Source organism: Litorimonas sp. WD9-15, assembly GCF_050271975.1.
In the GTDB taxonomy this organism is placed as follows: domain Bacteria; phylum Pseudomonadota; class Alphaproteobacteria; order Caulobacterales; family Maricaulaceae; genus Litorimonas.
The window spans coordinates 2,801,760-2,917,102 of the sequence record NZ_CP189850.1 but is presented as its reverse complement, the minus strand read 5'-3'; the positions used below and the strand labels follow the sequence as shown (position 1 = coordinate 2,917,102).

Sequence of the window (115,343 nt, the reverse complement as noted above, 5' to 3'; positions counted from 1 at the left end):
CCCTGTCAGCGACGGGCTATTGCTGGCATCGTCTACGTCACAATGAAAGGCGAAGACGGTGATGCCATTCAATGTCGCGTGCCAGATGACTTCGAAGAGCGGGCTATCGCACTCGACTTGAAAAAGGGGCGCGCGTCAGGCGTGAAGCTACTCTCGCGCCAAGACTTGGATACACAACTTGAGAGTCCCGGTGCGACTTGGCTTGACCGCGCACAGGTGAATTGGGGCAGAGGCGGCATTGCTGGCATAAGCACAAGGTCGAGTGCATTTGCTAAAGAGCTAGACACGGCGTTTCAGCATCGCCGCACATGGTTCGTTTAGAGGGGCTATGCAGAACTACGCCAAGACAAACAGAAGATCTCTATCATCTATAAACGTGGTTATTTGAAAGCGCTAGTGATGGAGGGATTTAATGCTACCGCCGAAAAGCTGGAAGGTATGACAAGCAAGGCCCACGTCGCGGCGCAGTCAGGAAGGTTGATTGAAGGCACAGTCTCGCAGAAATACGAAATCACTCACGGCCCTCATGCGATGATTGAGACTCAGCGGGCCTTTTATCTCGTCCCGTGGGAGAGACATCACGCACAGAAGTGGGGCGAGTGTGTAAAAGGCCGCGTGCTGAGCGGCGGGGGTATTGATTGGGATGCGGGACGGACAAGGGGAATTGGGCGATAGACCAAGAATAATAAATTTGGAGAGTTGGAGTGCGCTACTTTTAGGAAATGGTCGCGTCGATATGCTCTAACTGAACTTTAATTAAACTGTGTCAGTATCCGTTCAAAGGAATGGACACTTATGAATGGTTTTTTATTAGTTTTGTCGGCGGCGCTACCATCTTTCTTATTGGGTTACGCTTTGCGACGATTCACATTGAAGTGGCAAACAAAAGCGAATGCAGCCAAACTCCAAGCCGATATCCAAGCGGAGCAAATGACCGCGACTGTTTCGGCTTCACTCGACGGAATTATCATTATTAATTCGGAAGGGCGCATTGTGGAATTTAGTGAATCCGCAGAGCGCATATTTGGTTATAAGAAAAAGGAAATTTTAGGCCAAAACATGGCAACTTTCATAGTGCCTGAGCGATATCGAGATGCTCATAATGCTGGTATGGAGAGAATGAGGGAAACCGGCAAAGCCAACATCCTAGGTCAGCGTATTGAAATCGAGGCCGTTCGGTCGAACGGAGAGGAGTTCATGTCAGAACTCGCTATTTCCAGAAGTCGGAGCTCTTCAGGTGATATTTTTATCGCCTATATTCGGGATATTTCAGAAGCAAAGGCTGCCGAGAAAGCACTGGTTGATGCAAAGGAGGCCGCTGAGCTTGCTAACCGGGCGAAGACACAATTTATCTCCGCTATGAGCCACGAAATCAGAACGCCTTTTAATGCCGTTCTGGGTATACTGGATATTTTAGGAGATTCACCACTGACACAAGATCAAAAACATCTCATCCAAACCGCGGAAAGAACGTCAAAATCTCTGTTGCGGATCATCAATGATGTGTTGGATTACGCCAGAATCTCGTCTGGTTCAGTGAAAGTCCGAGACGAGCCGTTTTTTGCAGCGGATGTATTTGATGATGTGTATCGCTTGTTTGCAATGCAAGCGAAAGAGAGGGGCGTTGATCTAATAATCAAGTCTGAGGACTCCTCCAAAATACATCTGGTAGGTGATGTCGGTCGGATTCGTCAGATTCTCATGAATTTTGTTAGTAACGCTATTAAATATACAGACACTGGTAAGGTCGAATTGATCGTCGATGCAACCCAGACCGATCAAAGAAAATGGATCTTGATGTGTCGGGTCAAAGACACAGGTGTCGGCATTAAGGCTGACAAATTAGGGCGCTTGTTCGAAGAGTTTTACATGATCGATGATGTGGATACCCGTTCGTCAGAAGGCACTGGATTAGGACTGACCATCTGTAAAGTTCTCGTAAAAATGATGAACGGCGAAATAGGCGTAGAGAGTGAATTTGGACAGGGCTCGGATTTCTGGATTAGAATTCCGTTGGCGGAGGCTTCAGCTACGCTTGTCTCGGATGTCGAAGACGTCACCTTTGAAGATATATCTGGGAAAGAAATTTTACTGGCTGAGGACAATGCCACAAACCGCATGGTTGTAACGCGCATTCTCAAAAAGCATGGTGCTAAAATTGTTGAGGCAGTTAACGGTGTAGAGGCTCTATCCATTCTTGATGTCCAAGCGTTTGATTTACTTTTAACTGATATTTTCATGCCTGAAATGGGCGGAAAAGAACTCGTTCGACTACTGCGAAAAAGGGACTCTATAAACGCCAAAATCCCTGTGATTGCCCTGACGGCAATGGGCGATATGCATGAGGCGGAAGATCTGAAATCCTATGGCGTTGATCAAGTCGTGCTCAAACCATTTAATACGAGAGACTTGATAAATGCCGTGGCCGAACAGTGTAAGAGCCATCAGGAAAGACAGTCTTTCGAAAGATCTGATGACCCTGAAGTCCCTGCCATGAAAATAACCGGTGGATTATTGGACGGGCTGGATCCCGAAGATCTGGTTGAAATTAGAGGCCAATTCGAAATAGATCTAACAGATGTTACAGCTTCATTGCGTAGGGCCATCGCGTCCCAAGATCAGCAAGCCGCAAAGTTTGCTAGTCACACTTTGAAGGGCCTTGCTGGGTTATACGGACTCGCTGAACTTTCAGAATTTGCCGCATTAACAAATTCTCATTGCTTTCCTCATACACTCGACGAGATGGTGGAGCATGGATCGAGAGCTATAGAATTAGCCGAGATATCCTTGCTCAATTTAGACGACCTCTTTGGATATAATGAAGAGGCGGCATAGGTGATGAGATGGCTGGAGCAAATACAACACCAGAGGTGTTGATCGTAGAAGATACATTAGCCATGGCGTTAATGTATCAACAGCATTTGAAAAAAGCAGGTATTAAGTCTCAGATTTGCCAATCTGGTTCGCTTGCACTGATCGAGCTACGTAAAGGGAAAGTTGATACGGTTCTTCTCGACCTTCAACTTCCCGATATGAATGGCCTGGATATCATCCAAGAAATGGATGGGACAAATCATAATATTACGTTTATCGTGATCACCGCAAATGGGTCTATTAATACGGCAGTCGATGCGATGCGTGCCGGCGCATATGATTTTTTGATTAAACCATTTCCAACTGAGAAACTCCTCACGACGGTTAAAAATGCCCTTGAACGTGAGAAGGTGAAAACAACAGTCCAGGTTTTGAAAAAGAGTTTGAAAACAAACCAGGTTCCCGGGTTTGTTGGCGAGTCCGAGCCAATGCTGGAAGTTTATAAAATGATTGAGAACGTTGCGAACTCCAACGCTGCGGTTTTTATCACAGGTGAATCTGGTACGGGTAAAGAGGTCACGGCGCAGGCAATTCATAAAGTAAGTCACCGCCGTGATGCGCCTTTCATTGCGTTAAACTGCGCGGCGTTACCAGAAAATCTAATCGAGTCAGAAATTTTTGGTCACGTTAAAGGTGCTTTCACAGGCGCACATGAAGCGAGAAAAGGAGCTGCGAGCCAAGCCAATGGCGGCACGCTGTTTCTTGATGAAATTTGTGAGATGGATATTAATCTCCAAGCCAAGCTTTTGAGGTTTTTACAGACGGGCCAAGTCAAACGAGTCGGAAGTGATTGGTCTGAAGATGTTGATGTCCGTATCGTTTGTGCGACGAATAGAAACCCTATGACAGAGGTCGCTGAGAAACGTTTCCGTGAAGATTTGTTTTATCGCCTCGATGTTCTCTCAATCGAATTACCGCCATTATCCCATCGTGGAAGGGACGTAATTTTACTCGCTGAGAATTTTTTAAAAACTTATGCAGCGGAAGAGGGCAAGCAATTAAAAGCGATCTCACCTAAAGCCCAAGAATTAATGTTGGATTACCATTGGCCCGGGAACATTCGGGAACTTCAAAATGCCGTTCGAAAAGCTGCAGTCGTCTATGACGGCATTGAGTTGGAACCTCATATGCTTTCGTTGAAAACGGCTGAGTTAAGTGCTCCGAAAGAAAAATATAAGCTCATTGGAGTTGCAGGTGAGACCACCGGCTATACACCTCAGCAGTCTCTCAAAACTACGGTGACTGTTGATATCTTGCAGCCAATGACAAGGATTGAACAGACAATCATTGAGGCTGTGATTGCGTCCTGCAATGGAAGCATTCCAAAGGCATCACAGATTCTGCAACTAAGCCCCTCAACAATATACAGGAAGAGGGAAGCTTGGATCAAAGAGGGCTTAGAGCAACAATCTAAAGCGAGTTAAGCCGCGACTAACTCTACCGACTTCAGAAAATACGTGAGTGTACGGTCATCCGTAGAAAGGCCTAAGTCCTTCGGGCTTCGTACCTTTGGCACTGATAACTTTAGGGCCACATCTATCTTTCCTGCGGTCTTTGAACTGGTGAATCCAATAGTGATAGTCCCTTCATCTGCGACCTCGGCTAAGGCCGCTACTTTTCCATCAACAATTGCAGTTATTGCGCTAGGCTTATCTGAGAAAAAAACTCCAGATAATTCAAGGAGATAGTTATTTGGTGACCCTGTCGTTAATGTTTCTGGCAGTGTTAGGCTTAAACTTGCTTCTTCATTTCGCATCCAACGGCCTTCTGCCTCTTGTGCCCACCAACCGTTGCCATGAGTTAATTTAGGTTGATGAACGGGAACAGCCGGAATCGAGAGTGAGCAGGTCTTAGGAATTGAAGAGACGTTGAAGACTGCGCTGTTGGAAGACATGGCTCTTTCCATTGTCTCGAGAGCCTGAACAAGAGGTGTTTCTTCAACGTTTGATTGCTCTATTATTTGAGGGTCTGCAGCCTGCATTAATTCCATAGTTTGCAAGTGGAGTGTCATCGAACGCGCATCTTGGCTTTCTCCAATATCCCTTGGGCTCTTTGGGTCACCTGCCTCTGGCAGATCAATAAAGATGGAGAGGGCTTCGCCTTGGGGCAAGCCGGTCACAGGAACCGAAAGGGGAGCACCCTCCCCGAACAATCCAGAACTCACCAGATTTCCATTTACGGAAATGTTTGCTCGTTCTGGACGTCCGGATTTCGTCATGCCTTGAATTTTCAAGACGGCATTTGGGGGTAAGTCGTTTGAAAGTGTTATACGGAACATGGCGCGATTATCTCGCATCCAACGGCCATAGGCTTCGAATGCCCACCAACCCGCTGTAAAATCGATTTGATCGCGGTATTCCGGATTGTCAAAAGACACAGTTCTTCCAAATTCAAGCGGGGTTTGATTTAACTCACTGGCTTCTGCGAGCTCTAGTTCAAGCAAACGATGGCGTGCAAAATTAGTTATATTCAGTGGTTCGCCTGTGGTGCCATATCCTTGCATCCTCAGAAATCCAATCATCTGCTGGGTATGGATGTCTGTGGCTGTCGTGATGATATGATACGGGGTGTCATCCCGATAGGCTTCATCATAAAGACTTTGGCTAGGGGTGCCGAGAAATTCAAAACCCGCCCCATTGACTGCCGCTTCAATCTCCGCACGAAAGCCTTCAAAATATGCGGGAGCTGTGAGACAGCCTTCCCCAGCTAAAACAGGCCATGCGAAATGTATATTTACTCCGCGCGCCTTCAGCTTTTTGAGCCGCTCAAGAGCTGGTTTTATGTTTTTGCCCAACTTCAATTTCTCTCTGATTTGGGTCTTTCCGAGAACGTAATCGTCACAGCTTTGTTCCGTGACACCGGGGCCTGGACCTGAAGATGTTGATCGGGATTGATGCCCTGTTGGTTGTGTTAAAGCAGAGACAAATAGCTCTTGGGCTGGGGATTCATTTGATTGCTTCTCAGTTCCTTGCTGATCTCTAATTTTTGATATGACCGTCGCTGGCGGAAGGCTAAGGGCGCGTTGTACGCGCTTATTTAGAGGCATAGAATGATAGTAGTTCCGATTACTGTCAAAAAGAGTATTGACGTAATTATCAGTGAGTTTTTCGCGATGGTAGAATATCCATTCCAGGGGGAGTACAACAACATCACCTGCTCGTGTAAAGGTTTCTAATCGCGTTATTTTGTCTTCCAGAGCATACCCGCCGTTATCCGCGATATTGATCGCCGTTCGTTCGAGAGCTGCGCCGACTGCATCTGTGTCAATCGCGTGGTGTGAATTTGATCCAGATTCAAAAATAATTCGAGGCCCAGGGATCTCTTTTAAAAGAAACCATTTATAGGTGGCTGGAATGGCGGAACGCTCAATCAAACGGTCGACCGTAAAAGCGTAAGCTCCCAGACAGAGCAATGAAGTCCCGACCATGCCAGCAAGAAATGTGCAAACACGCTTCGCCAGAGTTCTAGTTGCGAGAGTTTCATTGGCGATGGATGGGGTGTTGTTGATAGGATGGGTCATGATGTGGTCCAAAACTCGTGCTAGAAGTTGAAGTATAGAAATGGGGACTGGGTCAGGCTTAGAGATGCAAGGAAGGCTGCAGATGCTGCTAATCCTGACGTAATGCCTAAGGCACCAATGAGCGCCGAAGACCGTTTCACTAAATCTTTCTCAAACAACTTTGATATTTCTTTAGTGTTCGGCAAGATAAATGCGGATATGGCCGCAAGCGTACCCCACAAGATTGTCTGCAGAGTTGCAGGCATATGGACCGCTCCCTCTGCGACTATTCCGAACATGCTCAGCGTCATCGAAATTGCGCCAGACGTCGTTGTTGCACGGAAGAAGACCCAAGCGACAACGGCGGCTAAGAATGTGATTGCCCAAGAGCTGATCCGAATGGCTTTCGCGGTTTCAACAATTTCAAGAACTCCGAAAAATTTAGCGATGGCACGAACGAATTGGTTCGCGATAAGATAGAAACCGTGCAGCGCACCCCAAATAAGGAAATTCCAATGTGCACCGTGCCATAGACCACCAAGCACCATTGTCGCGAAATTGTTGATATACTGGCGAACCTTGCCGTGGCGATTTCCGCCAAGCGGGATGTAAAGGTAGTCTCGCAGCCAACGGCTAAGTGTCATGTGCCAACGGCGCCAGAACTCTGACATGTTCTCGGATTTATATGGTGAATTGAAATTCCAAGGCAGACGAATTGCGAATAGCAGTCCAAGGCCGATTGCCATGTCTGAATAGCCCGAAAAGTCGAAATAGATTTGGAATGTGTAGGCGAGGGCACCACCCCATGCGGTTATGCTGGTGACGGCTGCGCCGCTATCGACAGAGGTGAAAACTTCATTCGCATATGGAGCGATAGAGTCTGCAATCGCAAGTTTCTTGAACAGGCCTAGTGCGAATAGACAAATGCCTTCGCAGAACATAATCGCACGAGCACTTGGGGTAATAATTTTCCGAAATTGCGGCATCATCTCTGCATGATGGACAATTGGTCCGGCAATTAACTGCGGAAAAAATGTCACGAATAACGCGTATTCAAGCGGGGTGTGCGAAGCTGGATCCATTTTCCCCGCATGACTGTCACAGAGGTATGAAATCTGCTGGAAGGTGAAAAACGAGATTGCCAAAGGCAAGAGTAACTTCGGATCAGGTAAGCCCAAATCGAATAGCGCATTAAAGTTGACTGTCAGGAACCCAAGGTACTTATACACGCCTAGAAGCAATAGATTTGCTACGATTCCGATGACCAAGATCTGTTTGGACTTTGGTGTGCCGGGCTGCGCTAAGATTTGCTTCGCAAGCAGGTAGTTGACACCCATCGATCCAACTAAAAGAATCAAATATTCTGATTTAAACCAGCTGTAGAAAACAAGGCTGGCCCCGATTAAAAGGATTTGGCTATGCCAACGGGTTCTGGAAAATAATGTCGCGAAGAAGCCCAGAAGGACCAAAGGCAAGAACTTTGTCAGGAATACGGGATCAGTGAAGAGCATTGTTTTTCCAATGACCTAGAGTGCAGCCGGCGAGGGAGCGCTGGCCTGAATTTGCGTTGGTGCTTGGCAGGTCGGAACAATGCCGATGCTCTGTTCCAGACGCGCTTTTGCTGTATGCAATTCAGCGCGCGCCATTTGTTCGCGAATGAAGGATAATTCCCGCATAAGCTCTTCTTTGATCAAATATGTTTCCGGCTTTGCGCCAGATTTTACATCTGTATTTAGGTCATTCGTTATTTCACCTTGGATAGATAAGGCCTTCCATGCGAGTGTAAGGTCGTAATCCAATTTGTGCATTTGCTCACGGGCAATCATGACCTGCGCCATGACTGCGCTTGCGAGAATCTCAGTTTGTCTTTGTTGTTCGGCGAGTGCGAGTTTGCCATTACGTTTCGTCTCACCAATTTGGCCCAAACGTAAAAGATCCCAGCTCAAGTTTAGACCTGCGGACGCAAAATCTTGGTTCAGCACGAAGCTATTCGTATTGTGGTTTGCCCCAAGAAAAAAGCGCATCGCAGGCAAGTGTCGCCAAAGGTCTTCCTCATTCTTCAATTCGGTTAAATCAGTCTGATATAGAGCTTGGCGAATTTCTGGACGATTTTGGTAAGCTGTCGAAATAAGTTCCAAAGGGTTATGTTTGCCGAGTTCCCCTAAATTCGAAGGTAGGCGCGTTGCTTCTAAATCGAATTCTGTTCCAGCGGGAACATTCATAAGACGTGCAAGTTCAGGCTTTGCTGAAAGTAAAGAACGGTATAGCGATTGATACCAACGGTTGATGTCGATCAATTCCCGCTGGAACATCAGCTCTTGGAGCTTTGTTTCAGGGTTTTGATCTGCACGTTGCTGCGACAGATCGAGGGCGTAAGCAACCCGGCCTTTTAACCATGCGGATTTCTTTTCTGCCTGTTCAAATGCGACCGCACGCCAATAGGCGTTTTCGACATCGACCATCATTTTATTACAAAGATATTGGTTTTGCTCACTTTGCGAATAAGCATTGATTGCGCGGCGATTAGCTTTGAAACCACTCAAGCCGATTTCTAGGAGGTCCCAGCTTGTCGTTAGGCTTGAACTCGCAGCGGCTTGATCTTGCGCCGTGTAAAAATCTTTGGGCATAGTGCCAGAAGTATCATCGACCTTCTTACCAACAGACGCACTCGTATTATTTCTCCATGTCCCATAACTGCTTGCATAAGCTTGTGGAAGGAAGTCTTTGCCACGCATTCCCGCTTTTCTAACGGTTTCCATCAATTGCGATTGAGCACGCGCAAATTCAGAATTATGTGCAAGAGTACGAGCTCGAACGTCATTGATGTTAAGGGGAACGTCAGCCTCTAGCGGGACAGCCTGAGGCCTTAATGTGCTATCAGTATAGCCAGACACATTTGTGGAATCATACTTGACGGCTGTTGAAGCGCATCCTCCTAGCGCTACAGCACTAAAAAGGCCAAACCCCATAAGAGATGTTTTTAGTTTCGACTTTGTTTGCTCAATTGTCATTTGACGACTCCGTTTTACAGGAGATTTATTGCAATCGAGAGACCACTTTAGCTTTCTGCAAAAACAGTGTGTTAGATAGTTAATAGAGTGAAAATTAAGCCAAAATTTTGCAATATGCATTTTGCGTTTTGCAATATGCAAAAACAGTCTTTTTGAATGTCAGAATGCAAAGTTAATTTAGTCGAGTGGTCGATACAGCATTGCGTCATAGTCAATCATGACGCGCGTACCGCTTGGCTTAAGTTGGTTACCTATTGGCCAGATAGAACTCGAATTTATGGCGACCTTCTGTCCGTTTATCTGCATGCGATATGGTGACGAAACATGTGTGCCCGATGTTTCTGATAGAGGGATTTGAATGCTTCTTACTTCGCCTGGTATTAGGTTATTCTGGAGGTAATATGGCTCTACCCATTTGAGACGACCATCAGCGTCCACATAAGATAGTTTAAGCTGGAGTGTGCTTACAATTTCTGTGCCTGTGTTGGACACGGTAACGGTAAGGGCGTGGCCGTCTTGCGTTTTCGAAACGTCAATGTCTGAGAATGTGACTGACTTATAATATACGGGAGAACACACCGTTGTGGAGATCGAGAGGTCGACGTCAGAAGGAAGGCTGCTAAATTCTGGCAAGCTGAATTCATCTGGATTGTAAGCCGCGTTAAACGGTTGATCTTGAATTTTTAAGTATCCTTCAAAATCAATTCGAAAAGCGGAGCTTTCTCCGGGCAGAAGTCGATGCGGACCAATACGACCTGCATGTTGTTTAAATTTTGTTTCCGATGTGGGGTCGACTGTTTGGGCTAAAACTTTTGTACAGGCTGGAAACTCCGAGAGGTTCTTAATTCGGCCAATCACGAATAATCTGCCGTTTTCTTCGACAAGTTCTGCTGCCATTAGCTCGATTTGAGGACGTGCTAGCCTTTGAACGGGGGCTTTTGGATTTACGTTTTTTTGACCTGTTAGATCACGAAACTGTGGTGCATTCACTCTGGTTAAAAGACTTGGAGTATAATTCTTTTCGGAGGGCTCATATTTGATTTGCCAAACTTCATTAGCGTTTTTCAGCAAAGTCATTTCGGCAATGACTGGACGTATTCCGATAGATGTTAGGTATGTAAGTTTTGATCTGACTCTAACCTGTCCTTCCCTTAAATTTTCTACATTTATAGTGGTGACAGATGTGAGTTTTCCAAAGGACGGGACAAGGCCGCCTGTGAGTTTCTGGATTTTCAAAAATTGTCCGTAATCGAGCTCCGGATCAGCGACAAGCAATGAGAAGGCCTGCTCAGTCTCACGGAAGTCCAAATGCTGGTAGAAACGCTCTACAACCGTTTCAGGTATTAAAGGCTTGCGTTGATTTTGTATGGTTTTGCTAATGATTATCACCGCTATAAAGGCAGCAATTATAGGCAGGGCTCTTACCGCCCAGGTTATGGCATTAGGCGGCATCCATGCCGCTGGACTTGATGGGACTTGAGTGAGGATGTCGACGGTCAAATTTGGTCCAGGTTCAGGAACCTTGATCGTCATATACGGCGAAGGCGCATTTTGTAGAAAAGGGGTTGATATAGATGATATCAGCTGTTGCCGTAAAGCAAGCCCAATTAAGGTCAGTAATCCTAAAATTAAGGATCCGATTGGCAAAGTTCCCCACATAAGCTTTTGGTACTCGGGCAATTCCCTTCGGGGCCGTATGGCAGGCAAAGGGGTGATGTCCGGTTTTTCCCAAACGCGTATTCCGTTATTCAGACGTGTGACTTGGTTCCATCCTGTATAGTGTAGAACCGGATCATAGAACTCGTCATTTGAGAACACATATTTCAGATGAAACTTTTCAGCATTCGTGAGAAACTGATTGAGTGAGGCGAGGCCCGGGACCCCCATATATTTTGAATTTTCTAGTCGCTCTACGGAGTAGTTCATCAGACTTGGAAGTCGTCTTGCCGAATGATAATTCCCGTCAACGGATTCGGCGTTGATCAGAGCGCTGTGATAGGCGAATTGATCCCCAAATCCGAGTGTCAGGTAACGCCAATCTGAATGACGGTCTTCATCCATAAATGTGACAATTGGGGCAGGATCAATGAAGTCGGGCTGGGTGGGTCGGAAAGTGGGAAGAAGGGCTGTTCCAACGGCGAGACTCACATAACTTACCAGCATTAGGACTAGGGCGGCCCGGCTTAAGAAAGAGCCAAAAGCACGATCTATCAATATTTTTCCTCGCCCTTCCCACAGGCTTTGCACCGCCAGACCTGCGAAAGGTAATATCAAAATTGAGGCCCAGAAGGTGAACCTATCCAATGTCAGAATTTCAAATGCAGGGCCCAGCAGAATGCGCGGAAAAGGCGTGGTTCCGCCCGTTCCCAAAAACAATGCTATCAAAACGGAAAGTCCTAAGGGCCACAGCGGGGTACTAATTGACTTTAATACAACATAGGGAACGACTGCGATCAGCATGCCCCAAGGAATGACAAAGAACATCAAGCCTAAATTCGGCTTCGCGATAAAATTTTCGCGGCTACCGTGCGGAATACTGACTTGAGAGATCGGGTCGGTAATGGACCAATGCCAATATGGAAAAACGATTGTGACGATTAGAAACAACATTCCCAATCCCATTACGATGCCACGTATCAAAGCAGGCGAGGCCCACTTCAAATAGGCTAATTTTCCATGGGGTTTAGAAGGCCCGCGTCGTTTCAAATTAGCTAAGAGGGCTGCGATGCCAATCGGCGCCACGAAGAAGACAGTTCCAAATAACGGCGTGACATGGTGAACTGAGGTTGTCGCCGCTGTTAGAAAAAGGCCGAAAACAAAATCTCTCTTTCGGCCATGTTCAATCCAGCTTGATATGTGGGGAATTGCGTTCAGGAAAAGCGCGATTGAAAGCAGTGTAGGTAACTGCCCGAAAATATGAAGCGTTTCCGAAATGCTGGTTGAGAATGCGCATAGCATTGCTGCATATGACGCTGCCTTATCATTCACCCATAAACGGCTGAATCTGAACACTCCAATAATAAGAATGCCGATAGCCATAAGTTGCAGTACTATAAATGCGATACGCATATCGATGAAGCGCATCAACACGCCTAAGGCTTGATGGCTGCCCGGTGGATAGGCTGTAACTGTAAAACCAGTATACCACCGTGTTTCCCAAGGATCGAACCAAGATGTTAGATAATGGTTGCCAAAAAACATATGGATATAAGAGTCATATGTTTGCCCATAGGTGAAAGGTAAAAGCGCCCCATGAAACATGAGCGCTAGTAAGATCGCAAGATATGTCCACGATCTCGCCGTCATTTTACCGGGCTAACTTGTCTTTTTTCAAAGGCATTAGAATGGTTCCTATCAGGACTGCAGCGCATGCAATTTGAATGAGCAACTTCAGGCTGAAGTAGGTCTCTAACCCGATGTCAGGAAAGAAGTGATTAACTGCTGAGAGAGAGATTAGTTGTACGCCGCTAAAGCATAGAATAATCAAAGCAGCGAAACCTCGACCTTGCGCGATTTTGTAGATTGCGCACAAGTGGCTACCGATGAAGACTGCGCCCGTGAGAGCGCTTATCCAAACGATTGAAGACAGCGCAAGATACTCATCCCCAAGCATGACGCTAACAATTAGATTAGCGTTAGGCAGAATAATCAACATTGCCGCGACAGTAATTATGGCTATTACGCCCAAAAGTAGTAACAATTCCTGTGGAGACTTTTGATCGGCTTGTCGTTTCGCGACGAGAGGCTGAAGGATCATAGAAGAAGAAAGGAAAGCGAAAAAGAAAACGCGCTGAATGAGAAGTAATCCCGCGACGAGGCCCGCAGTCTCAGGCGAAAAACTAGCCTTCGCGATAACAATATCGCTATCTAGAACTAACACCTGAGCGATCTGCAAAATTAAGTATGGTAAGGCGACGACGCCAAGCGCCTTTGTCTGCGGGTCAAGTCTCGATAGTTTGCGTGAACTAAGAAGTTGTAAATCTTCTTTGCGCGTTGAAAAAATAAACCCAGCTATGATGGAAAGCCCAACAGCTGCGGCAATGCCTGCTAATCCAAATCCAAGTTTCCAAAGGATCAGGCTGCCAAAAAGTCGAATTATCCACTCGGCTTGGATCGAAAGAATGATCTTTGGAAGATCAATCAATCCCTGAGTGAGTCCTCTGTAAATCACCATTGGAAGAAAAAAGGGTATTGCGAGTGCCAAGACACAAAGGGCCAAAGGGGACGAAAAGTTCAATACGCCAGAAATGTAATTCGCCAACGCGATAATGATAAACATTGCTGGCAATGAGAATTTGAGGCTTCGCCAAGATAGCGCATGTGCCCGTCGATAGCTTTGTTGAACTTGATTTTCTTTTGCCGTCAACTCTGCAAACGCGAATTGTAGTGCACCTAGGAATGACAAGATTCCCAGCTTTAGCGTTAGAAGAAGTGTGAGATCAGCAAAGGCTGCCGGTCCCATCATCCGAGCAAAAACCATGTTGAAAATTAGATTGGCAGCATTCGCGATATTCGCTGAAACAAACAATGCGGCAGCGGGGCCGACCAACGCATTTGAACGCACCATTTGCAAAGGAAGCTTGATAGATTTTGACATCTATGCCTCCGACAATGAAAAACGGGTGTTGTCAGCTAAGTGGCTAGGGAGGCGATTTAGAATAGTGCAGTTAAAAAGAGCGGTGATTGACGAGCGCCGCGCTACAGACAAAATTTCATTATCATCAGGAAGGTGGATTGAAACTTCTTTGCCACGAGCCAAAAGATTTTCGCAAACCTCTGTAAGCGTTGTAAACACAGATGGACCTAGAGTTTTAACGTTCGAAAAGTCTAATGTGATGAGCTGCTTTTCATCCGAAATGATCGCTTCCATTGATCGAATACTCTGTGTGCTCAATACCTCGCCTGAGCGAAGGTGTTGGGTAAGGGCTGGGGAGGTTGGGTTCCGTCTGTTTTGAAAACGCGCTCTGATTTTCCACTGACTGAAAATCAGAGACGTCATTTTTAGCCCACCTTTAATGACATCCGAAAATTTAATGTTTGACCCTGGAACTTCAGTCCATTCAAGAACCGGGTATTCGAAGAAGTTTTTTCGTTCACGCCGATTTGGGTTAGAAATTCTCAGGAATAATTCGACATCAAAAAGCCAACCTGCCGTGAAAGGTGCGTCTAAGCAGTTGATTAGATGTTCGTTGTTGCGAAATAACTTCGCGCCGCATTGCGTGTCCTTCAAAGCCAAGCCTGTCGCCATTCTACCCATCGATGCGCAAACCAAAGATATCATTTTACGATGAAGGTCTCTGTAAACACGGCGACCAAGACCGCCAGCACGCGATCCAAAAACGACATCAATGTTGTCTAAGCGGTCTGCAACTGAGATGAAGTCGTTGATTGCATTTAGCGGTGTTGCAAGATCGGCGTCTAAGAACGCGATATATTTATCGCCGCGTTCGGCTGCAAATTTAAGCCCGTGACGAACAGCTTCTGCTTTTCCTGCATTTCGCGCCATTGTTAAGACGTCGACTTGTTTAGGTAACGCTGCCATCGCTCCGCAGAGCAGGCTAATTGTAAGATCTTTTGAACCGTCATCTACAAATATGAACGAAATTTTGGGGTTCTTCCGGGCGAAGTTTAGGAAGACCTCCAGATGTAATCTGTTGGCCTCATTGTAACAGGGTATAATAATCGAGGTTCGATCATGCTTCCAAATAGACCGCTTTAGTAACGCGTCTTTTGATAAGGTTTCAGCCTGTGAAGTTTCGTGTTTCGTCATTTTAATCTCCAATATTTCGGAGATAGCTACGCAAATGCTGGGCCGCTATTTTCCCTGCGGTTTCGGCTAATTTCTTTGCAAATTAGAAAACACATTCGCATTTCGCAAAGATCATTTTGCAATTTTGCTCAATTTGCACGCAAAACATGGCGTTTTTTGCGGCACATCCATTGCAACCATTCATAGGTAACTTCGCAAAGAAGAGACCTATGATGAACCGAACGAAATTAATTGTATCCCTCCTATCACTCGTAATGAGTGTTGGGGTTTTTGCAGGTTCCGCTCAAGCACAGATGGACGCTGGCAGACTACAAGTCTACGCGGGGCCGCAAACGACAATCCCAGAAGAGAATATCAGTGTGACGATTGAAATGACAGATAGTCATGGAAAAAGCGTTCAAGGTGAAGAGGTAAAGCTGACTTATGTTTCCGATGGCGTGCCGAAGTCATTATCGGGAAAGGTTTCAAATGGTTTGGTGTCATTTGATGTTGCGGCTCAAACAATAGCCGGCGGAATGACCTTTCAGGCAACTGTCGGCGATTTGACGTCAAACAGTGCTCGGGTGCAAATCGTCGCGACTCAACCAGATATTTTCAAGTTAAAGGTGAGGTCCTCCAACAATGTCAACTTGGTAGAAATCACGACAGAGACGATCAGTGACGCTTTTGGGAATTTGGTTTCGGACCAATCTCTTGTGGCTCTGAGTTGGGTTGACAATACAGGTGTTAAACGTTTGGAAGCAGCGCAACTTTCAAATGGCCGCATTATCTATACCAGTATTTGCCCTAGTGAATACGTCGCTCCGTTAAAAATTCGGGCTGTATTGAAGAATGTAGAAGTCTTTTCTTCTGATCTCTCTGTTTTTTGCGCAACGCCGGAGGTCGGAGCATGATACTTAAGAGCCGTCATAACTTGAAACGACTTCCCGTTTCCGTTGGTATCCTCCTATCCGGTGTTGCGTTCGCGGGGATTATTTCCAACGTCATAGATTCGCCAATTGGATCAAATGAATACTTGCATGAGCATTTGATCAAGCCCGTAGAGTTTCTCGATAGAGATTGGATTGGGGATACATTCAAACTCTCTGTTCAAGACCGCCAGAGGCTTTCTGGGATCGTGATGCAATCGGAGCAACTCGATCGAACCTCAGACAGCGAGGCCTCCGTAACAGGGCAAGCTTTGACTGTTGTGAAAGAGACTACATGTCAATCGACAACAAAGCCCTGTGAATTGGTTTTTCGATTAGGTCGTGAATTTCAAGAAGGTCAGGTCAACAAAGATTTACGCGTCGCGAATGTCAAAGAGACCAGCTTGCGCGTGACCTTTAATTCTGACCCTGAAATCAATTCAGTAGCTATCGACGAGTTCGCAAACGAAACTAGGTTGTTTAGGTTCTACCAAACCCAAAATGGGTGGATGCAGAAGACTTCAGAAATTCTCGACTCAACATATTTGAACTTCAAAGACCGAAGCGGAAAATTTGATGACAAATTTTCGACTGATTTCGTGGGGGTGAATTATTATCCTGCATCTGCCTCGTGGAAAGAATTTTGGACCGATTTCCCTATCGAAGAGATTAAGTCTGATCTCGAAATAATAAGTAATATGGGGGGGAATTCTGTTCGCATATTTCTAACCCATAAATATTTCGAAGATGCGGCCACACAAGACAATGCAAAGGCCAAACTTCGCTTATTTTTAGATCTTTGCGCGGCAAAAAACATTCAAGTACTTGTCACATTATTTGATCTTCGCCCAGATTACACATTGTCCAATATGACACGCGACATCGATCACATAGATCGTGTGCTGGCAGACATATCAGCTAATCCGGCAATCTTAGGAATAGACATCAAAAATCAGGCTGATTTGGATTTTCCGACGTGGGGGAAAGGCGTTGTCGAAGGTTGGCTGACGGTCATGGCGCGCCACATTAAAATTCAGTACCCGGATGTTCCGATAACAGTCGGGTGGTCAAATCCAAACTCAGCACTCGGTTTAAAAAATGTCATCGATTTTGTGACCTATCATGAATATGGAGACGTCGAAGGATTTTCTGATCGTCTGGACGCGATAAAAACTGAAGCTGGCGACAAGCCGGTTATGATCACAGAACTTGGCTCAACAATTTGGAATCCATTTCGGTCCACCCGAGCAGCGGAAGTCAAACAGGCCTCGCGTCTTCAAAGCCAGCTAAGGCAATCTCATAGCGCCGATGGCGTGTTCGTATGGACACTAAACGACTTTCAACATGTCGGGAGTGATGTCGTTGGACGCAGGCCTTGGCGGAAAGCGCAGCAAAGACATTTCGGCTTACTTCGTTCGGATGGCTCAGCTCGTCCTTCAAAAAACGTTCTTCAGGCACATGCTGAAAATCTCGCACGTCAATCCAATAACTAAACTTAAACATTATGGAAAATATCATGAAAACTATAGCTATTGTTACTGCCTTTCCGCCAAGCGCGGGTTCTTTGAACGAGTATGGGCTTCATCTTGTCAACGCGTTTGCTGCGCGGTCAGACATTGAAAAGATCATCGTGGTTGCCGATAAGTATCCAGGCGATCTGCCTGAGCTTGACCTCGGCCCTAAGGTAGAGGTCAAGCGCATATGGCGGTTCAATGATCCGTTGGCAGGTTTTCATATTCTGCGCGGGCTAAAGTCATCGCAGGCAGAAGGGGTTATCTATAATCTTCAAACCGCCTCTTTTGGGGACAGTGAGATTCCTGCAGCTCTCGGATTGCTGACGCCAACTGTTTCTCAAAAATCGGGCCTGCCTTCAGGCGTGATTATGCATAATTTAGTGGAAGCCGTAGATCTTAGTAAAACGAACCTTGCGAAAAGCCCATTCCGCCAAAAGTTAGTAGGTGCAGCCAGTTATTTCGTGACCAAGACTATGTTGTTGTCGGGCTTCATGACCGTAACTTTAGATAGTTTCTGGGATATTTTGAAGGATAAGTATAAAGCCAAGAATGCCTTTATGGTCCCTCACGGTTCTTTTCCTTTGGCGTCCGATATTGAGATCACAAATCTCTCTGAGCGACCTCGCACGATCGTGACAATGGGGAAATTCGGAACCTACAAAAGACTCGAGCGAACGATTGGCGCCATACAAAAATTGAATGTGTCTCGAACAGAAAATCAAAAAATTAAGTTGATTATCGGGGGGAGCGATCATCCGGCAACACCTGGCTATTTGAAGTCCTTGGAAGCAGAGCACAAGGCGGACGAAAACATTGTCTTCCATGGTTATGTTGCGGAAGAAGATGTCGCCACATTCTTTACACAGGCTAAACTCGCGATTTTTGACTATGATAGTACGACTGGAAGTTCAGGTGTTCTGCATCAAGCTGCGATCTACGGAACGCCAGCCGCTTATCCAATGATGGGTGATTTTGTCGATGTGACTGAACGTGAGGGACTGAAGGGTTTTAACTTTACGCCTCTGGACCAAAAGGCGCTTGAAGAATCCATTTTGGAATGCCTGAATAGCTCGGAACTCGGACAAAGCTACGCAGACAACAACCTGCATGTTTCAAAAGGGGTTACGATGGAAACCGTCGCGTCCATTCAACTGCAACTTCTTAGAAAAACGAAAACTGGGAATTTTAATGTTCTGCGTAAAGCTAAAAATTCCGCTTTACGACTTGAGGAAATCGAAATTTCGCGACAAGTTCTAAGTTGAATCTAAAAGCCGCAATTGGTTTGGATGTTCGCCTTTCTCACTAGTGCTTCCGATATTGAGGTTGATGAAATTTTCCAAATGATTGCCTGAGGATTTAGTTGGCTGCGTACATTAACTCTGTTCTCGTATTATTTTTGAAGTTTTTTGTACTCTTCTGCGCAACAGTCTGTGAAGCAAATTGTGTAACAGAAAAGAAAGAGATTCAACGCTCTGAAATATATGACAAATAAAAATTATATTGACCCGACCCTGGCGGGTCGGATTTTTATGCAAGTCTACCGTACGCGATGATGCTACGCAATAAACAGCCGTTGTTTGCCTTACAAATGGCTGACTTCTTGCCTAACAAACATCTTGTGTAATATTTTAAATCATTGTAATCGTTGAACATTGGGGATAATGGCAGCCCCTCTTGGGAGTCATTTGTTCTTCCACGAAAATCCGAAAATTTTCGATAATTCTTAGTTATATATACTGTGGTTCTGGTTCTAAGTCTGTTTGTGGCCGTCCAGCGCGGTTGGAGCGCAAATTAATCCATAAAAATCTGGCGATGATTATGAAAGGGTGAGCATAAAATCTGAGGCTTCAATATCTAAGATATTAGTATTGAGCAGAAGAATTTCATCTCCGTCACCCAGGTCAATAAGGACGTGATCACCTATTTGAACCATGTTTTGTGAGAGAGCCTCGAAATCTGCAAACCCAAAATCTGTCAGGTCAAGACTATCGTCGCCTGATCTGTCAAAGTCGACAATTCTGTCTCTACCTGATCCTTGTCCGAATATAAATGTATCGTCCCCGGCATTACCTTGCAGCCTGTCATTTCCGCCGCCACCAGCGATTAGGTCATGTCCTTTACACCCGCGAATATCATCTACGCCATCATTTCCACTCAAAACGTCATTCCCGTCATTCCCTAGAATGAAATCATGACCTGCGCCGCCCAGTACAATGTCATCTCCAGTTCCCGCATTGATTGTGTCATGGCCTTCGCCCGCAACTATACCTTAGGTTTTAATGTGAGAGCTTTCGACAGTGGCGATGCTCTCCTGATGCAAATGCCGGACCTTTCCAACCGGATGATATTTTTAGATATTCGTATGCCGGGGCGAGATGGTATGGAGATTTTGCGGGAGATACGGACCAAAACGCAAAGCGCGCATATCGTTATAATGACGGGTCACGGGGATATTCCTCTCGCTGTTAGAGCGATGAAAGACGGCGCAAATGATTTCCTGGAAAAGCCCTTTTCCGTGGACCAAATCCAAGCGGTCTTAGAACGGGCCAAAGCGAAAAACACAGAGGCGCATCCGCTGTCCAAACTGACACCCCGGGAGGCACAGGTTGCCGAACATCTGTCTACCGGCTTGTCTAACAAACGGGTCGCACATGAACTCGGTATCTCTATCCGAACCGTTGAAGTCCATCGTGCCCGGCTGTTGTCGAAACTCAACATTACATCCATCGCAGAACTGGTCCGGCTACAACTGTCTAAGTAGAACTACTTAAGTAGATTATCTAACTAGGTTTTACATATGCGGATGGCCACACAGATCCCAGATAAAGGGATTTAACATGATCAATGAACGCAACACTCTCTCACTTGGGCCCGTCCGCGTTTATCCCGATAAAACGTCCCTCTATCACCAAGGCGATGATACTGTGTCGATCTATCGCGTGAATAGCGGTGTCGTCATGACTTACCGGTTACTGGCGGATGATGAGCGGCAAATAACAGGGTTCTGTACGGAAGGCGATTTTTTCGGGCTTTCCTCGGATGAAACTTACTGCGATAATGCGATTACCGTCACAAGTTCCGGTGTTCAAACCATTCGTGTTGCCGAAATCGAATCCGATCCAAAGCTACAGCGCTTTTTCCTGAGTCATAGCTGCAAAAAAGTCGAAGACACCCAAAACCTTTTGGCCACGCTGACACGCAAAAGCTCCGAAGCCCGCGTCGCCGCGTTCTTGGTTATGCTTGCAGAGCGCAAATGCCGGATGGAGAAGACCGTCGATGATATTCGTATCAAAATGCCAATGTCGCGCACAGATATTGCAGATTATCTCGGTCTGTTCCGCGAGACCGTCAGCCGGAGATTGACCGATTTTCAAAGTGCACGCGTGATCAACCTTGAAGATGTTCACACCGCACTTATTCCCAAACTCGATAGTTTGAGAACCTGCGCGGGTATTGCGGCCTAACGTGAGACCAAGATGTAAACCTTAAAGCTATTTCCTGTTTAGGCGTAGTCTCTTCCGGGCCGATCATTTGCGCTCGGAAATTATTATGAGTGACATGGCCTAATGCGTATAATTCTCTATCCGCATGGGTATCATAATTATTGAAACAACATTAATGGTAGAGGATGGTTTCACACGCATCCACCTCTGCTCTCGATTTTATCTTCACGCCGGAAGCCTATGGCGCGCGGGGGGATGATCCTGATTTTGATGATGCGCCGGGGATACAGGCGGCGCTGGAGGCTGCAGAAGCTGTCGGCGGGGAGCTTCGTTTGGGTGCGAAGATCTATCACCTGCGTTCCGGAATCCGGCAGAGCCGCGCCGCGACGGTGCGGGGATTTGGCTATGGCGATACGATCCCGACAAATTCCGGCCCGCAGAAAAGTACAACGACCTTGAAAATGATGGCCAAGATCAAAGTGGCGTGGCTCATCCAATCGCAGACCTATGGCGAGCGGATTTATAATCCGCGCCTCTATGACTTCTGCCTGCACGGTCATTCCATGACGGATATCGGTATCTGGGCGCGGTCGACAAATCTCCATGATTGGGACGGGCTTTATGTGCGGCAATGTTTGACCGATCATGCGATCTGCGATGACGGAAATGGCGAGTTGTCGGCGCGAAACCGGATTGGCTCTTTTATCTGTGATGTCTCGCGCCAACCGAAATTGCAAAAGGCCAACGGATTAGTGCTGGACAGTGTTGGTATGGTTGCGTCTGATGCCAAGCGGATTGGCCTGACGCAATATCATCTCGGCTATATTTATTGCACAAGCGGCAGTGAGGGCGAGGGCCTGATCATCGGGGATATCGACTCAACGCTCGTCGAATTTTATCAGGGCAAGCGTCTCTATCTCGCGGGGGTGCGCGAAGACCAAGGCCTCCGCGCGGCGCGAAAAATCACGCTGAACCACGTCGCCGCAGACATTCACGCGGAATCCGGCGTCATCGCGAAAATCTTTAATGTGAATTCCGAGCCCTGTCACAAAATCACCGAAGAACCGGGCGCGGCCTTGCATTACGCGATTTCCGGACGGTTGAGCGGCAGTGTCTATCAATCGCAGACATTCACGCTGGGACGATCGCTGAACTTGGCTGCGAAAGATGCAAATACGTCTTTCCCGGCGGCGGGTGAGTTGACGAGTGTCGGGGCGCAACATGCGCAAGCGCTGAAACTCTCAGATAAGCAGACGACCGCGAATTGGACGGTCCTTCCGCCCGATGATTTTGATGACGGCGCGATACAGGGGCTCTGCATTCGTTATTGTGCAAACCCGGGTGCGGATGTGGAGATTTCCGTCGAGTTGCGAAGCGCGGCCGTGGGGCAGGGTTTTGGCAAAGCGCAGACGGTGATATCAGCCCATCTGCCGGCGGGCGCGAAATCGGGCAGTGTCTATCTCTGCGAAACGCTGGACATGGATCACCGTTTTGGGCGGGGAGATATTCTGACGATTAATATTCAGCGCCTGACTGGAGAGAATAGTCAGGCGCTGAATATCTTTGGGGTGGAGTGCCTCTTTAAAGCCGATGGCCCGATAGAGAACCGCCCCGAAGTCCGTACCTATAACGCCCCGTCCATGGTGGCGGAGCGTTATAAAAAGCCGGGATTGGTGTAGTCGCTATTCCGCTTGCGGAATTGCGACCGGGCGTGGCGAGTAGTTTACATGTTTCGGCGTAAACGGCACGCGGCGCTTGCCCTTGATGACATAACCGAACCAGCGGCGGATATCCGCGCCAATCCCGTAAAGCGCCGGGACGAAGAACAGCGTCACGAACAGGGCGAAGAGTACGCCAAAGGCCAAGCTGATACCAATCGGGATGAGCCACTGCGCTTGCAGCGAGCGTTCCAGCAAGAGCGGCATCAGGCCGACAAAGGTCGTTAGTGAGGTCAGCAGGATTGGACGGAACCGCTTGGTCCCTGCCGTGATCAAAGCTTCCGCCCCGTCCATGCCCTTATCGCGCAATCGGTGGACATAATCGAGTAAGACAAGGTTGTCATTCACCGCCACCCCGGCGGCGGCAAACATCCCGAGGATGGAGAGCAGCGACATCGTGCGGTCCATCACGACATGACCCATAATCATCCCGCAATAGCAGAAGGGAATGGCCGCGAGGAGAATCAGGATCGGCTCACCATAGGATTTGAATGACACCGCCACGATGAAATAGGCCACCCCAATCGCGATTAGCATAAGCGTTAGGAGCTCGGCTTGGAACTCGGCTTCCTCCTGCGCGCCGCCAATATTACCGCGAGTGACATTGGGATGAATTTGCTCGAAATCATTGAAGAAGTTCTCATCCAGGTCTGTCCTGATTTCACCAATACGCTCGGACACGACTTCCGCCGAGACGATAATGGCGCGCTGGCGTTCACGTCGCAGGATACGGTTCGTGCCGGGCTCGAAGCGGAGCTCTGCCACCGTATCCAGCGGGACCTCGCGTCCATCCGCGGCGCGGATGCGTACGGATTTCAGGAAGTCGAGTGACTCGCGATCAACGGCCGGATAGCGGACATAGACCCGCACATCCTCGCCGTCGCGAGGTAGGCGCTGGACCTCTTCGCCAAAGAAACCCTGACGGATTTGCCGCGCGACATCTGCCGTTGTAATTCCGAGGGACTCTGCGCCGGGCTTAAGGTCGAACTGCACTTCCTCGGATGCGCTCTCCATATCATTGACGACATTGAACACACCGTCATAGCTCCGCAATTGCGCCATCAAATCGTCGGCGGCGGCTTGGAGATCGTCAAAGGATTTGGCGTTCAGCACATATTGGATGGGCGGGCCGTTATTTCCGTCCTTGTAGTTCACAGTAATCGTTTCCGCGTCCGGCACATCGCCGATCAACTCGCGCAAACGTTCTGCTGTTTCCTGCGCCGTCAATGTCCGCGTTTCGGGCGGCACCAATTTGACGAGGGCGAGCACATTATTATCGCGGGAGCGCGTATACCAGTTCTCGATCAGATCGCCGTCCTTAGCTTTGATCTCTTCAGAGAGGTCATGTTCCGCGTCCTGAATTTGCGCGAGGACCTGTAATGTCCGCGTATAGGGCGTGCCTTCCGGCAGGCTCACGCTGATCTCGACCTGATCACTTTCCGACTCCGGGAAGAAGGAGGATTTGACGTACCCATTGGCAACAACGCCCACAGTCAGGATCATGATACCGAGGAAGAATGACGCCGTCAGGTAACGTCGACGTAAGGCCCAGGTAATTGCCGGACGGTAAAGCTGCGTCGCAACCCATGTCAGGCTGTTGGCGATTTTCGCCTGTACCCGCATAATTTTACTCTTCGGATTGACGGGTTTCAAGTGCGCCAAATGGGCGGGGAGAATCAGAAGGGATTCAACCAGACTGAAAAACAGCGCGAGGATCACGACGAGCGAAATTGCCCGCGTAAACTCACTCGTCCCTCCGGACAAATACATCCACGGTGCGAAGAAAATCATCGTTGTCAGAACGGCGAAGATGACGGGCTTTACGACCATGCGCGTCCCATTAATGGCGGCCTCTTCACCCGTCTCTCCGTCCTCCGTTTTCGAATGAATGGCTTCGCCCACAATAATCGCGTCATCCACAATGACCCCGATGACGAGCAGAAAGGCGAAGGTCGAGATCATGTTAAACGACACATCAAAGAGCGGCAGCAGCGCTAATCCACCCGCAAATGCGGTCGCAATTCCAACACTCACCCAGAGCGCGATGGCGGGCCGCAGGAACAACATGAGCGTTGCACAGACGAGCAGAAGTCCCGTGAAGAAGTTCACGGCAATCGTGCGGATCCGTCCGCGATAGTCATCCGCGGCATCGTTCCACGTCGTGATCGACATACCGCTGGGCAGTGTGCCGTCGACCTTTTCCAGATAGGCTTTCACATTATCGGACATGGCAACAATATCCATTTGCGGGCCGTTCTGGACCTGAATGAGTATTGTTCGTTCGCCATTAACTGTCGCCAGCAGATTGACCTGTTCGAACCCGTCAATAACGGTGGCAACATCCTTCACGCGGATCAGGGCCCCATTGGCACTCTGCCGGATGACGATATCTTCGAAATCCTCTTTTGAGTCTGCCTGATTCCGTGTGCGGAGTTGCATATTCCCGATTTCCGTTCGCACGGTTCCGGACGAACTGTTCACTGATGTCCCGCGCACGGCCTGCGCGACCTCGTTCAGGGTCAGACCATAGCGCCGCAACGCATCCTCGGAGACCTCAATCGAAACCTCCTCATTCCGCGTGCCGAAGAGTTCCACGGCGGGGACGTAGCCCAGTAGGGCGATCTCCCGCCGTGTTTTTTCCGCAAACCGTTTCAGTTCCCGCTCCGAGACGGTCTCGTCACCCGTGAGGGCGAGGCGGATCATCTCGTTGCGATTCCTGAAAACATTGGTTTGCGGCTTCTCGGCCGCCGGGGGGAATGAATTAATTGAATCGACCTGACGTTTCACGTCCGCCATCAGCTTGGCTTCATCGACGCCGTTTTTGCCGACGACGGTGACGGAACCACCTCCTTCGCCCGCAAAGGACCACATGCGGTTGACGCCTTCGACTTCCGACAGCGCTTCTTCCATGCGGACAATGATTTGTTCTTCCACGTCCTGCGGCGACGCGCCGGGCCAAGAGACTTGCGTCCAAGCACCGGGGAATTCGACATAGGGCTCAAGCTCGCGCTCGATCTGGAAGTAGCTGACCAGACCGCCGATCAGGCAGATGAGCATGAGGAGGTTGGCGGCGACCGAATTACGGACCCACCATGCGATGATGCCTTTTTTCGCCTCTGTTGGCTCGGACGTGTTCTCAGGCGTGCTCATGGCGTCACCTCCGCATCATCCGCCTCGATGTCGAGGGTCTCCACAACGGCGACTTTCATCCCGTCCGCAACACCGCGAATGGGTGACGTGATGACGGAGGTTCCGCTGTTCAGACCTTCGGATAGGATGGCCGTGTTACGGTCAGAGGACACAACGGACACGGTCTTGACGGTCAGCGTTTCATCGGCATTGGCAACATAAACTGTATCCGCACCGCGAAGGGCCGCGCGGGGGATGGAGATAATATTCTCGAGTGTTTGTCCTTCAATATCCGCATTGACGAAAATACCGGGGGCGAGTGGGACGCCGTCATCGGAACCTTTTCCGAAGGGATCAATGACTTCGGCATAGGCGAAGAGCACGCGGGTTTCCGCGTCAAAGCGGCTATCCGTTCGAACAATTCTGCCCTGCCATTCGCTCATTCGTCCGGCGACATCGGCGGAAAGTTTGACTGGAATACCCGCGGAACCACTCGGCGCTTCATATCCCAATGTCAGGCCCGCTTGGCGCAAATCCGCATTTGTCATGGGCAGGCGGACATCCATAATATCTGTCGCGTAAATCTCGCCGAGCCGCGTACCCGCCGTCACAAATTCTCCGGCATCAATGTGGCGCATCGTGACGCGGCCATTAAACGGCGCGTAGAGGGAAGCGCGGCTTAGTTGTAATTCGGCTTCGGCCAGCTGCGCTTCCGCGCTGGCGAGTTGCGCCCGTGCTTCGGCGAGTTGGGGCTGGCGGAGTGTCAGCGGTGTCGGCTCTCCCGCACGGCCCAATTCTTCCCAATCCTGCCGCGCGATTTCGCCTTCGGATCGTTCGCGCATAACAACGGTTTCCGCCTGCGCGACATTGGCGCGGGCTTGCACAACGCGCAATTCATATTCCGCGGGTTCAACGCGGACGAGGAGGTCGCCCTTGCGGAACTTCCCGCCCTCGATAAATTTCGGTGACATGTAGGAGATTTTACCCCCGACCTGCGGCACCAGATTAATCTGCGTATGAGGTTGGACCTCGCCCTGAACGCGGACCTTCAGGGTCACATTATCCTGCGTGGCCATAGCCGTTAGGACGGGAATGGCTTTCACCACTTCCTCTTTTTCCTCCGGTTGGGGTTTCATGGCCCCCATCACCATAAATCCGGCGATGGCTCCACCAATCATCAGCACGGGTAGCGCGATGGATACAATGCGCGTGAGCACGAGTTTCCCGCGTTCGCGTTTATTGAGGGGGGCGATGTCCTGCTCCCATGCAGGTTCGGGCGCTGAAGTCGGGCGCATAAGTCTCTCCTTTTAGCGGTTGGCACACCGCATCATGGAATCGTCTTAGGCTTATAATTATTGTTTTTCAATAATAAATTATCGAAAATCAGGTGTTTTTACTATTTTTCACTACGTCCTGCCGCAGGTTTTGCCGAAAGGGATTTCACTTTCGGATTGGGCTTGATGGCCTCAAGCCCGATTGTGCCGAGAATATACCACCCTGCGAGAATGACTCCTTTGAACGTTCCGCTGATTTTAGAAACGCCAATACGTTTGCGGTAGTGAACTGGAACTTCCGCACATCGCAGGTTCTGTTTGAGCGCGCGCACCTGCATCTCTACTGTCCAACCGAAGGTCGGCGCCTCCATATTCAGGCGGTCATAGCTCGACTTGCGGATGGCACGGAAGGGGCCGAGATCGCTGAACCGGAACCCCCAGATCAGATGCATCAGCCAGCAGGCAAGCGTATTGCCGAACCGCTGCTGCGGTGTCAGAGATCCGGGGTCGCAATCCCCCAAAATGCGGGAGCCGATCACAAGATCGGAGTTATTATTGATGATAGGATTGATAAGTTCGGATAAATCTTCCGGGTCATCCGACGCATCTCCATCCATGAAAACAAGAATATCGCAGGCACCGGCGGCCTCAACCGCCGCCAAACACGCTCTGCCATATCCGGGTGTGTCGACATATACGACATGTGCGCCCGCCGCTTTGGCTACGCTTGCAGTTTTGTCGGTTGAGCCATTATCTGCGACAATAACCTGATCGACGGCGTCAATGACGCTGGTGACGACTTGGCCGATCGCACCCTCTTCATTCCGTGCGGGAATAATTAATTTAATGACGGGGTTATGCATAACGTCTCTCTTTCCATCCGTCATAGGCCAGAACCAAGAGTGCGGTTCCGAACTCCAGCGGGAGTAATATCGTTTCGTAAATTTCGTATCGGTCCGTCTCCCCGAGTAGGAAGCGAACGTAATAGGCGGTCGCGCCGATGGTCAAGAGGCCCAATCCGCGTGCCATCCAACTTTGAACCGCAAAGGGCAGGAACATGAAGAACCAGATGAAATACCACGGATAACCTGTCGGCGAGAGTAGGACGAACGCGGCGGAGAGGGCCATGAGATCGAAGGGCAGTTTTTTCTCTGACCGCGATGTCGAAAATCCCAGATAGAGGCTCAATCCGACAAGGATGAGTGCAATGACGTAGCGGGCGATCCGGTTTGGATCGTCCACGAAAAAGCCGAGCGCCTCGCGCAAGCCGGGAAAGAGGAAGCTGCTATTCGTCCAGTTCGCTGAATAGGCGGCGAGACCTGCCTGGTCATTTAACGAGAGCAACATGGGAAGCAGGCTCAAACCCGTGAGGACGGCGACCAAAGCTGCAATCCCGATATAGAGCGCGGGACGCTTGAACCAGCTGCGAAACAGGACGGGCGCCAATAGCAACGGCCAGAGTTTGATGGCGGCAGCCGCGCTCAAAGCGATTGCCGCGATCCACGGGCGGGCCTTCAGGGTCAGAACTGCGAGCAGGAGCGGCAGCGTCAGCAACACGTCCATATGGATCGCATTATAGCTCGTCAGAATGATAATCGGGTTTAGCCAATAGAGGCTGGACCAGATCAGAGGCATTCCGAATTGTTTGAGCGCGAGGAGCAGAACGGCAAATCCCAGCATTTCAAAGATCAAAAAGACGCCCCGCAACCCATCCGGATTATAAGGCGCAATCCAATAGGCGCTGGCGAAAACCGCTTGGGCAAAAGGCGGATAGATCGTCGTCAGATGCGGGCTGTTGATCTCGCCCGTCAGGCCGTCGGCCTCATTCGAGAGAACGGCTAGTGTCGCGAGGTCGGGCACGGAGGCCGTCCCGGGCGCGCTCGCATCGAATATCTCTTCCGGCGTGAAAATATAGGGGTTCTCCCCCTGCGCCGTCACAGCGCCGTCCCAGAGATAGCGCTTATAATCATTCTCATAGATGGGCTGCGAGCCGAAAAAGCCGAGCCGTAAAATCAAGCCACCCAATATAAGAACGGGCAGCCCCCATTTCGGGAATGCCTGTGTCCGTCGCATTAAGAGGAGGAGGATAAACCACGCTGTTCCCGCTAAAATCAGCAAGCCCGTCAAGGCCATGACGGGATGATCTTCCGTCTCGATCATTGGGTCAAATCCGGCACTGATGAACCGGATGGAGAGGAGTGCCCCCGCCAAGAGCATGGCGGAGACAAGGAGGATCAGGCGTGAGCGGGGGACTGTCATAATATCACGCCTGAACAAAGTCAGAGCATCAGGGCTCTAGTTCAACATACAAGTGCCATTATCCTGAGGCGTCGTACCGGACGGGCAATTTGTCGGCTTCATGGATGTTTCGGTTTTCATCATGGTGTCGCCTTTTTTCATCATGGCATCGCCGTCTTTCATCATGGCATCGCCGTCTTTCATCATGGAGCCTGATGCGGAGGAATGATCCTTCATCGCCTTTTCTTTCATCATTGAGGCGTCAGTTGCGGACGATTGCTCTTTCATGGCCTTCGCTTTCATTGCGTCCTCTTTCATCATTTTGGCATCCGTCGCAGAGGACGGTTCCATCATGGCTTTCTCTTTCATAGCCTTTTCTTTCATGGCGGCCTCTTCGGCCATCATTTTAGCTTTTTCTTTTTCAGCCATCTGCGCGGCTTTGATACGTTTCTTCTCGGCCTTTCTCGCTGCACGTTCTGCCTTGCGCGCGGCGGAGGACTGGCTCGTGCTTGTTGTCGTTCTAGAGCTATCTCCGTTATAAGAAGACTGCGCGTAAGCAGGCGCGGCAGCAAAGGCCAAGGTTGTGGATGCGATGGCGATAAGGGCGAAATGTTTCATGTGTGTCTCTCCGACGTTTGGTTGGTATGACAGCTTAGTTTCACATCACCGCTTCAACTGGGACTCACGTCTGGGAGAGCATCTGACACGTTTTTGTGAGCGGTATTAATGCGAAGCGGTCTCGTAGAGTTCAAACATGTCGAGGACGGGGCGTCCGAGAGCGGCCTCGAAGACGGCTTGGTTTCCGCTCGCCGCAACGGTTTCGGTCTCTGCGGTGTCCCGCAAATTCGATTTGAAAATACCGGCGGCGCTGACGGGCAGGAAATCTTCATAGGTCAGCGGTGATCCATTCTTGTCGAAAAAGGCGAGACCTTGGGCTTTCAATTCCGCTTCTGTATCAGGGAAATCTGAAAAGTCCTTCGCCGCCAGACAGCGGTCATATAAGTCTCGACCTTTTCGCGTCAGGGCCATGCCGCGTTGTTCGATCTCGCCAAAGCGGGCGGTGTGATGCGCTGTTTCCCAGCCATATTTTGTTTTAAATTCGACAGATTCGGTCAGGGCCTTGAAGGCTGTCTGGCGCAGGAGGATCGGACAATTGCGACGCGGCGGGCCTTCAATCGTTTCTTTCACCTCCAGACCCATCTGCCGCATTCGTTCATGGGCCGCATCAATATCGGCCACACGCGGGGTCAGGTGATTCATATGCGGGCCCTGGAACGAGACGATATCTGCAATGAGTGGATGCTCGGACAGGAGCGCCTGATATGTTTCCAAATCAACATGGGCCCGTTTCCGCCACGCGAAAATCGAAACAGCTTCGCGCACAAATTCAGCGCCATCAATTGCGTTTAATCCGCCTTCGGTCTCCGCTTTCTCCAGCAAGCTGTGACACTTAGCCGAGAAAATGCACCGCGCAGCCAATGCAGATTCGGCCTTTTTTCGCAGCGCGTCCGGCAGCATGTCCAAGCGAAGGAGGCTCGTGAACATGCGAAACGGACTGACATTGAAACCCGCCTCCGTGATGGGACGAAAAGCGGTTGAGTGAACGGGCAAGCCCGCAACGGACAGATCATAATATCCGACGGGATGCAGCCCGAGCACCGCAAAGACGCGGCCGATGAGGTTTAACTCGTCCGCCGTGCCCAGGCGGATCGCACCATGTCGTTCCCCGTCAGACCGGATGCCTTCATGTTCCGCATTGATATCCGCAACGATGTCAATGAGTTGTCCATAAGCAGGTACTTCCTCCCGATACATATCGGACAGCGCTTGCGAAAAATCTGCGCGTAGCTGGTCGGGATGTCGAAAGGATGAGGCGCTCATCTGTCTATTCTGCATCCATTCCAATATCGAAATTCGGCGCACTATGGGTCAGCGCCCCGATGCTAATAACATTGATACCGCTCTCCGCAATGTCGCGGACCGAGCTAAGGGTGACGCCGCCCGACGCTTCCAGAACAGGTTTCGCCCCTTCAAAGCCACTGACAATTTTGACGGCCTTTTTCAGCATTTCGGGATCCATATTATCGAGCAACACGACATCCGGCATCCATGTCAGGACTTTCTCCAACTGCTCCAGCGTATCGACTTCGACGCTGACCTTGATCATGTGATCGGCCTTTGTGCGAATGGCAGACAGGGCCGCATCGACCCCGCCTGCCAGCGCAATATGATTATCTTTAATCATAATCGCGGCGGACAGGCTCTCGCGATGCGTGAAGGCGCCGCCCGCGAGGACAGCCTGTTTTTCCAGCGCCCGTAATCCGGGTGTCGTCTTGCGGGTCGCCGCAATTCGAACGCCCGTACCATCAACTTTCGCAACATATTTTGCAGACAACGTCGCGACTCCAGACATCCGACCCAAGAAGTTCAATGCGACCCTTTCTGCGGAGAGTAAGGACCGTGACGGGCCGGAGACGCGCGCGATAATTTCGCCTTTGGCAACGTCGGACCCGGTCGTTTTCAGGACTTCAAATTTCACGGACGGGTCAACCGTCGCATAGGTCATCTGCGCGGCCTGCATCCCTGCGATCACACCGTCTTCGCGTGACCGCATCACCAGTGTTCCGGTTGCCTCTTCGGGGACGAGTAATCGTGCCGTGACATCGCCTGAATTCCCAAAGTCTTCCGTCAGAGCGCGTTCGACCATCGGGCGAAGAATAATATCGGGGAGGGGGGTGAGCTTTGTCATGGTCTAGTCCAGCCGGTCATAGGTGAGGTAGCTTGAAACCGCGCGATCAGATTCCGTCGGGAAATCCTCACGGAAATGTCCGCCACGTGACTCTTCGCGGGCGAGGGCGGCGGCAGCGATGACGCGCGATGCGACGAGCGGGTTGGCGCGTCCCACGCGGGCGATTAACCCGTCAATCAGATCAATTAATTCATTCAATTTCCGTGCATCGCGCCGGACGCCGCATTTCGCGGTCATGGCTTGACGGAGGGTCTGACTGACGTCTTTGCTCATGGAGAGCCAAGGCTGCAAGCGGATGGTCCCGGCGCGGCGTTCCGCCCAATCGCGACCATTGATATAATTCGCGGCACGTCCGCCAAAGACGACGGCTTCTAGCAATGAGTTGGACGCGAGACGGTTCGCGCCGTGAACGCCCGTTGCGCTGCATTCACCAATGGCGAGGAGGCTGTCGAGCGAGGTCTGGCCGTGGCTGTCCGTGGACAGACCGCCCATATGATAATGTACGGCGGGGGCAACGGGGATGAGGGCGACACGCGGGTCGATGCCAGCGCTCATGCAACTCTCGAACACAGTTGGAAATTCTTCATCGAAATGTGAGCCTATGGCCGCACGGCAATCCAGATAGGGCTGACGGCCCGCTTCAATCTCGGCGAAGATCGCACGGGCGACATCATCGCGCGGGGCGAGTTCGCCTTGTGCGTGATAGCGCGGCATGAAGCGTACGCCGTCAGAATTTGTCAGGACTGCGCCTTCTCCGCGTAAGGCTTCAGTGGCGAGAGGTGCAGGGTCGCGGCCAATATCAATCGCCGTCGGGTGAAACTGCACAAATTCCATATCGCGCATTTTTGCCCCAACAACGGCGGCCATACCGAGCGCGTCGCCACGGGCCGTTTTCGGATTGGTTGTGACGGCGAATAATCCGCCGACACCGCCCGTCGCCATGACAGTCACATCTGCTTCAATCCCGAGCAGAGCACCGTCATCATTCCGCGCGAGGGCGCCTGCAATTGCGCCGTTTCCGTCCTGCAACAGGCTTTCTGCCCGCCATCCGATCAGGCCGGTAATGTGGTCGGCGGCCTGCGCTTGTTTGACCATGACATTGATGATTTCGCGTCCGGCTGTATCGCCTTTGACACGGGCGACGCGCGGCATGGAATGCGCAGCTTCGAGGGAGAGATAGAGCTCGTCATTTTCATTGCGGTCAAAGGGGACGCCTAGTGCGGCGAGGTCGTGCACGCGGTCCGGGCCCTCTGTTGCGAGGATATGCGCGATCTCTGGGTCGACCAGACCATCACCCGCCGCAATTGTATCGCGGGCATGACTTTCCGCAGAATCCTCTGCGGAGAGAGCCGCGGCGATTCCACCTTGAGCCCAAGCACTGGCCGCGCCTTTGGACGATCGCCGTGAGGTCAGAACAAAGACCTGTCGCGGCGCAAGTTTCAGCGCGAGATAAAGTCCGGCCAATCCTGCGCCAACAACGAGGACGGCACCTGCGGGCAAACGTTTTGTATCAAGGGTTCCGACTGACATGGATGCCCCTTAACGGGTCAGACCGCTGCGGGAAAGCTAAACCACACCAGCGTCTTTATTAAATCCCGACGCGATGATCGCGTCGGGAATATTGTGGGGGCTAGAGGAATTTCTTCGCCATTCCGCCGAGCGAACCCAAACCACCAATGGAATCGAGCAATTTGCCGCCGCTGCTGGCTTTATCGACGAGTTGCGGAAGTGCCGCTTGAAGACCGCCCAGAAGGGAGTTTTCATCTGTGCCCAGCTGCGCTGCGGCCTGTGTGATATCTTCGGCGCCAATAGCTTCTTTCAGTTGGTCCGCTGAAATGCTCTGATTGGCGTCATCGCCCAACCAGGAAGAGGCGATATCACCTAGACCTTGATCTTTCAGGTTGCCAAGCAACCCGGCCACATCCATTTTGTCGCCGCCACCGATAAGCTTGTCCATGATGCCGCCGACCTGCGCATTATCAACACCCAATTTATCTGCGAGCATGCCGGCAGCGATATTTTTAAAATCCATGATATAGTCTTTCGTAAGAGTGAGGGCGGAGCCCCCGGTAGGGCCACAATCTGGCCCGTTTTAGGTTTACCAGATTTTACCCATACGTAACCTGAACAATCTTTTACCTTAGATAACTGTGACGTCGACTTCCGGCAGGTCTGGATCGAAATGACCCTTCACCGCGTCGAATTTCACTTCGATCATATCCTGCACGGCCTTGTGCGCGCGTAGACGCATATCTTCCGGAATGAAAATTTCATTCGTCTCATTGCGGAGGCAATCATAGACGCCTTCCAGTGTGATGCGTTTCATATGCGGGCAGAGATTGCAGGGGCGGACGAAATCGACGCCCGGATTGGCCATGGCGACATTATCGGACATGGAACATTCGGTCAGCAGGATGACGTTCTCAGGCTTATGATCGCCGACATAATCACTCATGGCTTTGGTCGAGCCTGTGAAGTCGCTTTCCGCAACAACTTCCGGTGGACATTCGGGATGGGCGAGGACGATCACGCCGGGATGGGCCGCGCGCATATCACGCACATCTTGCGCCGAGAACCGCGCATGGACTTCGCAACGGCCATGCCACGCGATGACTTCCACATCGGTTTGTTTCGCGACATTTTTGGCGAGGAACTCATCCGGCAACATAATGACTTTATTCACACCCCATTCCGACGTGATATGTTCGACAATTGCGACGGCGTTAGATGAGGTACAGCAAATGTCGCTCTCGGCTTTTACATCCGCAGAGGTGTTCACATAGGTCACGACCGGAATGCCGGGATAGCGTTGCTTGATGAGTTTGATGTCTTCGCCCGTGATCGAGGAGGCGAGGGAGCAGCCCGCGCGCATGGACGGGATGAAAACGCGCTTGTCGGGGCAGAGGATTTTCGACGTTTCCGCCATGAAATGCACACCGCCCTGGATAATCATTTCCGCATCAGTCTTGGTCGCTTCGATCGCGAGACCCAAGCTGTCGCCTTTATAATCGCCGATCAGCGCGAAAATATCCGGCGTCATATAATTATGCGCGAGGATGACCGCATTCTTCTTTTTCTTCAGCGTGTTGATTGCATGGACGAGCGGCGCATAGGCGGGCCATTCAAATTCGGGGATGAAGTCTGAGACCTGTTCATAGAGGTGGTCTGTCGCGGCTTTCACCTCTTCATTATATTCGAGGCCTTCGGGCGGGCCGTCCAGATCATTGCCCGGCGTCGCGCAGACCCCGTTCGGCACTTCCAGCGTTTGACCGATCCAACGACCATTTTCCCAATTGACGAGTTCTTTGCCCAATTTGGCCTCCAAGAGTAATATTCAAATTGGATATAGGGGGCGGACCCTCGCGGGGCTAGGGGGAAGCTAGAAGAGCAGGTATACAATCGCGAGGGCAACTAGGTTGCCGAGCCCGACGCCAAAGCCGAAATTCGAAAACCCTGACGGTGAGGGGCGGCCTAGCAGTAATCCCAGCCCGCCCAGTATTATGGCGGCGACCGAAGCTGAAATTACGAAGACTTGCAATCCAAGCACAGCCATGCCGCCATTATTCACAGAGGCCCAGAACATATTGAGCAGGAGTAGAAAGCCGAGAATAGCGGCGAGGCTTGAGATGATGCCTAAGGTACGATGCATGATTAAGTCTCCCTAAGTTTAGTTTCTATGACCGTGTGGATTGAAGGCTTTCGGGTCACGTCTCAGGCCACACTCTCGCGAGTTATAGACTCATGCCTCGTCCCAGTGCCCCTAAATAAGCATAGCCAATGACGCAGACGGCAATCAGAAGAAGGACGAAGATAATCAAACCGATTCTCAGGAAGAGATTCTTGCGGCTAGCACGGATTAAGCGGTACACAATGTAACAAAAGCCTCCGAGAACAACCAATTGGATCAGGATGGAGATCAGGATTAGACCTATATCCGTTCCAACGGTTTCCAAGGTTAAGCGACTCGTTTCACAAATATCGCGCCTGCGGAATAGCCCGCGCCGAAGCTGCAGATCAGGCCCGTCTCGCCTTCTGCGAAATCATCGCTATATTTGTGGAAGGCGATGATGGAACCTGCGGAGCTTGTGTTCGCATATTCGTCCAACACGACAGGTGCCTGTTCGATCTCGACATCCTTGCCGAGGACTTTCTTGGCGATGAGGACGTTCATGTTCAGATTGGCCTGATGCAGCCACATGCGTTTTAGGTTGTTCGGATCAATGCCGTGGGTTTCACATTCCTCATTGATGAGTTTCGCGACCATGGGCACGACTTCTTTGAACACACTGCGGCCGTTCTGCACGAAGAGTTTATCCGTTAGGCCTTTACGCCCGCGCTCACCCTGCATTCCGTCATCTTCGGGGGCGGTATGGTTCAGGAAACCGAAATTATTGCGGATATTGTTGGAGAATTGCGTGATCAGTTTCGACCCGATGATCTCCCAATGCGCTTTTGGCGCAACATCAATATGTTCAACAAGAATCGCTGTGGCGACATCGCCGAAGATGAAATGCGCGTCGCGGTCTTTGAAATTCAAGTGCGCCGTGCAGATTTCCGGATTGACGACGAGGACGGATTTCGCCTGCCCGCCCGCGATGAGGCCTCGTGCTGTTTCAATGCCGAAAGTCGCGCTGGAACAGGCGACATTCATATCGAATGCGAATCCCGATGTGCCGAGGATGGATTGGACCTCGACGGCGACGGCCGGATAGCCACGTTGCAGATTGGAGCAGGCGACGATAACCGCGCCGACATCTTCGGCCTTACGGCCTGCTGCCTCGAGGGCCTGCTTTGCCGCATGGGCTGCGATTTCGGCGAGGATGGAGGGGTCTTCATTGGACCGCGCCGGAATGCGCGGGGCCATGATGTCAGGGTTCAGAATCGGGTCTTTCGAAATAACGAAACGCGATTTGATACCGGAGGCTTTCTCAATAAACGCCGCGTTTGAATAGGTCAGCGCCTCCAACTCACCCGCTTCAATCGCGACGGCATTTTCCGTGTTCCATTTATCGACATAGGCGTTGAAGCCTTCGACGAGTTCTTCATTGGAAATGGACTGTTCGGGCGTCCAGAGTCCGGTGGAGGAGATAACAGCGGTCACACGCGACCCTTTCGTCTTTTTCGTTCCGGCGGGTATGCCCTTACAGAGCGTAATCCTCAAGACTTGAATTCGGATGTGATGGAGACAAGCGAAACCTGCGACCGACGATCTGCGCGTGCGGCGGGCTAGGCGAGTGTCCGTGTTAGGCGGGACGTCCGCGTGGTGACCTCCATGATGGAGACCAGAAAGAAAAATATTTTACACGAAGGCCAAGCGCATGAGGCATGGATAGTGGTCGGCGATACCGTTACGTCTTCCAAATCTCCGAAACTATCGGGCGTAAACCGACAGACCCGTTACGCTTCACGCATTTGACTGAAGCCAAATATGCGACCACGCGGCGGTGCTTCTCCAACGGCGGCCTTACTGGACTGCGGGTGTTCCACCCCGTCAGGCGCTCGCGGCTGGGCCCCTTTCTATATGCGTTACCAACTAGAAATAGACACACCGTCCTCCAGACCAGAAAGCCAACGATCTCTTGCCTGTCCCATGTCTGAAAGAACATCTTGAATATGGCATGGGTTTTATAAATGGGGGTCATTCTCTTCATAAACGGGGATTGACCACCGACATTGATGCCACCCATCACACTGTCATCCCGGCGATGAGCCGGGGCCTTTGGTTTAACGTTGAACGGAAAGTCCAAGAGACGAGCAGTCTTCGCATTTATCTTATTCCACAAAGGCCCCGAGTCAGGCCCGGGGTAACATTTGGTGTGTAATGGGAAACCGCGGATACAGTTCTGCATAAACGCGGATTGCCATCTTCACCAACTTCCTGATTGACGCCCCCGACCATCGCCGTCATCCTGCCCGCATGTCCTATAAACTTTATCTCCTCCCCGCACTCCTGCTCACCGCCTGCACCGCCGCCGACCCGGCTGCCGAGTTCCAGTCGAAGCTCTCCACGCTCTGTGGGAACACCTATACCGGCCAAGTCGTTAGTGAGGATCCGCAGGATGAAGACTGGCGCAAAGAGGACCTCACCCTCGGTCCTGTTCGGTGCGAAGGCGCGCGAATCGAGATGCCGCTGGCCGTGGGGGCCGACACCTCCCGGACTTGGGTTTTGGAGCCGAAAGGCGAGGGGCTTCACTTCTACCACATTCACGCCCATTCGGACGGGACGGAAGATGCCGTGAGTCGTTATGGCGGGATGGCCGTCATTAAATCGGGTGTGCGCGCCACATTCCCGGCGGATGAGTTCACGAAAGAGCTGTTCGTGCGCGAAAACATCCCTGTTTCCGTACCCAATGTCTGGAGCTTTGATGTAAATCCCGGTGTTCAACTGGCTTATGAATTGAACCGTCCCGGGCGTCATTTTCGGGCGGAATTCGATCTGACAAAAGCCGATTGATTGCGAACCATTCGCGCCTTTATGCGTTGACTTGAGACACTGGCCGCCTAGTTTGCGGCGCAATCTGAATTTGGGACGATTTCTATGTCATCTGAGTGGAACGACACGCGGCCAATGTCGCCGCATTTACAAGTCTGGCGCTGGCACGGGGCCATGATGAGCTCTATCGCACATCGCGCGAGTGCGATCATTTGCTATGTCGCGCTTTTCCTTGTCGCGGTCGGGCTTTTGGTTCTTTCACTGACGGGCAGCTTGCCGCTCGCGGGCCTCGTCTTCTCGCCTCTGGGTGCGATCGGCCTTTTTGTCTTTCTCTTCGCCTTTATTTTTCTGGCGCTGGCGCAATTCCGGCATGCCGTTTGGAATAGTGGTAGCTTTCTAAAGCCTGAACTCAATAACACGCTGTCCTACATCATGTTGGCGCTTGCGATTGTGCTGGCACTTGTCCTGACACTCCTCATCTCTGGGGCGGTATAATGAGCGCCTCCACACAAAATCACAGCGTTGCCCATCAGAAAATCCACACATGGACAGGATGGGGCGTCATCATTGGCCTGATCCCCGTCATCTGGTCCGTCGCCCATGCGGTTCCGAACGGCGTGGAAGGGCTGGAACTCTGGCTCTCCACACCTGTTGGCGCGATTGGTTTCCTCGCCTTTTTCACGGCAGCGGTTTGGTACTGCAAACTGGAGATGGACGAAGTCATTATGGATTATTTCGGTGGTGGACTGCGGCGTTTCGGCTTGTTGAAAAACAAGCTGGTCGCCTTCATCTTATGGGCTGCGGTGGCCTTTGCCGTCATTAAACTCGCGTTTTTGGGATAATCACATGACTGAATGGATTGATCATACTTACGATGTTGTTGTTGTTGGCGCGGGTGGTTCCGGCCTTCGCGCGACACTCGGCGCGGCGCAGGCGGGTCTGAAGACGGCTTGTGTCACAAAGGTTTTCCCAACGCGCTCCCACACGGTCGCGGCGCAGGGCGGGATTGCCGCCTCGCTCGGCAATATGGGCAATGATGACTGGCGCTGGCACATGTATGACACGGTTAAGGGCTCTGACTGGCTCGGTGACCAAGACTCGATTGAGTATCTCTGCCGCGAAGCGCCCAAGGCGGTTTACGAGCTGGAACATTGGGGCATGCCATTCTCCCGTACGGATGAAGGTAAGATTTATCAGCGTCCCTTTGGCGGCATGATGCAAAATATGGGTCAAGGCCCCGAAGCACAGCGCACTTGCGCCGCCGCTGACCGGACGGGTCACGCCATGTTGCACACGCTTTACGGTCAAGCGCTCCGCAATGATGCCGAATTCTTTATCGAATATTTCGCGCTCGATCTCATCATGGAAGACGGCGTGTGTCGCGGCATGACGGCGTGGAAGCTGGACGATGGGACATTGCACCGTTTCCGCGCACAGACAGTGATTCTCGCGACGGGCGGGTATGGCCGCGTCTTCTTCTCCGCGACCTCCGCTCATACCTGTACGGGTGACGGGAATGCGATGGTGCTCCGCGCAGGTCTGCCTGTCCAGGATATGGAGTTTATTCAGTTCCACCCGACCGGTATTTACGGTGCGGGTTGCCTGATCACTGAGGGCTCACGCGGGGAGGGCGGTTACCTGACCAACTCCGAGGGTGAGCGGTTCATGGAACGCTATGCCCCATCCGCGAAAGACCTCGCCTCGCGCGATGTCGTCTCCCGCGCGATGACGATTGAAATTCGCGAAGGCCGCGGTGTTGGGCCGGAGAAGGATCATATCTATCTCCATCTCGACCATCTTGACCCGGCCGTCCTCGCCGAGCGTCTGCCCGGCATTTCCGAGACCGCCAAGATTTTCGCGGGCGTTGACGTGACGAAGGAACCGATCCCGGTCCTGCCGACCTGCCACTATAATATGGGCGGTATTCAGACGAATTATCACGGCGAAGTCGTGACGTTGAAAGATGGTGACCCGGATAGTGTTGTCCCCGGCCTGATGGCTGTCGGCGAAGCGGCCTGTGTCTCCGTTCACGGCGCGAACCGTTTGGGCTCGAACAGCTTGATTGACCTCGTTGTCTTTGGCCGCGCAGCCGGATTGCGCGTCGCGGAAACCTGCACGCCGAACCTCGAGCAAAAGCCACTCGCCGCCAATGCGGGCGAAGCGTCCATCACGCGTCTGGAGAAATTCCGGAATGCGGACGGGACAAAGAATACGGCGGCTATCCGTCTCGACCTCCAAAAAGCCATGCAAGCCCATTGTGCGGTCTTCCGGACAGAGGAAAGCCTCGCCGAAGGTGTCACGAAAGTCTCCGCCATTGCTGAAGACATGGCCAATATCTCCGTCTCGGACAAAACTATGGTCTGGAATACGGACTTGATGGAAGCGCTGGAACTCGACAATCTCGTCGCCCAAGCCAGTGTCACCATCGCCTCCGCCGATAACCGCAAGGAAAGTCGCGGCGCCCATGCGCATGAGGACTATCCAGATCGGATTGACGCGAAATGGATGAAACACACACTCGCTTGGTATGACGGCGAAAACAACGCCGTGAAAATCGACTACCGCCCGGTCCATGATTACACAATGACCGACGGGATTGACTATATTGAGCCTAAGAAACGCGTTTATTAGGCTCCCACGTAATTGCTAAATAAAAGGCCCCTTCATGGGGCTTTCTTTTTGACTTATTATCCAAGCCAAAGACTTTACGGGCACGTGAATGTGTTTCAGCTTAGGTCTAAAATAAATGGATTGACTTATGGCGACACATGTCACCATATAGTGACATGAAACCGTCGCCGTCTGAACTCGTCATTCTAAAACATCTCTGGTCCCATGGGGCGCAGAGTGTTGGGGAGATCCATCGGGCGGTGAGTGAGGCGTTGGGCTGGTCGCGCTCGTCTTCTCGCAAGACGGTGGAGCGCATGGTGGAGAAGGGGTTGTTGAGCCAGCGGGAGCTGCACGGTCTGAACATATACAGCGCCAAGGCCAAGAAAATCCCGACCCTCGCGGCAATGATCCAAAATTTTGCATCGGACGTGTTAGGGCTGGACGGCCCGCTCCCTGTTTCAAACCTCGTGAAGAGCCAGCTGCTCTCAGCGGACGAACTCGCGGAATTGGACGCGGTTCTTAAAGCCGCCGCTAAAAAACAGGCGGGTAGTTAGATGGCATTGATCTGGAGTTTTCTGCTGGCGATGCTGTCTGTCAGCGGCGTGATTTGGGGGCTGAGTACTCTGTTCCGATTTGCAGATAAACGGGTCGAACAATGGCCGGCTCTCTGGTCTGTAGGTTTGAGCCTTTGTGTTGCGATTCCATTTTTGGGGCTGTTGCTCTTATTACTTCCTAATCCGGGCTCTTATGACGCTCTCGCAGTGTTCTCATTACATGAACCGCTTCAATCCATGGGACTTCTGTCCGACGAATCTCAAACCGGGGCGGGCGAGTTATATGTTTGGAATATGACCACCGTGATGAAGGGGGTCTGCGCTATTTATAGTCTGGGCGTTTTCTTATGCCTCATGAAACTTGCCATTGGACGATACCGCCTTAATGAAATTATTCATAAAGCCGACTGCGCTGATATTGCGGGTCAGGATGATGTACTGGTCTCGCCGCATGTTCAGTCACCCTTTGCGTGGACGCCCTTCGGCCAACCCAAACATTCCCGCATCATCGTGCCCGAAAGCTATCGCGGCGTGGTCAGCGAGGCGGACCTGCTGAATATTCTCATTCATGAACGCGCCCATATTACGCGACGGGATGATGAATCCGGCCTTGTCCTACGTGTCCTGCTTTGCCTCTGCTGGATGTCGCCCTTCGCGCATCGCCTCTTTGCACAGTGGAGTCAGGCGACCGAAATTCGTTGCGATATGGCGGTGACCGCCCATCGTGACCCCGACATGCGGCGCGCTTATGCGGAAACTCTTTTGCAAGCGCTCCACATAGCGGCGGGCCGGGTACGGCAATACCCGGCCGCCTCCTTCTCAACCCACCGTATAAGGAACGAAAAGATGAGAATTAGACATATTATGAATGGCACGCGACCGAGTTACAAGCGGGGGCGGGACCGCCTTCTGCTGGGATTGGCGGCGTCAATTGTTACCGGAGTTGGAATGCTGACGGTGTCAGAAACGGCAAGTGCCGACCCTTCGGCTAAAAAGGGCGACTGGAATTGGGTCTCGACCGATATGGTCTCAGGCCGCTTGACCGCCAGTTTCGGACAGAGCTTTGATCCTTTCAAAGACGGCGAAACACGCGATCATTATGGAATCGATATTGCCGCGCCCACCGGAACACCCATTTATGCACCGGCTGGTGGCACAATATTACACGCGACGACGCTCTATGACGGTAAGCCCAAATATGGCACGGTCGTCGTATTCGAAGCCGAAAACGGTATCGTGACCCTGTTCTCTCACTTAGAAGGCTTTAACGTAGAAGCCGGGCAACGCGTCTGGAAAGGGGATCAACTCGCCACAATTGGCAATACGGGAAAAAGCACAGGACCGCATGTTCATATTGAGACTTTTAAAAACGGCACACGCGTTGATCCTGCGATTGTCTGGGATATTCGCACCCCGTAATTTGTTTTCTGACTTACCCTATTGGACTCGGCCTTGGTCGGGTCCATTGTCGTTTATATGACCAACCTCTTCCAATCCGCAGGGCTTGAAGCCTCTGCTCCGACGCCTTTGGCAGAAGCCCTTCGTCCCCGAACATTAGAAGACGTCGTCGGACAATCGCATCTGATTGGGCCGGAGGGTCCGATTGGGCGGATGTTGGCGCAGTCGCGTTTGTCCTCCATGATCCTCTGGGGCCCGCCCGGCGTCGGGAAGACGACGATTGCGCGGCTGCTGGCCGACCGGGCGGAGTTGGAATTCGTACAACTCTCCGCCGTCTTTTCCGGCGTCGCGGATTTGCGCAAAGCGTTCGAGGCGGCGCGGGCGCGGCGGGAGAGCGGGCGCGGGACGCTCCTCTTTGTCGACGAAATTCACCGCTTCAACCGCGCGCAGCAGGACGGCTTTCTGCCCTATGTGGAAGAAGGCGTCGTGACGCTCGTCGGGGCGACGACGGAAAACCCGAGTTTTGAACTGAATGGCGCTTTGCTCTCGCGGGCGCAGGTTTTTGTATTGAACCGATTGGATGCGGACGCGCTGGAGGGGTTGCTGGCAAGGGCGGAAGAGTACGTTGGCCGAGCTTTGCCCTTGGACGCGAGCGGGCGAGACACCCTGATCGGATTTGCGGATGGGGACGGGCGCTATCTCCTAACGCTCGCGGATGAAGTTTTTCTGGCCGAAGATGAGGTGTTGGATTCCGCAGGCGTTGCGGCGCTCTTGCAGAAACGTGCTCCGGCCTATGACAAATCGCGGGATGAGCATTACAATATCATCTCCGCCCTGCATAAATCCATGCGCGGCTCGGACCCCGACGCCGCGCTTTACTGGTATGCGCGGATGATAACAGGCGGGGAAGACCCACGCTATATCGCGCGGCGTCTGGTGCGGTTTGCGAGTGAGGATATTGGCCTCGCCGATCCGACAGCGTTGATGATCGCTTCAGAAGCGGCCCGCGCCTATGAACGGCTCGGCAGTCCGGAAGGCGATCTCGCGCTCGCCCATGCCGTCGTCCATATGGCAACCGCGCCAAAATCTGTGGCCGTCTATGCCGGATACAAAGCCGCGATGCGGGCCGCGAGATCCACAGGCAGTCTGCCGCCACCAAAACACATTCTCAACGCACCGACGAAGCTGATGAAAGATATCGGTTATGGTGACGGCTATGCCTATGATCCCAGCACCGAGACCGGATTTTCAGGGCAGGACTATTTCCCTGATGAAATGGAACGCGAGCAGTTCTATGCCCCTAAGGGCGATGGCCGTGAGCGCTCGATCAAGGACCGGTTGGAAATGTGGGCGAAGATGCGGGATGAAAATAAGTAAGGCAATTGTTTCCATATTGGACTTTGCTATCAAAATTCATGTGTCGGTTTTTCTACGTTTTACCTTTTTTATTTTCCGGTCTTTTGCTTTCCGGCTGTGACATTAATTTCGGCTATTCCCCCGGAAGCTTGGAGGACATGGATAGGCCCAAAGTTATTGAGGGCCTGGCCCCGCTTCCTGAAGGTTATTATGATTATGCCTTGGAGACGACCAAACTCTTTTTTGTTGGTGGGCGGGAGGCCATTTCTGATCGGCTTCATCCGGTGCTGGACGCGGAACCGGATAGGATTTGGAAACTTTTAGACACATATGCATCAGATAAAGCCGAGTTTGATAAGGCTGAATATTTTGGTCACGGTTTTGGCGAGGATAAAGGTATTCAGTTTACAGTTGTTCAAATCAAAGTGCCCTTTGAAGGCGGGTATAATCTGGTCCAAATGACAATGCCGTCTAACGAAGAGTGCTGTCGTTTGGCTGGTATAAATGTTGAAGCCAAAATGATAAAAAGTTTTAGTCTAAGTAAGTGAAATTCGGTGAAAGTTTCTCCCATCAGTTTTGAACATGGCTTTGCATCCTTGCGGTAAACAGATTAGCCTTTGGCATGACCGAATATTCCACAATTATCGTTACCCGCGATTCTGTAAATCCTGCCGTCGCGCTTCTGACGCTCAATCGTCCCGACTCGATGAACAGTTTCAACATGGAGATGTTCCGCGATTTGCAGGCCGCCTATAAAGATCTCGATGCGGATAATTCTGTGCGCGTCATCGTCGTGACGGGAGCAGGACGCGCTTTTTGCGCAGGCGCGGATATTACCGAAGGCTTTGCGGGGCTGAGCGACGAGACCGTTCTCTCCATGCATGGCGACGTCGCGCGCGATGCGGGCGGTGAACTCGTGCTGGATATGTTCAAGGTCGACACGCCGATTATCGGCGCGATTAATGGCCACGCGGTCGGGATCGGCGCGACCATGACGATGGCGATGGATATTCGGATTTGCTCGGAAAAGACGAAATGGGCCTTTCCTTTTGCGCGGCGCGGGATCGTTTTTGACGGCGCGTCCAGCTGGTTCCTGCCGCGTCTCGTCGGTTGGGCAAAAGCGAATGAGTGGATTTTGAAAGCCGACATCATCCCGCCCGAAGAAATGCACCGCGCAGGCTATGTCAGCGAAGTCCACGCGTCCGATGCCGTTCTGCCCCGCGCATTGGAACTGGCCCGTGAGATCGCGGCGAAATGTTCCCCGACCTCGACGGCGAATAATAAGCGATTGCTGCGCGATTCCATGGCGGGCTTTGGTCGGTTGGACGGTGCAGCCTTTGATGCGCATATTGCGGAAAGCCGTTTGCTGAATAAAGCCTTTGTCGGGCCGGATTGTGCGGAAGGCGTGCGGGCCTTTTTCGAAAAACGCGAACCCAACTTTCCGGACCGGTCCTCATGATAAAGAGTAACTTTGTTGAAAAATGGGAACGTCAGCGGGAGCGCGGTCGACTTGTCTATGCGCTTATCCACGGGGTGGTGATCGGGGGTTTTATCGCACTAATTTATACAGCTTTTAATGTCTTGGGCACTGAGATGCCCGATAATCTCACACCTCGAACGATTATCTTTTTCGCGATTGGTGGTTTCGCCTATGGCCTGATCCGCTTCAATATTCGCGAGCGTTTTTACCGTTCCATGAAAGGACAGACTAATGACGGATCGTAGAGCCTTTATTCTCGGGGCGGCGGCTTTCCCGCTCGTGGCCTGTGAAACCTTTGACCCATCCGTTTTAGATGGTGTGTTGGGCGGACAAGACGGCGCTAATGGCTTATCCGCATTTGAGGCCGCGAACGGTATTCGTGCTGCATTGGATAATGGCGTTGGGAATGCTCTGGCCAATTTGGGCATTCTGAACGGTTTTCTGGGCAATGACACAGTGCGTATTCCACTGCCGAAGATCTTGCGCGATGTGCAATCCTACCTTGCCCCTGTGGGTGCGGACGGCTTGCTCGTTGAATTGCAGACACAGCTCAATCGCGGCGCAGAGAAGGCTGCGCCTGCCGCGAAGAATATCTTCCTCGACGCCGTACGCGGACTGACGATTACGGATGCATTCGATATTCTCCGTGGACCCGATAATGCCGCGACGGAATATTTGCGGGGTCGGACATCGACGGGATTGGCGGAGCTGTTCTCGCCGATCATGGAAAACGCGCTGAACGGGACGGGCGCGTTAAAGCTCGTGGATGATGTGTCGTCGCAGTTAAACAGTGTGCCATTTGCGCCAAATCTCGGGGCGGATGCACGTCGGGACTTGGTGGATCACGGGGTTGATTATGGCCTGCGCGGCGTCTTCCACTTTATCGGTGAGGAAGAAAAAGCGATCCGTGCCAATCCCGCCAAACGTACATCCGAGATATTGCGTCGCGTTTTTGGGGCGTATGACGCCTGAATGTAGGGCAAACTGAAGTTTTTTCGTGTTTAAGACATTTTTAACTTTCACATTCATCCTGTGTATGGTTCCAATAATGTAAGCAATCCAAGCGCCCCGCTAAAAAAGAGATTGCAAGAGGATCTATATGCGCCCCAACACGCCGCGGCCCATTGAAGGCTGCCTGGAAGATATGATTTCCCGTCACATGGCCACGCCCGGCCACATCGCGGAAAGGCAACCCCGCGCTGATTTCGTTATGTCGGGAATTCGCGCTGCGAGTGCCGCCAGTCCCATGACCCGGCAGAAAATTCTATCCGATTTGGCTGATGTGATTGACTGTGACGCTAAAGATTTAGATTTCTTATTCGCAGAATTTGAAATGCCCATTTCGAAAGCTGCCAATTACGAAGTCATGGTGCCGGATTTCCAGCGCGAGCTTTTGGCCGTTGCCGAATAGATATTTGCATAGGTCTTAGAATCGTCTCGGCAGGGACACGCTCTCTGCGTAATCCAGCCGCAATCTAAAGACATCTCCCGTCCTGAATTTAGGACGATTGGAGATGGGTATGACCCAAGAGATAGAACAGAACCAAAGACAGGATAATGTGCTGGCCCGATTTCGGGGGTCAGCGGGGTTGAAGCTCATTCTTATCTGCTTCCTTGTTTTACTGATGGGCATACCCGCCATGTTTATCGGCGCGATCAGTTATGAGCGCTCTTCTTACGCCGATCAGGTGTTTCGTGAAGTCAGTGAGCGTTATGGCGGTGAACAAACATTGGTCGGTCCCATTCTCTCGGTGCCCTATCAAATCCCCAGTCGAAATAATCAGCCCGCGGAGACGGGCCATTACATCCTCTTTCCGGATCAAGGCCGTGTCGATTTCACGTCGATTGATGTCGAGACGAAGCAGCAATCCCTTTACAAAGTTCCGGTCTATAACGCGAGCGGGACCATGGAGGCTGAGTTCTCCAACGTTTTATCACGTTTGACGGCCAGCGGTTTGGACTTGGATTTGACGCGGGCAAAATTGCTCGTCTCCGTATCTGATGTACGCGGATTGAAGTCGGATGTTTCGATGATGGGTCCGGATGGTCAGCGCCTGAATTTTGAACCGGCGCAATTTAACGGGGTCACAACACCTGCTATCCCGCCTGTTACAGAAACCGCCCTGAACGGATCAATCCGTGTCATCAGTCCCGCCGTCCCGGGGTCTAATTATCGGGGCATGCCGCGTTTTGGGAACTGGCTCTCTGCGGATATCGGCGAGTGGGTCGAATCGGACGTTCCGTTTGAGGTTTCAACAGATCTAAGCCTATCGGGCGCGCAATCGCTCTCGGTTCTGCCTTTCGCGAAATCCACCCGTGTAGATATGGCATCAAACTGGGCGGATCCCGGATTTCAGGGGGAGTTCACACCCCTCTCGCGTGATATAGGCGAGTCCGGATTTTCCGCCAATTGGACATTGCCTTATCTTTCGCGCGGCGTTGCGGGTGAGGGACGGGCGCATGTCATTTTAAACAGGCTGGCCCAAAATCAGGTGCGTGTGAAATTCGTCAATACGGATAATCCCTATCAAACCGTCAATCGCGCACTCAAATATTCCATCCTCTTTATTGGGATGGTCTTCCTCGCCTATTTTCTGTTTGAGGTTATTGTGGGCGTGCGTGTCCATCCCGCGCAATATATTTTGATTGGATTGGCGCAGGCGATTTTCTATCTACTCCTCTTGGCGTTCTCTGAACGACTCGGATTTTCGCCAGCCTTCGCCATCGCGTCCGCCCTGACCGTGATTATCACGTCCGGCTATGCGGGAGCTGTCTTTGGCGGGAGGGATTATATTTGGAAAGCGGGCGCTGTTTTTGCGACCGTATATGGCCTCCTCTTCGTCCTCATGAAGATTGAGGATTTCGCCCTGATGATCGGCGCTCTCGCCAGTTTCATCACGATTGCGGCAATGATGTACCTGACACGGAATATGGAGTGGTATGGCGTGCAACGTCTGCAATCGATTCCGTAAGTCGATTGCAGTGAAGTGCCGAACCGTTCTCCGGTTCGGTTGCCAGTATCGCCACAACATGTCGCGTGCGAAACCTCTTTAGTCGTCGCGCATTTATGTCTATAAGCCCGTCAAACTCTAATCAGGATGAACCTCCCCATGGTCCAGCTTACGCTTCCAAAGAATTCAAAAGTCCGCAAGGGCAAAGCCTGGAAGGCGAAACCAGGCGCGACGCGCCTGAAAACGTTCAAGATTTACCGCTATGATCCAACGGATGGCGGGAACCCGTACTGGGATACTTACCAGATTGATTTGGACGAATGCGGCCCGATGGTCTTGGACGCCCTGTTCAAGATTAAGAACGAGATCGATCCGACTCTCGCCTTCCGTCGCTCCTGCCGTGAGGGTGTCTGTGGTTCCTGCGCGATGAATATTGGCGGACGGAATACGCTCGCCTGTACCAAGGGCATTGATGAGGTAAAGGGTGGTACAATTACGATTTCGCCCCTGCCGCATATGCCGGTCGTCCGCGACCTCGTGCCGGACCTGTCCAATTTCTACAAGCAATATGCGTCCATTGAGCCATGGCTCCACACGTCCACACCTCTGCCAACGGAAGAGATCAAGCAGACACCGGATGACCGTGAAAAATTGGATGGCTATTACGAATGTATTCTCTGCGCGTCCTGCTCCACGTCCTGTCCGTCCTATTGGTGGAATGGCGACCGTTACCTCGGGCCGGCAGCCTTGCTTCAAGCTTACCGTTGGTTGGTGGATAGCCGTGATGATGCAACGTCCGAGCGTCTCGAGAAACTCGACGATCCGTTCAAACTCTATCGCTGCCACACAATTATGAACTGCGCCAATGTTTGTCCGAAGGGCTTAAACCCGGCCAAAGCGATCGCAGAAGTGAAGAAGATGATGGTCGAGCGGGCGTAAAGCCCGTTTCGACTTTGTCGAACTATTCGGTCTGGGGGACCGAATAGAGGGCTTTACGCCCGCTCGCCGCGAAGCGGTGGAATTTCGAACGTCATGACGCTTCCGCTCGCCGCCAAAGTCGGACGGCAGTCCGACGACGCGGTTACGGACCATGCGGGGGATGGAAAATAGGGCTGGTAAGCCCACTCACCACGAAGCGGTGCGATGTCGCAAATTCCCGCATGACACCCCCATCTCCCTGTGGTTAGAAAGTTCAACACTTTCACTCTCGCGGAGCTTAACATGCGCCTAGCCCTCACTCTCGCCGCTTGCTGTCTGGCCACGGCCTGCGCCCCGACAGCGGAAGCACCCAAAACGGAAACCGTCGCGACGACACCCGACTTTACGGCCAAAGGCATGACCGCCCGCACATTGCCCGAATTGGCGGATGCGCTGTCCTCCGGAAAACTGTCCTCCGAAGTCCTGACCCAAGCCTATCTCGACCGTATCGAAGCCGTCGACCGCAATGGCCCGACCTTGCAATCCGTCCTCTCGCTGAATCCCGATGCGCTGGCACAGGCCAAAGCGTCGGATGCCCGCCGCGCGGCGGGAGAGAGCCTCGGCCCGTTGGACGGTGTGCCCATCCTCTTCAAAGATAATATTGAAACGCTGGATCCGGTCGCGACGACGGCTGGGGCTTATGCGCTCAAGGACAACATCACAGAAAGAGACAGTCCGCTCGTCGCTGGTTTGCGGGCGGAAGGGGCGGTGATCCTCGGCAAGACCAATCTCTCGCAATGGGCGAATTTTCGGTCCGAGAGTTCCGTTTCCGGTTGGTCCGCTTTGGGTGGCCAAGTCCGCAACCCGCATATGCTGGACCGCAGCCCGTGCGGGTCATCCTCCGGTTCCGGCGCGGCGATTGCGGCGTCTCTCGCGGCGGGGGCTGTGGGCACAGAAACAAACGGCTCCATTATCTGCCCGTCCAATGTGAACGGCATCGTTGGATTTAAACCCACAGTCGGCCTCGTCAGTCAGCAACATATCGTGCCCATCAGCGCCAGTCAGGATACGGCCGGACCCATGACAAAAACGGTCACGGGCGCGGCGATGATGATGGATGCAATGGTTTTGGATTATCCAATTCAAGATGCTTTTGGATACGCGAACCGTTTAGACGCAAGCTCCCTCAACGGCAAACGCGTCGGGGTCTTACGCTTTGCCCAAGGTGAAACCGTAGATATTCAGGACCGGTTCAATGCCGCGCTGAAAGGGCTGGAAGCTGCCGGAGCCGAGCTCGTCGAGATCAGCGAGTTCAATTCAGGCGTCGAGAATTATGGCCAGAAATCCTATGACGTCCTGCTTTATGAATTCAAAGACGGGCTAAATGAATATCTGGCAAATGCCGCACCCGCCGTGACGTCTCGCAACCTCGAAACCCTTATTGCGTTCAACAAAACCAATGAGAGTGAAATGGCAGTGTTCGATCAGAGCATTTTCGACAAAGCACAGGCCAAAGGCGAATTGACGGAAGACACCTATATCACTGCGCGGGACGATGTGCAGCGTGGCACGGGCGTTGAGGGCATTGACCGCCTCCTGCGCGAGAACGATGTCGATATGCTCGTCAGTCCATCAGGACCTGTCGCGTCGCGGATTGACCCCATCAATGGCGATGTTTGGCCATCATGGGCAGGGGCGGGTTATCTGGCCGCTGTTGCGGGCTATCCGCATATCACCGTGCCCATGGGCGATGTTCACGGCATTCCCATCGGCCTCTCTATTATGGGCGGTGCTGGTCAAGATGCGGAGATTTTATCCTATGGCTATGCGTTCGAGCAGGCGACCAATCTGCGCGTCGACCCGCAATATTTACGCAATGCCGAAGATCGTCCGGAGCTCGCTAAGGCTCTGTCCGCAAAATAGGTTACAATTGCCCGACAGTCTTTCGGATGAGTGCCGTCGCGTCTTCCGCCTTTTTTGGAAGACCCTCTGCGGGAATTTTCTCACCAAATGTCAGGCGGAAAGTCTGGCCTTTTTTATTGAGTAATTCATGGAAGAGCGTGATGTCGCGCAGTTCTGAATTCACGCGGGCGAAGAAGTAATAGAGATAGGAATTCCGCGCCTTGATCCGCAGGGGGATGACGGGTGTTCCATATTTCTTCGCCAGCATAGCGGCGCTGCTCTGCCACGGTTTATCGACCAGCCCGCGCCATGTCAGCTTGGCGAGTGAACCTGACGGGAAAATCACGATACATTTTTCCGCTTCTATCGCCTCTTTGACAGCCAGCAATGTCTCGCGCGTTTTGGCATGGCTGCGTTTGCTCTTCACCCATTCGACGGGGATAATAATGTCTTCGCCGTTTGGAATAACGCGCAAGGCATCGGCATTGGCCATGAAAATATGGTCCGGTCGTCTCTCGCGAATGGCCTGAAAGACGGCCAATCCGTCTGCCAGACCCGTGGGGTGATTGGCGATGACAATACAGGCCCCTTCGCGGGGAAGGTGCGATAATCCTGTGACGGCGGTGCGGGGATTAATGTGTCGGGCCACACGCTGAAACGCGGCGTGGCCGGAGAGCGGGCGGATGGAGTCCGAGAGAAAAACCGCCGCGTCATAGGCCAGCATCCGATACAATGCGGGCTTGATGAAGCGGAACAGCTTTGGCTTCGCCATGAGTTTTGGCGCGCGTTCGGATATCAATTCTTCGACAATATGCACGGGTTCAATAGTGACGACATCCGCGCGTGAATCCAAGCCTTCGAAAGATCATCGCGCAATAAAAAAGCCGCCCTGAAGGACGGCTTTCTCAATTTTATTTAAAGTGATTTACTTCTTAGGCGGTGCAGCGCGGCGTGTTGCCGGCTTTTTCACGGGCGCCTTTTTGACGGGCTTGCTATCGCCGAGCTTTTTCACAGAGCTGGAAGGGATCGCTTTTTCGAGGACTTTCGCCGCCCAATCACGTCCACCGACACCAAAGGCAATCGCGGCAGCAACCGCTGCGGATATTACGAAGGCCGAGAAGGCAACCGGAATGATTGTTCCTGCGGGGTCCAATTGAGCGAGACCCAAGAAGATGAACAGCACCATGAAAGCATATTTCACGAAAGTCGCGATCTTCGGATTGATGACGGATGACATGAAGCGTCCGACCAGACTGGCCAAAAAGACACCAATGACGATCAGCACAGCCGCTTCCAGCAATTGTCCGCCGAATGTCTGAACCGAATCAAACGCGCGGGACAGGCTGTCATTGCCGAGAATACTCACAGCAGCGGACACACCAATCACGAGGATGATGAGGAAGGCGAGATAGCCTGCCGCTTTGGACGGGGATGTTTTCAATCCTTCGCCGTCATCCAACATCATGACTTCATTGATGGAACTATCAAAACCGAGGCTCGGCAGGAAATTCTGTAGGAAGTTCGAGACGAAACGACCAATGAAAACCGACAAAGCCAAAACAATCGCAGCTGCGACAAGCTCAGGAATGTAGTTCACAAATCCGCTCAACATGTCGGACAGTGGGACGCTTATTTCCGGAATATCCAGGATGGATAATGCGGCAATTGCGACGGGTACAATAATCAGCACAAAGATGAGTGTGCCGAGTGCTTTAGCCAGCGAACCTTCTGATCCTGTGGCCGATGTAACACCCGTACGGGCAGCAAGATTGTCGACCTGTGCGGCCTCCAATGTAGCTGTTGTGGCGTTTTTTGCGACTTTGGCGACAATGTAACCGATGAAGAAGGTGAAACCTGCCCCGATAAGTTTCGGAATAAAGACACCAATTGTGCTGAATAGATCATCGACCGGGCCGAGATAGCTACCCATGTTCAGGCGTGAAAGCGCGAGATAGAGCACATAGAGAATAACAAGCCAAAAGACGGCTTTGCCAATAGCGTTACCAATATTTCCGCCAGTCGTCTGGGCGCGTTTACCCAAGCCTGTGCGATTAATGACACCGGCGACCAGTCCGCGTAGGACATAGGCCACGATAATGCCGATGATGAGAATAGCGAGAGCAAACGCGACTTGCGCCCAGTCCATATTCTCGAAAAATGCGTATATTTGATCCATGATAGGTATGTCCCTCCAGACGAAAAGGGGCATGGCGCGGAATCATCCCGGCCTGTCCCCATTAACTATTATTTAGTCTATACCACACTTAACGTAACATGAACGGAATTTGTTCCACGCTTTTGTGGATTATCTTCACGGATTGACCTATAAGACGTCCTCATCCAAATGCGGACCTATGCAGCCTGCGCCCATCCGAAATAAACCGCTCTTTTATGGGCTAGTTCTGCTCTCATTCGGCATTCTCGGCCTGTCCGTTATTCTACTTTCGGGCTGAATATGGGATCGATTCGCTCAAGATTAGAGACACGTATCGCGGACGGCGTCCTTGTGCTGGATCCAGAGCAGGTCGAGGCGGCAGACGCGCTTGATTCGCGGCTTCTGGCTTTGGCGGAATATGAGCCTGCTAAGAGTGGATTGTTGTCCCGCTTTCTCGGTAACCGCACGACTGTGCCGCGTGGCCTCTATATGTATGGCGGGGTCGGGCGTGGGAAATCAATGTTAATGGACTGGTTCTATGAGGCCGCAGAGTTCGCACCAAAGCGCCGCACGCATTTTCATGCCTTCATGTTGGATGTGCACGCGCGGATTAATACATGGCGCAAATTGGACAAAGACGGGCGGCGCGCTTCGCCTTTTCATGTGCGCGGGGCAGGGGATGACCCGATTGCACCAACTGCGCGCGCGATTGCGTCCGAGGCGAAGCTCCTCTGTTTCGACGAATTTCACGTCACCGATATTACGGATGCGATGATTCTCTCCCGCCTATTCGAAGCGCTGTGGAGAGAGGAAGGCGTGGTGGTCATCGCGACATCGAACCGTGCGCCTTCTGATCTCTACAAGAACGGTCTCAACCGGCCTTTGTTTGAGCCTTTTATAGAGATGATGCCGGACCACCTCATCATACACGATTTTGACGGCGATGTGGATCACCGGCTCCGCGCGCTGACGGCGGCCCCCATTTATCACATGCCTTTGGGCACGGATGCAGATGAGGCGATGGATCAGGCATGGGTGCGCCTGACACGCGGGGCGACACCGGAGGTGAGTGAGATAATCGTGCAGGGCCGAACACTCACATTTCCAAATACAGCGCGAGGCGTGTTGCGATCTGATTTTAAGCAGATGTGCGAAACCCATCGCGGGCCGGCGGATTATCTCGAAATTGCGCAGGCCTTTCATACTGTCCTACTCGAAGGCGTACCCGAAATGGGACCGGATTCGCGAAATGCGGCGAAGCGGTTCGTGACGCTGGTGGACGCGCTTTATGAGACTCGCACCAAACTCGTGATGAGTGCGCAGGTCGAACCCGCCGCGCTTTATGACGCGGGAGACGGCGCGTTCGAGTTTGAACGGACCGTGAGTCGGTTGATGGAAATGCGAACGGAAGAGTATTTAGCGGAGGAGAGAGCGGGAGCGTTCTAAGGCTTCATTACCGTCCAAAAGTCCAACGGTGGACCGGACTTCGCCCCAATCGCTCGACCGCTTCGCGGTGTGCTTTCGTCGGATAGCCCTTATGCCCCGCCCAACCATATCCGGGGAATCGCTGATCCGCTTCCGCCATCAGTCTGTCGCGAGTCACTTTCGCAACAATCGACGCCGCCGCAATGGACAGGCTTTTCGCATCGCCTTTCACAATTGCGTGAGCGTCGCATTTCAGCTCGGGCGGGACACGATTGCCGTCAATCAGGGCGCAGTCCACTGTTATCCTTAAGTTTTCAATGGCTCGCCGCATGGCGATCATCGACGCCCAGAGGATGTTCAAGCGATCAATTTCTCCTGGTTCCGCAATCCCGATGCCGATTTGCGCGCAACCCTCCAAAATATTCAGGAGTCGTTCACGCGACGAGTGGGAGAGAGCCTTACTGTCATTCAGGCCGTCCGGAATATTTTCGGGGTTGAGGATTACGGCGGCGGCGACCACGGGACCAGATAGCGGTCCACGCCCTGCTTCATCGACCCCGCAGACCGTTTGGTTCTCGAAGACACCGGCTTTGGTTTCAAATTCGAAGTCGGGCATAAAAGGGTCGCATTTCGCGGTCAGGAGTAAGATGGCACGGCGCATGCAAAAAACGCATGTGCAGGGTTTATCAGGAGGAAGAAGGTCTGCTAAGGACCTCTTAACGATTTCTAAAGGAGCATTCCATGTCCAAATCAAAACTTGCAGGTCTGACCTGCGCCCTAATTTTCGCAGCAAGTGCTCCGGCATTCGCACAATCCGCAGCTGATGAAGAAGCAGCGCGCAAGGCGGAAACACCCTCAACAGAAGGTGTCGTCACAAATGCGGCGTCATGCCAGTATGAAGGCGGCTTCCTCGGTAAGGTCGATGGCGCCAATGTTTGTATGGCCCCGATCCGCGGTGTCGAGTTCAACACACAAGCCTATGATGGTCAGAACCTCGGTGTCATGAATTGCGAAGGCAACGGATCATTTGGTAATGAGCTGTCCGGCAGCTATTGCCGTATCTTCCTCGAGCCAAAGCCGCGCAAGAAGACACGCGCAGAGCTGGAAGCCGAATTGGAAGCCATGACGGAAGCCGAGCTGGAAGCCACAAACTAGGCTTTTCCCGCACACGGAAATTTGAAGCCCGGTCGTTTGCGCGACCGGGCTTTTTTGTGGCCATGTGCCGCAGGAGAGGGCAGAGCGTCGACAAATGCTGGCTGTCATTATACCCACCCTCAATGCGCAGGATTGCCTTCCGCCTTTACTGGCGGAGTTGGACGATATGCGCGTGGTCATCAGTGATGGCGGCTCGAAAGATGACACGCTGGATATGGCGATCGGGGCCGGAGCCGTGATTGCGCGCGGTGTGTGCGGGCGCGGGGCGCAAATGGCGCGCGGCGCAGAACTCTCGGGCGCGGTGGACGAGGTTACGGCCTATCTCTTCATCCACGCGGATTGCCGTCTTTTATCAGGGTGGAAGTCTGTGGCCGAGACGGCTTTAAAGTCGCCGGAAACAGCATGGTTTTTTGAGTATGATCCCGAAGCAAAAGGGCGCGGCGTCACGTGGTTGCGTTTCATCGTTTGGCTGCGGGGTTGGGCATGGCGTCTACCCTATGGCGATCAGGCACTGCTGATCCCGCGCGACATGTATGAGGCGTTGGGTGGGTATGATCGTGAAAAACCGCTTTTTGAAGATGTCGATATTGTGGACCGAATTAAGTCAGCCTATGGCCGGAAGGCGCTCCGCAAATTACCCATCGCGCTGAAAACCGATATTTCCGGTCACCTGCGCGAAGGCGTCTGGACGCGGGGTTGGCGGAATTACCGCCTGTTGAAAGCCTATCGTCGGGGCGAGTCGGCCAAGGAATTGGTCAAGAGATATTAATGCGTCCGACACTCTATATCGTCGCGAAAGCTCCCATAATGGGCCGCGCGAAAACGCGCTTGGCGCGGGATATTGGGCCCGTTCACGCCAAACGCCTCTACCGCGCAATGATGGCGCAGGTCATTCGGCAGGTGCGCGATCCGCGCTGGGACACTGTGCTGGCGGTGACGCCGCCGCATCTTCTGGGCCATGTGCCGGATTGGGACGGCCTGCAGCAAATTCCGCAAGTCTCCGGCTCGCTAACCCCGCGACTGGCGGCACTATTTGCGCGAAAGGGACCGACGCTGACGATCGGGACGGATTGTCCACAGGTTGATGCAACAGACATTGCCGCCGCATTTGAAGCGCTCCGCCATAAGCGATTTGTCTTCGGCCCTGCCGATGATGGCGGGTTCTGGTTGATGGGCGCGAATGGCCCGCTGCCCGGGGGGTTTTTCGACGGTGTCCGCTGGTCTCATAAGGAAACGCTGAGCGATGTGTCCGAACGGGCAGGCGGGTCCATCACGACCCTTCGCACCTTGACCGATGTCGATGACCTTAAGGCGCTGCGTCAGTATCGTCAGTCTCTTCGGCATTAGCCTCCGCGAGCAGAGCCAGCGTTGCATCGATCAGGGACAGGTTCGCCCCTTTGCCATGACCCGGCACGACGAGTTCCGCCTCTGGATAAGTCGCCTTCACCCATTTCAGCGCGGTCGGCCAGGCCGTCAGGTTCGCATCTTCGACATTGCCGAGTGTCTTAACTTCCGCGCCGCGCACCGCGCAGCCGCCGTAAAGAATTTTAGCTGATGGCACATACACAACGAGATTGTCTTGCGCATGGCCGGGGCCGGGATAAGCGACTTCCAGTGAGCCAACTTTTGTGCGCGATTGCGGGGCTTTGAGTGAGGCAACAGATGTGTTCGGCGCAGGCCACCCCGCACGGGCCGCGAGGACGGGTGTATCAGGATGCGTGAAAATCTGAACGCCCCGATATTCCGCCGCATCCACGCCCGCCGTACGGTCGGCATGATGATGGGTCACAATCATTTTCGTCACGGGCTTGCCAGTCTCAGACTTGACCGTTTCAATCAGGGACAGCGTTGCCAACTCTCCCCAAGCCCCATCGACCAATGTCACCTCATCCCCGTCGACAACTACAAGACCGTTACTCGGAATTGGCGCTTGTCCGGGTAGCGAATAATTCGTTGTGTGGACCCAGACATTGTCGGCTATTTTGGACAGCGTGACGGGATAATCGGTTTGGATCTGGGTCAGGAAAGTGTCCTTATGGGCGTGATCTGCGGTCGTGGCGGCGGCGCATCCGCTTAAAAGCGCGACAGATAGAATTAGACTATATTTCAACATGAGAGACCTCATTCAATTTTCGCGCCGATATAGACAGCACTGGTCAAAGGCTCAACAGTTTCTCGCGTAACACCAATAAATCCCGCCAAGCATCCTTCTTTAACTCCGGACGGCGGAGGAGGAAGGCCGGATGATAGAGCGGGAGGGCGGGGTAGGTCGTGCCGTCCATCGTCACGTCATGCCATTGGCCGTGATTTTTCATGATACCCGTGACGCCCGTCAGGGCCGACATGGAAATGCCACCGACGAGGAGGAGGACTTTCGGCTTTGCCAGCGCAATGTGCCGTTCGAGAAAGGGCAGGCACATGTCGATCTCGGGCTTGGTCGGGTTGCGGTTTTTCGGCGGGCGCCAATTCACGACATTGGTGACGTAGAAATCCTCTTCGCCCAGCGCGATGGCTGCGAGCATGCGGTCGAGCAATTGCCCCGACCGGCCGACAAAAGGCTTGCCCTGAATATCCTCATCGCGCCCCGGTGCTTCGCCGATGACCATCAGGTCTGCGTCTGGATTGCCGCGCGAGAACACGACCTGCCGTGCGCCGTCGCCCAATACGCCCGCATCGAAATCGTTCATGACCGCGTGGAGATCAGCGAGGGTTTTGATTTTTGAGAGGTCCGTCGCGGGTTTTGCAGGCGGCTCAATGGGTGATGCCGACGGCGATGCGGCATTGTCCGGCTTGCTTTTCACAAGTGAGCGACGGACGGGTTTGGCCGGCGCGACTTTGGGCACATCCACGCCCATTTCGGCGTACCAGTCGAGAAGTGAGCGAAGCGCCGCGTCCATTACTTCGCCGCTGTCTTAAACACGGTTCGGACATTGGCCTCGATACAGCCGATAATTTCTGCGGCGATATCCTTGCCCGTCGCTTTTGTAATCCCTTCGAGACCGGGTGACGAGTTCACTTCGAGGATTTTCGGGCCGTCTTTGGACCGCAATATATCAACACCCGCCACTTTCAGTTTCAGGATTTTCGCGGCTTTGATTGCACTGCGGCGCTCTTCTTTCGTCAGACGTACTTTTTTAACGCTGCCGCCCTGATGGACGTTGGAGCGGAACTCACCGGGTTGGGCTGTGCGCATCATCGCGCCGACGACTTTGCCGTCGACGACGAAACAGCGCAGATCGGACCCGCCCGCTTCCTTCACAAATTCCTGCACGAGGAAATGCGCGTTCAACCCTCGGAACGCATCGATAATGGCCATGGCCGCCTTGCGCGTATCGGCGAGGACGACGCCTTTACCTTGTGTGCTTTCAAGCAATTTCACAACGACGGGAGCACCGCCGACGAGGTCGAGAATGCCTTTTGTATCGGCGGAGGATTTCGCGAAGGCCGTGACGGGCATGCCTAATCCGTGCTGGCTCAATACCTGATGGGCCAGCAATTTATCGCGGCTATTCCCGATCGGTGCAGCATTGTTCAGGCAGAACACGCCCATCGCCTCGAACTGGCGCACGACGGACATACCGTAAAAGGTCAGGCGAGACCCAATACGCGGAATAATCGCGTCATAGCGGGGCAGGGGCGCGCCGTCATAATAAACTTCCGGCTTATGCGCGTTGATCGACATGTAACAGCGCGAGGTATAGATCATATCCACAACATGGCCGCGTTCCTCGGCGGCGCGCACCATTTCCCGATTGGAAAAATTCTTCGGCTCCTGCGTGAGAATGCCAATGCGCAAGGGACGAACGGGAATCGCCTTCTTGCCCTGTTTCTTTTTGTAAACGTCGTAACTCAGGACGGGCTGTTGAAACGATAATGTTGGAACAACGGAAATATCGTCCCGCAGGGCCGAACGACCCAGTAACATCCGATATCCCATGGTCTCGCGATTCGTCAGGGATAGTTCAATCGGCCAGGTTTTCTTGCCGACTTTGATATTCGCACTGATGATATAGCGCAGCTCCGTCGAGCCATTGGAGGAGGTCACACTCCGGCGGTCTTTGACTTTGGCGGAGCAAACCACCTCGATCGTCGGGTCGGCGGGGTCCGGATGCATGATAAAGCGGACTTGCGGATTTTTATCCGTGCCAAAAGGCTCGATCGCAACGGCATGGAGCGCGGACGTCCGAGCGCCCGTATCCACCTTGGCCTTGATCGCAGGGAGGGACAGCGCGGGCAGGGACACCCATTCTTCCCAGCCCAGAATTTCCATCTGGCTCGTTTCGTTATTTGTCTCACTCATATGCGTTTTGCATTATCCTGTATTTGAATGTTTCTGCGGCACAACGGGCGCTTGTCGGGCGCGACGTGAGGCTTTAGGGATAGGCCAGATAAAACGAAAACAACAGAGACAACAATAGCCCATGTATAATCTCGACCAAACCTCCGCAGCTTTCACAGAGGCTGACCCAACCGTTGAACGCGAAAGCATGGAATATGACGTGGTCATCGTTGGCGCGGGGCCTGCGGGCCTATCTGCCGCTATTCGGTTAAAGCAGAATAATCCTGAAACCTCGGTCGTTGTGCTGGAGAAAGGCTCCGAAGTTGGCGCACATATTCTCTCAGGTGCCGTTCTTGATCCGTCCGGCCTGCGCGAATTGTTCCCGGATTTTGAGACGATGAATAGCTGCCCCGTTCGGACGAAAGTGACATCTGATAAATTCCACATTTACGGGCCTGCAGGTGCGCTGTCCATTCCGCAATTCGTTCTGCCGCCGCTCATGCATAATCACGGCAATTATATCGTCTCTATGGCGAACACATGCCGTTGGTTGGCCGAACAGGCCGAAATGCTCGGCGTCGAAGTCTTCCCAGGCATGTCTTGCTCTGCACTGGTCTACCGCGAAGACGGCAGCGTCAAAGGCGTCGTCGCGGGCGAGTTCGGCTATCAAAAAGATGGCTCCAAAGGACCGGGTTACGAGCCGGGTATGGAATTGCACGGGAAATATGTCCTGCTGGGTGAGGGCGCGCGCGGGTCGCTCTCCAAAATTGCCATTGCGAAATATGAGCTCGATAAGGATTCGGAGCCGCAGAAATTCGGCCTCGGCATGAAGGAAATCTGGGACATTGATCCGGCAAAACATAATGAAGGCGAAGTTCTCCATTCCGCCGGTTGGCCACTGGGTTGGAAACAAGGCGGCGGATCTTTCGTTTACCACGCGGAGAATAATCAGGTCTTTCTCGGCATGATTGTCGATCTGAATTATGAAAACCCGCATCTATATCCCTATCAGGAATTCCAGAAATGGAAGACCCATCCGGATATTTCCGACCTCCTCGCGGGCGGGAAGCGCGTCGCCTATGGCGCGCGGGTCGTGACCAAAGGCGGTATTCAATCCATCCCGCAGACGGCTTTCCCGGGCGGTGCTCTGCTCGGATGTTCCGCGGGTCTCGTGAACCTACCGCGCATTAAGGGGAACCATAACGCGATGCTTTCCGGTATTCATGCGGCGGATTCGGCGACGAAAGCGCTGGCGGCTGGGCGCGCGGGTGACGTGCTGACCGATTATGACGATATGATCCATGACGGTCCAATTGGGGATGATCTTCGCCCCGTGCGCAATGTCGCGCCGCTCAATGGTCGCTTCGGTCCGTTCCTCGGTGGTATGTTGCTCGGCGGAATGGATATGTGGTCTGCCACGGTCTTAAAGCTGAACTTCCTCGGCACGCTGGGGCACAAGAAAGACGATGCTGCCTCAACTAAAAAAGCCGATAAATTCAAGCCGATTGACTATCCGAAGCCTGATGGCATCCTGACTTTTGACCGCCTGACCAATGTGTCTTTTACGGCGACCAATCACGGCGAAGACCAGCCGAGCCATTTGAAGCTGATCGACGCGTCAATTCCCGTAAATGTGAACTTACCTGAATTTGCAGGCCCGTCTGCCCGTTATTGTCCGGCAGGGGTCTATGAGTTCATCACGGAAGATGACGGCTCGAACCCACGGTTCCAGATCAATGCGCAGAACTGCATTCACTGTAAGACTTGCGATATTAAGGACCCCTCCCGCAATATCGTCTGGACCGTGCCCGAAGGTGGCGGCGGCCCGAATTACCCGAATATGTGATTGCGCGTACCGTACACCGTCCTTGCACTTCTCGCCGTCGCGGCACAGAAAGCCGATATGAAACTTCACCTGCTGCCTTTCGCTGCCACGGCCTTTTTTGCCCTTTCCTCTGTCTCTGCACAGGCGGAGGCTGATCTCTCCAGTCTTTATGGCGACTACCTCTCGGCCAGCTACGCCAATGAGATTGAGGATATGCGGTCGCGGCAGAAATATTATGCGAAAGCCTTCGAGGCTGTGCCGGATGATATCCGTCTGGGCCGTCGGGCGATCGTCTCAGCTATTGAAACCGGGGATATGGATGCTGCCGTCGATCTGGCGGAACTGGTCTATAAAAAAGACAAAACTGAAGCGATGGCCCGCACAGTCCTCGGCGTGGATGCGTTTCGTAAGAACCGGAATAAGCGGGCGCTCAAATATTTCTCCGGGCCCAGTGATGATCTGACCATGACGATCATGATGCAGCTTATACGGGGCTGGATTGAGGTGGAACGCGGCGACCTGGATGAAGCCCGTACACGGTTTGAGAGTATTGGCGGGGCCGAATATTTCAACGCGTTCGGAAAATTGCAAAACGCGAAAATCGATATTCTCGAAGAAAAATACGACGCGGCAGCTATCAAACTGGATGAGGTCGAGGCGACCGGCATTTCAGGCGTTGAAATTGCCTTGACACGCGCCCGGATGTTGGCGCTACAGGGTCAAACCGCAGACGCGTTGGAAAATCTCACCGAACTGTTGGACGATAATGAAGGTCTAACGATTGGCCCTGTTGGTGAATATCGTGATGCGCTGGAAGCCGGACGTGACCTGCCCAAGATTTCGATTAAAGGGCAGGCGGCCCGTGCTGTCACTGATCCCAGTTGGGCCTTTTTCGCCCGAAATCGGTCCATGGACGGCGCAGAACTTTATTTGCGCTTTGCGCGGTGGATTGATCCATCCTACCAAAAATCCGCAATCTGGTTGGGCTCTATGTTGGAAGAAAAAGGCGAAGTCGGGCAGATGGATGCCTATGACCTCTACCGCGCGATTCCGGACAGTAATCCTTACTATATCTCGTCCCAACTCAATATCGCGAATATCTATTTCGTTCAGGAGAAGGACGATGACGCCCTTCGCGTTTTGGAAGATTTGAACGACCGCGAAGGCAGTCTGCTGACCCGCGAGAGTTTAGGCCGCGCCCGGTTCTTCCGCGAAAATTACGAAGAAGCGCTGCCATTTTACACCCGTATCGTTGATTCCATGACGGACGAAGAAATCACGGCCAATGTCGAACCCTTGCGCTTTCGCGGTATTATCTATGAACGCCTGAACCGCTGGCCGGAAGCGGAAGCGGATTTCAAACGCGTGCTGGAATATCAACCCGATGACGTCGATACGCTTAACTATCTCGGCTATACATGGGTCGACCGGGGTGAGAACCTTGTTGAAGCGTTTGAGATGATCGAAAAAGCGCTGGCGCAGGAACCCAATTCCGGTGCGATCACGGACAGTCTCGGCTGGGCGCATTACAAACTCGGCGACTATGAGGAGGCGAAAATCCACCTCGAAGACGCCGTCGCGCTCGATCCGTCTTCCGCAACGATTATCGATCATCTGGGCGATGTCTATTGGAAATTGGGCCGCAAACGCGAGGCGGGCTATCAGTGGAAACGCGCCCTCCTGTTTGAACCGACGGAGAAGGAAAAAGCGAATATTGCCTTGAAGCTCGAAGGTGGTCTGGAAGCGGTTCCGGTCACAGTGCAAGCTCTGCCATAAGGCTGTGTCCTCTGGGGTTGGGAATAAGACGCGAACGGAAACAGCGCGCGCGAAAGTCAATCTGACACTTCATGTTGGGGCCGTTCGGGCGGATGAATATCATCCGTTGGATAGTCTTGTTGTGTTTGCAGATATTGGCGATCATCTCACCTTCACACCTGTCGAGGAAACGCGCCTCACGATTACTGGCGCGGATGATCTTCCCACCGGACCGGACAATCTCATTCTCCGCGCGATGACACTTGCACAAGCTGCCCCGCATCATATCCATCTCCAAAAAAATCTGCCCGTTTCTGCTGGGCTGGGCGGCGGTAGTGCCAATGCAGGCGCGGTACTGCGGATGTTTGAGAATTCAATGTCCGACCATGATCTCGCCTACCAACTTGGCGCGGATATTCCCGTCTGTCGCTGGTCCCGCACGGCCATGATGCGAGGGATTGGGGAAGAGGTGGAACTCTTGCCGGGCCTCGGTCAACTCTCCGCCGTGCTCGTCAATCCGGGTGTCGCGGTGTCTACGGGGGTAATCTTTAAATCCATGGATGCGAAACCCCGCGCAGCGGAACCCAAGCCGAATGCAACATCCGGTGATCTGCTTTCCCTTGCCTTGGCAGGAGTGAATGACATGCAGGATTTCGCCATTGCGCAGGCGCCCGTCATCTCCGATGTGCTCCGCGCCCTCGCGCAACAGCCCGATTGTCAACTCGCGCGGATGTCCGGGTCGGGGGCGACCTGTTTCGGTATATTCCGGTCTGATGCGCAGGCGGTAGCATTTGCTACGAGCTTGAGCGCGGCCCAACCCGATTGGTGGGTGCGGGCCTGTAAATTGGGAGACGCCGCATGATGCTCGCCCATAATGGATGGCTCTGGTTACAGGTGGCGGCGATTGCCTTTTTCGGGTCTCTCGCCGTGACGGGATTTATGCGCTTTGCCGGACTCGGCGATTCTGCGGATGGACGGTCTGCCCATTCCGGTATTATCCCGACATCGGGCGGTGTCGGTATTATCGCGGGGCTGGGGTTAGGCCTCTGCGCGACCGCGTTTATTTTTCAGGGTTTAGAGTTGGATCGGGGCTTTGCCCCCGTCATCACGCTCCTCTTTGCGATGGGACTTTTGGGTTTGACGGATGATCTCCTAACGCTTGGTCCGAAGTTCAAATTTGGCATTATGATCGTGATCTGCGCCGCTGCCGTCCGCGTGATCGGCGCCCCCGAAGTTCTGCCGGGACTCTATGGTCCTATCGTAATTCCCTATTGGCTTGGCTTTAGTGGCGCTGTGCTGTGGTTGTTCGTTGTGACAAATATCGTGAATTTCATGGACGGTGCGAATGGGATGATTGGGCTGTCCCTATCTGTCGCGTTTTTCGCCTTATTCGGTATTGGACTTATAGGTGGATCAGCGGCGACGATGTTGCTCTCAGTCCTCTTCCTCATGACGCTCTTAGGATTTTTACCCTATAATTTACGACATAAGGCTCAAGTCTTTGGCGGGGATGTCGGGGCGCTGACACTTGGGTTTGGCTTTGCGGTCTGCGTATTATTCCTGATCGACGGCACGCCGGAACGGAACCTGCATCTCGCGGGACCCATCCTAATTTTGCCATTGCTGGTGGATACAATCCTGACGATTTGCCGCCGTATTAGAAAACGCGAAAATATTTTGAGGGCCCATAATCAACACCTCTATCAACGTCTGATCCAGAGCGGGCGCGGGCATTTGGCGGTCAGTTCGACCTATGCGGTCATCACGCTGATCTGCGCAAACGTTGTTGTGTTTGGGTCGGGCAAGGCTTGGCTGGAGACACCGCGCGTGTTTCTCTTAATGATAGGGGCTTTGGTGACAGGCTGGTTCCTCGTCGGCGCAGCTTTAGGAAATACGCGACACCACAAAACCCGCTAATTCCTGCAGCGTGTCGCGCAGGGGCGACGCCTCGAAAATATCCAGGGCTTCCGCCGCGTCGCGGGAATATTGTTTGGCCATATCCATCGTCGATTCCAGCGCGCCGGAACTGCGCAATAGGGAGACGGCTTTTTCCAAATCCACATCTTGCTGATCATGGTCTACAATCACACGTCGCCAAAACGCTTTGCCCTCATCCGACGCCGTTTCAAGTGAGCGGATAACGGGAAGCGTCATCTTGCCCTCACGGAAATCATCGCCGACAGACTTGCCCAGCGCACTCGCCATGCCGCCATAATCCAGCGCGTCATCGACGAGTTGGAAGGCGAGGCCGAGTTTAAGGCCATATTCGCGTAGCGCGTCACGTTCCGCCGCCGGACGTTCGGCAATCACGGGCGCAACTTCGGTCGCTGCGGCGAAGAGCGCTGCCGTCTTGGCCTCGATCACACGCATGTAATCGGCTTCCGTCATGGCGAGATTGCGCAAGGCAGCGAGTTGTTGCACTTCGCCTTCGGCAATCACGGAGGACGCGTTGGACAGAATGCCGAGCGCTTCCATCGAGTCCGTTTCAACCATCAGGTTGAAGGCGCGGGCAAAGAGGAAATCGCCGACGAGGATAGATGCACTGTTGCCCCAGATCAGGTTGGCGGGCTTCTTGCCGCGCCGCAATGCACTCTCATCCACGACATCATCATGGAGGAGGGTAGCGGAGTGAATGAACTCTACTGCTGCGGCGAGTTTATGATGCGCATTGCCCTCATAGCCGCAGAGTTGAGCGGCGCTGACTGTGAGGAGAGGCCGTAACCGTTTACCGCCCGCGCCGACCAAATGCTGTGCGAGGTTCGGAATCAGGCCGACAGAAGACTGCATCCGGTCCAAAATCAACGCATCGACAGCCGCCATATTATCACCGGTCAGGTCCCAAAGGGCCTGTGCAGGCGAGAGAGCGGCGTCTTGCCGGATTTGTGCGGGAGCGTTCACGCGGGTCGAACCACCTTTTCTATTCTTGTAGAACGTAGTGTGCCACGGCGAAGGCGGCAAGGCCATTTGATGTCACACATGCGAAAGATGGCGTTGCACATTTGCGGGGACGCCCCCACGTAAGGTCTATGAAATGTATTCTGACGACCAATAATCCCGCGACGCTCAATTTTGCGGAAGCCATCCTGACCGAGGCCGGAATAGATCATTTCGTCATGGACCAGAATATGAGTGTGTTGGAGCCGGGCATCATGATTCCCAAACGCCTGATGGTCGTGGACGAGGATGAGAGCGCGGCACGGCGGCAATTGGGGTTGGCCGGGATGGAACGGGATTTAATGGCGACTTAAAAAATGAAAAACCGATAAATCTCACATGTCATCCCGCACAAGCCTGAAAGGCGTAGATGCGGGACCTGTCGTAACAGACTGAGGTTTCATTTGCAGTCGATAGGCCCCGCATCTCCGCTGCGCTACGTGCGGGGTGACAAATGTATTTTAATCGGCTTCATCTGCCACACCCCACTTCCCTGCTTGAAAAATTGCCCATCTGGCATAAAGACGCGCTCATGACTGACGCTGCTACAAAACCGACCTCATTTCAGGGCCTCATCCTGACGCTCCAGACCTATTGGGCGGCGCAGGGTTGTGTGATTTTGCAGCCATTCGACACTGAAGTCGGGGCGGGGACATTGCACCCCGCGACGGTGCTCCGCTCGCTGGGGCCGAAGCCGTGGAACTGCGCCTATGTGCAGCCGTCCCGCCGTCCGGCGGATGGGCGCTACGGCGAAAACCCGAACCGCTTGCAGCATTATTACCAATTTCAGGTCATCATGAAGCCGAACCCGGAGAACCTGCAAGAACTCTATCTTGGCAGCCTCGACGCCATCGGGATTGACCGCGACCTGCATGATATACGCTTCGTCGAAGATGACTGGGAAAACCCGACCGTGGGCGCGTGGGGGCTGGGTTGGGAAGTCTGGTGCGACGGGATGGAAGTCAGCCAATATACCTATTTCCAACAGGTCGGCGGCCTTGACCTCGACCTTGTGAGTGGCGAATTGACCTACGGGTTGGAACGGCTCGCCATGTATGTGTTCGATGTCGATAACGTCTATGACCTGCCCTATAACGATCACGGCGTGACCTATGGCGACGTCTTCCACCGGAACGAGGTCGAGCAATCGACTTATAATTTCGAGCACTCAGATGTGGAAAAAATCCGCGCAAAATTCGAATTTGCAGAAGCGGAATGTAAAGCGCTCCTTGCGCTGGAAAATCCACTCCCACTTCCCGCCTATGAACACGCGTTGAAAGCGTCGCATTTGTTTAATTTGTTGGACGCACGCGGCGTTGTCAGCCCGACGCAAAGGCAGGAATATATCAAACGCGTGCGGGATTTGGCGAAGGGGTCTGCTGAGGCCTATGCGGCGAGTGAGACAGTCACGTGACAGACTTAGCGAAAGAACTCTCCTCCACCGCGATAGCGGGGGAGGTGGGCCGCGAAGCGGGTCGGAGGGGGTGCAGCACGTCTGTGCTGCCAAAAGACTTCTACGATCTTTCGGCAAAGTCTCCTGCAGGCGCAGACGCGCCTGACCCCCTCCGTCCTGTCGGACACCTCCCCCGCGCTGCGGTGGAGGGCGATAGACGCGGGATTTGGTCATGAAAAACGCGACCGCAAAGACACACAAACGCGCCAAAACTCATCGCCGCGCACTCACCGCTGCCGAAAATATCCTTTGGCAGGAAATCCGCCGCAAACAGATCCACGGCTACCACTTTCGCCGCCAAGTGCCCATTGGTCCGTACATCACCGACTTCGCCTGTGTGAAGGAAAAACTCATCATCGAAGTTGACGGTATCGGCCATGCAGAGCCCGATGAAATTTCGCGGGATGAAAAACGCACAGCCTATCTCGAACAACTCGGTTGGCACGTTGTCCGCTTTCAAAATATTGACGTGTTCGATCACATAGATGCCGTTGTCGAACAAATCTGGCACCACCTCAAACAATCAGAGCCTCTCCATGCCTGAACTCCTATTCGAAATCCTTTCCGAGGAAATTCCTGCGCGGATGCAGGTGCGGGCTGGCAAGGATTTGTCCAAGGCTTTGACGGCCGGGTTGGAGAAAGCCGGGCTGACCGTTGAGCAGGTTCAGGTTCTGACGGGGCCGCGTCGTCTGACATTTGTCGCCGATGTTCCCCTGCGCTCGCCCGATGTGTCGGAAGAACGTAAAGGACCACGCGTTGGCTCGCCGGAACGCGCATTGGAAGGCTTTATGAAAGCCGCCGGCCTGACGGATATCTCTGAGGCGGAAATCCGCACCGACCCTAAAAAGGGCGAGTTTTATGTCGCCGTGATGGAGAGTGCAGGGCGCGATACGTCTGATATTCTTGCGGAACTCATCCCCGAGGTCATGAATAACTTCCCCTGGCCAAAATCCATGAAATCCGCCGGGTCGAATTTCCGCTGGGTGCGACCTCTGCGCGGACTCCTGGTCCTGCTGGACGGGGCTTTGGTCGACATTGAAGTGGGTGGCATAAAGTCCGGCAATACGACTGTCGGCCACCGCCGTCACGGGCCGGGGCCGTTTGTTGTCTCTGACTTCACCACCTATCAATCGCAGCTCGAACATGCGGGCCATGTCGTGCTGTCCCACGCCGCGCGAAAAGAGATCATCCAGTCGAAAGCGTCAGATCTCTGCAAAGCGCAGGGCTTGGAACTCGTCGAGGATGAGGGGCTGCTCAATGAAGTCGCGGGCCTGACGGAATGGCCTGTTGTTCTGCTCGGCGATATGGATGCGGATTTCCTCAATCTGCCGGATGAAGTCATCCGCCTGACCCTGAAATCACATCAGAAGACCTTTACAGTGCGCGACCCCAAAACAGGAAAGCTTGCACCGCATTATATCATCGTCGCCAATCAGGTCGCGCCGGATGGTGGCGAGGCGATTAAATCCGGGAATGGTAAAGTTATCTCCGCGCGTCTGTCGGATGCCGTCTTCTTCCAGACCGAAGACCGGAAGAAAAACTTGATCGACTATTACGATCAACTCGACACGGTCGTGTTTCACAAGAAGCTCGGCACGATCCGGGACAAGGCTGAACGCGTCGCGGCATTGGCCCGCGAACTCGCGCCGAAGGTCGGGGCGGACCCTGACGCGGCGGAATATGCGGCCAAGCTCGCAAAATGTGATTTGGTCACGCAGACCGTGATCGAGGCGACGAGCCTGCAGGGGCAAATCGGGCGGCTGATGTATGAGGCGGAAGGCGGCAATGCCGCCATCGCCACAGCCATCGAGGAACATTACAAACCCCAAGGCCCGTCTGAGCCCGTCCCGTCTGAGCCCGTCGCGATTGCCGTGGCGCTGGCGGATAAGCTCGACACGCTGGTCGGGTTCTGGGCGATTGATGAAAAACCAACGGGCAGCAAGGACCCGTTCGCGCTCCGCCGCGCGGCGCTGGGCGTGGTTCGGATTATTTTGGAGAATGGGGTTCGGTTGGACCTTGGAAAAATTCTTCCAGATAGAGTGTTTTATTTACTGAACAGCTTGGCTGATAAACATTCAAGCGAACTAACACGTGCGCAAAGCGTTTTGTCGTCGAGAGGATTTGACGACGCAGCTAGAGATTTAGATGAGCAGGTCTTTAATGAAACTTATGCTGAAGCTTGGAAAACTGATGAGTCGACAGGACAAGGGCAGGTCTTAACTACTGGGCGAGACCTCCTCGCCTTCATCCTCGACCGCCTAAAAGTCTATCTTCGCGACCAAGGCATCCGCCATGACATTATCGACGCGGCACTGACCGACGGGCAGGACGACCTCGTCGCCATCGTCAATCGCGTCACGGCGTTGCAGGATTTCCTCGGGACCGACGAGGGAGAGAACCTGCTCGCTGGCTATAAACGCGCGGCGAATATCCTCAAAGCCGAAGCCAAGAAGGGCGATCTGCCGGAAGGTGATGCGAATCGTCCGACGGATGAACACGGCGCGGCGCTGTTTGATGCCCTCAATCACGCGAAACCGGAGATTTCAAAGGCGCTCGCCGCAGAGGACTATGCAAGTGCTATGACCAGTCTCGCGGGTCTGCGCATACCAATTGATGCATTTTTTACCCATTCGCAGATTATTTCAGATGACACCGCTGTCAAAGAGAACAACCTTCGACTCCTCGGTCTGATGCGTGATACGGCGCGGCAAATTGCGGATTTTGAGGCTATTCAAGGCTAAAGCCCCACCCCTCACATCCGTCGGTTTACACCATGGTCCCGATTGTTATGGGGCGTGGAAGTGAAAGTCTAATCCTTCTCCCCATAGGAGAAGGGGGTAGTTTTAATAGGGTCGGTAACGATGACAAAATGGGTTTATAACTTCGGCGGCGGAACGGCCGAGGGCGACACATCCATGAAGAACCTGTTGGGCGGGAAGGGTGCGAACCTGGCCGAAATGGCCTCGATTGGTTTGCCCGTACCCCCCGGTTTCACACTGACAGCCGACGTTTGCACGACTTATTATGAGAATGGCGAGGTCTATCCCGACGGGATGGATGCGCAGATCGTGGACGGTCTCGCGCATATTGAAAAACTCACCGGTAAGACGTTCGGTGATGCTCATAATCCGCTCCTCGTGTCTGTTCGCTCCGGCGCGCGGGCCTCCATGCCGGGCATGATGGACACGGTCCTGAACCTTGGCCTGAATGACGAGACTGTCGAAGGTCTCGCGAAGCTTTCCGGCGACCGCCGCTTTGCGCTGGACAGCTATCGCCGCTTCATCACCATGTATTCCGATGTTGTGCTCGGCGTGCATCACCACGCCTATGAAGATGTGCTGGAAATGCACAAGGACACGCAAGGCTATATGCTCGACACGGAAATGACGGCTGAGGATTGGGGGACGGTCATTGAAGAATTCAAAGCGATCACGAAACGCGCATTGGGTCGCGATTTCCCACAGGATGCGCGCGAGCAATTGCAGGGCGCAGTGGACGCTGTCTTCGGATCATGGATGAATGACCGCGCCGTCGTCTATCGCCGCCTGAACGACATTCCCGCCGCCTGGGGCACCGCCGTCAATGTACAGGCCATGGTGTTCGGTAATATGGGCGAAACCTCCGCCACAGGCGTGGCCTTCACCCGCGATCCCTCTACAGGCGCGAATGAATATTACGGCGAATTCCTGATCAATGCGCAGGGCGAAGATGTTGTCGCGGGCATCCGCACACCGCAAACCCTGACCAAACATGCGCGCATCGAGATGGGCGAAACGGCGCCATCCATGGAAGAGGCCATGCCGGAAGTATACGGCCAACTCGCAGAGACTTTCGTGAAACTCGAAGGCCATTACCGCGATATGCAGGATATTGAGTTTACCGTGGAGCAGGGCAAACTCTGGATGTTGCAAACACGCACGGGCAAACGCACGGCGCGGGCGGCGTTGAAAATCGCCGTCGATATGGCGGAGGCCGGACAGATTACAAAGGACGAAGCCCTGATGCGCGTCGATCCGCTCTCGCTCGATCAATTGCTGCACCCGACGCTTAATCCCGATGCACCGCGCGATATCATTGCGATGGGACTGCCCGCCTCTCCCGGGGCAGCGATTGGCGAAGTCGTGTTCTCATCCGACGAGGCGGAAACGCTCTCCAAGGCCGGACATAAAGTCATTCTCGTGCGGATTGAAACTTCTCCCGAAGACATTCACGGCATGCATGCGGCGGAAGCGATTGTGACGGCGCGGGGCGGTATGACCTCTCACGCGGCTGTGGTTGCGCGCGGCATGGGCACGCCTTGCGTTTCCGGCGCGGGACAAATCCGCATTGATTACGCGGCGGGCGAGTTTTCCGTCGCGGGTCGGACCGTCAAGAAAGGCGATATCGTCACGGTGGACGGCGCGACGGGTCAGGTCTTTGCGGGCGCTGTTGATATGGTCCAGCCGGAACTCTCCGGTGATTTTGCAAAAGTCATGGACTGGGCAGATGAAGCGCGCACACTCGGTATCCGTACCAATGCGGAAACGCCGCTAGACGTGCAAACCGCGATTGATTTCGGCGCGGAAGGTATTGGCCTCTGCCGGACCGAACATATGTTTTTCGAGGCCGACCGCCTCGCCAATTTCCGAGAGATGATTTTGGCCGAAGATAAAGCCGGGCGCGAATCCGCGCTCGCGAAAATCCTGCCCGTGCAGCAGGAAGACTTCGCCGCGATCTTCCGGATTATGGGCGGCTTGCCCTGCACGGTGCGTTTACTCGATCCGCCGCTCCATGAATTCCTCCCGCATACGGAAAAGGATATCGAGTCGGTCGCGAAAGAGATTGGTGTCCCCGCCGGAGAACTCATGCGCCGCGCCCGCGAATTGGAAGAGAGCAATCCCATGCTCGGTCACCGCGGCTGTCGTCTCGGCATTTCCTATCCCGAAATTTACGAAATGCAGGCCCGCGCGATTTTCGAAGCGCAGAAATCCGTGAATACGGAGAAGGGATCCGCGCCCGTCGTCGAAATCATGATCCCGCTCGTGTCCTCCGCGAAAGAACTCGAAATTCTGAAAGCCCGCATTGATGCGATTGCAGAAGACGTTGGCGCGCTGGATTATATTATCGGTACCATGATTGAACTCCCACGTGCGGCGCTCCGTGCGGGCGACATTGCGGAACATGCGGAGTTCTTCAGCTTCGGCACGAATGACCTGACCCAGACGACATTCGGCCTGTCCCGCGATGATGCAGGGCGCTTCCTGCCGGATTACGTCGCGGCGGGGATTGTCGAAAAAGACCCCTTTGTCAGCCTCGACATTGACGGTGTCGGCGACCTTATCCAAATCGCGGCGGAGCGCGGCAAAGCCGTTAAGTCTGGTATTAAAATGGGCATTTGCGGCGAACATGGCGGCGATCCGGCTTCTATCAAATTCTGCCATGATACCGGCTTAAACTATGTCTCGTGTTCACCCTACCGCGTGCCAATTGCGCGGCTGGCGGCGGCACAAGCGGCGATTACCGGGAACTTAAAATCGTAAATCAACCTTTCTTCTCGTTTCTCTATGTCACCCCGCACTTGATGCGGGGCCTATCACCGACTCTCCCAAGGTTTCGTGTGTAATCGACAGGTCCCGCATCTCCGCTCTTCGAGCTTGTGCGGGATGACAGCTAGTGAGTTTTTCTACCTTTATCCCGTTCAATCAAAATCTGACATGACTCTGTCACATCCAGACGCTATCGGTAGTCCATGAAACATCTCCTCCTCCTCGCCTCCGCCGCTTTTGTCCTCTCCGCTTGTGAGTCCTATCCGACGCCTTCTGCGACAAATTCTGCAAAGGCGATGTCGACAGGGGTGACGCCGATGACGTCTGCGCCGCTGGATATGTCCGCGCCGCTTACCCGGATTGCCTTCGGGTCTTGCCTTAGCGAGACGGAGGATCAGTCGATCTGGAATACACTCGGTGCGGAAAATCCCGATATTTTCCTGTTCACGGGCGATAATGTTTACGGCGATACCTATACATCCGACCCGCGCTGGACAGACCCGTCCATGCCAAAAATGCGTGAAAGCTATAACACGCTCGCCTCTGTGCCGGAATTTACGAATTTCCGCAAAGATGTCCCGTTGCTGACAACATGGGACGACCATGATTACGGCGCGAATGATGGCGGGGCTTATTACCCGTTCAAAAATCTGGCAGAGCAAATCTATCTCGACGCGTGGGATGTTCCCGCATCAGATGAACGACGCGCGCGTGAGGGCGTCCACACATCCAAAATTATAGGGCCGGTGGGGCAGCGTGTACAGATTATCATGCTCGATACGCGGTTCTTCCGGACAAATCTGCAAGCGGCAACCCGTGATCAATATGGCGAGCCGGGAACCGAACGCTACGTCCCGATCGAGGGCGGGCACGGCACAATGCTGGGCGAGGCGCAATGGGAGTGGTTGGCGGATGAGTTACAGAAACCCGCCGAACTCCGCCTGATTGTGTCGTCCATCCAGGTCATCGCGGATGGTCATGGCTGGGAAGCCTGGCGCACGATGCCAGCCGAGCGTGAGAAGTTTTACAATTTGCTTGATGAGAGCGACGCGGAAGGCATTATCCTGATTTCCGGGGATCGGCATTCCGGCTCGATCTATCGCCGTGACGATGTGCTGGATTACCCGCTCTATGAGGTCACAGCCTCGTCACTCAATCGTCCGGCCAGCGCTTTTCGGGCCAGAAGCGGTGAAACCCGCGTCGAGGACGGGCCTTACCGTCTACATACCATGCAGTTCGAGGTGAATTACGGCTTGATCGATGTGGATTGGGCCGCGCGAACGGCAGAGTTACAGGTGGTTAGCCCGGGTGCCGGGACCTTCACGAACCGATTTGACTTCTAAATAACTGTAAAACAACACTTATTGTTAGAGTTGTTATTCTAATTTCAATCCCTATATACCTCCTCGAGAGCGCAAAAGCGCACGGAAATACGAACCTAACGTCACCCCCGCATTAAGGGCGGGTTAACCAACTCTCCTCACCCCCACCACATATAGTGATGAAAATGCAACGCACCGCCGCAAAAGGCGCTACGTTTGCACGGGTCAAAGTGAAACGAGTTGCCATTGTGACTAAAAAGTTTACGGAGCGCGAATGATGCGCAAGCAGAGTAAAAAACAGATGGCCGGATGGGCCGCATCACTAACGGCGATACTTGCTGTTTGCGTTGCGATTCCCGCGATTGGCGAAAAGGCGGCTGACCAGCGCGCACATGTAACATGGGCGGAAGCGGCCAGCGAATTTCGCGCTTTTGATGCCTCGCAAGTTGATTTCACGACATATGAGACGCCGCGATTGCGCGATGCCGCCGATATTGTGAAACTGTCAGACCTGCGTGTTGAGCACCGTCGTTGGGCGGAAATGCGCGCGGATGAGCATCAGTGTCTATCCGAGGCGATTTACTACGAAGCGCGCTCGGAATCGCGTTCGGGTCAATTGGCTGTAGCGGATGTCGTCAAGAACCGTGTGAAATCGAAACATTATCCGAACACGATTTGCGGGGTTGTCTATCAGAACGCCGAACGCGCCTTCGCGTGTCAGTTCTCCTTTGCCTGTGACGGGTCTATGGACCGTGCGCCAACGGGCTATGCTTGGGAGCATTCGCAGAATATGGCGCAGCTCTCCCTAACAGGTCACGTCAACGATTTGACGAATAATTCGACACATTACCACACAGTCGAGATCAATCCGCATTGGGCGGACAGTCTGGAATTCCAGAAAAAGGTCGGTTTCCACGTTTTCTATCGCCCCAGCTGGCGCGAACGCGAACCACAAACGGTCAGTATTGCAGTTGCTCCGCCGACTTAGTTAAAGCGCGAGAACGTCTGGTCTAGGTAAACCTCTGCGGTCACAGGCCGCGAGAACCGTATTCCTCAATAAACAGGCAATCGTCATCGGGCCTACGCCGCCGGGCACGGGTGTAATCGCGCCTGCGACGGCTTTGGCGGGTTTGTAATCGACATCACCGACCAAGCGGAATTTACCCTCGCGCTTGACGCTCGGGACGCGGTTAATCCCGACATCTATGACGCAAGCTCCGGCCTTTATCCAATCATCCTTCACCATTTGCGGGCGCCCGACGGCGGCGACGAGAATATCCGCACCTCGACAAACGCCGCGCAGATTTTCTGTGCGCGAATGGGCGATCGTGACAGTACAATTTTGTTCCAAGAACATCAGCGCGGCTGGTTTCCCGACAAGGATGGAACGCCCCAAGACAACGCAATGTTTCCCCGTCAGGTCACCGAGGGCCGCTTTTGCCAAAATGACAGATCCCGTCGGTGTACAGGGACGCAAGCCGGGCTTGCCAAGGACGAGCCGTCCTGCGGACACTTCCGTTAATCCGTCAACATCTTTGGCCGGGTTAATTTCCGCAATAACCGCATTGCTGTCGATATGATCGGGCAGGGGGAGTTGGACGAGGATGCCGTCCACGTCCGCATCATTGTTAAGTTTGCGAACGGCTTCAACAACGTCTGGCTCGCTGACATTTGCGCTTAGACGGAATTCGAGTGACCGCATGCCGGCTTCTTCGGTAAATTTGATCTTATTGCGAACATAAACCTGACTCGCGGGGTCATCGCCGACGAGGACGACGGCTAATGTCGGTTGAAACTTGAGTCCTGCGACAGCTTTCGCCACATCGGCGCGGGTCGCTTCGGCAACGGCTTTGCCATCAATCTTGTTTTCCATGTCGGTTTTTCCGGATTCGCAATGATTCAGTGAGGTTCCCGTAACATCATCGGTGGTAAAACTGTAGATAGAAATCATCCTGTTTCATGGGCTTGGCAGATGAGATAGGCTATGGTCTAAGCGAATGGACCCATATGGTTTCAAGGGACGTTATGACGGCATTACGCACAGTCTTGAATATCGCCAGCCTAGTGTTGGTTGGTGTGATTGGCTGGTTATTCGTGCGGGTTATAGTTGGATTGATGAATCCTGAGAGTCTTTACCTGGCGGAGCCCGTTATCGCTCCGGTTGCAACCGTGGCCTCTGTCGAGGTGACCCGGAATTATGATTTTTCATCCGATCCGTTTTCCCTGACGCAGAGTGTCGTTGCGGATGAACCGCAATTGGGTGAGGACGCGCCCGAAACTTCACTAAATTTGACGCTCAAGGGCAGCACAACGGCCAGTTCCGCAATTATTGGCATGCCGGACGGGCAGGAAAAAAATATCCGTATTGACGAGGAAATCATGAACGGCGTCACACTCAAAGGCATGGGTAAGGACTTCGTTTCTCTGGACGTCAATGGCGAGGTTCAGCGCTTGACGCTGGAACGCGTGAAAATGGAGCAACAGGGTAAGACACCCATCATTGGACGTGCGCCGCCAAAGGTTAGCGATCGCGCAACGTTGCAAGCCCCCAGCCGTGCAGAGGCGGAGACCCTCTTTACGAAGGTGAGTATTGAACCCTATTTCGACGTTGTTGGTGACGGTTTGAAACGTCGCGGCTTCACCGTAAAATCCAGAGCCGGGGCAGACCTCTCCGTCTTCGGTCTTCGGGAAGGGGATATCCTGACCCGTATCGGGCCGGTCCTATTAGACCGTAACCGCACGAATATAAACGAATTGCGCGAGCTGATCTCTACAGGGGCCGCGCAAGATATTGAAGTTCTCCGTGACGGCTCGCCCGTCACCATCCGCATAGGCCAATAACCATGTCGATCCGTAAAATTATCACCAGCGCCGCGCTCGGCCTCGCCCTTACCGGGGGGATGGCTTCCGTTCCGGCCTTTGCCGCCGATGATCACATCATCAATATGCAGGATGTCGATATCAAAGCCTTCATTGAAAATGTCGGCATTGTCACGGGCCGCACAGTCGTCATTGACCCGCGCGTGAATGGCAAGGTCAATATCGTCTCTGAAAAAGCACTGAATGACGGCGAAGTCTGGGCTGTATTCAAAGAAGTTCTGCGCGTTCACGGCTATACCGTCATCCGCTCGGCGAATGGTGATTACCGCGTGACCCTCTTGCAGGGCGCAGCGCAGGATGCGCCACTCACAACAACTGACGGGATTAGTGGGCAATTTAATACAACGATCCTCTCTGTGCCGGACGGGATGGGGGCGGAAGCGGCCCGCCTGATTAAACCCGTCATGCATTCCCAAGGGCAGGTCTCTGCCAATCCCGATGGCAACATTATCGTTGTCACAGATTTTCCTGAAAACCTGCGAAAAGCCCGCGCGATTGTTGCGGCCATGGGCAATGGCGGTCGTGTGCGCGAGACCTTCCAACTCAGCCAGCTTTCGGCACAGGACGCGCAGGAAGTTCTGCGTGAATTAGGCGGAACGAAAGCCGCGTTTAAAGTCGTCGCGCTCAACGCGACAAACAGCATCATTATCGAAGGTCCGCAATCCGAAATTGATGATCTGCGTCCCCTTATCGCCAGTATGGATGTCGGCAGTACGGCCCCGCGTGGCTCTGTCTCAATCGTGCCCTTACGCTTTGCAGATGGGGAAGGCTTGATCACGTTAATTAATGGCTTGCTGCCCAGCTATGTTGTCGAAGGTAAGCCTGTTCCGACGGTCGCCTATGAACCCGGATCGAACACGCTCGTGATCAGTGCGTCCGCAGAGGTCCAGGCCGATCTGGAACAGATTATCCGCCGTCTTGATCAACGCCGCCCACAAGTTCTCGTCGAAGCGATTATTGTTGAGATTTCTGATAATGCGGCGAAAGAGCTTGGGGTTCAGTTTGCCTTGGGCGGTGTGAACGGCTCGACGGTGCCATTGCTGTCGTCAAACTTCTCTCGGCAAGCGCCCAACCTTCTCTCCATTGCGGGGGCTTTGGGCGGAACAGGGTTGGGCCTCGACTCCGGCACACGTGATAGTCTCGCCGATGCCGCCGTGACCTCAATTGCCGGCTTGGACGGCGGTGCATTTGGTGTGGGCGGCGTCGAAAATGACACGCTGTTTGCGGTTATTGTAAATGCATTGGAAACCGATGAGGATACAAATGTCCTCTCTACACCCTTTGTCACGACGCTGGACAATGTCCCCGCGACGTTCCTGGTCGGGCAGGAAATTCCTGTGACCACAGGCGAAAGCTTAGGCGGTAATAACCTCAACCCGTTCCGAACATTTGAACGTCAGGAAGTAGGTATTCAACTCGATGTCCTACCACAGATTTCCGAGGGTGATGTCATCCGGTTGGAGATTGAGCAAATTGTCTCCTCCATCTCCGGCGTGCTGACATCGGCGTCAGGCGATTTCGTTTTGAATAAACGCGAAATCACGACAACTGTTCTGGCCAATGATGGCGAGATTATTGTGCTCGGCGGATTGGTACAGGATGATGAGCAGATCACGGTCTCCAAAGTGCCGTTGCTCGGTGATATTCCTGTGGCCGGGAAATTATTCCAGTCCAAAGGCCGCAGTCGGGATAAGACAAACCTCATGGTCTTTTTGCGCCCAACGATCATCCGAAATGCCGATGATGCCCGTCCCTTGACCCAGGACCGCCTGAACCAAATTCGTGCCGTCGATATTGCACAGAGCGGTCGGGACTTTTCCAAAATTGATGAAATCCTGACGCCGATCCAATAAATGGCCCGTAAACGCTGGATTTTTGCAGGTCACGCGGCTGGCTTTGCAGCTTGTGTCGCAGCCCTGCCATTGGGGTGGGTCGCTCCGCTTTTCGTGCCGGATGAAGTGCCTGAACTGACCTATCACGGGACGGTTTGGAACGGGACGCTCACAGATATTCCCGTCTTTGATACGGCAAATTTCGACCTCCACCCACTCTCCCTATCTGCGGATATAGAAGCGGGTGATGGAACAAATTATGTCTCTGCGACCGTCAACCGACATCAGGCCCGTGATGCTCGTGTGGTTGTTGACCTCTCAACTCTTCCACTGACGGATCAACGGTTGCAGGGTCTGGTTGGCTCTGTTGCGGCAAATCTCATCCTTCTTGGCTATGGGCCTGAGGGCTGTACTGAAGCGGAAGGCACTGTTCGGACGGATGTCCTCCAACGTAATGGCGGCAATATGAATTGGACGGGACCGGAACTGAGCGGACCCATAACCTGCGAAACGGGAGATCTGGTTGCGATCCTGAAAGGTGAAGACTCTGAACAGTCCATTGACGCGCTTTTACGATTTTCCGCTGACAGCACATACCGCGTCGATATTACCGCCCGCACATCGCGTGCGGAAGCTGGCACCATCCTCCCGCTCTTCGGCTTCTCGTCCACTGGCCGTGATTTCAAGCTGACAGAGCAGGGGAAATGGCGCTAGGGTCGGGCATGCGCAGTCTATGTTTCATACCCGCACTCTTTCTCGCCGCCTGCGCGACATCTGCGCCGAACACGTCTCCATCCAAAGCCGCTTCACTTGAACTCCCGCAAATGAAAAGCGGTGAATGTGGTTTGTTCGGTTGGACGACGGATGAAAAACGCAGCTTTGTCTTTTATGCTGACGAGGATGAGGCGAAATATGCGCCGCAGGGTCAGATCATCAAACTCGCCGCCAATGAAGCTTTTCCAACATTGGATTATACCGATCCTGAGGGCCGCCCCGTCATTATAAAATTGGGGAAGGGTGAACCGCTCGTGGGTGGCACGCGTTATCCTTTTGCGCGAATTACGAGTAAGACGGCAGATGGATGGGACCGCGTCATGCCCATCGCTCTGGTTAGAAGTTGCCAGTCATCCGCATCGCAATAAATATAATGGCAATCGCCCCTGCGAGATAGGGACCAAAGGCCAGTTTGAGTGTGGCCCGTTCTGATTTCGGCTTCATCAACACGACGATTAATGCGGCTGAACTCGCCATCAGAATGATAAAGGGCAGGGCCATCGCTCCACACCACGCCCCGCCGGCTGCGAGAAGTTTAGCATCTCCGCGACCCAGCCCGTCGCGTTTTCTAATCAGGCGATAGCCGGTCTCAACAGTCCAGAATATCGCATAGCCCAACACTGCGCCGAGAAGATAAGGATAGGAATCCAGCGACATGATGAAGTGATAGAGCAATCCCCCCGCGATCAAAGGCATGGTGATTTTATTCGGCAGGCGGTAAGTCTCCAGGTCAATGCTTGCCAGCCAAGCGAGGGTCAGCAGCAAGCCTGCCCCGCTGATCCATATCAGGAAATCGTGGTTCATCCCTGACGCCTAATCCGTCCGTTTAAATACTGCAAAAGACATTTACGTTTTCCGTCTCGCGCCGTAAGCGCAATCTATGAGCCAGTCGGATGTCACACTTGAAATTTTACAGGCCGAAGGTGAGGAAACGCCCGTCTCGGACGCATTGGATATTGCCAGTGATTCCATGCTCGCGGACACACTTTCACGGCTCCACCCTGCTGATGTCTCAGACGGGGTGGAACAACTCTCACCCGAACAACGTGAAGAACTTATTGCACGGGCGCCAGAAGTTTTTTCTGCTGAAGTCCTGGCTGAGATGGAAGATGATGTCGTCGAAGACATTCTTCCCTTCCTCGATTCCACGCAATTGGCGGATGCGTTGTCCGACATGGACAATGATGATGCGACCCAAATCCTCGAGGAAATGGAGGAGGCGCAGCGGGACGAAGTTCTGGAAGCCGCCACGCCCGAAGACCGCATTGCCTATGAGGAAAGCCTTGCCTTTGATGATGAGACCATTGGCCGTCTCATGCAGCGCGAGTTCGTCGCCGCGCCGGAGTTTTGGACGGTCGGGGATGCGATTGATCATATGCGGACGACCGGTGAGGGCCTGCCGGAATTGTTCTTCAACGTTTATGTCATCGACACAGCGTTCAAACCGATTGGATATGTCCCCGTCAGTCGCCTGATGCGGGCGCAACGTGATGCGCGACTGTCGGATATGATGGAGGATCTGATTGTCGCCATCGGGCAAGATCTCGATCAGGAAGAAGCCGCTTATTATTTTGAGAAATATAACCTCATCTCCGCGCCCGTGACGAATGCGGAAGGCCGTCTCGTCGGGATGATGACCGTCGATGACATCATCGAAATTATTCAGGATGAGAACAAAGAAGACTTCCTCGCACTGGCGGGTGTCTCGGACGCGGGTCTTGCCGATACGCCGATGGAAACAGTTAAGGCGCGGGCGCCGTGGCTTTTCGTGAACCTGTTGACGGCTGTCCTCGCTAGTTTGGTCATTGCGCAATTTGATTATGCGATTTCGCAGATCGTGGCACTCGCCGTCCTCATGCCGATTGTCGCGAGCATGGGCGGTAATGCGGGGACGCAGGCCCTGACCGTGGCCGTGCGGGCCTTGGCCGAACGCGAATTAACGGCGCAATCCGCCTGGCGGGCGATACGCCGTGAAGCGGTGGCGGCCCTTATTATCGGCGTGATTTTCGCCATCGTCCTCGCCATTATTGCCTATCTCTGGTTCGGCAATCCGATGCTTGCCCTCGTCGCCTTTATTGCGATGATCGTGAACCATATTTTCGCCGGTTTGGCAGGGATAGCCGTGCCGCTCGGGTTGAAACGCGCGGGGGCCGACCCGGCCGTCAGTTCCTCCGTGTTCGTGACAACGGTCACCGACATCATCGGCTTCTTCGCGTTTTTGGGAACCGCGGTTCTGCTTCTGCTTTAGAAAATCACCTGAGAGACGAGTTCGGCCCGTCTTTTGCAACACATCTTCCAAATCTGTCGGGCGGAGTCCGACTTGTAACGATTTGGAACGATTATGCGCCAGACATCTGAACTCGCAATATCCGAGACCGGGCTAAAACTTATCAAAGCCTATGAGGGGTATCGCCCCGTGGACCGTGAGCTTGTCACGGGACAACGGATCGTGGGTTACGGTCATCGGCTATATTCTGAGAATGCAAAACGTATGACCAAGGCGGAAGCGGAGGAGACGCTCCGCCTCGACCTCGAACCCTTTGAGGAGATGATTAATACCGAAGTCCACGCGCCCCTCACGCAGAGCCAGTTTGATGCGCTCTGTTCTTTCGCGTTTAATATCGGCCCAAAAGCGTTCCTGACATCGGATACATTGCGTGCCTTGAATAATGGTCGGCCACTGGATGCCGCCAATGGATTTGATATCTGGCGCAAATCAGAGATCGCGGGAAAGACCTATGTCGTCGACGCGCTGATGCGCCGTCGCACGGCGGAGAAGGCTTTATTTCTTCGGACGGAACGGGAGCTGCCCGCCGGACGTGAAGACCTTCCCCCTGTAGCGGATACGACGATTTCTGCGCTGTCGACGGAAGATGCACTTCCTGTTTTTTCAGCGGATGATGCAAATGGGATAGTTGCGACCGCGCCCCATGAAGCCGTCGATCCACAATTTCGACGTCGTGAAGACGGCCCCGCCGGCCCGCTCTCTTACACGGAAATTGATACGGATGCAGAAGATGATATCGTCTCAGAGGAGATAGAGACGATTGATCCCGAAGCCGCGATTATCAATCTCTCGCTTGATGATGCTCTGGCCGATGATAAAGACGAAACCGTTGACGTCGAGACGACCGAAGAACCCCGGCGCTCGCCCATCGCGGAGGCGGCGACTGATATTGTCGCCCGTCTTGACGCCCTGATCGAAGATGCGGGCGAAGATGATGAAAAAGATACAGCGGATTGGCCGGAAAGCCTGATTAAGGCCGAGGTTTCTGAATCTGACGAGTTGACGGATATTGAGACGTCCGCGTTCGATGCGTCGAAACCGCGGGCAAAAATTGCTGAGCAAACCGATAAAAAGCCCGTTCTTGTGATTGATGAACTCGCACAGGATGATGCATTTCGCATGCGGAGTGAAGGTCAGCGCGTGCGCACAGACTCCGCCGCGCGCTACATCCAAAACACGACGCCCGTTCGTCAAGCTGAGGCGATTGAGGAAAAAAATGGCGCAGCGGGTCTTTGGATTCCCGTTATTCTTGGCTTCCTGCTCATTGGCGCGGGTGGGGCCGCATGGTTGCGCGGGGCGGAAAAGCTGTTGGGGGAATGGGGACCTGTCTTGGCTTTCTCTGGATTGGTTATTGGTATCTGCCTCGTCCTGATGGGCGTTTACGCGGCATTAAGGATGAATCTAGGCAATCGCGACTGAAGGCCGTTTGGAAAGATATTCGCAACAGTTTGAGCGTAGGAGCCGGAATATGTTGACGGAAAACGAAAATTATAACGACGTTCAAAACACGGAAGAGGCTCATTTTGATGTGCCCCCATCTCCGATGCTGACGGATTGGACGGAAGAGAACTCGCAGAAATTTCAAAAAGATATCATGAGCTTCGGGCACAATCTGGCAGGGACAGGCCTGTTTACGGATGAGGCGCTGATTGATTTGTTAGAACGTCACCCTTCTGAATTACTTGATGTTTGCACGATGGGCGCAGCGGATCATCCCATTTACCCCAATCGTTTCAGAACGGGTGATTTCCGGGGTGTCTCCGGCGAAACACTTTTGGCAGCGGCGAAAGCCGGGCGTGTTTGGATCAATGTCCGCGAAGCCATGAACGTACACACCGATTATAAAGCGGCCCTTGATGAGATGTATGGTGAATTGGCTGAGAAAACTGGCAACCAAGCTTTTAACCCGCGGGGCGGGATTTTGATTTCCAGTCCTGTCGCCAAAGTGCCTTATCATGTCGACAAAACAGAAACGATCCTCTGGCATGTACGCGGACGCAAACGCATGTATCTTTACCCGCGCACGCAAAAATTCATTCCCGACCGTGCCTATGAGGCAACTTTGACCAATTTCATCGATGATGATCTGCCCTATGACGCCTCTTTTGATGAGGCGGCAACAATTATTGATATTGATGAAAACACAGCCCTGTCATGGACATTAAATGCGCCGCACCGGGTTGATAATCAGAGCTTCTGTGTCTCTGTGACAACGGAGTACTCAACGGCGGAGTCGGGGATGAAAAACGCAGCTATGCTGACCAATGCGACGCTCCGTCATCGCCTCGGCATGAACCCCTCCTATGCAGAAGACGGCCCGGCGGCTCGGAAGGTGAAATCTTTCGTGGGGCGGGCTATTCGAAAAGTCGGTATGGTTCCGAATACAACGACGGCGGATATGGTGACTTTTAAGATCGATGCGCAAGCCGATGATTTTATCGTCGATACAGATCCATATCAGCGCACCTTCTAGATTTGATGTCATCTCCGTCCTAAGTGGGCGGCGTGACTGTTCATCTTCAAAAACTTTCCGTTGGGTCCGAGTCGATCCAGACACTGGCCGACTGGCAGGACCATGTTGTTGCAAGACGGCAGCAGCAGGGCCTGTCCGCGCATCATGTCCATGTCACGCGCATGTTCCCGAAACGAAAAGAAGACCTCCTGGAGGGCGGGTCAATTTATTGGGTCATCAAGGGCAATATCCTGTGCCGGAACCGGATTGTGGCGCTGGACGAAACGACAAAGAACGGGCACCGGGCCTGCGCCATTCTGATGGACCCTGAACTCATTCCCGTCCTTCCCGTGCCGCGCCGCGCTTTTCAGGGATGGCGCTATTTGCAGGTTGGTGACGCGCCTGCGGACCTGACGGGGGCGGAAAACGGGGCGGATCTGCCGGCGGCTTTTCGCGCGAAACTTATTCAACTCGGCGCTTGGTAAACCCGCATAAAAAAAGCCCCGAACATTGTCCGGGGCTTTCGCATTTTTATGTCGGAGAGACTTAGAAGTTCACACGGACCTTGGCGTACCACTGACCGCCATTAAAGCCGGTTGGCGCAGCTTCAGGGTAAAGTTGACCTGTGCCGCCCTGACCCGGGTTTTCATCCGGATAGTTATCGAAGATGTTGTTTGCGCCGATAGCAAGCTCAACACCTTCGCGCACTTCAGCCGCGACTTCTGCGTCAATCAGGATTTCGGAACCGATATCGTCGACGCCGTTCCCTGTATCATCCCAACCGCCAAAATAGTTGGCGCGCAACACGCCACGGAAAATACCCTGACTGTGTGTGAAGGTCGCACTGCCTTTGACGTTTGGCAGAAGGTCTTCGAGGGCTTGGACACGGCCATCGCTGATCGGGTTCAAGTCACCACGATCTGTGACTTCTGTATCGGTGTAGTTTGCCGCGACGATAATGTTAGAATTACCACCGCCCAAGCTGAATGGATACCGTGCGACAAGGTCGATACCACGCGTGCGTGTATCGAAACTGTTGGAGAAGAAACGGAATTGCGACAGATCATCCAAGCTCAGGAAGTCCTGACGATTGATAACGCCTGCACCGCTGAGCGTGTCCAGGGCCTCACTGACCGAGTCGTATCCGGCAACAGCAATATCCGTGTCGATATTGACATTTCCAGCGGACCGCAGGGCGGCGAGGAAGTCAACATTGGCACCCAAGGCAATCCGGTTGTCGACTTCGATTTGGAAGGCGTCGAGCGTGACACTCAGGCCGGCATAATCAAACGCGATACCGGCGGAGAAGTTGGTTGCATCTTCCGGTCCCAATTCAGGGCGTCCGCCTTGCGTTGTCTCGATGAAGTCAGCGGCCAATTGTCCGGCGGCTGTGTTCAATGGAAGCGTACCTTGGTCGATCAAAACACCGCCGACATTCTGCGTCGTCACGTTTGTAATATTGGCCTGACCCGCTGTCGGGGCATGGAAGCCTGTCGAATGCGTTGCACGAAGTGAGATATTATCCGTCGCTTTAAACAAGGCAGCGATTTTATAATCAACCGTGTTACCAAATTCAGAGAAATCCTCATACCGCACCGCACCTTGTAAGGTCAGCTTGTCGGAAACATCGGCTTCAAGGTCGAGATAGGTGCCGAATGAGTCCTGCGAGTTGGAAGAACTGTTCGGGAAACCACCAAAACCGTTAGAGCTGGAGGAGAAACCCTGGCTGGCCAAGGGACCGAGCGCGAAAGAGGCCGGGTCGCCCGCGAAGAGATCGAATGTTTCCTCGCGATATTCCGCACCAAATGCGATGGAGAGTTCAGAGGCAAGGCCAACATCTACGAGATAGCCGAAATCGGCATTGATCGTTGTTTCAATCTGCTCTTGACCACCGGGAATAAAATCACGGGGTGTGTCCGGCCCGAGGGACGCATTGACTGTATTATTGATAAAGAAGTCAACGCGGGATGCCCCGTGCGTGATGGAGTAATCATAGCTAAGACCTGTACCAATATCAAAGATACCGCGAAGACCTGCTGTAATGCCGAAATCACGCAAATCGCCACCAAAACGTGGCACGAAACCGCCGGGGATTGTTTCCGTAAAGGCAAAACAATTTGAGTCGGCTGCGATATTTGCGAAGATAGCAGCATCTTGAATGAGGCCATCTGTGCCTGACAATGGGATGCCATCTATACAGCTTGACCCACCGTCAAGATCGCCAACGCGCACAGAGTCAAAGATATCTGCAAAGGCGATTTCATCGCCATTCACGTCTTCAAACACATCATCCGAGCTGTCGTCAGTTGTCCCGCCTGCAACTTGTGTGACTGCAAAACCATCGCCGTCAACACGTGGACCGGCGTAAACGCCGCCGCGATTGGTCGGGTTCCGGTAGAAAAATCCGCCTGTCGTTTGACGCTCGGCATATGTACCCGTGGCGTAGACTTCTTTGTCTGTACCAATTTCAAACGCCGTGTTGAAGAGGAGTTTCAGGTCGCCTTCGACATCCGGCTGACCCCAATATTGTGGGACTTCGTCGGTGAATGTATTGATCGTCTCGAAATCTGCGACAGCTGTGTTGCCGGCCGCAATCAGTGCTTGAACATCGTCACGCACGACAGAGCGGACCGTGCCGTCTGTTTCGCCATATTCTGCTGTCACATTGAAGAAGCCAACATCACCGAGGGGAAGGCCGAGATTACCGCCAATGCGGTAATTGTCGCCGTCGCCGTCATATGTGGATCCGTATTTGGCTTCAATCACGCCGCCCGTGGAGTCGTCTTTGAGGACGAAGTTAATCACGCCTGCAATCGCGTCAGACCCGTATTGCGAGGACGCACCATCGCGCAGGACTTCGACCTGTTTCAGAGCCATGGACGGGATGGACGAGACGTCAACACCTTGTGAACCATCGGCAATACCACCGCCGAGGAAAGAGATAACCGCGCCGCGATGACGGCGCTTGCCGTTAATCAGAACGAGTGTGTTATCAGGCGACAGACCACGCAGGTTGGCGGGACGCACGATAGAGGCCGCATCGGAAATGGGCTGTGTATTTACGTTATAGGACGGAACCGCTGTGCGAAGAAGGTCTTGGACATCATCGGCTGCGTTGGTTGTGAATTCGACATTTGAAATTACGTCAACGGGTGCCGGTGTATCCGCAGCGGACCGCAGGGCACGCCGTGTACCCGTCGTAATCACGACATCTTCGCGTTCAACGACCGTGTCGTCAACATCCTGCGCGAAAGCAGGGGAGGCCACGAGACCTGTGAGAAGAAGAGAGGAGGCGGACAGTGTCAGCCATGATTTCAAGTTTTTATGTTGCATTATTTGCATCCTGTTATTGTGTGACCGGGTATTATGGCCTCTCTCGAGGGGCGTCGAGACTATGAACAAACGTAAAGGTGGATATGTTTCTGACAACAGGATTGTGCCTTAACTGGCACTTTTCATGCTTTCTGTTGCAAATTTGACACAAATCAGCTGATTGCTAAGGTAAAATTTACCTTTATTGAACGTGTTTGCACATAATGAGGTCGAAATATTTTGGGTCAACCTTCTGAAATCGTATTACGACTTGCCGTTGAAGCGGATATTCCCGCCATAAAGGCGCTCATGCAGGCTTCAATTGAAACACTCCAATCCGATTACCTCACGCCGCAACAGGTTCAGGCCTCACGGGCCGCCATGGGCTTAGACACCCAACTCATCACGGATGGAACCTATTTCTGTGTCTGGGACGCAGATACGCTCGTGGGCTGTGGGGGATGGTCTTTCCGCGCGACGCTCTATGGCGGCAATCATACGAAGGGACGGAGTGCGCGCCACCTGGACCCCGCGACCGAAAGAGCAAGAATTCGCGCCATGTACACCCACCCCGATCATACGCGCCGCGGCATTGCAAAGCTTATTCTATCGGCGTCTGAACAGGCCGCTTTCAACGCGGGCTACCTCACGCTGGAAATGGCGGCGACATTAGCAGGAGAGCCCTTTTACGCTCGGTGTGGGTATCGTGTTGAGTCGCGCTGGCTGGATGAAAATGGATCTGTGCCCGTGCCGTTGCTGACGATGGTGAAATTCTTCACGTGAACGACTTGAGGTCGCAAATCATTTTAAGCCTCAATTTATGATTTCTTAAATACGTCCCTGCATTTTGACGTCTCGGGGAGACTGAAAGGTTGGGATCATGACAGCTCTATTCACAGCGAGAGACAGCGAACGCCACCAGGGTGCCCTCAATGTCATCCCGCATATCTTGAATGCCGCCAATATGGCCTATGCGCGGGTGGACGGTCACCAGGTTATTCAACAGGCTGATGGTGATGTCGCCGGTATTTTGGGACTAGATCGGAATGCGGAACTGGAGGGGTTTAGCCTTTCTGATGTGCTTCACCGTTTTAAAATAGAAGACCCCGTAACGCGTCAGCCGCTGAGTCCCAAGGCGGTTTCCAAGATGATCGCGGCATCTTTGCAGTCACCCGAGCCTCACCGCACAACCGTTATTCTCACGACATTGGATGGGCGGCGGGTCCGCGCGAATTCTTGGTATGATGGTCAAGGCGAATCCACGCTCGTCGTGCGCGACATATCCGTGGACTCGCAATATCGCGACCTATTTGAAATTGCGATGGGGGCGGCCAATGCCGGTTTCTGGTCCATGGACTTTAAGACGGGACAATTTACCTATTCCGCCAGTGTCATGAGCCGTCTGACAGACCGCGAGCAGGCACTTCTGCAGAAAAACGGATTATTCGCAATTATCCACCCTCAGGATTTGCAGCACATCACGAGCGAATGGGCGGAAATCGCCCGGCAGAAGACCGGTTTTGACTTTAAATATCGCGTCCGCACGGAGGAAAACCCCTGTATGTGGCAGCGATCCATCGGCCAAATTACCTGCGCCCCCGACGGGACGGCACTGGGTGCAACAGCTTTTGTGATGGATATCACCGAAGATGTCGACAAAACCCAAGCGCTGAAACAAGAACGGTCTGCCTCGAAAGCAAAATCAGAATTCCTCGCCCGGATGAGCCACGAAATACGAACGCCGCTCAATGCGATTATCGGCATGAGCGATAGTCTGCGTGATGAGCCGCTTTCCGATGATGTGCGTGAGGTCATCACAGATATTGAACAAGCCGCCGAAGGTCTGCACCATCTGTTGTCGCGTACATTGGATCATGCAAAATTGATGAGCAATTCCGTCGAAATTATCCGGGACGCAACGGATATCCGGGAGCTGTTAGAGACGGTCTCGCGACTCTGGAAGCCGCAAATCTCCGTCAAGGGCTTGTCCTTCCGTATGATCGTTGATCCCAACCTGCCGGAAATATTGGAATTGGACGGTTTCAGACTGCAGCAATGTCTGAATAATTTTCTGTCAAATGCGACGAAATTTACCAAGACGGGCACGATTTCACTTATCGCGAAACACGCTCATCTGAAAGGCGTACCACAATTGGTGCTCGCTGTTCAGGACACGGGGATCGGCATGACACCCGAAGAGGCGAAGCGTATTTTTGAACCTTTTGCCCAAGCTGATGGCACGATCCAACGCGAATATGGTGGCACGGGGCTGGGCATGGCGATTTCCCATGATCTTTGCGAGCTTATGGGCGGTCAGATAAAAGTGAAATCCGCGCTGGAGGCGGGCTCAACATTTGCAATGATCCTGCCCATTGACCCGGCTGAGGCGAAAGATGTGGCCGCGCCGGAGACTGCGCCCGTCCTCGAAGACCCGCCCCTCCAGAAAAAGCCTAAGGTCGCCGAATTTGAGGCGCTGATTGTACCTGAACCCATTAAAGTTGCGAGCGTGTCAAAGCATGATGAGATCCGACCTTTTGAAGGTTTGAATGTTCTCTGTGTCGAAGATAATCCGATCAATCAGAAAGTCGTCAAGCGACTCATCGGGAAACGCGTTGCACAGCTTTATTTTGCAGAAAATGGGCGCGAGGCCCTGAATGTCTTAAACACCGTTTCGGTCGATGTCGTATTGATGGATATTCATATGCCCGTCATGGATGGGATAGAGGCGACACTTGAAATTCGGAAATCGGATGCCGCCTATGCGAATGTCATTATTATCGCTCTAACAGCGGATCCCGATTATCAGCAGCGCCGAATTTGCCGCAATATCGGGATGGATGACACGATCGCGAAACCCGTCCGGCGCGAAGATATCCTGGAGGCGTTTGACCGCACGCTGGGTAAATTGTCCCATCGCTACGGCAGCCATGTCGCCCTTAGCGCTTAGGCCTGACCGGCCTCTCGCTAAACCGCGAAATTATCGATCAGGCGGACGCTGCTCTCGCCATTCGGGCAATGCGCCGCGACGAGGACGCGCGCTGGACCGTTAAGATAGCCGCCTTCGAGGACGGTCAGCGAGTTGGGGCTGCGGACTTCGACATAATCAATTGAAGAAAAGCCTGCCACCAGCAGGGACCGCTTCGCGGCATCCGTCGCCTCATCAACATGTCGACCGTCGCGCATATCTTCTGCACATTTCATCATGATAACGTTGAGCTTGCGGGCCAGCGCAAGACCGTCCGCATCGAAATAGGCATTGCGGGAGGAGAGGGCGAGGCCGTGTTCATCCCGCGCAATCGGAGCGCCAATGATTTTGATCGGCATGTCGAGGTCTTCGACGAGGCGTCGGATGGTCGCGAGTTGCTGATAATCCTTCTCGCCAAAAATCGCCGTATCGGGCTGTACGCGGTTGAACAGCTTGGTGACGACGAGCGCGACCCCGTCAAAGAATGTCGGGCGGTGATCCGTTTCCAACCCTTTAGCGACGCCGCCGACTTTGACTTCTGTGGCATGGTGGACATCATACATGGTTTGCGGATCGGGGACATAGATCAGGTCAACGCCTTCGGCTTTGAGAAGGCGGGCATCTTCCTTTTCCGTGCGCGGATAGGCATCAAGGTCTTCACCCGGCGCGAATTGGGTGGGGTTGACGAAGATGGAGACGACAACGCGGTCGCCATATTGTTTGGCCAAGCGGACGAGCGTCAGGTGGCCTTCATGCAAAGCCCCCATCGTCGGGACAAAGACAATCCGGTCCCCCGATCCCCGATAGGACCAGATTTGATTGCGGAGATCGCGTTCTGTGCGGACGATTTTCATGGCGTGTGCTTAGCCGTGTGTGAGCATGGGGGGTAGTGGTAAATTAAACGACTTGTTCCCGGCGAATGCCGGGATCTCCAACGTCTTCAAGAGGGTGCAGATGTTCATGAGGGACTCCAGATACACTATTATTCGCAAATGCATGAATTCTGTCGTGAACATAAGGATGTCCCGGCCTTCGCCGGGAACAGGTGGTGGCCGGTTTAAGGCGCAATCAACCAACACGGTCCTTGTGCCGTTTTACAAATCCCCTTTGCTTCCTCTGCTGTTAATCCCGACAGTTTCGCATGGAAAACCGGTTGCCCCTGCGAGAAGCCACTGGAGAGCTCCATCGGCGCTTTTGGCGCGAGGGTCTTGGACATTTGCACCGCAAAACCTTCGCTCGGCATATTCCGCAATGCGACGGACCAAGGTTTAACCTGAACCGGCGCATCGACTCCGCGCAGGATAGCTGTGGGTGGCGTGTCAGACATCACGAGTTGTGTTCTGGCTTCGGGGACGACACCCATAACGTCAAAGCCTCGTTCGACAAGGTCTCGGACATGTTGATTTCGACTCTTTCCGCTGGCCCCGCCCAGCACAATCGTGATCTGGCGACGGCGATTGCGCGTCGCACTGACCATCAGATTATAGCCCGACGCGCGGGTATAGCCCGTTTTGAACCCGTCCACCTCGACCATATCGTGAAGCAGCGCGTTTGTATTTTTCTGCCCGCGAAACCGCTTCTGCCCAAAATATCGATAGCGCGCGCGGTGGGTCGTCAGGACGCTATGCGCGAGTTTCGCCATATCCCGCGCGGTCGTGACTTGGTCAGGATGGGGCAGCCCGTTCGCGGTTTTGAATGTTGTACGCTGCATGCCCAGCTCCCGCGCTTTGGCCGTCATCATCTCGGCAAAGCGGGCTTCCGTGCCGCCCAACCGTTCGGCGAGTACGACGGCAGAATCATTATGACTACGGACGGCGACGGATTGGATGAGTTGGTCGACGGTGATCTTCGCGCCCGCTTTCAGGCCTAGTTCCACAGGCGGGGTACGGGCGGCTTTCTGTGAGACGGTAAGTTCCTCGTCCAAGCGAAGTGTTCCGGCATCCAGTGCGTCAAAGACCAGATGCAAGGTCATGACTTTCGTCAGGCTGGCGGGGAATCGCGGCTCATCAATCTGTCGCGCATGCAACACATCCAGCGTATCCGCATCGACAATGATCGACGCATATCGGTTCTGCGCCTGCGCCGGAACCGAGATCAGGACAAACGCTATTGCAATGAGGAGGAGTCGCAACCACATCCGTCCTGGCTACCGTTTGTCGGTTAGGACATGGTTAACGTGTCTTAACTTTATTCAGTTCAATTGGAATATATTGAACAGCTTACACACATTATCCAACGTCCACAGGGTTTGCAGGCCCGTAATGAATTCATAACAAGAGATAAGATGACCGTGAATTTAAACGATAACCATATCAAACTTGCCGGATCCGATGATGAGAGCGAGAGCGGCGAAGAGCGCGGCGTCGCGACCAAGCTCCGGCCAAAGACCAAGAAGCCATCCATGTGGCGCGTCATTTTGATGAATGATGATTACACGCCGATGGAGTTTGTGGTTTCTATCCTTATGGGCATCTTCAAGAAAACCTCGGAAGAGGCGACGCAGATTATGTTGAATGTTCACCAAACGGGCATTGGTACCTGTGGTGTCTACACATTCGAAATTGCGGAGACAAAAGTCTCGCAGGTCATGGACGCAGCGAAGCGTGCACAACATCCGTTGCAATGCACGTTGGAGAAGGTTTGAGTCGTTCAAATCATATCCGTCATTACCGGGCTTGTCCCGATAATCTAAAACCAAGTCGCGCCATCGTATGCACTACCGACAAGCCCGGTAATGACTTGTTCACACATGTCCTCACGCCCCTGTGACAGTTCGCGGCTTGAAAGCAGAAATGAATTCCCCACATCTGGACACTGAAAGGAAATTCTAATGGCATCATTTTCCCCCGTTTTGGAAGAAACAATCCATCGGACTCTCAAGCTTGCAACAGACCGCAAACATGAGTTGGCCACATTGGAACATCTCGTACTGGCTCTCTTGGATGACAAAGACGCTGTCGCCGTCATTACCGCCTGCGACGTCGATATCGAACCCTTACGAAGTGATCTAGAAAATTATATTGATGAGGATTTGGCGTCTTTGAAAGTCGAAGACTCAGAGCAGGCTCGTCCGACGGCGGGTTTTAACCGCGTTGTCCAAAGGGCCGTTATTCATGTTCAATCTTCGGGTCGATCAGAGGTCACAGGTGCGAACGTTCTCGTTGCGCTGTTTGCGGAACGCGAAAGCCCGGCCGTCTATTTTCTGCAGGAACGTGACATGACGCGTTACGATGCGGTGAATTACATCAGCCACGGGATTAGCAAATCCGGCGAGAATGTCGCGAAATCCCCGACGGGCGCGGATATGCCTGAAGGTGAGGACGCGAAGAAGAAAGACCCACTGGAAGAATATACGGTTAACCTGAACCAGAAAGCCCAAGAGGGCGATATTGATCCGCTCATCGGGCGCGATGAAGAAGTCGAACGTTGTATCATGGTGCTGTCGCGTCGTCGCAAGAATAACCCGCTTCTCGTGGGCGATCCGGGCGTGGGTAAGACCGCGATTGCCGAAGGTATTGCGCGTCGTATCGTGAATGAGAAAGTCCCTGAAGTGTTGAAAGACGCGACGATCTATTCCCTCGATATGGGCGCCCTGCTGGCCGGAACCCGTTACCGCGGTGATTTCGAGGAACGGTTGAAAGCCGTCGTCACGCAATTGCAGGAAACCGATGGCGCCGTGTTGTTCATCGACGAAATCCACACCATCATTGGTGCGGGTGCAACGTCGGGTGGGGCGATGGATGCGTCTAATCTGCTTAAGCCGGCCCTGCAATCGGGTAAACTCCGCTGCATGGGTTCCACGACCTATAAGGAATATCGTCAGCATTTCGAGAAGGACCGCGCCCTGTCGCGTCGTTTCCTGAAAATCGACGTGTCTGAGCCGACAGCGGAAGATGCCGTGAAAATCCTTCAGGGCCTCAAGTCCTATTTCGAGGAATTTCATGATGTGACTTACACATCTGCGGCCATCCAAGGTGCGGTGGATCTCTCTGTGCGTCACATCACGGACCGCAAGCTGCCGGATAAGGCCATCGACATTATCGATGAGGCAGGCGCGCGCACGAAACTCGTGACCGAGGATAAGCGCAAGAAAAAGATCGGCATCAAGGAAATCGAATCCGTGATCGCGAAGATCGCCCGCATCCCGCCGAAATCTATTTCGCGCGATGATGAGAAGGCGCTGAAATCACTTCCGATGGACCTCAAACGCATGGTGTTTGGTCAGGACGACGCGATCGAAAAAGTCGCCTCCGCCGTCAAACTCGCCCGTGCAGGTCTGCGCGAACCGAATAAGCCGATTGGCTCCTATCTGTTCGCAGGGCCGACAGGTGTTGGTAAAACCGAAGTCGCCAAGCAACTTGCCATGACCCAGGGTCTGGAATTGCTCCGCTTCGACATGTCCGAATATATGGAGCGTCACACCGTGTCGCGCCTGATCGGCGCCCCTCCGGGTTATGTCGGATATGACCAAGGCGGCCTGTTGACTGATGCTGTCAATCAGAACCCGCACAGCATCCTTTTGCTGGACGAGATCGAGAAGGCCCATCCGGATATCTACAACATCCTGTTGCAGGTGATGGATAATGGGTTCCTGACCGACGCCAATGGTCGCAAGGTCGACTTCCGTAATGTCATCCTGATTATGACGACAAATGCAGGCGCGGCGGATGCGGCGAAGGCCGAAATCGGATTTGGTCGCGGCATGCGCGATGATGAGCAGGAAAGCGCCATCCAGCGTCGCTTTACGCCGGAATTCCGTAACCGTCTGGATGCTGTCGTGTCCTTCGCGGCCCTGACGCCGGAAGACATTGCCAAGGTCGTCGACAAATTCGTCATTCAGTTGGAAGCGCAGTTGTCCGAGCGGAAAATCGAATTTGAACTGTCCAAGGGTGCCAATCTCTGGCTCGCCAATAAGGGCTATGACAAACGCTACGGCGCGCGACCGCTCGGCCGGGCCATTCAGGAATATATCAAGAAGCCGCTCGCGGATGAGATATTGTTTGGCAAGTTGAAGACAGGCGGCCTCGTGAAAGTCGGCGTCGACCGCAAGAAGGAAAACCTGACCTTCAAGATCGTCCCGCCTGCTAAGGGCAAGGCCTCCGGGAAAGGGTCCAATGCGCCCAAGCCTAAGGAGGACGCGTAGCGTCCGCAATTGACCCAGTGGGTCAATTGAGCGCTACGCCGACCCCCACCTGGGTCGGATTCGTCGAAACTAGATACGATAACCGCGTCTTTCGAGACGCGGTTTTTTAATACTCATGTCATCCCGGCCTTTAGCCGGGATCTTAGGCTTAGCCTTTGGTGCGGAGTCCAAGTGCTATTCTGACTCCACATTTAACTCAGTCTATAAAGGTCCGGCTCAAGGCCGGGGGGACATTTATTGTTCAGTCGAGCGTGATTTGTAAACGCTCCAACCCCCGTACCGACAACCCCCGCTTAAATCTGACGTCACCCGCCAACACTACCTTCTCAAACCGCACCAATAACTCTCCAAACAACACCTGCAAATTCAATCGCGCCAATTGATTGCCGAGGCACAGATGTGCACCACGTCCAAAGGCTAAATGCCGATTGGGTTGGCGGTGAATGTCGAAGGTTTCGGCATCTTCAATCACAGTCTCATCACGGTTCGCCGAAGCATAGAGCAGTCCAAATGTCGTCCCCGCCGGATATTTATTCCCCCTAATTTCCACATCCACCGTCGTATGGCGGTGAAAAAAAGGCAGGGGCGGTTCGTATCGAAACATCTCTTCTATCGCACTTGGCAATAAGTCAGGATCACGCCGCAAATCCGCAAGTGCCTCTGGGTTTTTCAAGAGCGTGTGCAACCCCGTCCCGATCACATCAATTGTCGACCCATGCCCCGCCATTAGGATCAACATGCAGGTCGCAATGAGTTCGTCGCCCTTGAATGCCCCCGCCATCTCCTGCGCGATCATTTTTGAGAGCAAGTCGTCTTTCGGCGCCAACTGACGTGCCTTCTTCAATGCGACGAGATAGTCGTGAAATTCCCGAACGGCGGTCTCGGCCTTCGCTTTCTTCTCCGGCGTTTTGTCCACGTCATAATAGGAGACGACATCTTCCGACCATTCCCGCAAGCGCGGGGCGTCTTCCTCCGGTACGCCCAAGAACCGCCCGATGACGAGTCCGGGCAGGGGTGCGGCAATAGTTTCGATAAAATCAAATGGCACGCCGCGTGGAATGTTGGACAAAAGACGGTCCACATAGGTTCGAATATCGGCCTCCATCCGCCCAACGCCGGGTCTTGTAAACGCCCCCATTACGGTGCTTCGTAACCGCCCATGGTCCGGCCCGTCCGTATCCAGCAGGTTTGTCTGCACAAAACGCTCGTGAAAGGGCATATCCGCGAAGCCCGAGGCCTGTTTTTCAGCAGCAATTTCAGCAGGGGATCGAAAGCCCACAAGGGACCTCACCATCGCGGGGTCCGTCGCAATCTGCGAGACATCCGCATGACGCGAGAGCATAACCATGTTCAGGTCGGGCCAATGATAGGGCGCATCTAAAGCCCGCATCTTGGCATAGGTCGCATAGGGGTCGGCGGCGAAATCTGCGGAGAGCGGGTTGAATTGAAACGGACGGGTCATGCGTCCTTATTCAGGATGGGCGGTGAAGGTTCAAATTTGAATCTGGGTCAATCCAACAGAATGGGGATGTTTATCCGCGTTAAAATTCACTTACTTAGACGCGAACTTTCCCAATCCCTCACCTCCATTTCCGTCCACCCAAGCGAAAGCTGGGGTCCAGAGCGGTGATTGCTTTCAGTGCGTTATGGACAAACGGTTCATTGACGCTCTGGACCCCAAATCAAGTTTGGGGTGGACGGGGTGTGGGGGAGGTTGCGTACCCAATCCCCGGTTAAGCACAATCGTATCCCCGTTTATCCGCCCCGCGATATGTTTCATCTGTTCCGATGAGATGGACAGGCAATCGATCGTGGTTTGTTGCTCATAGGACGGCGGGACTGAGCAATTGACTATCGAGGTCGATCTGTGCCGGGTCTTTCATGGCGAGCGTTGACCGCCGGGCCTTGAACGGGGCTTGCAGGATTAAAGCCCTGCAGAGCTGTTGAAGGCGCGACTGCGGGACCCGGTGCATTTCGCGAACGCGAATTGCACGGACCGTTATGTCTACAACCGTCGCCGCGTGGCCTAGCCTCTGCAAAATAAAATAAAACTCTCGGTACTCCGGCAGGGGTGCCGGCCACGCGGGCGGTCCATCCTCCCCAAACTGAACACTCCGGCAGACCCCGCGACGGGCTGCGAGCGTTCCCTCCTGCGTGAAAGGCAACCCCATGAAACATTCCAAATCCAGACGATCCAAACACTCTCGCTGCAAGTGCGGGGCATATCTCCCGCTCTCGCCTGCCGATGAACTCGCACAGGTCAAACTTGAGATCGAGAAAGCAAGGCTCGCGAAGTTACGCGAAGATCTGCCAGATCCCGACGCACCAAAATATACGGCCTATGAAGATTTGCCACCGCCTTCACCGGAAGATGAAGCGAGGTTCTATGAGGAATTTAAACGGCTCTACAATAATATTGTCGATAGGCGCGAAGACCTATTCGAACGCTCCAATTGACGCCCCCATCTCCACCCGTTACTGCGTCGCGAGTTGAAGGACCTTTTGCCGATGACGCATGATATGACCGATTTCGACGCTTATCCGTTTACGCGCGAACATTGCCTGTCCATTTCCGATTTTCACCGTGTTGATATTGAACGCCTGCTGGACCTCGGCGCGCATTATCTGGATCTGGATGTACAGAAATCCCGCACGCGCGATGTGTTGCGTGGCAAGACGCTGATCAATCTATTTTTTGAAAATTCGACACGTACGGAAAAGTCGTTCGAGGTCGCGGGCAAACGGCTCGGCGCGGATGTGATTTCGATGCAGGTGGCGTCGAGTTCCGTGAAGAAGGGCGAGACGCTGCTAGACACGGCGGCGACATTGAATGCTATGAATCCAGACCTCCTCGTCGTGCGGCATGGCTCATCCGGGGCTCCGGCTCTGCTGGCGCAGAAAGTGTCCTGTTCCGTGATTAATGCGGGGGACGGGATGCATGAACATCCGACGCAGGCGCTGCTGGATGCGCTAACGCTTCGCGAAGCTTTTGACGGTGATATTGGCGGGCTGCAAATCGCGATTTGTGGCGATATTCTGCATAGCCGCGTGGCGCGGTCCAATGTGCAATTGCTGAATCTGTTGGGCGCGAATGTGCGTCTTGTCGGGCCGCCGACCCTTATCCCGACGGACGCAGATCGTTGGGGGGCGGAGGTCTTTCACGATATGAAATCCGGCTTGAAAGGCTGCGATGTCGTGATGATGCTGCGCCTGCAATTGGAACGGATGCAGGGGGCCTTTGTGCCGTCCAAACGCGAATATTTTCACTTCCACGGGTTGGACCGTGCCAAGCTCGCTTTCGCCAAACCGGGCGCATTGGTCATGCATCCGGGGCCGATGAATCGCGGGGTGGAGATCAGTTCCGATGTCGCCGATGATCCCGATATTTCGCTGATTACAAATCAGGTCGGGGCGGGTGTCGCGATGCGAATGGCGATCCTGCATGCGCTGTCAGATGCGCAAGACCGGAGGGCTGCGACATGAGCACGCTAACGCTCACGGATATTCGTATTCTCGATCCTGAAACGGGGATGGATGCGCTTGGTCACTTGCGGATTGAAAATGGCGTCATCGCCGAATTCGGTCCCGATTGCGGAATCTATGGCACGGTTATTGAGGGGCAGGGGCTCTGCGTTGCGCCCGGCCTGATTGATATGCGTGTGACGACGGGTGAGCCCGGTCGGGAAAACCGCGAAACACTGGCCACGGCCGCGCAGGCTGCCATTGCGGGCGGAGTCACGTCCATGGTTGTCATGCCCGGCACGGACCCTGTCTTGGATGATATGGCGCTGGTCGATTATGTGCAGCGGCGCGGCGAAGGCCTGCCGGTCAATGTGATGGTGGCGGGCGCGCTGACCAAGGATATGGACGGGTCGACCATGACAGAAATCGGCCTGATGCAACAAGCGGGTGCGGTCCTGTTTGCCAGCGGGAAAATGCCCATCACGGATGCGCAGACTATGAGGCGTTTGCTCGCCTATGCCTCCAGTTTCAACGCGCTGATTTCCAATCACTGTATCACACCGGATATGTCCAAAGGCACCGTCGCGCATGAGAGTGATTTTTCCGCGCGGCTCGGTCTGTCCAGCGCGCCCGCCGTCTCTGAACGCATCATGGCGGAACGGGACGTGGCGCTGGCGGAATTGACGGGCGGGCGGGTCCTGTTGGACCTGATTTCGTCTGCGGATGTCTTGCCTGTGTTACGTCGGGCAAAAGCGAAAGAGTTGGAAGTGGCCGCAAGTGTGTCGATCAATCATCTCGCGTTGAATGAAATTGATATCGGCGATTACCGGACCTTTGCGAAACTGGAGCCGCCCCTGCGCGAAGAACGCGATCGTCAGGCGTTGCTCGCCGCTGTGAATGACGGGACGATTGATGTGATTGTGTCTGATCATGACCCGCGTCCCGCGGGGGAAAAGCGTCTGCCCTATGCGGAGGCGTCACCCGGCGCGGTCGGGTTGGAATTGCTACTGGCGGCGGGTTTGAGCCAGGTCGCGGATGGCGGGCTGGACCTGCTGCCGTTCCTGCGGGCGCTGACCTGTGGGCCGGCGGACTTGCTGGGCATTGAGGCCGGGCGGATTGCGGAAGGCGCGGTGGCCGATCTTGTCGTGTTTGATCCAGATGAGCCTTGGGTTTGCGACGCGTCAAAGCTGCGCAGCCGCTCAAAGAACACGCCATTTGACGGACGACGCCTGACGGGGCGCGTGCGGCATACGATTAAGGGAGGCGAGGTCGTCTATTCGGCGGACTGAAGCCCGGCCTTCTCCAACTCACGCCCCATTGTGCCGGTCAAAAAATGGAACAGCATTTTGAAATCCGAGCCGAGGGACCAAAGCGGGTAAGTGAAGGTCGCGGGTTTGTTCTTCTCGATCAGGCCGTGACTGACCCAGGCGAAGAAATAGCCGCAGATGAGGACGAGGGGAATCAAAAGCCAATTCTGCGTGATGAGCAGAAAGATGAGGAGCGAAATCGCCAGCCCCGTCCCGACATAATGCCAGCCGCGCGTCGCAGGCTGCGCATGTTCCCGCAGGTAATAGGGCCAGAACTCGGCATAGGTTGTGATCGTTTTCATAAAGTAAGTCTGCCCGAAGCCGCCAAAAATGTCCAATCTATGAAGATTGTCGAAAGAAATAGGTAAGGTTAACCGGATGTTTACCCTATTCCTTCACATATTCACTGTCTCTTCTAGGGACACCACCATTCACCTAATACCTTCCGGGCGCCCGTTTGAAAAAACAGCGTCCTTTTTTTTGTGCTGAATTCCGCACATTTTGTGAAAACTGGGCTTGCCGAAACGGATTTTCGCTTGTATCAGGCGCGCCTACCTCGAATGGTCTATTCCGCAATAGCTCAGTTGGTAGAGCAGCTGACTGTTAATCAGCTTGTCGCAGGTTCGAGTCCTGCTTGCGGAGCCATTCTCTTGTCTACCTAATAAAGTATTTGAACAGACGCAGACAGTGCGCCTCCATATTTCTGTAGCGTTAGGTTTCGTTCAACATATTGGATTTTCTCGATTGAATCAGTATCTCCACGTTAAGCGCAGACGAAACTGCTGTTACGCCTGCCTTGTCTTTGACGCTTTGATATTTGGCCTTTTATGATACAGAGCTCTCGCGCCTTATCGACTTGGCCTTTGACACGGTAACCTTAACCTGTCTGCTGCCCTTGACCGGATAGATTTAGAGCCTGAAGACCTTCTGCCGTCATTCCAGTCTTTAATAATTCCACATCGTCCCATCCTCTAGGCGCACGATGGGGTGATAGCGGCGGTCAAAAGAATAGCGCTTTGCCTCAGTCTCATCAAAATCTACGCCGAGACCCGGGGCGTCGCTGACATAAAATAATCCGTTATCGAGATAATGGTCTGAAGGAAATAGAGCGTCACATTCCTCTGTCCCTAGAACTAAATACTCTTGGATGCCAAAGTTAGGAGCCCAGGCATTTAAGTGAGCCTGCGCGGCCATTGAAATCGGGGAATGGCTCGGCGCGCCGTGGAAACCCGTTCGGATACTATGCAGGCCCGCCAATTCCACAATTCGCCTGACATGGGTGATGCCGCCTGCATAGGTTACCGATACGCGTATGAAGTCGAGCAATTCTTCCTCAATCATGGTTTTGCAATCCCATATCGAGTTAAAGACCTCCCCAATTGCAATCGGCACTGTTGTATGCTGACGGATAAGTCTGAGCGCGTGTTGGTCATCTGCAGGTGTTGGGTCTTCCATCCAGAACAAGTTATATTTCTCAATCTCCTTCCCAAAGGCAGCCGCTTCGCGCGGACGCAGACGGTGATGAACGTCGTGGAGGAGTTTCAGGTCGGGTCCAAATATCTCTCGAACTTTTTCAAAAACGTTTGGCATATATCTGAGATATTTTTCTGAATCCCAGATTTCTTGATCAGGCAGCGCTCCGTATTCGGTAATAAAATGCTTTGTATCACCGCCTTTCCCTGTTGCGTATCCGCCCTCCGGCATATCTGGAATGCCGCATTGCAAGCGAACGGCTTTATAGCCCTGCTCGACATAATGGGCGACAGAGTCGATAAGTTCATCCAGCGTATTCCCAACAGCATGGGCGTAAACGAGCGCGCCGTCGCGACTCTTACCGCCAAAGAGCTGATAAAGCGGCAGTCCCGCAATTTTCCCTTTTATATCCCACAGCGCCATATCAATCGCACCATAAGCGGCCATCGCGATTGGACCACGACGGAAATATGCACCGCGATAAAAATATTGCCAAATGTCTTCGCTATTGCGCGGATCCATGCCGATGAGACAAGGGATGAGATATTCTTTTAAGTATTCCGCCGGGAGCGTTTCGCGCGTGTTGAGTGTGCCGTCGCCGATACCGTATATCCCTGCATCCGTCATGATTTTTAGAGTGACGTAATTTTTGCCAGGACCACCTATAAAAACTTCTGCGTTTGTAATTTTCATCTTTCATCTCCAGCAGAATTTATATTGGTATTAACAAGGCTTAGATATTGGTATAAGCTTTTGGTTAAGTACGATTGAGGGGGAAAATGAGCAAGACAATAAAAGTGTTAGTTCACGGAACTGGCTTTGCGGGGCAAGGTCATACAGAGGCCTTTCGGTATGCAGGGACTGAAGTCGTCGGTATTGTAGGGCGAACACGAAGTGTTGTTGCGCAAGTCGCCAAAGATATGAACATCCCTTATGCCGGTACGGATTGGTCACAAGCGCTTATTGACTGCCAGCCTGATATCGTTTCAATCGCGACACCTGGTGGCGCACATTTTGAACCTATAAAACAGGCCATAGCTAAAGGCTGTCATGTCTTCTGCGATAAACCTTTAACGGCAGATGGCGAGACGGCAAAGGAACTCTATAAACTTGCGACTGATAGAGGGATTAAAACCGCTTTTGCCGCAAGTTTCAGATATATGCCTCACGTGATCCACGCCAAAAGATTAGTGGCCGAAGGCGCGATAGGTGAACCTTTGGAGGTTGAGTGTATGTCCCACTTTAACCTCGAACGTGATATCCCCTTTGGGTGGTCCCACCGCAGAGAGGATGGCGGAGGGAGACTCAATAATAACTTCACCCATAAAATGTCTATTGTCACGTCAGTTGTGGGAGAAAAAATACTTTCAGTCATGGGCGAAGTCAGAGACGATATGGGTAAAGCCCCCGTCGTGAGAGGCGTGCATAATTTTAAGACAAGACGCGAACATATCCCTGATGACTTGAATGATCCATCACTAGAATGGGGTGTGTCCAATGTTGAATGGTCTTATAATGTCACGGCTAAGATTGAGAGCCCGTTCGCTAAAAAGCCCGTTTCAGTTTTGTTTAAACATGGCGGCCTTCATCCTCGTTTTCACGAGGACTATATCGCGTTTTATGGCAGTACTGGCGCGATATATATTCAAGGTCACTATGGTAGCGGACCGCTTTATCTATACGGGGCAGATAGAACATGGAACGAGGTTGAACTTCCCGCCGACATTGCGGCTGATGTTCCCGATGTGGATGGCGATACAGAACGCAATTGGGGCTACTTAATTCGCGAATTTGTGAAAGATATAAAGGGCCAATCTGTTCTACCTTATCAAACTTTTAAAGACGGCGCGCAGTATCAACAGCTTATCGATATCATTCGCAAAAATAATAATTGGGTAGATGTGAGCCATCTATCTGAGGGTCCATAGACGATGTCGCAATTAGATATTTCGAATATCGAATACTTGGTCATTATCGGATATCTGGTTCTAATTACGTTTGTCGGTATTGTTTTCAAGACCTTCTCTTCTGACACAGACGACTATTTCAAAAGTGGCTCCAAAGGGAGTTGGTGGCTCGTTGGTAGTAGTGCATTTATGAGTGCATTCAGTGCGTGGACGTTTACAGGCGCGGCGGGCGTAGCATATGAGTCTGGCTTTTCCGTGATGATCATCTTTTTAGGGAATGCTTTTGGATTCTTTTTGAATTTTTTATTCCTTGGGCCGTGGCTTCGCCAAATGCGGGTAACAACATTCCCCGAAGCGATTTCCAAACGTTTTGGAGAGCCAACGCGGATGTTCTACGCCCTCTACGAAGTTCCGGTTCGGATATTATACTCCGCCATGGCGCTCTATGGGTTAGGTATATTTTGCTCTGCCGTATTTGGATATAATATTTTCTACGTGATAATTTTATGCGGTATTATCGTGTTGTTCTATTCCGCCACGGGCGGACGCTGGGCCGTGATGGCCACAGACTTCCTGCAAGGTCTTATTCTCGTACCGCTTACGATTATCATTGCCTGGCTATGCATTAGCAAACTGGGTGGTATTGGAAGCTTGTTTGAACAGATCGAGGTGCAAGGGCTATCAGAAGAATTTAACATGATAAATTCGGGCATGCTATTTGGCGGCGCTTACACATGGGGTTGGGCCAGCGCCATGGTCACCAAGGGTTTTTTAGTTTTCAATTCCATGTATGCGGGGCCAAGATATTTTTCGGTCAAAGACGGGCGTGAAGCGCGCAAGGCGGCTTTATTAGCGTCAGCCCTTTTTCTGATCGGCGGCTTGATTTGGTTCCTTCCGCCGATCACAGCGCGGCTGTTATACGCTGAAGATGTCATGGCGCTGGATATCGCAAAGCCCGCAGAGGCGGCCTATGCCATCGCTAGCATTAAACTATTGCCTGTCGGTTTAATCGGATTGATTGTCGTCGCCATCTTGACGGCCACGATGAGCACGATGGATACAGGCTTGAATACCAATGTCGCAATATTAATAAAAGATATTTACCCCAAGCTTAAAAGTAAATTTAAGTGGAAGGAAAAGTCTGAGCCTGAGCTCTTAAAATATGGGCGGCTATATACATTTTTTATGGGTGTTTTTATCCTTTTACTCGCGCTTTATATGGCGCAGGCGAAAGGCAGAGGCATATTTGAAATTATGCTGGATGTCGGTGCACTTTTGATGAGCCCGATTCAAATACCTCTCATGTGGGGGCTGTTTATTCGGCGAACGCCGTCATGGGCGGCTCTTTTATCCATTGGTTGTGCATTCACGGTTTCTTTAATGGCCTTCTTGAATGTGCCCCTCAATGTCTTTGGGTTTGCGCCTGATGCGTCATGGACATTTCAAATGAAGTTTTTCGGTGTTTTGACGGCGGGCTCTTTGGGCTTTTTGATTTCCATTCCTTTTGCCCCACAAAAAGGGTCAGCGCACCGCACAATGGTTGATCAATTTATTACTACCATGAAGATGCCTATCAATTTCAAGGTAGAGGTCGGACAAGGTAATGACTCAGCCCAATTGAAAGTGATCGGTTGGTTTGGTGCGGCCATTGCGGTGTTCATTGGGCTCATGCTTATCATTCCCAACCCCTTGAGTGGTAAACTAGCGATAGCGGCGCTCGCGCTCATCATTGGGAGCGTAAGCGCCTTTATGATAAGAGCTGGTTCAAGCTCAGAGTTCAAAACATGAGGCTTGGTCACGTCAATTACGACAAAACCGGAAACGCCTTGCAAAGTCATAGACCCAAGATTACGAAAAATAGCCTCCAATTATCCTAACCAATTTTTACTATTGGTATAGACAATTAAGCGTCTAATCGCTTTGTATTTTAGATATGGCAGGCTTTTTGATTGCTGAAGGAAAAAGGATAGTTATGCGAGAATCCTGGAGATGGTTTGGACCGAGCGACCCTGTCACGATTAATGACATCCGGCAGACTGGTGTTACGGATATTGTGAGCGCCTTACACACGATACCCGCAGGCCAGATATGGCCAATTGAGGCCATTCGTCAGCATAAGGCCTTGATAGAGGACTGCGAAGACGGACTGGCCCCCCTGAAATGGACAGTTGTTGAAAGCATTCCTGTACATGAAGATATTAAACTCGCCCGTCCGGGTCATGAGAAATTTATCGAAGCTTGGGCCGTCTCCATGGAAAATCTTGCAACATGCGGCATTAAGACAATCTGCTATAATTTCATGCCGGTCATTGATTGGACACGCACGGATTTGAAATACAAGCTCCCGAGCGGGGCTTATGCCTTACGCTTTGATCAAAAGAAATTCGCCGCCTTTGATTTGTATATTCTCAAACGTGACGGTGCTGAAGCTGATTATAACGCAGATGAAATCGCTGAGGCAAAAGAGATGTTTGACGGCATGGATGAAGCCGAGCGCGCCCAACTTACAGACAATATCATCGCTGGCTTGCCCGGCAAAATGACGGAGAGTTATGGCCTCGAGGATTTCCGCGCCATGCTCGCCAATTATAACGATGTCGATGCCGCGATCTTGCGTGCGAACCTGTTCGCATTTTTAGAGCAGGTTTTGCCGCGCGCGGAGGCCGCTGGCGTAAATCTCGCCATTCATCCGGATGATCCGCCACGAGATATGTTGGGCCTCCCGCGTATTATTTGCACGGCGGATGATTTGGATATTTTATTCGCGGCGCAGCCAAGTCCGTCCAACGGAATTACACTTTGCGTCGGGACTTATAGCAGCCGTCCCGATAATGATTTGCCCGTAATGGCAAAGCAATTCGGACCTCGCATTCATTTCTCTCACTTGCGCGGCGTGAGCCGCGATACTGATGAGCAGCGCTCCTTTTATGAGGCCAGTCATCTGGATAGCGATATTGATATGATTGCGGTTATCCAAGAACTTTTAAATGAGGAATCCCGCCGCAAGCGCGAAGCGCCTGACCAAGAGGGTATTTTTATTCGCCCTGATCATGGCCTCCAAATGATGGATGATATCGATAAGGCGGGTAATCCCGGCTATTCTGGCATTGGTCGACTTAAAGGCGTGGCAGAAATTCGCGGCGTTATCCGGGCGTTATCTGCACAAAACTAGACCGGTAAAACAGGCTATGGGGAAATGATGGATACAACATTTAGACAAAAATTTGCCAAAGGTTTAGCGCTGTTCTTGCCCGGCATATTCTTGCTCGGCTTTAACATCGGTACAGGCAGTATCACCACCATGGCAAAGGCCGGGGCGGATTACGGTATGACATTGCTTTGGACGATTGTGGCGTCCTGTCTCTGCACATTTTTCATGATCAACATTTACAGCCGCTACACTTTGGTAACGGGCGAGACCGCGCTGCAAGCTTTTAAAAAGCACATTCATCCAGCGATCGGGATTTATTTCATTATCGCACTCACTCTTGGCGTCGCGGGTAGCGTCATGGGTGTGATGGGGATTGTCGCAGAGATTAGTTCTGAATGGTCAAAGACCGTTATCGAGGGCGGCATTGCACCAATTTGGTTTGCCGCGTTTTTCTCTGCGCTGGTTTTTTTTATTTTCTGGAATGGTAAAACGCAATTTTTCGAACGCAGCCTTGCTGTTATCGTCGCCGTCATGGCCGCTTGTTTTCTGCTCAATTTCTTTCTGATGATGCCGCCCCCGGGTGATATCATTAAAGGCCTTCTCCCAAGTGTACCTGACGTTGCGCCCGGTGCCACCAAAGGCCCTTGGCTCGTAATCGCAGGCATGGTGGGTACAACGGTTTTCTCTGGCCTTTTCATCATTCGCACAACCCTCGTCAAAGAAGCGGGCTGGTCCCTCAAAGATGCGCGAACTCAGCGTAATGACGCCATCGTGGCTGTCGTCATGATGTTTGTGATTAGCGCCGCCGTCATGGCCGCAGCGGCAGGTACACTCCACGTCGAAGGGCTGGGCTTGTCCAAAGCTTCGCAGATGATTACACTGCTCGAGCCCTTAGCCGGGCCATTCGCCACCGCCATTTTCGCCGTCGGTATTGTCGCGGCAGGCGTGTCATCTCAATTCCCGAACGTGCTGATGCTGCCTTGGCTAATTTGTGATTACACAGAAACAGAGCGCGAGATGACGCTTCCAAAATATCGGATTATGGTGTTTCTAATTTCTTTGCTGGGCTTAGTTGTCCCGCTTTTCAACGCGCGGCCCGTCGCGATTATGGTGATGTCCCAAGCCTTTGGCGCAGTGATATTACCGATAACGGTGGGCTGTATTTTCTATCTCGCTAACCGCAAGGATTTGATGGGCGAACATAAGAACTCAATCTTTTCCAACATCATACTCGCCGCCATTTTGCTCTTCGCACTTTTCATGTCATTTTTGGCCGTCAAAGGCTTAGTGCTTGAGTTGACAGGCTAAGCCGTGAGCTATCCGAATTTCGAAAGCCCCGCCTTTCTCGAAAGTCACATCCGCGACACGCTCGCCTTTTATGCCCCCCGCATCTATGCACCGGAGGGTGGGTTTTACGGCTGCTTTCTGGATGATGGCACCTGCTATGATCCGCAGAGCCGCCACCTCGTCGCCTCTGCTCGATATGTCCTGAACTATGCAACAGCTTACAGGCTTTACGGTAAGCCGAAGCATTTGAAGTGGGCTGAATGGGGTTTGGATTATCTACAAATCGCCCATCGGCAGGACAATGGCCATTATGCGTGGCTGATTGAAGACCGCATTATCACGGATAAACGCGTTATGGCTTATGGTCATGCCTTTGTGCTTTTAGCTGCCGCAAGTTGCGTGAAAGCAGGCATTGAGCGTGCCACCCAGATTATGGCCGATCTCTACGATTTTGTGGAAACCTATTTCTGGGACGAAACGGCTGGGGCGTATTTTGATGAACGTGACAATACGCTCAGAACACTTTCCCCTTACCGTGGGCAGAATGCAAACATGCATATGTGCGAGGCTCTACTCGTCGCCCATCAAGCCAGCGGGGATGCCAAATATTTAGACCGTGCAGAACAGCTTGCCGAGAAATTCGCCTTTGATCTCGCAGCACAATCTGGCGGGCAAATCTGGGAACACTATGATGCGAACTGGAATGTCGATATGAATTTCAATATCGACAAGCCCAATGACCGTTACAAGCCTTGGGGGTTTCAGCCCGGTCACCAAACCGAATGGGCGAAACTTCTTCTCATTTTAAATGAAGCGCGTCCCAAAAGGAAATGGGTGGAGCGCGCCAAATCGCTTTATGATAAAGCCATGGAAACAGGCTGGGATAAAGAGCATGGCGGCTTTGCGTATGGAGTCGCGCCGGATGGCCGGTTCTGTGCCAGCGAGAAATATTTTTGGGTGCAGTCAGAGAGCTTTGCCACAGCTTGGCGACTCTATCACATCACAGGCGATGAGACATATCGCATAGATTATAATCGCATTTGGAAGTGGAGTTGGGATCACATGATTGATCACGCGTTCGGCGCATGGTTTCGGGTAAGAGGCCGCGATGGCGCAGCGGTCGATAATAAAAAATCCCCCTTAGGGAAAACGGATTACCACACTATGGGCGCGTGCTGGGATGTGCTCTCAATCTGTAAAAATTAAGAGTCATTTATGACCCGATTATCCGCTTCAAACTTACCAGAAAATATCAGGCATTATCATTATGATCGTGATGCCATCACGACGGGTATCGTCCATTTTGGCATCGGGAATTTTCATCGTGCCCACCAAGCTATTTATGTAGATGACTTACTTAACGACGGCGCGACGCAATGGGGCATTACGGGCGTATCTCTACGTTCCTCATCAATGAAAGACGCGCTCGCACCGCAAGATTATCTCTACACATTAGTTACACTTAGCGACGTAACCGAGTGCCGCATAATGGGCCCGCTTAAAAATATAATCGTCGCGCCTGATCAGCCTCAAGCCGTGATTGATATTATAGCTGCGCCAACAACAAAATTAGTCAGTTCGACGATCACGGAAAAAGGTTACGGCCTCGCATCTGGTCGTGTTGACGTCACACACCCAGCTCTAAAATCTGAGTTCGCCTGTCTTCAGGCCCCAACGACAATCTATGGATTTCTGGCCCGAGCGATCATTCAGCGATTTAAGACGGCAGCTGACTCGAAACTTACCATTATGTGTTGCGATAATATTTCCGCAGGCGGAGACCTGCTGAAAGTTGGCGTGGAACACTTGCTAAGGAAACACAATTCAGATGCGCTCCTGTGGTCACAAGATCATATTGGGTTTATTTCTTCTATGGTGGACCGTGTTAGCCCCGCGACGGACGAGACTTTAAGAAACCTCATTAAGATCAAAACAGGACGACTAGATGCTTCCCCCGTCTCAGCTGAGCCCTTTACGCAATGGATTATCGAAGATAATTTTGCAGGGGAGCGGCCTGCATTTGATAAGGTCGGCGCAGTCTTTGTTGATGACATTGAACCGTTCGAGCAAATGAAGCTCCGCTACTTAAACGCCGGACATACGATAGCTTCGACTTTAGGTTATTTATGCGGCGATACTTATGTACATGAATCATTGCGGCGCCCTGAAATCCTAAATTTTACGCGGCAGGCTTTGTATGAAAATGTGTTGCCTCATGCTGCTGTTCCAGCTGGATATGTTGGCGCTGCCTATATTGAAGACGTCATCAAGCGTTTCCAAAATAGTCATTTACCTTATGCAAATTTACAGGTTGGAACAGACAGCTCGCAAAAAATACAGCAACGGTGGTTCCCGACCATAGATCGTGCCTTGAGGTCAAAAGCAAGTTTACCCTATTTTGAATTTTGCCTCGGCGCTTGGGCGGTATTTATTCAAAGATCTATAATAAACAATGAGTTGAGCGATCCAAAGAAGGCTGCGTTCAAAGAAATAATTAACACTAATGATATTGCACCCTATTTAAAAATAGCAAATGCAGATAAGTTTATCTTCTATAATCAAACAGTTTTCATAAAAGCCGTAAATAGGTATGCTCAAAAAATTCGAGAGAACGGCATTAAGCAAACTATAATTGATTTTGAATGTTAGGCAAAACGCCTGTCATTAACGGTAAAGCAGTTCAGCCATAAATCACCATAAACTCTTATTCGCGTATATTCAGCTGACATGGGGCGCCTCTTGACGAGGCCATCATCCTTTATTTTGATTTTAGCCTGTAAGTTTTAGCCTATAAATTCGCCTCATTTGCATGTGTCGAAATAATCGTTAACGTTCTGTCCTATGACGGTGGAAATTACCGCGATACATTATTGGGGAGAATTTATGTCTAAGCTTTTGAAAGCGGGGCTGCTGGCAGCAAGTTGTGCCGTTCTTGTGGCGTGTTCGAATAGTGAGCCGTCGACCCGGCCTGATACCATTCAGGATAGCTCACGAATTACAGATGCAGCCATTTCCAATGCGACTGACACGCCGGAACGCTGGTTGACCTATGGCGGGGATTACAAGGAACAACGCCATTCTAAACTGTCCGGCATCACCAAAGACAATATCGCCGATCTCGGCGTCGCGTGGACCTTTGATCTGTCCACGGGGCGGGGTGTCGAGAGCACGCCGATTATCCATGACGGCATCATGTACGTCACGGGTGCATGGTCGATTGTGCATGCGCTGGACGCGAAGACGGGCGAGGAGATCTGGACCTATGACCCGGAAGTCTCAGGCGAAGACGCCATCAAGGGCTGTTGCGATGTCGTCAATCGCGGCGTCGCGATCTACGGCGACAAAGTCTATCTGGGCGTCTTCGACGGGCGGCTGGAAGCGTTGGACGCGAAAACCGGCGAGGTCGTCTGGTCCAAAGTTACCGTCGATCAATCCCAACCTTATACCATCACCATGGCCCCACGCATTGTGAAGGGCCGTGTTATCATCGGTAATTCCGGCGGCGAACTGGGTGTGCGCGGATATGTCAGTGCCTATGACGCGGAAGACGGGTCGATGGATTGGCGCTTCTACACGGTGCCAAATCCGAAAAAGCAACCCGATGGTGCAGCGTCTGACGACATTATGGCAGACCTCGTCAATGACACATGGGGCGATACGGGCGGATGGGTCACGGATGGCGGTGGCGGCACCGCGTGGGACTCCATCGTATTTGATGAAAAGAATGACCAAATCCTCGTCGGTGTCGGCAATGGCTCGCCGTGGAATGCCAAAATTCGTGATCCTGAAGGCAAAGGCGACAACCTCTTCCTCTCCTCGATCCTCGCACTAGATGCGGACACAGGTGCCTATAATTGGCATTTCCAGACAACGCCGCGCGATCAGTGGGATTTTACCGCGACACAAACGATTATCCTCGCCGATCTGCCTTTGGGCGAAAACGGCGCGGACCGTCAGGTTGTGATGCAAGCGCCGAAAAACGGGTTCTTCTATGTTCTAGATGCCAAAACGGGCGAGTTTATCTCCGGCAATAATTTCGTGCCTATGAACTGGGCGACGGGCTTGGATGAAAATGGCCGTCCGATTGAGACGGATTTTGCGCGGGTCACAGACGGTGCACCGCAGGCGATTTTCCCGGGACCGCTCGGCGCGCATAACTGGCATCCTATGGCTTACTCACCGCAGGAAAAACTCGCTTATATCCCGGCGCAACTCATCCCGCAGCTTTATCAGGATCAGCAAGTTGAACCTGATCCCGATGCTTATTGGAACCTCGGCTATAATCTCTCCGCGGGTATTCCGCCGGAGTTTCCGGCGGGTACAGTCGATGCGTTCCGCAACGGGAACCAAGGCTGGCTCGTCGCGTGGGATCCGATCAAACAGGAAGCCCGCTGGACGGTGCAACATGACGGCCCGTGGAACGGCGGCATCCTCAGCCTTGATACGGGCATTGTTGTCCAGGGCCAGCGCGAGGGCGATGTCGTCGGCTATGACGCGGCGAATGGAGATAAACTCTGGAGTCAAAATGTGAAGGCTGGCGCATTGTCCGGTCTGTCGACTTATGAGATCGACGGCGAGCAATATATGACCATCACGACGGGTTGGGGCACGGCGTGGGCGCTGTCAGCAGGTTATGGCTATAACTCACCCGTCGCGCCACAAGTGGGGCGTGTCGTGACGTTCAAAGTTGGCGGGCAGGGCGAAATTCCAGACGCCATGGCGTCTGCTGTAGAGCGTAGTCCGAAGGGTGAGACGTTCGGCTCTGCTGAACAAATTATGTCCGGCCTCGGTCATTACTCTGAAAACTGCCTTGTCTGTCACGGCCCCCTCGCGGTCAGTTCCGGCGTCTTACCGGACCTGCGCTGGTCCTACGCCACGGCGGATAAGAACGAGTGGACCGACATTCTTCAAAACGGGGCGTTGAAAGAGAACGGCATGGTGGCGTTCAAAGACCAACTCACCACAGCCGCGATGGAGGACATCCGCGCCTATGTCATGAGCCAAGGCCATCTGGCCGTGGCGAATGGAGAGGCGGGCGAGCCTGCGCTGGATTAGTTTTATTTAACTCTGTTTGGCATTCCTATGGGCCGACATAGAAGTAATGCCCGGTCGACATCCAATTGCTTCCTATGGCCAAACCAAAATAATATAATGTGTTCGACTTAAATGTTTGTGTTCCGCCATTATAATTCGCCGGCAGAAGATTGTTCGCAATTAATCCTGGCGGAACCTGACATGTTGAACAGACCCACCCACCATATTGGTTGATCCGCGTATATCCCCAGCTATTCAGGCCTGTTTGATCAAGTTCCCACAGGATCGGATGATAACCTTGTTCCAAGATCGTTCCATCGGTCTTAAATATGACAAGCTCACCTTTATTATAGACGGGCATCGTGTGGGGTCCCCATGGGCCTTGGATTGTTATTTGCTTTCTCGGGCAACAATCAGAAAATTCGAGATTAACAGTCGGTTGTAACTGGCAATATTGAAAGTTGGCGGATTGAATTTCTGTGTCATCTTGGAAAATATAATCGATGACAGGACCTAAATT

Annotated in this window: 97 protein-coding genes, 1 tRNA gene and 1 pseudogene (1 of these 99 only partly in view); 63 read left to right on the top strand and 36 right to left on the bottom strand. The window is 52.9% G+C overall.

The genetic code is table 11. From position 1 onward, the window contains the following. Positions 1 to 42: 42 nt before the first annotated feature. From ACP9M6_RS13670 to ACP9M6_RS13660, 3 genes and pseudogenes are all read left to right on the top strand, one after another. Positions 43 to 675, top strand: a pseudogene (locus ACP9M6_RS13670) (DUF3363 domain-containing protein). Between the two features lie 120 nt (positions 676 to 795). Further along, positions 796 to 2,835 (top strand): ATP-binding protein, encoded by a 2,040-nt coding sequence (locus ACP9M6_RS13665; RefSeq protein WP_427451990.1) that lies wholly within the window; start codon positions 796 to 798, stop codon positions 2,833 to 2,835. Positions 2,836 to 2,843: 8 nt separating this feature from the next. After that, positions 2,844 to 4,298: a sigma-54-dependent transcriptional regulator gene (locus ACP9M6_RS13660; RefSeq protein ID WP_427451988.1), complete on the top strand. Its 1,455-nt coding sequence runs from the start codon at positions 2,844 to 2,846 to the stop codon at positions 4,296 to 4,298. On the opposite strand, the gene ACP9M6_RS13655 is transcribed toward ACP9M6_RS13660, so the two are convergent. The 6 genes from ACP9M6_RS13655 to ACP9M6_RS13630 all read right to left on the bottom strand — a co-directional run bounded on the left by ACP9M6_RS13655 (position 4,295) and on the right by ACP9M6_RS13630 (position 15,154). Further along, positions 4,295 to 6,394 carry a hypothetical protein gene (locus ACP9M6_RS13655; RefSeq protein ID WP_427451986.1) on the bottom strand — a complete coding sequence of 700 codons (2,100 nt, stop codon included), beginning with the start codon at positions 6,392 to 6,394 and terminating at the stop codon, positions 4,295 to 4,297. The two genes, ACP9M6_RS13660 and ACP9M6_RS13655, sit on opposite strands and share 4 nt — an antisense overlap. Before the next feature lie 20 nt (positions 6,395 to 6,414). Next, the gene (locus tag ACP9M6_RS13650) at positions 6,415 to 7,884 is read right to left on the bottom strand and encodes an MBOAT family O-acyltransferase (protein WP_427451985.1); all 1,470 of its coding nucleotides are present in this window, start codon (positions 7,882 to 7,884) and stop codon (positions 6,415 to 6,417) included. Positions 7,885 to 7,899: 15 nt separating this feature from the next. Further along, positions 7,900 to 9,384, bottom strand: coding sequence for a TolC family protein (locus ACP9M6_RS13645; protein WP_427451983.1), 1,485 nt, complete (start codon positions 9,382 to 9,384; stop codon positions 7,900 to 7,902). A 177-nt stretch (positions 9,385 to 9,561) separates the two neighbouring features. Beyond that, positions 9,562 to 12,645 carry a hypothetical protein gene (locus ACP9M6_RS13640; protein WP_427451982.1) on the bottom strand — a complete coding sequence of 1,028 codons (3,084 nt, stop codon included), beginning with the start codon at positions 12,643 to 12,645 and terminating at the stop codon, positions 9,562 to 9,564. Positions 12,646 to 12,691: 46 nt separating this feature from the next. Next, positions 12,692 to 13,981 carry a hypothetical protein gene (locus ACP9M6_RS13635; protein WP_427451980.1) on the bottom strand — a complete coding sequence of 430 codons (1,290 nt, stop codon included), beginning with the start codon at positions 13,979 to 13,981 and terminating at the stop codon, positions 12,692 to 12,694. Then, positions 13,982 to 15,154, bottom strand: coding sequence for a glycosyltransferase (locus tag ACP9M6_RS13630; RefSeq protein WP_427451979.1), 1,173 nt, complete (start codon positions 15,152 to 15,154; stop codon positions 13,982 to 13,984). A 209-nt stretch (positions 15,155 to 15,363) separates the two neighbouring features. Here ACP9M6_RS13630 and ACP9M6_RS13625 point away from each other — a divergent pair, with 209 nt between their 5' ends. Genes ACP9M6_RS13625 through ACP9M6_RS13615 form a run of 3 tightly spaced genes read left to right on the top strand, consistent with a single transcriptional unit; the run spans position 15,364 to position 18,838 of the window. Further along, positions 15,364 to 16,047: a hypothetical protein gene (locus ACP9M6_RS13625; RefSeq protein ID WP_427451977.1), complete on the top strand. Its 684-nt coding sequence runs from the start codon at positions 15,364 to 15,366 to the stop codon at positions 16,045 to 16,047. A 20-nt stretch (positions 16,048 to 16,067) separates the two neighbouring features. Then, entirely contained in the window at positions 16,068 to 17,555 is a 1,488-nt protein-coding gene (locus ACP9M6_RS13620; RefSeq protein WP_427451976.1) for a hypothetical protein, read from the top strand. 11 nt (positions 17,556 to 17,566) lie between these two features. Further along, a complete protein-coding gene (locus tag ACP9M6_RS13615) occupies positions 17,567 to 18,838 on the top strand; it encodes a glycosyltransferase (protein WP_427451974.1) in 1,272 nt (423 codons plus the stop codon). Between the two features lie 554 nt (positions 18,839 to 19,392). Here ACP9M6_RS13615 and ACP9M6_RS13610 read toward each other — a convergent pair. Further along, positions 19,393 to 19,815 (bottom strand): hypothetical protein, encoded by a 423-nt coding sequence (locus tag ACP9M6_RS13610; RefSeq protein ID WP_427454793.1) that lies wholly within the window; start codon positions 19,813 to 19,815, stop codon positions 19,393 to 19,395. On the opposite strand from ACP9M6_RS13610, the gene ACP9M6_RS13605 reads away from it, so the two are divergent. The 3 genes from ACP9M6_RS13605 (at position 19,768) to ACP9M6_RS13595 (ending at position 22,698) form a co-directional block, all read left to right on the top strand. After that, positions 19,768 to 20,337, top strand: coding sequence for a response regulator transcription factor (locus tag ACP9M6_RS13605; protein WP_427451972.1), 570 nt, complete (start codon positions 19,768 to 19,770; stop codon positions 20,335 to 20,337). The genes ACP9M6_RS13610 and ACP9M6_RS13605 overlap by 48 nt on opposite strands. 76 nt (positions 20,338 to 20,413) lie before the next feature. Then, positions 20,414 to 21,040, top strand: a complete 627-nt coding sequence (locus ACP9M6_RS13600) for a Crp/Fnr family transcriptional regulator (protein ID WP_427451971.1) — start codon at positions 20,414 to 20,416, stop codon at positions 21,038 to 21,040. A gap of 164 nt (positions 21,041 to 21,204) precedes the next feature. Then, positions 21,205 to 22,698, top strand: a complete 1,494-nt coding sequence (locus ACP9M6_RS13595) for a hypothetical protein (protein ID WP_427451969.1) — start codon at positions 21,205 to 21,207, stop codon at positions 22,696 to 22,698. A 3-nt stretch (positions 22,699 to 22,701) separates the two neighbouring features. On the opposite strand, the gene ACP9M6_RS13590 is transcribed toward ACP9M6_RS13595, so the two are convergent. From ACP9M6_RS13590 to ACP9M6_RS13535, 12 genes are all read right to left on the bottom strand, one after another. Next, complete coding sequence (locus tag ACP9M6_RS13590; protein WP_427451967.1) at positions 22,702 to 25,887, bottom strand: efflux RND transporter permease subunit; 3,186 nt, start codon at positions 25,885 to 25,887, stop codon at positions 22,702 to 22,704. Beyond that, entirely contained in the window at positions 25,884 to 27,161 is a 1,278-nt protein-coding gene (locus ACP9M6_RS13585) for an efflux RND transporter periplasmic adaptor subunit (protein ID WP_427451965.1), read from the bottom strand. Before ACP9M6_RS13585 ends, ACP9M6_RS13590 begins: the two co-directional genes overlap by 4 nt. A gap of 101 nt (positions 27,162 to 27,262) precedes the next feature. Then, positions 27,263 to 28,003, bottom strand: a complete 741-nt coding sequence (locus ACP9M6_RS13580) for a glycosyltransferase family 2 protein (RefSeq protein ID WP_427451964.1) — start codon at positions 28,001 to 28,003, stop codon at positions 27,263 to 27,265. Further along, the gene (locus ACP9M6_RS13575) at positions 27,996 to 29,399 is read right to left on the bottom strand and encodes a glycosyltransferase 87 family protein (protein ID WP_427451963.1); all 1,404 of its coding nucleotides are present in this window, start codon (positions 29,397 to 29,399) and stop codon (positions 27,996 to 27,998) included. The genes ACP9M6_RS13580 and ACP9M6_RS13575 overlap by 8 nt, the downstream gene beginning before the upstream one ends. A 36-nt stretch (positions 29,400 to 29,435) precedes the next feature. Then, positions 29,436 to 29,996, bottom strand: a complete 561-nt coding sequence (locus ACP9M6_RS13570; protein ID WP_427451961.1) for a hypothetical protein — start codon at positions 29,994 to 29,996, stop codon at positions 29,436 to 29,438. A gap of 105 nt (positions 29,997 to 30,101) precedes the next feature. Beyond that, positions 30,102 to 31,259, bottom strand: coding sequence for a 2-oxoadipate dioxygenase/decarboxylase family protein (locus tag ACP9M6_RS13565; RefSeq protein ID WP_427451960.1), 1,158 nt, complete (start codon positions 31,257 to 31,259; stop codon positions 30,102 to 30,104). 4 nt (positions 31,260 to 31,263) lie between these two features. Continuing rightward, positions 31,264 to 32,127 carry a carboxylating nicotinate-nucleotide diphosphorylase gene (gene nadC, locus ACP9M6_RS13560; RefSeq protein ID WP_427451957.1) on the bottom strand — a complete coding sequence of 288 codons (864 nt, stop codon included), beginning with the start codon at positions 32,125 to 32,127 and terminating at the stop codon, positions 31,264 to 31,266. A 3-nt stretch (positions 32,128 to 32,130) separates the two neighbouring features. After that, on the bottom strand, positions 32,131 to 33,657 hold the full coding sequence (locus tag ACP9M6_RS13555; RefSeq protein ID WP_427451956.1) for an L-aspartate oxidase: 1,527 nt from the start codon (positions 33,655 to 33,657) through the stop codon (positions 32,131 to 32,133). 100 nt (positions 33,658 to 33,757) lie between these two features. Next, on the bottom strand, positions 33,758 to 34,159 hold the full coding sequence (locus ACP9M6_RS13550; protein ID WP_427451955.1) for a YidB family protein: 402 nt from the start codon (positions 34,157 to 34,159) through the stop codon (positions 33,758 to 33,760). Positions 34,160 to 34,267: 108 nt separating this feature from the next. Next, complete coding sequence (gene nadA, locus ACP9M6_RS13545; RefSeq protein ID WP_427451954.1) at positions 34,268 to 35,440, bottom strand: quinolinate synthase NadA; 1,173 nt, start codon at positions 35,438 to 35,440, stop codon at positions 34,268 to 34,270. Positions 35,441 to 35,506: 66 nt separating this feature from the next. After that, a complete protein-coding gene (locus tag ACP9M6_RS13540; RefSeq protein ID WP_427451953.1) occupies positions 35,507 to 35,776 on the bottom strand; it encodes a hypothetical protein in 270 nt (89 codons plus the stop codon). 306 nt (positions 35,777 to 36,082) lie between these two features. Next, on the bottom strand, positions 36,083 to 37,228 hold the full coding sequence (locus ACP9M6_RS13535; protein WP_427451951.1) for a beta-ketoacyl-ACP synthase III: 1,146 nt from the start codon (positions 37,226 to 37,228) through the stop codon (positions 36,083 to 36,085). Between the two features lie 816 nt (positions 37,229 to 38,044). Between ACP9M6_RS13535 and ACP9M6_RS13530 the strand changes: the two genes are divergently transcribed. The 15 genes from ACP9M6_RS13530 to ACP9M6_RS13460 all read left to right on the top strand — a co-directional run bounded on the left by ACP9M6_RS13530 (position 38,045) and on the right by ACP9M6_RS13460 (position 51,750). Beyond that, positions 38,045 to 38,581 carry a hypothetical protein gene (locus tag ACP9M6_RS13530; protein WP_427451950.1) on the top strand — a complete coding sequence of 179 codons (537 nt, stop codon included), beginning with the start codon at positions 38,045 to 38,047 and terminating at the stop codon, positions 38,579 to 38,581. An 84-nt stretch (positions 38,582 to 38,665) separates the two neighbouring features. Continuing rightward, positions 38,666 to 39,055, top strand: coding sequence for a succinate dehydrogenase, cytochrome b556 subunit (gene sdhC, locus ACP9M6_RS13525; protein ID WP_427451949.1), 390 nt, complete (start codon positions 38,666 to 38,668; stop codon positions 39,053 to 39,055). Further along, positions 39,055 to 39,402 (top strand): hypothetical protein, encoded by a 348-nt coding sequence (locus ACP9M6_RS13520; protein ID WP_427451948.1) that lies wholly within the window; start codon positions 39,055 to 39,057, stop codon positions 39,400 to 39,402. The genes sdhC and ACP9M6_RS13520 overlap by 1 nt, the downstream gene beginning before the upstream one ends. Positions 39,403 to 39,406: 4 nt before the next feature. Beyond that, positions 39,407 to 41,191 carry a succinate dehydrogenase flavoprotein subunit gene (sdhA, locus tag ACP9M6_RS13515; RefSeq protein WP_427451947.1) on the top strand — a complete coding sequence of 595 codons (1,785 nt, stop codon included), beginning with the start codon at positions 39,407 to 39,409 and terminating at the stop codon, positions 41,189 to 41,191. Between the two features lie 155 nt (positions 41,192 to 41,346). Then, complete coding sequence (locus ACP9M6_RS13510; protein ID WP_427451946.1) at positions 41,347 to 41,724, top strand: BlaI/MecI/CopY family transcriptional regulator; 378 nt, start codon at positions 41,347 to 41,349, stop codon at positions 41,722 to 41,724. After that, on the top strand, positions 41,725 to 43,143 hold the full coding sequence (locus ACP9M6_RS13505) for a M23/M56 family metallopeptidase (RefSeq protein WP_427451945.1): 1,419 nt from the start codon (positions 41,725 to 41,727) through the stop codon (positions 43,141 to 43,143). A gap of 57 nt (positions 43,144 to 43,200) precedes the next feature. Next, entirely contained in the window at positions 43,201 to 44,499 is a 1,299-nt protein-coding gene (locus ACP9M6_RS13500) for a replication-associated recombination protein A (protein ID WP_427451943.1), read from the top strand. Between the two features lie 5 nt (positions 44,500 to 44,504). Continuing rightward, positions 44,505 to 45,026 carry a hypothetical protein gene (locus ACP9M6_RS13495; RefSeq protein ID WP_427451942.1) on the top strand — a complete coding sequence of 174 codons (522 nt, stop codon included), beginning with the start codon at positions 44,505 to 44,507 and terminating at the stop codon, positions 45,024 to 45,026. Positions 45,027 to 45,100: 74 nt separating this feature from the next. Beyond that, positions 45,101 to 45,937 carry an enoyl-CoA hydratase-related protein gene (locus tag ACP9M6_RS13490; RefSeq protein ID WP_427451940.1) on the top strand — a complete coding sequence of 279 codons (837 nt, stop codon included), beginning with the start codon at positions 45,101 to 45,103 and terminating at the stop codon, positions 45,935 to 45,937. After that, a complete protein-coding gene (locus tag ACP9M6_RS13485) occupies positions 45,934 to 46,203 on the top strand; it encodes a hypothetical protein (protein ID WP_427451938.1) in 270 nt (89 codons plus the stop codon). Before ACP9M6_RS13490 ends, ACP9M6_RS13485 begins: the two co-directional genes overlap by 4 nt. Then, positions 46,190 to 46,930 carry a DUF4197 domain-containing protein gene (locus ACP9M6_RS13480; RefSeq protein ID WP_427451936.1) on the top strand — a complete coding sequence of 247 codons (741 nt, stop codon included), beginning with the start codon at positions 46,190 to 46,192 and terminating at the stop codon, positions 46,928 to 46,930. Before ACP9M6_RS13485 ends, ACP9M6_RS13480 begins: the two co-directional genes overlap by 14 nt. A 127-nt stretch (positions 46,931 to 47,057) precedes the next feature. Continuing rightward, the gene (locus ACP9M6_RS13475) at positions 47,058 to 47,369 is read left to right on the top strand and encodes a hypothetical protein (RefSeq protein WP_427451934.1); all 312 of its coding nucleotides are present in this window, start codon (positions 47,058 to 47,060) and stop codon (positions 47,367 to 47,369) included. 109 nt (positions 47,370 to 47,478) lie between these two features. Further along, positions 47,479 to 48,930, top strand: a complete 1,452-nt coding sequence (gene creD, locus ACP9M6_RS13470; protein ID WP_427451932.1) for a cell envelope integrity protein CreD — start codon at positions 47,479 to 47,481, stop codon at positions 48,928 to 48,930. Between the two features lie 138 nt (positions 48,931 to 49,068). Then, complete coding sequence (locus ACP9M6_RS13465) at positions 49,069 to 49,848, top strand: succinate dehydrogenase iron-sulfur subunit (protein ID WP_427451931.1); 780 nt, start codon at positions 49,069 to 49,071, stop codon at positions 49,846 to 49,848. A 282-nt stretch (positions 49,849 to 50,130) separates the two neighbouring features. Further along, positions 50,131 to 51,750 (top strand): amidase, encoded by a 1,620-nt coding sequence (locus ACP9M6_RS13460; RefSeq protein WP_427451929.1) that lies wholly within the window; start codon positions 50,131 to 50,133, stop codon positions 51,748 to 51,750. Position 51,751: 1 nt separating this feature from the next. Here the strand turns inward: ACP9M6_RS13460 and ACP9M6_RS13455 are convergent, their stop codons facing one another. Next, the gene (locus tag ACP9M6_RS13455; RefSeq protein ID WP_427451927.1) at positions 51,752 to 52,582 is read right to left on the bottom strand and encodes a 1-acyl-sn-glycerol-3-phosphate acyltransferase; all 831 of its coding nucleotides are present in this window, start codon (positions 52,580 to 52,582) and stop codon (positions 51,752 to 51,754) included. Positions 52,583 to 52,654: 72 nt separating this feature from the next. Further along, the gene (locus ACP9M6_RS13450) at positions 52,655 to 53,905 is read right to left on the bottom strand and encodes a mechanosensitive ion channel (protein ID WP_427451925.1); all 1,251 of its coding nucleotides are present in this window, start codon (positions 53,903 to 53,905) and stop codon (positions 52,655 to 52,657) included. A gap of 279 nt (positions 53,906 to 54,184) precedes the next feature. On the opposite strand from ACP9M6_RS13450, the gene zapE reads away from it, so the two are divergent. Beyond that, complete coding sequence (gene zapE / locus ACP9M6_RS13445) at positions 54,185 to 55,330, top strand: cell division protein ZapE (protein WP_427451923.1); 1,146 nt, start codon at positions 54,185 to 54,187, stop codon at positions 55,328 to 55,330. A 7-nt stretch (positions 55,331 to 55,337) separates the two neighbouring features. Here the strand turns inward: zapE and ACP9M6_RS13440 are convergent, their stop codons facing one another. Next, positions 55,338 to 55,925 carry a ribonuclease HII gene (locus ACP9M6_RS13440; protein WP_427451921.1) on the bottom strand — a complete coding sequence of 196 codons (588 nt, stop codon included), beginning with the start codon at positions 55,923 to 55,925 and terminating at the stop codon, positions 55,338 to 55,340. Between the two features lie 125 nt (positions 55,926 to 56,050). On the opposite strand from ACP9M6_RS13440, the gene ACP9M6_RS13435 reads away from it, so the two are divergent. The 3 genes from ACP9M6_RS13435 (at position 56,051) to ACP9M6_RS13425 (ending at position 57,811) form a co-directional block, all read left to right on the top strand. After that, positions 56,051 to 56,464 carry a hypothetical protein gene (locus tag ACP9M6_RS13435; protein WP_427451919.1) on the top strand — a complete coding sequence of 138 codons (414 nt, stop codon included), beginning with the start codon at positions 56,051 to 56,053 and terminating at the stop codon, positions 56,462 to 56,464. Positions 56,465 to 56,558: 94 nt separating this feature from the next. Continuing rightward, the gene (locus tag ACP9M6_RS13430) at positions 56,559 to 57,233 is read left to right on the top strand and encodes a glycosyl transferase family 2 (RefSeq protein ID WP_427451917.1); all 675 of its coding nucleotides are present in this window, start codon (positions 56,559 to 56,561) and stop codon (positions 57,231 to 57,233) included. Further along, positions 57,233 to 57,811, top strand: a complete 579-nt coding sequence (locus tag ACP9M6_RS13425; protein ID WP_427451915.1) for a TIGR04282 family arsenosugar biosynthesis glycosyltransferase — start codon at positions 57,233 to 57,235, stop codon at positions 57,809 to 57,811. Before ACP9M6_RS13430 ends, ACP9M6_RS13425 begins: the two co-directional genes overlap by 1 nt. Here ACP9M6_RS13425 and bla read toward each other — a convergent pair. From bla to rimK, 3 genes are read right to left on the bottom strand one after another with little or no spacing between them, the layout of a single operon-like run. Next, positions 57,771 to 58,577, bottom strand: coding sequence for a subclass B1 metallo-beta-lactamase (gene bla / locus ACP9M6_RS13420; RefSeq protein ID WP_427451914.1), 807 nt, complete (start codon positions 58,575 to 58,577; stop codon positions 57,771 to 57,773). The genes ACP9M6_RS13425 and bla overlap by 41 nt on opposite strands. A gap of 43 nt (positions 58,578 to 58,620) precedes the next feature. Next, positions 58,621 to 59,361, bottom strand: a complete 741-nt coding sequence (locus tag ACP9M6_RS13415) for a uracil-DNA glycosylase (RefSeq protein ID WP_427451912.1) — start codon at positions 59,359 to 59,361, stop codon at positions 58,621 to 58,623. Then, positions 59,361 to 60,764, bottom strand: a complete 1,404-nt coding sequence (gene rimK / locus ACP9M6_RS13410) for a 30S ribosomal protein S6--L-glutamate ligase (protein ID WP_427451910.1) — start codon at positions 60,762 to 60,764, stop codon at positions 59,361 to 59,363. The genes ACP9M6_RS13415 and rimK overlap by 1 nt, the downstream gene beginning before the upstream one ends. Positions 60,765 to 60,885: 121 nt before the next feature. Here rimK and ACP9M6_RS13405 point away from each other — a divergent pair, with 121 nt between their 5' ends. The 4 genes from ACP9M6_RS13405 to ACP9M6_RS13390 are packed head-to-tail and all read left to right on the top strand — an operon-like array spanning position 60,886 to position 66,240. Next, a complete protein-coding gene (locus tag ACP9M6_RS13405; RefSeq protein ID WP_427451908.1) occupies positions 60,886 to 62,589 on the top strand; it encodes a 4Fe-4S dicluster domain-containing protein in 1,704 nt (567 codons plus the stop codon). A 57-nt stretch (positions 62,590 to 62,646) separates the two neighbouring features. After that, positions 62,647 to 64,344 (top strand): tetratricopeptide repeat protein, encoded by a 1,698-nt coding sequence (locus ACP9M6_RS13400; RefSeq protein WP_427451906.1) that lies wholly within the window; start codon positions 62,647 to 62,649, stop codon positions 64,342 to 64,344. A 4-nt stretch (positions 64,345 to 64,348) separates the two neighbouring features. Next, positions 64,349 to 65,185 (top strand): 4-(cytidine 5'-diphospho)-2-C-methyl-D-erythritol kinase, encoded by an 837-nt coding sequence (locus tag ACP9M6_RS13395; protein WP_427451904.1) that lies wholly within the window; start codon positions 64,349 to 64,351, stop codon positions 65,183 to 65,185. Continuing rightward, positions 65,182 to 66,240, top strand: a complete 1,059-nt coding sequence (locus ACP9M6_RS13390) for a hypothetical protein (protein ID WP_427451902.1) — start codon at positions 65,182 to 65,184, stop codon at positions 66,238 to 66,240. Before ACP9M6_RS13395 ends, ACP9M6_RS13390 begins: the two co-directional genes overlap by 4 nt. Here the strand turns inward: ACP9M6_RS13390 and ACP9M6_RS13385 are convergent. Next, entirely contained in the window at positions 66,208 to 67,221 is a 1,014-nt protein-coding gene (locus tag ACP9M6_RS13385) for a polyprenyl synthetase family protein (protein ID WP_427451901.1), read from the bottom strand. The genes ACP9M6_RS13390 and ACP9M6_RS13385 overlap by 33 nt on opposite strands. A gap of 128 nt (positions 67,222 to 67,349) precedes the next feature. Between ACP9M6_RS13385 and ACP9M6_RS13380 the strand changes: the two genes are divergently transcribed. The 8 genes from ACP9M6_RS13380 (at position 67,350) to ACP9M6_RS13345 (ending at position 76,545) form a co-directional block, all read left to right on the top strand. Continuing rightward, positions 67,350 to 67,571, top strand: coding sequence for a DUF2007 domain-containing protein (locus ACP9M6_RS13380; RefSeq protein ID WP_427451899.1), 222 nt, complete (start codon positions 67,350 to 67,352; stop codon positions 67,569 to 67,571). 218 nt (positions 67,572 to 67,789) lie between these two features. Beyond that, positions 67,790 to 68,671 (top strand): glycine--tRNA ligase subunit alpha, encoded by an 882-nt coding sequence (locus ACP9M6_RS13375; protein ID WP_427451897.1) that lies wholly within the window; start codon positions 67,790 to 67,792, stop codon positions 68,669 to 68,671. Continuing rightward, positions 68,668 to 68,886 (top strand): hypothetical protein, encoded by a 219-nt coding sequence (locus tag ACP9M6_RS13370; RefSeq protein WP_427451895.1) that lies wholly within the window; start codon positions 68,668 to 68,670, stop codon positions 68,884 to 68,886. Before ACP9M6_RS13375 ends, ACP9M6_RS13370 begins: the two co-directional genes overlap by 4 nt. Then, on the top strand, positions 68,883 to 69,254 hold the full coding sequence (locus ACP9M6_RS13365) for an endonuclease domain-containing protein (protein WP_427451893.1): 372 nt from the start codon (positions 68,883 to 68,885) through the stop codon (positions 69,252 to 69,254). The genes ACP9M6_RS13370 and ACP9M6_RS13365 overlap by 4 nt, the downstream gene beginning before the upstream one ends. Then, on the top strand, positions 69,247 to 71,451 hold the full coding sequence (gene glyS, locus ACP9M6_RS13360) for a glycine--tRNA ligase subunit beta (RefSeq protein ID WP_427451891.1): 2,205 nt from the start codon (positions 69,247 to 69,249) through the stop codon (positions 71,449 to 71,451). The genes ACP9M6_RS13365 and glyS overlap by 8 nt, the downstream gene beginning before the upstream one ends. Before the next feature lie 120 nt (positions 71,452 to 71,571). Continuing rightward, entirely contained in the window at positions 71,572 to 74,229 is a 2,658-nt protein-coding gene (gene ppdK, locus ACP9M6_RS13355) for a pyruvate, phosphate dikinase (protein ID WP_427451889.1), read from the top strand. Between the two features lie 209 nt (positions 74,230 to 74,438). Next, the gene (locus ACP9M6_RS13350; RefSeq protein ID WP_427451887.1) at positions 74,439 to 75,578 is read left to right on the top strand and encodes an alkaline phosphatase D family protein; all 1,140 of its coding nucleotides are present in this window, start codon (positions 74,439 to 74,441) and stop codon (positions 75,576 to 75,578) included. 253 nt (positions 75,579 to 75,831) lie between these two features. Then, on the top strand, positions 75,832 to 76,545 hold the full coding sequence (locus ACP9M6_RS13345; RefSeq protein WP_427451885.1) for a cell wall hydrolase: 714 nt from the start codon (positions 75,832 to 75,834) through the stop codon (positions 76,543 to 76,545). On the opposite strand, the gene folD is transcribed toward ACP9M6_RS13345, so the two are convergent. Beyond that, a complete protein-coding gene (gene folD / locus ACP9M6_RS13340; protein ID WP_427451883.1) occupies positions 76,546 to 77,430 on the bottom strand; it encodes a bifunctional methylenetetrahydrofolate dehydrogenase/methenyltetrahydrofolate cyclohydrolase FolD in 885 nt (294 codons plus the stop codon). Between the two features lie 152 nt (positions 77,431 to 77,582). Here folD and ACP9M6_RS13335 point away from each other — a divergent pair, with 152 nt between their 5' ends. The 4 genes from ACP9M6_RS13335 to ACP9M6_RS13320 are packed head-to-tail and all read left to right on the top strand — an operon-like array spanning position 77,583 to position 81,411. Next, positions 77,583 to 78,398 carry a type II secretion system protein N gene (locus ACP9M6_RS13335; RefSeq protein WP_427451881.1) on the top strand — a complete coding sequence of 272 codons (816 nt, stop codon included), beginning with the start codon at positions 77,583 to 77,585 and terminating at the stop codon, positions 78,396 to 78,398. Positions 78,399 to 78,400: 2 nt separating this feature from the next. Further along, positions 78,401 to 80,290: a type II secretion system secretin GspD gene (gene gspD, locus ACP9M6_RS13330; RefSeq protein WP_427451880.1), complete on the top strand. Its 1,890-nt coding sequence runs from the start codon at positions 78,401 to 78,403 to the stop codon at positions 80,288 to 80,290. Beyond that, positions 80,291 to 80,983, top strand: a complete 693-nt coding sequence (gene gspN, locus ACP9M6_RS13325) for a type II secretion system protein N (RefSeq protein ID WP_427451878.1) — start codon at positions 80,291 to 80,293, stop codon at positions 80,981 to 80,983. A gap of 8 nt (positions 80,984 to 80,991) precedes the next feature. After that, on the top strand, positions 80,992 to 81,411 hold the full coding sequence (locus tag ACP9M6_RS13320) for a hypothetical protein (protein ID WP_427451877.1): 420 nt from the start codon (positions 80,992 to 80,994) through the stop codon (positions 81,409 to 81,411). Here the strand turns inward: ACP9M6_RS13320 and ACP9M6_RS13315 are convergent. Then, positions 81,380 to 81,847, bottom strand: coding sequence for a prepilin peptidase (locus ACP9M6_RS13315; RefSeq protein WP_427451876.1), 468 nt, complete (start codon positions 81,845 to 81,847; stop codon positions 81,380 to 81,382). The two genes, ACP9M6_RS13320 and ACP9M6_RS13315, sit on opposite strands and share 32 nt — an antisense overlap. 76 nt (positions 81,848 to 81,923) lie before the next feature. Here ACP9M6_RS13315 and mgtE point away from each other — a divergent pair, with 76 nt between their 5' ends. The 4 genes from mgtE to ACP9M6_RS13295 all read left to right on the top strand — a co-directional run bounded on the left by mgtE (position 81,924) and on the right by ACP9M6_RS13295 (position 86,267). Beyond that, positions 81,924 to 83,291: a magnesium transporter gene (gene mgtE, locus ACP9M6_RS13310; RefSeq protein ID WP_427451874.1), complete on the top strand. Its 1,368-nt coding sequence runs from the start codon at positions 81,924 to 81,926 to the stop codon at positions 83,289 to 83,291. 93 nt (positions 83,292 to 83,384) lie between these two features. Then, the gene (locus ACP9M6_RS13305; RefSeq protein WP_427451872.1) at positions 83,385 to 84,749 is read left to right on the top strand and encodes a lysozyme; all 1,365 of its coding nucleotides are present in this window, start codon (positions 83,385 to 83,387) and stop codon (positions 84,747 to 84,749) included. Between the two features lie 49 nt (positions 84,750 to 84,798). Continuing rightward, positions 84,799 to 85,803, top strand: coding sequence for a hypothetical protein (locus ACP9M6_RS13300; protein WP_427451870.1), 1,005 nt, complete (start codon positions 84,799 to 84,801; stop codon positions 85,801 to 85,803). A 32-nt stretch (positions 85,804 to 85,835) separates the two neighbouring features. Then, on the top strand, positions 85,836 to 86,267 hold the full coding sequence (locus ACP9M6_RS13295) for a DUF1489 family protein (protein ID WP_427451868.1): 432 nt from the start codon (positions 85,836 to 85,838) through the stop codon (positions 86,265 to 86,267). Positions 86,268 to 86,328: 61 nt separating this feature from the next. Here ACP9M6_RS13295 and ACP9M6_RS13290 read toward each other — a convergent pair whose 3' ends face one another. Next, positions 86,329 to 89,124, bottom strand: coding sequence for a TonB-dependent receptor plug domain-containing protein (locus ACP9M6_RS13290; protein WP_427451867.1), 2,796 nt, complete (start codon positions 89,122 to 89,124; stop codon positions 86,329 to 86,331). Positions 89,125 to 89,334: 210 nt separating this feature from the next. Here ACP9M6_RS13290 and ACP9M6_RS13285 point away from each other — a divergent pair, with 210 nt between their 5' ends. Together ACP9M6_RS13285 and ACP9M6_RS13280 are read left to right on the top strand one after the other, a co-directional pair. Next, positions 89,335 to 89,877, top strand: coding sequence for a GNAT family N-acetyltransferase (locus ACP9M6_RS13285; protein ID WP_427451865.1), 543 nt, complete (start codon positions 89,335 to 89,337; stop codon positions 89,875 to 89,877). A gap of 97 nt (positions 89,878 to 89,974) precedes the next feature. Further along, positions 89,975 to 92,041: an ATP-binding protein gene (locus ACP9M6_RS13280; RefSeq protein ID WP_427451864.1), complete on the top strand. Its 2,067-nt coding sequence runs from the start codon at positions 89,975 to 89,977 to the stop codon at positions 92,039 to 92,041. A gap of 17 nt (positions 92,042 to 92,058) precedes the next feature. Here the strand turns inward: ACP9M6_RS13280 and panC are convergent, their stop codons facing one another. Continuing rightward, positions 92,059 to 92,913, bottom strand: a complete 855-nt coding sequence (gene panC / locus ACP9M6_RS13275; RefSeq protein ID WP_427451863.1) for a pantoate--beta-alanine ligase — start codon at positions 92,911 to 92,913, stop codon at positions 92,059 to 92,061. A gap of 203 nt (positions 92,914 to 93,116) precedes the next feature. Further along, on the bottom strand, positions 93,117 to 94,196 hold the full coding sequence (locus ACP9M6_RS13270; RefSeq protein ID WP_427451861.1) for a D-alanyl-D-alanine carboxypeptidase family protein: 1,080 nt from the start codon (positions 94,194 to 94,196) through the stop codon (positions 93,117 to 93,119). Positions 94,197 to 94,343: 147 nt separating this feature from the next. Here ACP9M6_RS13270 and clpS point away from each other — a divergent pair, with 147 nt between their 5' ends. Together clpS and clpA are read left to right on the top strand one after the other, a co-directional pair. Beyond that, positions 94,344 to 94,703, top strand: coding sequence for an ATP-dependent Clp protease adapter ClpS (clpS, locus tag ACP9M6_RS13265; RefSeq protein ID WP_427451859.1), 360 nt, complete (start codon positions 94,344 to 94,346; stop codon positions 94,701 to 94,703). A gap of 186 nt (positions 94,704 to 94,889) precedes the next feature. Further along, complete coding sequence (gene clpA, locus ACP9M6_RS13260; protein WP_427451857.1) at positions 94,890 to 97,202, top strand: ATP-dependent Clp protease ATP-binding subunit ClpA; 2,313 nt, start codon at positions 94,890 to 94,892, stop codon at positions 97,200 to 97,202. 241 nt (positions 97,203 to 97,443) lie between these two features. On the opposite strand, the gene ACP9M6_RS13255 is transcribed toward clpA, so the two are convergent. Both ACP9M6_RS13255 and ACP9M6_RS13250 read right to left on the bottom strand, forming a co-directional pair. Next, positions 97,444 to 98,664, bottom strand: a complete 1,221-nt coding sequence (locus tag ACP9M6_RS13255) for a cytochrome P450 (RefSeq protein WP_427451855.1) — start codon at positions 98,662 to 98,664, stop codon at positions 97,444 to 97,446. A gap of 361 nt (positions 98,665 to 99,025) precedes the next feature. After that, on the bottom strand, positions 99,026 to 99,373 hold the full coding sequence (locus ACP9M6_RS13250) for a hypothetical protein (RefSeq protein ID WP_427451853.1): 348 nt from the start codon (positions 99,371 to 99,373) through the stop codon (positions 99,026 to 99,028). Between ACP9M6_RS13250 and ACP9M6_RS13245 the strand changes: the two genes are divergently transcribed. The 3 genes from ACP9M6_RS13245 to pyrC are packed head-to-tail and all read left to right on the top strand — an operon-like array spanning position 99,372 to position 101,953. Further along, complete coding sequence (locus tag ACP9M6_RS13245) at positions 99,372 to 99,659, top strand: hypothetical protein (protein ID WP_427451851.1); 288 nt, start codon at positions 99,372 to 99,374, stop codon at positions 99,657 to 99,659. The genes ACP9M6_RS13250 and ACP9M6_RS13245 overlap by 2 nt on opposite strands. Before the next feature lie 51 nt (positions 99,660 to 99,710). After that, on the top strand, positions 99,711 to 100,685 hold the full coding sequence (locus ACP9M6_RS13240) for an aspartate carbamoyltransferase catalytic subunit (RefSeq protein ID WP_427451850.1): 975 nt from the start codon (positions 99,711 to 99,713) through the stop codon (positions 100,683 to 100,685). Further along, a complete protein-coding gene (pyrC, locus tag ACP9M6_RS13235) occupies positions 100,682 to 101,953 on the top strand; it encodes a dihydroorotase (RefSeq protein ID WP_427451848.1) in 1,272 nt (423 codons plus the stop codon). Before ACP9M6_RS13240 ends, pyrC begins: the two co-directional genes overlap by 4 nt. On the opposite strand, the gene ACP9M6_RS13230 is transcribed toward pyrC, so the two are convergent. Continuing rightward, complete coding sequence (locus ACP9M6_RS13230; RefSeq protein WP_427451846.1) at positions 101,938 to 102,273, bottom strand: Mpo1-like protein; 336 nt, start codon at positions 102,271 to 102,273, stop codon at positions 101,938 to 101,940. The two genes, pyrC and ACP9M6_RS13230, sit on opposite strands and share 16 nt — an antisense overlap. 267 nt (positions 102,274 to 102,540) lie before the next feature. Here ACP9M6_RS13230 and ACP9M6_RS13225 point away from each other — a divergent pair. Beyond that, positions 102,541 to 102,616, top strand: a tRNA-Asn gene (locus tag ACP9M6_RS13225). Between the two features lie 300 nt (positions 102,617 to 102,916). Here ACP9M6_RS13225 and manD read toward each other — a convergent pair. Next, complete coding sequence (gene manD, locus ACP9M6_RS13220) at positions 102,917 to 104,137, bottom strand: D-mannonate dehydratase ManD (protein ID WP_427451844.1); 1,221 nt, start codon at positions 104,135 to 104,137, stop codon at positions 102,917 to 102,919. Between the two features lie 86 nt (positions 104,138 to 104,223). Here manD and ACP9M6_RS13215 point away from each other — a divergent pair, with 86 nt between their 5' ends. From ACP9M6_RS13215 to ACP9M6_RS13185, 7 genes are all read left to right on the top strand, one after another. Continuing rightward, positions 104,224 to 105,372: a Gfo/Idh/MocA family protein gene (locus ACP9M6_RS13215; RefSeq protein WP_427451842.1), complete on the top strand. Its 1,149-nt coding sequence runs from the start codon at positions 104,224 to 104,226 to the stop codon at positions 105,370 to 105,372. Positions 105,373 to 105,375: 3 nt separating this feature from the next. Then, a complete protein-coding gene (locus ACP9M6_RS13210; RefSeq protein ID WP_427451840.1) occupies positions 105,376 to 107,139 on the top strand; it encodes a sodium:solute symporter family transporter in 1,764 nt (587 codons plus the stop codon). Between the two features lie 184 nt (positions 107,140 to 107,323). Continuing rightward, positions 107,324 to 108,523: a mannonate dehydratase gene (gene uxuA, locus ACP9M6_RS13205; protein ID WP_427451838.1), complete on the top strand. Its 1,200-nt coding sequence runs from the start codon at positions 107,324 to 107,326 to the stop codon at positions 108,521 to 108,523. A gap of 24 nt (positions 108,524 to 108,547) precedes the next feature. Beyond that, positions 108,548 to 109,810 carry an Nramp family divalent metal transporter gene (locus ACP9M6_RS13200; protein WP_427451836.1) on the top strand — a complete coding sequence of 421 codons (1,263 nt, stop codon included), beginning with the start codon at positions 108,548 to 108,550 and terminating at the stop codon, positions 109,808 to 109,810. Positions 109,811 to 109,813: 3 nt separating this feature from the next. Then, positions 109,814 to 110,995 (top strand): AGE family epimerase/isomerase, encoded by a 1,182-nt coding sequence (locus ACP9M6_RS13195; protein WP_427451834.1) that lies wholly within the window; start codon positions 109,814 to 109,816, stop codon positions 110,993 to 110,995. A 9-nt stretch (positions 110,996 to 111,004) separates the two neighbouring features. Continuing rightward, positions 111,005 to 112,438 carry a mannitol dehydrogenase family protein gene (locus tag ACP9M6_RS13190; RefSeq protein WP_427451832.1) on the top strand — a complete coding sequence of 478 codons (1,434 nt, stop codon included), beginning with the start codon at positions 111,005 to 111,007 and terminating at the stop codon, positions 112,436 to 112,438. 234 nt (positions 112,439 to 112,672) lie between these two features. After that, positions 112,673 to 114,844: a PQQ-dependent dehydrogenase, methanol/ethanol family gene (locus ACP9M6_RS13185; protein ID WP_427451830.1), complete on the top strand. Its 2,172-nt coding sequence runs from the start codon at positions 112,673 to 112,675 to the stop codon at positions 114,842 to 114,844. 25 nt (positions 114,845 to 114,869) lie between these two features. On the opposite strand, the gene ACP9M6_RS13180 is transcribed toward ACP9M6_RS13185, so the two are convergent. Beyond that, positions 114,870 to 115,343, bottom strand: partial view of a hypothetical protein gene (locus ACP9M6_RS13180; RefSeq protein ID WP_427451828.1) — the final stretch only. 474 nt of this gene lie beyond the right edge of the window; only the last 474 of its 948 coding nucleotides appear in the window; its start codon lies off the right edge, out of view — the gene reads right to left on this strand; its stop codon occupies positions 114,870 to 114,872.

Bases quoted from the DNA above. Each gene is read 5' to 3' on its own strand.
- ACP9M6_RS13665 (WP_427451990.1), top strand. From the start codon at position 796: ATGAATGGTTTTTTATTAGTTTTGTCGGCGGCGCTACCATCTTTCTTA.
- ACP9M6_RS13660 (WP_427451988.1), top strand. From the start codon at position 2,844: ATGGCTGGAGCAAATACAACACCAGAGGTGTTGATCGTAGAAGATACA.
- ACP9M6_RS13655 (WP_427451986.1), bottom strand. From the start codon at position 6,394: ATGACCCATCCTATCAACAACACCCCATCCATCGCCAATGAAACTCTC.
- ACP9M6_RS13650 (WP_427451985.1), bottom strand. From the start codon at position 7,884: ATGCTCTTCACTGATCCCGTATTCCTGACAAAGTTCTTGCCTTTGGTC.
- ACP9M6_RS13645 (WP_427451983.1), bottom strand. From the start codon at position 9,384: ATGACAATTGAGCAAACAAAGTCGAAACTAAAAACATCTCTTATGGGG.
- ACP9M6_RS13640 (WP_427451982.1), bottom strand. From the start codon at position 12,645: ATGTTTCATGGGGCGCTTTTACCTTTCACCTATGGGCAAACATATGAC.
- ACP9M6_RS13635 (WP_427451980.1), bottom strand. From the start codon at position 13,981: ATGTCAAAATCTATCAAGCTTCCTTTGCAAATGGTGCGTTCAAATGCG.
- ACP9M6_RS13630 (WP_427451979.1), bottom strand. From the start codon at position 15,154: ATGACGAAACACGAAACTTCACAGGCTGAAACCTTATCAAAAGACGCG.
- ACP9M6_RS13625 (WP_427451977.1), top strand. From the start codon at position 15,364: ATGATGAACCGAACGAAATTAATTGTATCCCTCCTATCACTCGTAATG.
- ACP9M6_RS13615 (WP_427451974.1), top strand. From the start codon at position 17,567: ATGGAAAATATCATGAAAACTATAGCTATTGTTACTGCCTTTCCGCCA.
- ACP9M6_RS13605 (WP_427451972.1), top strand. From the start codon at position 19,768: ATGACCTGCGCCGCCCAGTACAATGTCATCTCCAGTTCCCGCATTGAT.
- ACP9M6_RS13600 (WP_427451971.1), top strand. From the start codon at position 20,414: ATGATCAATGAACGCAACACTCTCTCACTTGGGCCCGTCCGCGTTTAT.
- ACP9M6_RS13595 (WP_427451969.1), top strand. From the start codon at position 21,205: ATGGTTTCACACGCATCCACCTCTGCTCTCGATTTTATCTTCACGCCG.
- ACP9M6_RS13590 (WP_427451967.1), bottom strand. From the start codon at position 25,887: ATGAGCACGCCTGAGAACACGTCCGAGCCAACAGAGGCGAAAAAAGGC.
- ACP9M6_RS13585 (WP_427451965.1), bottom strand. From the start codon at position 27,161: ATGCGCCCGACTTCAGCGCCCGAACCTGCATGGGAGCAGGACATCGCC.
- ACP9M6_RS13580 (WP_427451964.1), bottom strand. From the start codon at position 28,003: ATGCATAACCCCGTCATTAAATTAATTATTCCCGCACGGAATGAAGAG.
- ACP9M6_RS13575 (WP_427451963.1), bottom strand. From the start codon at position 29,399: ATGACAGTCCCCCGCTCACGCCTGATCCTCCTTGTCTCCGCCATGCTC.
- ACP9M6_RS13570 (WP_427451961.1), bottom strand. From the start codon at position 29,996: ATGAAACATTTCGCCCTTATCGCCATCGCATCCACAACCTTGGCCTTT.
- ACP9M6_RS13565 (WP_427451960.1), bottom strand. From the start codon at position 31,259: ATGAGCGCCTCATCCTTTCGACATCCCGACCAGCTACGCGCAGATTTT.
- nadC (WP_427451957.1), bottom strand. From the start codon at position 32,127: ATGACAAAGCTCACCCCCCTCCCCGATATTATTCTTCGCCCGATGGTC.
- ACP9M6_RS13555 (WP_427451956.1), bottom strand. From the start codon at position 33,657: ATGTCAGTCGGAACCCTTGATACAAAACGTTTGCCCGCAGGTGCCGTC.
- ACP9M6_RS13550 (WP_427451955.1), bottom strand. From the start codon at position 34,159: ATGGATTTTAAAAATATCGCTGCCGGCATGCTCGCAGATAAATTGGGT.
- ACP9M6_RS13540 (WP_427451953.1), bottom strand. From the start codon at position 35,776: ATGCATCGTACCTTAGGCATCATCTCAAGCCTCGCCGCTATTCTCGGC.
- ACP9M6_RS13530 (WP_427451950.1), top strand. From the start codon at position 38,045: ATGTCCTATAAACTTTATCTCCTCCCCGCACTCCTGCTCACCGCCTGC.
- sdhC (WP_427451949.1), top strand. From the start codon at position 38,666: ATGTCATCTGAGTGGAACGACACGCGGCCAATGTCGCCGCATTTACAA.
- ACP9M6_RS13520 (WP_427451948.1), top strand. From the start codon at position 39,055: ATGAGCGCCTCCACACAAAATCACAGCGTTGCCCATCAGAAAATCCAC.
- sdhA (WP_427451947.1), top strand. From the start codon at position 39,407: ATGACTGAATGGATTGATCATACTTACGATGTTGTTGTTGTTGGCGCG.
- ACP9M6_RS13510 (WP_427451946.1), top strand. From the start codon at position 41,347: ATGAAACCGTCGCCGTCTGAACTCGTCATTCTAAAACATCTCTGGTCC.
- ACP9M6_RS13505 (WP_427451945.1), top strand. From the start codon at position 41,725: ATGGCATTGATCTGGAGTTTTCTGCTGGCGATGCTGTCTGTCAGCGGC.
- ACP9M6_RS13500 (WP_427451943.1), top strand. From the start codon at position 43,201: ATGACCAACCTCTTCCAATCCGCAGGGCTTGAAGCCTCTGCTCCGACG.
- ACP9M6_RS13490 (WP_427451940.1), top strand. From the start codon at position 45,101: ATGACCGAATATTCCACAATTATCGTTACCCGCGATTCTGTAAATCCT.
- ACP9M6_RS13485 (WP_427451938.1), top strand. From the start codon at position 45,934: ATGATAAAGAGTAACTTTGTTGAAAAATGGGAACGTCAGCGGGAGCGC.
- ACP9M6_RS13480 (WP_427451936.1), top strand. From the start codon at position 46,190: ATGACGGATCGTAGAGCCTTTATTCTCGGGGCGGCGGCTTTCCCGCTC.
- ACP9M6_RS13475 (WP_427451934.1), top strand. From the start codon at position 47,058: ATGCGCCCCAACACGCCGCGGCCCATTGAAGGCTGCCTGGAAGATATG.
- creD (WP_427451932.1), top strand. From the start codon at position 47,479: ATGACCCAAGAGATAGAACAGAACCAAAGACAGGATAATGTGCTGGCC.
- ACP9M6_RS13465 (WP_427451931.1), top strand. From the start codon at position 49,069: ATGGTCCAGCTTACGCTTCCAAAGAATTCAAAAGTCCGCAAGGGCAAA.
- ACP9M6_RS13460 (WP_427451929.1), top strand. From the start codon at position 50,131: ATGCGCCTAGCCCTCACTCTCGCCGCTTGCTGTCTGGCCACGGCCTGC.
- ACP9M6_RS13450 (WP_427451925.1), bottom strand. From the start codon at position 53,905: ATGGATCAAATATACGCATTTTTCGAGAATATGGACTGGGCGCAAGTC.
- zapE (WP_427451923.1), top strand. From the start codon at position 54,185: ATGGGATCGATTCGCTCAAGATTAGAGACACGTATCGCGGACGGCGTC.
- ACP9M6_RS13440 (WP_427451921.1), bottom strand. From the start codon at position 55,925: ATGCCCGACTTCGAATTTGAAACCAAAGCCGGTGTCTTCGAGAACCAA.
- ACP9M6_RS13435 (WP_427451919.1), top strand. From the start codon at position 56,051: ATGTCCAAATCAAAACTTGCAGGTCTGACCTGCGCCCTAATTTTCGCA.
- ACP9M6_RS13430 (WP_427451917.1), top strand. From the start codon at position 56,559: ATGCTGGCTGTCATTATACCCACCCTCAATGCGCAGGATTGCCTTCCG.
- ACP9M6_RS13425 (WP_427451915.1), top strand. From the start codon at position 57,233: ATGCGTCCGACACTCTATATCGTCGCGAAAGCTCCCATAATGGGCCGC.
- bla (WP_427451914.1), bottom strand. From the start codon at position 58,577: ATGTTGAAATATAGTCTAATTCTATCTGTCGCGCTTTTAAGCGGATGC.
- ACP9M6_RS13415 (WP_427451912.1), bottom strand. From the start codon at position 59,361: ATGGACGCGGCGCTTCGCTCACTTCTCGACTGGTACGCCGAAATGGGC.
- rimK (WP_427451910.1), bottom strand. From the start codon at position 60,764: ATGAGTGAGACAAATAACGAAACGAGCCAGATGGAAATTCTGGGCTGG.
- ACP9M6_RS13405 (WP_427451908.1), top strand. From the start codon at position 60,886: ATGTATAATCTCGACCAAACCTCCGCAGCTTTCACAGAGGCTGACCCA.
- ACP9M6_RS13400 (WP_427451906.1), top strand. From the start codon at position 62,647: ATGAAACTTCACCTGCTGCCTTTCGCTGCCACGGCCTTTTTTGCCCTT.
- ACP9M6_RS13390 (WP_427451902.1), top strand. From the start codon at position 65,182: ATGATGCTCGCCCATAATGGATGGCTCTGGTTACAGGTGGCGGCGATT.
- ACP9M6_RS13380 (WP_427451899.1), top strand. From the start codon at position 67,350: ATGAAATGTATTCTGACGACCAATAATCCCGCGACGCTCAATTTTGCG.
- ACP9M6_RS13375 (WP_427451897.1), top strand. From the start codon at position 67,790: ATGACTGACGCTGCTACAAAACCGACCTCATTTCAGGGCCTCATCCTG.
- ACP9M6_RS13365 (WP_427451893.1), top strand. From the start codon at position 68,883: ATGAAAAACGCGACCGCAAAGACACACAAACGCGCCAAAACTCATCGC.
- glyS (WP_427451891.1), top strand. From the start codon at position 69,247: ATGCCTGAACTCCTATTCGAAATCCTTTCCGAGGAAATTCCTGCGCGG.
- ppdK (WP_427451889.1), top strand. From the start codon at position 71,572: ATGACAAAATGGGTTTATAACTTCGGCGGCGGAACGGCCGAGGGCGAC.
- ACP9M6_RS13350 (WP_427451887.1), top strand. From the start codon at position 74,439: ATGAAACATCTCCTCCTCCTCGCCTCCGCCGCTTTTGTCCTCTCCGCT.
- ACP9M6_RS13345 (WP_427451885.1), top strand. From the start codon at position 75,832: ATGATGCGCAAGCAGAGTAAAAAACAGATGGCCGGATGGGCCGCATCA.
- folD (WP_427451883.1), bottom strand. From the start codon at position 77,430: ATGGAAAACAAGATTGATGGCAAAGCCGTTGCCGAAGCGACCCGCGCC.
- ACP9M6_RS13335 (WP_427451881.1), top strand. From the start codon at position 77,583: ATGACGGCATTACGCACAGTCTTGAATATCGCCAGCCTAGTGTTGGTT.
- gspD (WP_427451880.1), top strand. From the start codon at position 78,401: ATGTCGATCCGTAAAATTATCACCAGCGCCGCGCTCGGCCTCGCCCTT.
- gspN (WP_427451878.1), top strand. From the start codon at position 80,291: ATGGCCCGTAAACGCTGGATTTTTGCAGGTCACGCGGCTGGCTTTGCA.
- ACP9M6_RS13320 (WP_427451877.1), top strand. From the start codon at position 80,992: ATGCGCAGTCTATGTTTCATACCCGCACTCTTTCTCGCCGCCTGCGCG.
- ACP9M6_RS13315 (WP_427451876.1), bottom strand. From the start codon at position 81,847: ATGAACCACGATTTCCTGATATGGATCAGCGGGGCAGGCTTGCTGCTG.
- mgtE (WP_427451874.1), top strand. From the start codon at position 81,924: ATGAGCCAGTCGGATGTCACACTTGAAATTTTACAGGCCGAAGGTGAG.
- ACP9M6_RS13305 (WP_427451872.1), top strand. From the start codon at position 83,385: ATGCGCCAGACATCTGAACTCGCAATATCCGAGACCGGGCTAAAACTT.
- ACP9M6_RS13300 (WP_427451870.1), top strand. From the start codon at position 84,799: ATGTTGACGGAAAACGAAAATTATAACGACGTTCAAAACACGGAAGAG.
- ACP9M6_RS13290 (WP_427451867.1), bottom strand. From the start codon at position 89,124: ATGCAAATAATGCAACATAAAAACTTGAAATCATGGCTGACACTGTCC.
- ACP9M6_RS13280 (WP_427451864.1), top strand. From the start codon at position 89,975: ATGACAGCTCTATTCACAGCGAGAGACAGCGAACGCCACCAGGGTGCC.
- panC (WP_427451863.1), bottom strand. From the start codon at position 92,913: ATGAAAATCGTCCGCACAGAACGCGATCTCCGCAATCAAATCTGGTCC.
- ACP9M6_RS13270 (WP_427451861.1), bottom strand. From the start codon at position 94,196: ATGTGGTTGCGACTCCTCCTCATTGCAATAGCGTTTGTCCTGATCTCG.
- clpS (WP_427451859.1), top strand. From the start codon at position 94,344: ATGACCGTGAATTTAAACGATAACCATATCAAACTTGCCGGATCCGAT.
- clpA (WP_427451857.1), top strand. From the start codon at position 94,890: ATGGCATCATTTTCCCCCGTTTTGGAAGAAACAATCCATCGGACTCTC.
- ACP9M6_RS13255 (WP_427451855.1), bottom strand. From the start codon at position 98,664: ATGACCCGTCCGTTTCAATTCAACCCGCTCTCCGCAGATTTCGCCGCC.
- ACP9M6_RS13245 (WP_427451851.1), top strand. From the start codon at position 99,372: ATGAAACATTCCAAATCCAGACGATCCAAACACTCTCGCTGCAAGTGC.
- ACP9M6_RS13250 (WP_427451853.1), bottom strand. From the start codon at position 99,373: ATGGGGTTGCCTTTCACGCAGGAGGGAACGCTCGCAGCCCGTCGCGGG.
- ACP9M6_RS13240 (WP_427451850.1), top strand. From the start codon at position 99,711: ATGACGCATGATATGACCGATTTCGACGCTTATCCGTTTACGCGCGAA.
- pyrC (WP_427451848.1), top strand. From the start codon at position 100,682: ATGAGCACGCTAACGCTCACGGATATTCGTATTCTCGATCCTGAAACG.
- ACP9M6_RS13230 (WP_427451846.1), bottom strand. From the start codon at position 102,273: ATGAAAACGATCACAACCTATGCCGAGTTCTGGCCCTATTACCTGCGG.
- manD (WP_427451844.1), bottom strand. From the start codon at position 104,137: ATGAAAATTACAAACGCAGAAGTTTTTATAGGTGGTCCTGGCAAAAAT.
- ACP9M6_RS13215 (WP_427451842.1), top strand. From the start codon at position 104,224: ATGAGCAAGACAATAAAAGTGTTAGTTCACGGAACTGGCTTTGCGGGG.
- ACP9M6_RS13210 (WP_427451840.1), top strand. From the start codon at position 105,376: ATGTCGCAATTAGATATTTCGAATATCGAATACTTGGTCATTATCGGA.
- uxuA (WP_427451838.1), top strand. From the start codon at position 107,324: ATGCGAGAATCCTGGAGATGGTTTGGACCGAGCGACCCTGTCACGATT.
- ACP9M6_RS13200 (WP_427451836.1), top strand. From the start codon at position 108,548: ATGATGGATACAACATTTAGACAAAAATTTGCCAAAGGTTTAGCGCTG.
- ACP9M6_RS13190 (WP_427451832.1), top strand. From the start codon at position 111,005: ATGACCCGATTATCCGCTTCAAACTTACCAGAAAATATCAGGCATTAT.
- ACP9M6_RS13185 (WP_427451830.1), top strand. From the start codon at position 112,673: ATGTCTAAGCTTTTGAAAGCGGGGCTGCTGGCAGCAAGTTGTGCCGTT.